Below are 86092 nucleotides of genomic sequence, written 5' to 3'. Positions count from 1 at the left end.
TATATGCAAATGGGGGGATATAGATGAATATGACATTTCGCTGGTTTGGGCGGGGAAATGATACGGTTCAACTGGAGCATGTAAAGCAAATCCCGGGCGTAAAAGGAATTGTCTGGGGACATCATCAGAAAGCAGTCGGCGAGGTTTGGGACAAGCATGAAATCGAGTCTGAGGTCAATTATATAAGGTCCTTTGGTTTTCATACAGACGTGGTAGAAAGCGTAAATATCCACGAATCTATCAAACTTGGAAATGCTGAACGCAGCCGATATATCGAAAACTACAAACAAACGATACGTAATTTAGGTGTATTTGGTGTGAAAGTGATTTGCTATAATTTCATGCCAATCTTCGACTGGACCCGTTCTGAGCTGTTTCGGGCGTTGCCGGATGGCTCTACATCCATGTTTTATGAAAAAGAAAAGGTCGAGAACCGCGACCCACAGGAGCTTATTGAAACCTTTTCAAATTACTCAGATTTGACTCTTCCTGGATGGGAGCCTGAGAAAATCGGCAGGATAAAAGAGTTATTTGCAGCCTATCGAGAATTGACAGAGGAGGATTTATGGAACAACCTTGCTTACTTTTTACATGAAATCCTGCCTGTCGCGGAAGAGGCTGGCATCAAAATGGCGATTCATCCTGATGATCCGCCATGGTCCATCTTCGGTTTGCCAAGAATTATAACCGGGAAAGAAAGTCTTGAAAGTCTTCAGAAAATATCAGATTCCCCATCTAACGGAATAACCTTTTGTACAGGTTCGCTGGGTTCTAATTCTGATAATAATATAGTGGAACTTGCTGCTGATTTTGCGGAACGGTCTCCATTTACGCATATCCGTAACATCAAAATTTTTGACAATGGGGATTTTGCCGAGACATCCCATTTATCTTCTGATGGTTCTCTTGATATTAAAGGGGTTGTAAAAGTATTATCCGACAGTCAATACGATGGTTATGCTCGGCCTGATCATGGAAGACACATTTGGGGAGAAAAATGCAGGCCAGGTTATGGGCTGTATGACCGGGCCCTAGGGATTATGCACCTGCTCGGATTATGGGATGCCTATCAAACGGTGAAACAGGAGGGAAAATAAATGCTGCCATTACATGAGAATTTAAAAGGAAAAACGGCCGTGATCACGGGTGGAAGTGGTGTGCTTTGCTCTGAAATGGCACGGGAATTGGCACGTCAGGGAGTAAATGTAGCGATTGTCAATCGGACGCTAAAAAAGGGAGAAGCAGTCGCAGCAGAAATAAATAGTGCAGGTGGACGTGCTATTGCCGTTGCTGCTGATATTCTTGACCGTTCTTCCTTGGAACGTGCCAAGGATTCAGTAATCAATGCTTTCGGGAAGGTTGACATTTTAATAAATGGAGCAGGCGGGAACCATCCTGATGCGATAACTGATGTAGAAACATTTACAGAAGGTTCTTGTGAAAAGTCGTTTTTTGAATTAGAGGAAACTGGATTTAATAAGGTGTTCTCCAGTAATTTCACTGGTACCTTTGCAGCCTGTCAGGTTTTTGGAAAGGAACTGCTGAAACAGGATTCACCAGTGATTATCAATATTTCATCGATGAGTTCCTACTCGCCAATGACTAAAGTACCGGCCTATAGTGCTGCTAAGTCCGCCATTAACAACTTCACAATGTGGATGGCAGTCCATTTTGCTGAGACAGGACTAAGGGTGAATGCCATAGCTCCAGGATTTTTCCTTACGACTCAGAATCAGAATCTACTATTAAATGAGGATGGCTCTCATACACCAAGGTCGAAAAAAATCATCACTCACACCCCGATGAAACGTTTCGGAGAACCGAAGGATTTGCTTGGAACTTTATTGTGGCTTGTAGATGAAGAATGTTCCGGTTTCGTCACAGGGATTACGGTTCCAGTTGACGGAGGATTTATGGCCTACTCAGGTGTTTAATAAATAAAATAAAATAAAAAAGGATGATATCAAATGAAAAAGGTTCGTTGGGGTATTTTAAGTACTGCAAAGATTGCCCAAAGAGAGTTAATCCCGGCATTTGGCCGAGCGCAAAATGCGGAAGTGGCGGCTATTGCCAGCGGAAGTGGAAAAGCGGAGGAAGTAGCGGCGAAGTTTAACATTCCAAAAAGCTACGGCAGCTACGAGGAACTTCTCCAAGACCCCGAGATAGATGCTGTCTATATTCCACTGCCTAATCATTTACATAAACAATGGACGATGGAAGCCGCAAAGCATGGCAAGCATGTTCTCTGCGAAAAGCCAGCGTCGATGACTCCTGATGAAACAAGGGAAATGGCGGAGTTTTGCCGGGAGAAAAACGTGAAATTTATGGAAGCCTTTATGTATCAGTTTCATCCGCAGCATGAACGGGTCCGGGAAATTATTGCTTCAGGTGAAATCGGTGAAGTGAAATACATGCGCGCCAGCTTTTCATTTTTACTTGCCCAGCGGGAAGGGAATATCAAAATGGATAAGCAAAAAGGCGGCGGAAGTATTTATGATGTAGGCTGTTACTGTGTCCATGCGATTCGCAATGTATTGCAAACAGAACCTGTCGAAGTCCATGTTCATGCCAACATTGACCCGGACCATGGGGTGGATACTTCAGCATTTGTCTACATGAAATTAGCAAACGGAATGACTGGTTATTTTGATTGCAGCTTTGATATGACATTTAGAGCTGAGTATGAAATTATCGGAACAGAAGGAAAAATTCAAGTCCCAAGAGCATTCCGCCCAGACCATCAAGGTGGGGAAGGCTTAGTCATTGTTCAGAAGGAATTCGTTAAAAGAGAAGAAAAAATTACCGGCGATATTTATAAATTAGAGGTCGAACATATTTCAAACGTCATTTTAGAGGATGGTGATCCATCCTACACCGCAGAAAATTCAATCAATAACACAAGGGCTATTCAGGCTTGTTATGAATCCGTTAGAACTGGAAAGATTGTACAGCTGGATTCTCATGAATGATGGCAAGAATAAATAAAAGACTTGTCATCCAGTGACATAAAAAAAGCCGAGAGAATGATCTCGGCTTTTTTATATAGAACGATAGCTCTAAGTTTAATTTTTATAATACCGGCTTAGTAAATAGGAGATCCATTTACAATGTGGATGATTCCGAATATTCTCTAGCAGCCCCTTCACAATTGCCTGACTGAAGGTCGGTTCTAAAAGCTGCTGCTTTAACAGAATCAGCGATTCTTTCTCAATTGGCTCTGCTATTTCTGCGATTTTTTGTTCAAGAGTGTCTAGGATTTGTTCCTTCGTTATTTCTTCATTCATGGGCTCCATCATGTGGTGAAGCTCCATAGAAACAAATGGGACGGTGGCGTTGTTAGCCAGCAAATTTGTTTTTTCCACAAGGGAGTCAGCCAGTAACTTCAAATCTACTGGAATGCTATAGAATACAAATAAATGAGAATACATATTCATAAAGCTTTTTATCGAATACATTAAGTCATATTTTAACTCTTGGACTCTGCCCCCGTATAAACGTTCAATCATCGATAGGATCGTGTCCTCTAATAATTTGTCATAAGATCTCATTTTTTGAATGAGCTCTTTATTCAGTGTTTGCGACTGCTCCTTCATGAGTACCTTGGCAAAGTCAGAATGCTTGTGAAAAGACTGATAAACTGAATAATAAAATTCATATAAAAGCTGCTCATCGTTAGTATCTCTGACTATTCGGTCAATGTCAGTAACAACCTGCATCATAAACTGATCGATTAAAGCAATAATCAATTCGTCCTTTGACTTAAAAGACAGGTAAAAAGCTCCTTTAGATATACCGCAATGCTCAGTAATTTGCTGTACCGAAGTGGCCTCAAACCCTTGCTCCGCAAAAAGCTCCAGCGCTTTTTCCATAATTAATTGTTTTTTGATCATCTATTGACCTCGCTCCTATGGTCTTTCATTGACAAATGACTGATTGGTCATTATTATAAGGAATTGAGTGCATTAAGTCAATTTAGGGCAGGTGTAATAGTGAAAGGGTTAGTCAATTTTGTCTTGAGAAATAAATTAGCAGTTTGGTTATTGACTATCATCATTACGGTATCTGGTATTTATTCGGGTATACGAATGAAAACCGAGATGATTCCCGATATTTCCATTCCGTACTTAATGGTAACGGACGTTTATCCTGGTGCCACCCCAGAACGGGTCATGAAGGACATCTCCATGCCAATTGAAAAAGCGGCGGAGGGCCTTGATCACGTTAAAGCCGTTTATTCCAATTCCTATTCAAATATGGCGAGCATCCAGGTGGAATACGAATATGGGATCGATATGGACGAGGCGAAGCGCGAATTAAAATCGGCATTGGATTCCTTGAAATTGCCGGAAGGGGCGCAAAAACCAACGACAACGGCAATCAGCATGAACATGATGCCTGTCGTAGCGCTAAGTGTCAGCAGTTCAAAAGAGGATATTGTTGAGCTTACATCAACCGTTGAGGAAAGCTTGGTTCCTAAAATCGAGAAACTTGATGGTGTAGCATCTGCAACCATTACCGGTCAGCATATTGACGAAGTGGACCTTACCTACAATAAGGCTAAAATGGCTGAGTTAGGTTTAACAGAAGATAAAGTAAAGCAAATGATTCAAGCAAGCAACATGGCCGTTTCCTTAGGACTTTATCAGTTTAAAGAAGGGGAGCAGGCTGTTGCGATTGATGGAAAGTTCATGACGGTGGATGAACTAAATAATATGCTAATTCCTGTTACACCATCAGCTGCTAATCCATCACCGGTTGTGAAACTTGGCGATATTGCTGAGGTTAAAACAATCGGTAAGGTGCAATCGATTTCCCGAACAAACGGCAAAGACGCGATTGCTATTCAAATTGTCAAAGCTCAGCAGGCTAATACTGTTGATGTTGTTAATAAGGTAAAGAAACTAATAAAAGATGAAAAGGCCAAATATGATGGGCTTACTATCGATGTAACCCTTGACCAAGGAAAACCAATTCAGGAATCTGTGAATACGATGGTAGAAAAGGCCGTATTTGGCGGGTTGATTGCAGTTCTAATCATCCTATTATTCTTGCGTGATTTTAAATCGACGATTATCTCTATCATTTCAATACCAGTTTCGATTCTCATGGCATTGTTGATTTTAAACTGGATGGATATCACCTTGAATATCATGACGCTCGGCGCGGTAACTGTCGCGATCGGCCGGGTGATCGATGACTCAATAGTTGTCGTGGAAAATATTTATCGACGCCTGCATCTAAAGGAAGAGAAGTTAACTGGGCGCGCCTTGGTCCGCGAAGCGACTATTGAAATGTTCAAACCGATTATGTCCTCGACATTGGTAACGGTCGCCGTTTTTGCACCGCTGATTTTCGTAGGCGGTATGGTGGGTGAATTGTTCACACCGTTTGCCTTAACGATGGCATTTTCACTTGGAGCCTCATTGCTTGTGGCTATTACCATCGTGCCTGCTCTTTCGCATTTCTTGTTTAGGAAAAAATTATACAGCGAGAAGACGGCCATCCGTCATAAAGATGCCGGGGAGCTTGCCGAATGGTATAAGTGGTTTTTGGAAAAAGCACTTAACCACAAAGTCATCGCTTCTATTTTGGCCGTACTGTTATTAGCCGGAAGCTTAGCATTAACGCCACTAATTGGTTTCAGCTTCATGGGCAGCGAAGAAGATAAGGTCATCTACTTATCCTACACACCAAAAGCCGGCGAACTTCACGAGCAGACATTAGAAAATGTTAAAGCGGTCGAAGAAAAAATGCTGAAACGTAAAGATATTGATATTGTTCAAATCTCCATTACCGAAGAAGGCGACCCGCAGCGGGCCATGATGGGCGGCGGATCAAAAGGGGGATTAATGTATCTGATTTTTGATCCGGATACGAAGAACTTCCCATCCGTTAAGGAGAAGATTGAAAAGTATGTAACAGGTCTTGGCCAATCGGGAACATGGAAAAGCCAGAACTTCTCATCCATGTCGGGATCGACCAATGAAGTTAGCTATACGTTCTACAGTGAAAATTTAAATAAACTGAATGATTCAGTAAAAAAAGTCGAATCAGTTCTGAAGAAACATAAAGATTTAAAAGATGTGACTTCAACTGCCGAGGATGCTTATATCGAGTATACCTTCCGAGTTGAACAAGCTCCATTGCTAAAGTATGGGCTAACAACTGGCCAGCTTGTGATGATGTTAAATCCGCAGAAAACGAAGGATTTATTAACAACTGTTGACAAAGACGGGAAAGCTTTAGACGTCATCGTTCAGCAGGCCCAAACGGCCCAGCCGGAATCAATCGATGAGATGCTTTCTAAACAGGTACCGACGGCAGCGGGGGCAAATGTGCCGCTCTCTGAGTTAGTGACTGTCAAGAAGGGGACCACGATGAATACATTGGCGCGCAGTAAAGGCGAATACTATGCGACCGTTTCAGCAACAATTAAAGGCAAAGACCTTTCGAAAGTAACCTCTAAGGTGGGAAAAGAAATAGATAAATTGGATCTCCCTAAGGGAGTGACCGTTGGCGTTGCCGGTGTCCAAGCAGATATGACGGAAACCTTTACCCAGCTAGGAGCGGCCATGGCAGCAGCGATTGCAATCGTCTACTTCATCCTTGTTGTTACTTTCCGTGAAGGTGTTGCACCGTTTGCCATCCTATTCTCACTGCCATTTGCAGTGATTGGTTCCTTTGTAGGTTTGTTAATTGCAGGGGAAACCATTTCCGTTTCGGTCATGATGGGGCTGTTGATGCTGATCGGTATCGTTGTTACGAACGCCATCGTTTTGGTGGACCGGATTATTCATATGGAACGCGATGGCTTGAGTATGAGGAAAGCTGTTTTGGAGGCCGGAGCGACACGTCTTCGCCCAATCCTCATGACCGCCATTGCTACCATTGGCGCGTTAATCCCACTGGCACTTGGTGAAGGTGGCGGAGGATTAATCTCGAAAGGTCTTGCAATTACCGTTATCGGCGGCTTGGCAAGCTCAACGCTATTAACCCTAATCGTTGTTCCAATTGTGTACGAAGTGCTGTCTAAGTTGTTTAAGAAAAATCGTAGAGAAATAGAAGAAAATTAAAAATCTGGGCCCTGCAGGATGGAGTGAGTATCTTGCGGGGTTTTTGTTTTTAGTTCATAATTCAATGGAAATAAGATTTAATACATATTTTAATTAACGATTATTGATTCAATTAGTTTCTCTAATCGTATCTGTAGGTATAAACGGAGTGGGTATACATTTGTCTTTTTGGGGTTAAATCATAAAAAGCTGATTCTCCTAAGTGAAGAATACAGCTTTTTAGTAATGACCTATTGAGTAATATAAAGCTTAATGGTTAAAAAAAACCGTTCGTTAGCTTAAAGAGTAGTTGGTGGTTGAGATACTGGAGGAGTTAATCCAGGAAGAGCAGGAACTACTGCCCAAGCAGCAACGGTAAGTTGCTGGACTTGTAATACTTTTAAAGTCAGGTCTAGGACAATTTTTTCTCGCAAAGTATTAAAAGGTCGTTGAGGTCCTGCCATATTTGGTAAAAAGCCAAGCTCAAAGAAGTTTGCAGCAACAAGCTCACCGTACGGCTGTTCATTATACTTGACGAGATTTTGGAAGAAATATTTGTCCAAGCGAGCATCTAAGTTGGTTGTATCGTTAAGGAAATTAGCCTCCGCACTTTCAGATATACCTACAATTGGTGCATTAATGAGACTAGGACCCACAAGGTCGGTAAAGCCGCTAAATGGCACATTAGCAATTCTGTCTTGCAGTGCTCCGTTACAAGCGTTAGTAGCATATTCAATATTTTTGCGAATATTGCCTGCTACAAATAATTTCGCTCTTGTAACGTTAAAAAAGTCAGTACCGTCAATACGTGCAAATGCAACTGGAATCAGTTTAACCTGAGTTAAAAATACATTCTTTTTCACTCTTTTGATTTCAGTTGCGGAAGAAGGAAGGGAAATATTTGACTCTACAACAACTGAAGTGTTGGTTCTGCCAATACAACAGGGACTTTAATTCTCGTAACAACTGCTCCAGCAGTTACTGCCGTACCTAGATTCGTTAACGGTACTTGTTCTGCTATCTTTCTTGGAAAGTTCGATTTGTTATTTGTAAGATACTGGTGCTTATTTTGAGATTAACTTGTCGTTCTGCATACGTAGCTGCCGCAGACTGCAAAGTAAAAAGACGAAAAGGTTACTGAAAGAGCGAGTTTCAATTACTTTTCTTTTTGAACAAACCTTGATTCAAATTTTTGGGATTTCTAATTATCCGCCATTACCCGGTACAAAACTTTAAAACATTAATATTATACATTAAAAGATAAAACAAAAACCGGTATACTAAGGTGATGTAAATGATACCATACCACAAGAATAAGAAGCATATTATTTCAGCCCCTATGGTTTATGATTGGGTTAGATCATCATCCAGAATTCAAATTAAAATCCCTCTCGCAAAAAAAACCGAAATTGTAAAAACAGACACTTATCATTATCATGCAATATCCGACGGTATAAAATTGATCTATACGGATGAAGACGAATTAAAAGAATATGGAGGTAAGGGGATTTTAAGCCCCTCTGAGTTCTCTTATGTTAATCTTTTTATAAACGGGATGTTACAACCACCCCCCCTTTACAACGTTCAAAAAGGTATTCTTATGTTGAAATCCCAGGATATTCCTAAAAAAGGTGTACTGATTATTCTGCAGTTTATCATTATTTTAAAATCATGAAAAAAATTTTAAGGCAATTTTCCTAAAAACTTATAAGTGATAACAATAAAAGTAGGGAAGGTCCCTGAATTTCTCAAGGACTCCCTACTTATAAATCTAAGTTGAGACGTTGGTTGTGGAAGTTGGAGTGTAGTTGACCACTTCTAACACAACAGGTGTGTTCTGTAATATTGGATCTCCTCCGGCTGGAACAGAAAAAGCAAGGGAGCCGACACCGGTTGCTCCAGGTGTATAGGTAGAGTTTCCTTGTTGTTGTAAAACCCCATTGATATACACATTAAAGTAACTGTTATTAGTAGCTAATGTAGGAAGAGTTGTAACAGCATTTCCGTCATCTTGAAAGAAAGAAGCAGCATCAATAGTTAATGTACTGCCAGCAGCAGTTTGAGATGTAGTAACATAGAAAAATTTCTCAGGGCTAGGAACAACGTTCGTAGTAGTTGAAGCAGTGACAAGAAGTTTCATTAGTTGTAGGGCCAAAGTAAATCCTCCTTTCCTTAATTTACTATCCTTCTCAATTCTAATGTATGAGTTGTCCATGAATTTGCTTGAAGAAAACACCTAGAATTTAAACATATAATCGGAGAATTCAAAGAGTCATCACATTTTTACGTTTGTTAAGCGATTCTAGATGAACCTTAGAAATGTTCTGGTAAAAATAAACAGCCCTATGTAGGGCTGAGATTTAGTTTTCATGATTTGGCCAAATTCGACCCAAATTTAATGGAACATAAACCTTATCCCCATGGATTTGCCTATGTATAATAGGATTTGTAAAATACTTATCCAAGTTTTCCATACTTATTTCTAAACCTCCTTTACGCCTTACCCTTACATTTGCCCCTGTTAATGATGTTAATCTCCCATTCATCAAAAAATCACTCACCTTTTTATCTTAATTAAATGAGAATTTTGTTGATGCTATTCAGTATTCATAAATTTAATTTTAAGATGCTCAAAAATCGTAAATATAAATACCGTATCTTTTAACTATTTTTTCCTGTTCTTATTCAGGATTGAATTTCTGTTTAATAATAAAAGAGGAATTATTGGAACTTATGATAGTACCCCTCATCTCTTAGACGCTGGATTGCAGTTTATGTAATGTTTCGATTTTTTTAGTAGTATTTCTACGTATTTTACTTCATGGTATAATCCCTCATTTATTAAATTTGTTTGGTAGTTCATCCGCCGTCAAAAGGAAAATAACATTTAAAAAAATCATTTACTAGATTAAAAAAAGAGATTTACTATTTAATCGTCTCCGTTTTGATTATTCGTTTTGTTCAGCCTCGTAGCTTTGGATAAAGTTGGATCGTTGTTCGACCTCTTAACGTTATTGTAACAAATGGAGTTCCTCTTTCTCACCCAATTTACTGCGGACGCTTTCTCGCAAAGCCTACTTGCCTTAGAGAGCGAAAGTTAAGGAGTATGAATCTCACAAACAACACAGTGACCAGGCTGGTAATGAAGAAATTGTTATCGTCATCAATAATCAGATTAAAGGTGTAGAACAGTCTTCGGCTACTCAGGTGGCAAGCGGTAGCCGAACCGATAGTGCGGAAGGTACCAATTCAGCTATTTGAAGTTCTAATACAAAACAACTACATGCAGTTGGGGGAGACGGTCATGCAATAAACAGGGTGAGAATAGCGACCAAGAGGAAGAATAACGATCTATAGATAAGATTAAAAAAGTTTAAGATACTATTAAAAGTAAACCTGAACGCCATAATGCGTTTCAGACTGTCGACAATTTCTAATAAATTTGGGTTTACCGACAGTCTTTTTTGTTTAATTATGTTAAAACGTTTGATTTCTAAAAATTCTTCTACGGCAAAGGTTTAATGTGTATAAGATTAAAGCCCACTATTTCACTATTACTTTCTCTCATCAAAAAAATTCAGTAAGTAAATAATTTACATAAATATCGAATGATTCCCATGAAGTATCGGAATATTTTTCTTGCCTCTAACGTATAATTATTCAAAAATATTGAATTTAGAGATTATAAAGGGGAGTTAAATTTGCTGAGAATCGGAATTATTGATGATAACATTCAATTGACAAGAATGCTTCATGAGCATTTGTCAACTTTAGAAGATTTGGAAATTGTTGGTGTTGCCCATAACGGATTAGATGGAATAAATTTAATAAAAAATACACAACCCGAACTTGTTATTTTAGATTTAATTATGCCCCATTCAGATGGGCTTTATTTAATGGAGCAACTCTATATCGAAAAGATTGGAATTAAGGTATTAGTATTAACTGCTTTCGGTAAAGAAGAAATTATTAAAAAAGCTAATGATTTAGGGGCTTCCTATTTTTTGTTGAAACCATTTGAATTTGAGCAACTAGTTAATACAATTAGAGCTATTTGTTTAAAAAAAGGTTATTTAACAAAAACAATGGATTCTAATGATAAGCAAAAAATTATAATTAATTCTAATATTGATGTACAAATTACTGATGTTTTTCGTTCTCTAGGAATTCCGGTAAATATAAAAGGTTATTTATTTTTGAGAGAAGCAATTCAATTGGTGCTCTGTAACGTTGATTTATTAAGCGATTTAAACAAAATAATTTATCCTACAATCGCTAACAAGTTTCATACGACTTCAAGCCGTGTTAAAAGAGCTATAAGACACTCAATAGATGTTGGTTGGAATAGAGGTAATATAGAGCAATTAGATTTTATATTAAATAATATAAATAGCCCCTTACTCGAAAAACCGACTAACATGGAATTTGTATCATTAATTGCTGAGCACTTACGAATAAAAATAGCAAATTGACATGTTTTAACTAACTTAAAGAATTAGCTGAAAGCCCTGTTGGGTCACCTCTAGAGAATTTACAACACTTGCTCAGCAAACTTAAGCAATTATCGACAATATTCAACTACATATTCAGCAAATTAAATAAGCCTTTTGGTATAGCGTTTTTGTTAACTCAACTTGTTTTAAGTTTGTTTTTGGAGGGGGGCCTTTATTTTAATTGTAGAAACAAAAAACGGAGAACAACAACTAATTCTCCGGCTTTTTGCAATCTAATATTATTTTTAAGGCTTCAATAAGGCCGGGAAGTTTTTCATAATTTGATTGATCGGTGTTCTTTAGGATATCATTAATCCTGTTTTGGATTCTAGTTTCTGCTTCCTCAATAGTAAACAGAACAAAAATCTCCATAGTTCACCTCTGAGTTTACTTTAATGTATGATCTAAACAGATAAAGATTATATATTTAAATCATTAATATAGAAAAGTGTATTCTATAAAAATAAACTATATGGAAATAATTATATCATTTGCGAGGTGTCCAAAGAGCAATAAGAAATAAGATACTAAATCTAAACAATATTATCAAATTTGTGGTAAATAACCCTTGATTCCCCATCCGTTATTGACTGTTTTTTTTATAAACGTAATACTCCAAGTTAAGGCATACTATAATGTTAGCAATCAATGTTTAAAGGAGACTTATCATAATTGAAGAAAGTAACTTTCTCAGAATCTAAGATATAATAATGTAGATTTTCTTAGGGGGGATCCTTCTGATATTGTATCTAGTCATTATCATCCGGGTATCACTGAACAAACGCTTGATTGTTTGAAAACCCTTGTCTGGCAGCAGTTGATTGACGTTAGGACCTACGCTTTTGAAGGGCGCTGAATTTGGGTTGGTTTCCGCTATCCTTTCTACCGCCTCAATTGGGGGCAGACGCTCATCTGCTTCAGGAGTTGAATAGAACTGCCAACTCTTCAGAACCGGTACCAAATTACGCAAATCCTAACCGATATTGGGGTAGGCTAGTGTTAATGGGATGCGTTCGAATGCGGAAAAAATTGCAGATGCCAAAGTTGTCACCCCCACGTGAAGCTCAAAATAGATCAATATGTTTAGCAACATTGGCATGAATTAAATGACCGTTTGCATTGACCTACTCCAACTCAAACAGATTGTCAATCATTAGACCTAATGACTGGGATAATTTACTTAGCCCCCCGCCTAGAGTATATCTGGAGATACCCGTTGAGGGGGCAGAGGTCAGATGGCGCTGCCAATCCTACGGACCCAAGTGCCTCTTTTATTTCTGAATCTCGATTTCCAGTCTGAACCGTGACAATCCCGTTTTTGTGGTCCACTTCCCCCTGCTTCATCTCACTTACGTCAATAACAATACCTGCGTTCACTACCGACAAACCTTCGTAACTATGGTGGCCAGAACGTATGCGAATCGGCACATCCCAATAACGTGCCCAGCGTACGGCCTGTATCACATCCTTTGTTTCTTGCGCAAAGACAATGAATAATGGAAACTTATTAAAGAAGGTGGTGAACCCTTGGTGTGCCGAGTCATATTGTGGGTTCCCAGGTCCAGGTACCACTAGACGTCCTATCAGTTCAGGTTCTTTATCAAATCCCATTTAAACATTCCCCCTTACACAATTACTTTCGTTCCTAATGATATGAAATAAAAATGAGAATAATTACATAACTATCAAAATAAAATGATGAAATGGGATTCAGAAATTTCTGAATTTGTATGATTTCGGCATTTTATAATGAGTTGGATTATTTCATTTTTATAGTTAGGGTTAGACGATTGTAGATGTTAAAAGCATAGTTGCCAATAACATGGTGATTCTTAGCCAACTTTGCTCTAATTACCGTAACAACCCCAACTCCTTGTGGCTACCAGGGCTCCTCACATTATTACTGAGTATGTACTCCTAAACTGATTTCCTCCAATTTACAAAGAATTTCATGTCTAATAATAAACCGAATTGATTTTTACCTTAAGTTACGAAATGCAAACTTTAAAGGGAAGTTGGAATGGGAGAGTTCCTTGTTCTAAAACGGCCGGCGGCTAAGGCACTGGAATGATAATGAACGATACGAAATGAATTTTAAATAATCGTGTCCGGTTCTATTAAATCACAGCAAAAATCCTATCACTAGTGAACAATTAGATTTGTTACATCTCCTTCGATAAAGAGGAGCAGAATTATTCTTCACCCATTTCCCTTCGCACCTGGCCAGCGATTATTGGTTGAAAGATAGGTGGAAATCTTTAAGGTTCTGTAATGACGGTAGCCATGATTGAACGTCTTACCCACTAGGTCAACTTGACAACATGAGTGGGGACTCATTTCGATTAAAGCAAATGAAGTAATGGATGGAAAAGAAAAAATAGTGTAATAGTGATGGTTAACTGAATAAGAATATATTAATGGGTGATTGGCATTGACCAATTACTAGGTCAGAAGAAAATATCTCTAAGACAGGTTATCGACAGTATTTCTTAAATGGAGTAAAGACTGCATATAGTACTAAGTTACGAGGTGTTACTATTGAAAATAATTGAAACTTCTTTACCAGGAATTAAAATAGTTGAACCTAAAGTATTTGGGGATCATCGCGGCTGGTTTATGGAAACGTACAGTGAAACTGTGTTTGAAAAAGCAGGAGTTGTAATAAAGTTTGTTCAAGATAATCAATCATTTTCTGCGACAAAGGGGACATTAAGAGGATTGCATTATCAATTAAATCCCAAAGTACAAACAAAACTTATTCGATGTACTAAAGGATCTATATTTGACGTTGCAGTAGATATACGTAAGGGAAGTCCTACATTTGGGCAGTGGTTTGGAATTGAGTTAAGTGCTGAGAACAAAAAACAATTATTAATTCCAAAGGGATTTGCTCACGGGTTTATGACTTTTACAGATGATGTCGAAGTTCAATATAAAGTAGACGAAACCTATGCTCCTGATTGTGAACGTGGGATTATTTGGAATGACCCTTCAATTAGAATCGAGTGGCCAATGGATATCATACCTATTTTGTCAGAAAAGGATCAGAAAGCACCTTTATTAAATGAAGCCGATAATAATTTTGTATATGGGGAATAAAAGATGAAAATTTTAGTAACAGGTTATACAGGTCAGCTTGGTTATGATGTTGTACATGAAGGTCAGAGTCGAGGGTTTGAGATGATTGGTGTAGGATCAAAGGATTTAAATATTACTGATGAGCGTGCTGTTAATGATTATCTAAAAATACTGAATCCTGACGCCATCATTCATTGTGCGGCTTATACTGCCGTTGATAAAGCTGAAGACGATAAAGAAAATTGTTGGAACGTAAACGTTAATGGAACAAAGTACTTAGCAAAAGTTGCAAAAGAAATAAATGCTAGGCTTATGTTTATTAGTACTGATTATGTCTTTGAAGGGAAGGGAGAACTTCCTTTTATTGAAACTGATAGACCAAATCCAGTTGGGTATTACGGACTAACGAAATACGAAGCGGAGCAGGTTGTACAATCGCTTTTATCAGAATGGTTTATTGTTCGTATATCATGGGTATTTGGTTTAAATGGAAATAACTTCGTTAAAACAATGCTGCGCTTGGCTGAAACCCGTGAAGAGTTAAATGTTGTTGGTGATCAAATTGGTTCTCCAACAAATACGAGGGACTTATCACGACTATTATTAGATATGATTCAGTCAAGTAAATACGGAATTTATCATGCTACAAACGAAGGCTTTTGCAGTTGGGCAAAGTTTGCAAAGGAAATTTTCCGAATAGCGGGGAAAACAACAAAAATAAACCCCATTACTACTGAAGAGTATCCTACTAGAGCAATACGTCCAAAAAACTCACGTCTGTCAAAACAAAAAATAATTGAAAATGGTTTTGAACCATTACCGCACTGGAAATTTTCATTAAAAACATATATAAATGCATTGCAATATGAGGTGAAATAATGGCACAGAAAAAAATCATTGTAACAGGTGGGGCAGGTTTTATCGGAGGAAACTTTGTTCAATTTATATTGAACAAATACCCTGATTATTATATTTATAATCTTGATTTATTAACTTATGCTGGTGACTTAACCAAACACCGTAATCTCGATAAGAATAATAATTACTCTTTCGTAAAGGCAGATATTGCCGACCGAAAGACGATTATCAAACTATTTGAAAAAGAGAAGTTTGACTATGTTGTCCACTTTGCAGCAGAAAGCCATGTTGACCGTTCTATAACGGACCCAGAAATATTTGTCCGAACGAACGTTTTGGGAACGCAGGTATTACTGGATGTCTCTAGAAAAATCGATGTTACAAAATTTGTCCATGTTTCTACTGATGAAGTATATGGAGAATTAGAATTTGACCCAACTACTTACTTTACGGAAGAAACTCCATTGCGTCCAAACAGTCCATATAGCGCTAGTAAAGCATCATCGGATTTATTGGTAAGGGCTTATCACGAAACATATGGACTTCCAATGAATATAACTCGTTGTTCTAATAATTATGGGCCATATCATTTTCCGGAGAAACTGATACCTCTAACGATTTCTCGTGTATTAAATAATGAAAAGGTACCGGTATATGGGGACGGGAAAAATGTCCGAGATTGGTTGCATGTATTCGATCATTGTGCAGCCATAGACTTAGTTTTACATGAAGGAGTAAACGGTGAAGTTTATAATGTAGGGGGTCATAACGAGCGGACCAATCTAGAGGTAGTAAAAACCATAATTAAAACTTTAGGCAAATCGGAGGATTTAGTCGAATTCGTAGCAGATCGTTTAGGACATGATAAGCGCTACGCTATTGACCCTGCTAAATTGGTGAATTTAGGTTGGAAACCTACTTACACTTTTGAAACTGGCATTGCTCAAACGATTCAATGGTATTTAGATAACAAATGGTGGTGGGAGGAGATTATTAGTGGGGAGTACCAGAATTATTTTAACAGGCGGTATAATATGAAATAATTTCCTTTTAATTTCACTTATATATGTGTAATGGGCAGGGAACTTGCTTATGGAATAGAAATAATTCCTATTTCCTCAATTTCCATAATCATTCGCATTTGCGTGGACAAATCCTAATGGGTTCCCATTCGGGGGCAAAGTTTTAGAGGCCTTCCCATAAGTATAATTTTAGGAGCAGCCCTTTTTATGTATGGTTTATTAAATTAGTCTGTAGATTTCCTCTCCAAGCTCTCGCTTGCTGCGGGAGTGCAGGGGAGCCTCGGAACGTTCGCTCCTGCGGGGTCTCCCCTGACCCAAACTGCCGCATGAGTCGAGCGCCTTCAAATCAATTAATTAGGAATAAAAAATTTTGATCAAAAAATAACAAAATATAATGAGTTACCACAAAAACAAAAATCCCTGATTGGTTTTCTTATGTACTGTATTAGACCAGGACTGGACAATGGTTTTGGAACTAATAAGATTAAAGAAATAGTGGAGAAAAATCCAGAGCCTAATATTATAGCAAAATCCCTTGGCATATTTTTGTTTAAATAAATGATTTTGAAGAATGTCTTTTTCTTTCAATAATGTTTTGCACTCCATATAATATAAAAGTTTTATAGAAGAAAAAAAGGAAAAATTGAAAGTTATTTAACCTGACCAGTTTAGCAACTTTTAGTATTTCCATCATCCTAATAAGGACAAAAGCGAATAAGGCATTAAAAGAAGCATTAATTGTTAGGAATTTAAAAAAATTACCATAAGTCCATTTTAGTATCCACATGGAAATAACTAAAAAAGGGCCAATATTAAAAGGGAATTCTCCAGATAGATAAGAATTAGGCTTATTAAAAAACACCCACCATTTACGTTTTTTTCCAATTTGAACATTGATTATTTCAAAAATAACAATAAGAAATGAAGCTGGAAAAAATCTTTTTATATTATTCCATCCTAAAAATAGTAATGATAACCATGAAAATAAAACCATTGCAATATTTATTAACCGTTGTATTTTGAGTGACATTTTATTTCCTCCTTGTTCATAGAATATCCTCTGTCTTTTTTGTTATTCAATTAAGGTAGGCTAAATCGCTTTAGAATCAAATTGCCGAATTCCTTTGTAATGCAGTCTTTGGTTTAATAAATTATCAGGGTTATTACTCATGGTCGTTGTAGTGGTAAGTCCTTTTGACATTCCAACTAAATTCAAATTTCTGCTTTACTTTGCAATTTGTTTTTTCAACGTCGAGCAAATTATTTTTGTAAATATCTTATATAACGAACTATAATTATTCTGGGGAGAGTGATAAGATGGCGAAAAATTTGAAGGAAGAGAGTAGAAAATTCATAAAAGATTCCTTGGGTATAAAAAAATCAACTTCAAAGATAAACTGTAAAAATTGTCACTTTCGTCCTGTTGATAACATTTGCAACAAACATTCTATTAAAACTGATAATAATGATGCGTGTGTTCATTTTAAAAGAGATATTAAATTTAAGTTTGTAAATGGCGGCGGAGTGTCACCCAGATAATGAAATGGGCTGTTTTTTTATTAGCGAATTAATTTCCATGTATAATAGTTACACAGGGCCTTTATGGAATATGTTGTAAAAAACAAATTTACTGAAAGATACTTTGACTAGGGGAGAATAGCTGAGATTTTCCCATCTGAAATTTACCTTATAACGTACAATGTTATTAAAATTATTTTATAGTCATGATTTTGGTAACATTAAAACTCTTTTCACAACATATGAAAATCAGGGAAGACCAATTAAAACAGTTTTTTCAATTTTTTCGTACTTGCTAAAACTATTTGTAATTCGTACTTTTTTGAATAGAATGAATAAACGAATCTTATTTCATGGTAGGGGGGAGAAGGAACTTTGTTAAACCAATTGATTGAAGAATATGATCGGATCAGTGACATATATACACAGCAGATTAATGAGCAATGGCTGCTGTATAGAGAAAAGGAACAGGATCTTCAATTGCTAAACAATGTAGGCTTAAACATTCAAAGTCAAAAGTCTCAAAGGGCAAAACTTATTCAGGGGCTTGATGCAATACAGAAAGATATTTCGAATTTGGAAATATCCAAAAAGAAAAAGTTGAATACTCTAAGTGAAATGATTGAAAACGAATATAAAAAAGTTTTTCAAATTAACATTGAAAAAATATTAATTTTCACTCAAAAATTAAAAGATACTAAGCGGGAATATTTATTGGGACTTGCAGAATATCATACACTAAATGATGAAATATCTAGAACTTTTAATGAACTTAACAAAAGGTTTCCCTTAACCATTCAAAAACCAGATCTTGATGCCGATTTTTCAGCTTACAAGGGAATGGACAAGAGTTTTAGAATTTTTGAGCCTGAGGTGTTAAAGGCTTATCATCACGGTATTGTTCATCAGTAGTCCATTTTCTATATAATTTTATCTTTTATTCAAAAACCTGCTTTAAACTAGATTCTTTGTTGAGCATGGGAAGGGGCTTGCTCGTTTTATTTTCGTTTTATACCCATTCCTAAAAATATACTGAGGGAAAATGTTTGGAATGCAGATAACAACAAAAGACCACCATTCGAAGATTTAAATGAATAGTAAACAAGTCGTATACAAGTATTTTTATTATCAATTCTTTTTTGAAAGATAATGAACGTATTTATAAAAGCCCACCAAGATAATAAATAGTATCGGGTAAATTATTATTGAATACCAATACTTCCATCCGTTATAGTAAAACGTTCCACTCCATAAAAAAAGTAATTCGTATATATATGCAAAAATTGACCAACCAAAAATATATATAGATTTACTGAAAATTTTCTTTTTAAAAGGAAAGTAATTTAAAAATACAATATTTACTGGTGGATAGACACCAAAGATATAAATTGACGACCTCCATTGAAACCCCTCTTGAAAATAACCATACAGATGATATTTAAAGTCGAGAATAACATTTGTCATCATTTCTAAATAAAGTGAAAACAAAGTTGTAGTTAATATTTCAATACCAGAAATACGTTTCGGAATAAAGATAGCAACTGATACAAACACAATTACTGAAAGTATGAGAAAAATCACTATTATTTTCCCCTGACGACTTTGAATTTTATATCTTTATTTATAATAACCTTATTTTTTGATTTATATTATAGTCCACCCTTTGCCTTGTTTAACTATCCTGCCAACATATAAAAGCACAGCTTGTCATTTGTGTATAAATATAAGTATCTATACAGCTTCGCTTTGAGTAATAATATACAAAATGATTAATAAACTTACTGCCAAAACATACATCATTTAAATGCCAAAAACAGTTTTCTTTTTATGTATAAGTGTTATTCTTGAAGAAGTTTTGCACATTGAAAATAATTTAAAGGCCATTTCATAAAAAGACTTTTTTCTCTAATGGTTTGGAAAGAGTTATTTCCTATGGTAACAAGTCTGGAGCATTTTAGGAATGGTGTTTTATTTCATGGAGGTCTGCTCCAGATCTTGTCTTAATAGTTATCACACCTCAGTACATCATCATTTTATTGTTGTACACTTGTTTCAAAATGGCTTTTTGAGATGTGCTTATATATTACATTATCCAAAATTTTATAATGTTATAACTTTATCTAAAAATAAACAATTATTTTAAAAATTTTCGTTTTGCACTTAAGAACATGACTTAGATAAATTCATAGTAATGTGTAGTATTGACCAATATAGAATAGTACTATCCTAGGGGCCGTAGTGATAATGCAATACCTAGGTTATTTACACAAGGGCACTATTATAATTAAGCAGGATGGTTAAAATTTGCCAAAAGAGTAACTAGTTTCACTTTAAAATGAGGTCGTGTGAAACGAAATACACTCCGCTTTATTGGAGTATTATCTGGAAATTACTTATGAGAAATAGTCTCCAAAACTTTATTGAATAAATGGAGTTGTTTGTTTAATTGATATACTGTTTTTCTTGTAAATAAAGAATTATTTTTTCGGTACATTCCTCAATAGTCATTTTATCCGTTTCAATAACCAGTTCCGGTTTTTTCGGTTCCTCATAGGGATCATCGATGCCTGTAAACCCTTTAATTTCTCCAGCCCTTGCTTTTTTATATAGCCCCTTTGGGTCTCTTTTTTCACATTCAGTTAGCTCACATTTCACATAAATCTCGATAAATTCATGTTCCTCAAACAAATTTCTTACGCTTTCTCTGTCAGAAATGAAGGGAGAAATAAAAGTAGTTAACAAGATGTGTCCGGCATCTACAAACAGTTTAGCGACTTCCCCGATTCTTCTGATGTTTTCTGTTCGATCCGATTTTGTAAAGCCTAAGTCTTTATTTAGTCCAAAACGAACGTTATCCCCATCCAGGTGATAAGTTTTAATATTTTCTTGAAACAACCTGGATTCCACTTCTGCAGCTAAAGTAGATTTTCCGGAGCCGGAAAGACCAGTAAACCATAATACAGCACTTTTATGGCCATATTTTTGCCCACGAAGATTTTTGGAAACTTTACCATGATGCCAGGTTATATTTTTGGAGCGCATTTAAATCAATCCTTTCAAAGCATTATGGAATCCATATAAAATATACGATAAAAATGGTGGCGGCCATGACGATTAAATTTAAGGGAATGCCTACCTTTAGATAATCTTTGAAACTGTAACCACCAGGACTGTATACAATCATGTTTGTTTGATAACCTATTGGCGTTGAAAAACTTGCGGAGGCAGCAATTGCAACAACTATGGCTAAAGCCAAAGGGTCAACTAATGTTTTAGTTGCAAGTTCCATCGCAATCGGAAACATCATAACAGCAGCTGCATTATTGGTAATGATTTCAGTTAGAACATTTGTCGCTAAATAAACAACAATTAAAACAAAAAGCGACCCATGTAATGGATGAATGATGGACAATAACACATCAGCAACCCACTCTGCAGTACCAGATTTTATTAAAGCTGAACCGATGCCAAACGATGAACCCACTAGCAACAAAACATTAAAATCAATATAGTCCTTCGCTTCCTTGGGAGTGATTACTTTGAGAAAGAACAGCAGAACAACTGCTACGGCAGCAGCCTTTAACATAGACAAAAAACCGGTTGAAACGAAGATAATAAGAGTGACTAAAATAATTAGGGAAATCCAAGATTTGAATCTAGTTAGTGAAGGTAAAATGTCATAATCGGTGTCAGCATTTACAACAAAAAAATCATGTGAATAATCTCTTTTCGGAAAATCATCACCTGTTATCATTAGAAGGATATCGCCAGGCTTTAAGATGATATCTCCAATTTTGCTCTCAATTCTTTCTTTTTTACGGTGAACGGCAATAACAGCTGCATTGTATCTTCCACGAAAATTTGTTTCCCTGATTTTTTTGTTGATCAGGGAAGAATGCTGGCTAACCAAAGCTTCTACTATTTTGGTTTTCTTATTTTTTATTTGCTCTAGAATGGATCCGGTTTCCGTGACCAGTTCTAACCCTTTTTGGTTTTGAAGTTCAACAATAGTAGAGAGCATACCCGCAAATATTAGGCGGTCACCAGCTTTAATCATTGTTGAACTAGTGACTGGTGTATGCATTTGTTGGTCACGAATAATTCCAATCAAATACAGACCATTCAGATTTCTTAAGTTGGCTTCTTTAATTGTTCGATTTATAAATAAATATTGGTCGGTAACCTTCATCTCTCCAAAGTATTTCCTGGTGTTTTCTATCATGTCTTGTTTCTTTATTTGATGATTTGGAAGCAACTTAAATCCAATCGTAGAAAGGTAGAGGATCCCTAATATTGTTATGGGTACCCCGACAATCCCAAGTTGGAAAAATGAGAACCCAGGTAGATGGTAATCAATTAATAGTCCATGTACGACCAAGTTCGTTGAAGTACCGATAATGGTAATCGTCCCGCCTAGAATAGTCGCATAAGATAGTGGAATTAAAAATTTTGAAGGAGCAATGTTATACTTTTCACACCATTTTTTTATTATGGGAGTAAATGTGACAACAATAGGGGTATTGTTTAAAAAAGCGGAAATAGCAGCAATTGGAATTAATATTTTTGGCAGTGTCTTTCTAATACTTTGATTTCTATTTAACAATTTATGAATAAATATATTGGTAAGATCACTTTTTTGAATACCTCCAGCGATGATAAAAAATAACGCAATTGTCAAAACACCTTCGTTCGAAAAGCCTTTAAATGCATCCTCAGTCGTTATATTTCCAGCTGCTAAGAATACAATCAGAGTAATAAATACGATTATTTCCGGCCTCTCCATTTCCAGAATCAAGCACCCAATCATTAGGCTTATACAAAAAAGGACAAAAGCAATTTCCCACGTCATACCCGTTTATCCCCTTTAGTGGAAGAGGGAACATCATGGTTCATTTTGGCTCAATCCTTCCATTAGCACTTTGACAACTTCCGGGCGGGAAAATTCTTTTGGAGGATACTCTCCATTTCGCAGCATTTCACGAACCTTCGTTCCACTCAAATAAAGATGTGAATCCTTCCCATGTGGACAAGTTTTTGAAGTGCCCATGCTTTCACAAACAGTACAGTAAAATGAATGTTCAAACTTTAAAATGTGAATACCAATCTCCTCTTTTGAGAAACGTTCAAATATCTTTTGGGCATCATAGGTCCCATAATAATCACCAACACCGGCATGATCCCTGCCTACTATAAAATGAGTACAGCCATAATTTTTTCTAACAAGAGCGTGTAACACAGCTTCTCTTGGACCCGCATACCTCATTGCAGCTGGATAAACAGAAAGCATTACCCGATCCTTCGGATAATATTGCTTTATAAGTGTTTCATAACTGTTCATTCGGATGTCTGCAGGAATATCATCTTTTTTTGTTTCACCGACTAATGGATGAATTAATAAACCATCCACCATCTCGAGAGCAATCTTCTGAATATATTCATGTGCCCTATGGATGGGATTACGTGTTTGAAATCCCACAGTTGTTTGCCATCCTCTTTCTTTAATTGCCTTTCTAATCTCCTCCGGGTCTTTATAATAGTAATCAAAAGGAGAGTGAGAAGGACGTCTAATCATAAAAATAGGCCCTGACAAATAAGTATCTCCTTTTTTAAAAAGCTTTTGGACCCCAGGGTGATTGACATTTGTAGTCCCATAAATATGCTTTGCTTCAAGTTGTTTATCAAAATTGAATTTTTCCTCCAAAACTAGAATTCCGTATAGAATTCCGTCTGGACCTATTAAACCAATCTCATTTCCTGTTTCCAATTGTGAAGCCTCTTCATTTGTTACATCAAGGGTTATAGGAATTGGCCAGACAGTTCCATCACCTAGCCTCATGTTTTTTAGAACACTTTGATAGTCCTTTTCATTCATAAACCCTGTTAGTGGGCTATAAGCGCCTGTTGCAATTAGCTCGAGATCCGATAGTGTCCATGCATTAATCTTAATGGCTGGTAAATGATCATATAATTTTTGAAAATGTTTTATCTGCTTTTGGTTAGCCATTCTGTGTATTAAAGTTCCGCCATGTGGAGGTATCATGTTTGTTTTTACACTCCTTTTCTGTTTAGGATAGATAATTAATTTTATGTAGGATAGCCAGGAATGGAAACGGCAAATAAAAAAACAAGCACCTGTCCAGTTAAAGCACGGTGTTAATAAGAAATTTTTTTGTAATACAAGATATTTGTACAAGCAGAAACAACCTGTCTTTATAAAATATATCTTAAGAAGGTGAGGTGTTCTTATGTGTTTTTGTCATGAAATAAATAAACGGTACACATCCCAAGACTTGTATAAAGGTGGTCCTATTCAGTCGCCTATTTGGAAAAACGTGAAACGGGTTTCCCCTCAGACGAACACTAAAGCAGTCAGACCGTTGACAACAAAGTACAGTAAAAAAGTAAAGTAATTGTACTAGCGATAGAATGGAATGGAGGTGTATTTTATGTGTTCATGTCATGAATATGGAAAACGATTTTCTACAAATGGGGTTTATTACGGTAGGGAAAGCAAGCCAGCCTTTAGACGATACGTAAAACCTGAGGTACAGCGAAATATGGTGAAAATGCCAACGACGCCCAATAAGAAGTACGGAAAAAGCTAATAACAAAGGAAAAAAGTGATTGCCTAATGGTTAATCGCTTTTTTTATGAGTTTAATAGATAAGCCTATAGCAACAAAGAAATTGCAGCATACCGTAAATTAGAGCAAAAAAATCAGCAAACTAGTTTTTTAAAAATTTTAAGATAGATAGGTGGTGAATCCATGAAAGTAATGACAATTTTAGGGACGCGGCCTGAAATCATTCGATTAAGCTTGATTATTAAAAAATTGGATCAACTTGCTAAAAAACATCTTCTTGTACACACAGGTCAAAATTTCACTTCCACTTTAAATGATGTATTTTTTCAAGAATTAAAGATCCGCAAACCAGATTATCTGTTTTCTAATCAGCAACACAGCTTGGGGCAGCAATTGGCCATTATGTATCAAGGGCTAGAGAAGATTTTCTTAAAGGAAAAGCCCGATAAAGTTCTAGTGCTTGGGGATACCAACAGCGGTTTAAGTGCCATTTTGGCTGAACGGATGGGCATTCCGGTCTTTCATATGGAAGCTGGAAACAGATGCTTTGATTTAGAGGTACCAGAAGAAAAAAATCGCCGCGTGATTGATGCAATTGCCAGCTTTAATCTGCCCTATACTCCCAGAAGCAAAGAGAATTTAATGAAGGAAGGGATTCCGCATAACCGTATTTATGTTTCAGGAAATCCAATTTTTGAAGTCTTGGAACAATACAAAGCTGACATCGAGAGGAGCAATATCCTTAATGATTTAAAACTGGCAAAGGAGAACTATTTTTTGGTTACTGCCCATCGAGCAGAAAACGTGGATTATGAAAGTCGTCTTCTTGAAATCATGAAAGGGATTAACATGGTGGCAGAGACTTACCAAAAAAGAGTCATTTGCAGTATCCATCCCCGTACAAAATCCCGTTTGGAGAATAGTTCCTCCCTATTGATTCACCCGTTGGTTGAGTTCCATGAGCCCTTTGGATTCTTTGATTTCGTCAAGCTTGAGAAAAATGCCTTATGTGTATTGACCGACAGCGGGACTGTACAGGAGGAATGCTGTTTGTTTCATGTACCGACTGTAACGATTAGGAAAACAACAGAGCGGCCGGAAACGATTGAATGCGGCAGCAATATCCTATCAGGAATTGACGCAAATCAGATTGTCAATAGCGTGAATGTCATGGTTAATCAGCAAAAGCAATGGCCTTATCCGGAAGGATACGACGATAAAAATGTCTCAGACAAAGTAATAAAGATATTGTTAGGAGGACTGCAAGTTGTTTGAAAATAAAACGATTTTGATTACAGGGGGGACAGGCTCTTGGGGATATGAGCTTGTCAGGCAGTTATTGTTGCACAATCCAAAAGAAATACGTATATTTTCCAGAAATGAGTCCAATCAATTCACGATGAAACAAGAGTTTGATAACAACCCTAAGCTTCGTTTTATCATTGGCGATATAAAGGAAAAGGAGGCATTAACAGAGGCCTGCAAAGGGGTCCAGTATGTTTACCATTTAGCCGCATTGAAGCACGTTCCTGTCTGTGAAGATCAGCCAATTGAAGCATTAAAAACAAATGTAATTGGAACACAGAATGTAATTGATGCAGCTACTCAATGCCAGGTGAAAAAAGTAGTGTATATATCCACTGATAAAGCTTCGAACCCCTCCAATTTTTATGGGTTGTCCAAAGCGATGGGGGAGAGATTGATTATCCATGCCAATACGCTTAATACAAATACAAAGTTTGTTTGTATCCGAGGAGGAAATGTTTTAGGGACAAATGGCAGTGTCATTCATGTGTTCAAAAAGCACATCCAAGAGAAGGGGAAAATCGGAATTACCGATTTGGAAATGACACGATTTTTCTTAACGATTGAAGAAGCTATCAAACTGGTTTTTAAAGCAACATTTGAAAGCATCGGTGGAGAGACTTTTGTTATGAAAATGCCAACCTGTAAAATTATCGATCTGGCCCATGTTTTAATAGAAGCTTCGAATAAAGAAAATATTCAAATTGAAATTCTGGGTATTCGTCCAGGAGAAAAAATCCATGAATTACTTCTCTCAGAATATGAAAGTACAACGACAATCGTCTATGATGATGAATATTTTGTGATTTTACCTCCAATTTACATTAAAGGGCTGAAAGAAAACTATTCGAATTATAAGCCGGTGAATATAAAGAGTTACCATTCCAACACAGATTTAATGAGTCGGGATGAGATAAAAGAAATATTAACGAGAGGGGGGTTTATTTAAATGAAACTATTAATCCTTGGTGGAAAAGGGATGGCGGGACACATGATGGTTGAATATTTTAAACAAAAAAAACAGTTTGATTTATTTTACACATCCAGAGATCCAAACGAAAAGGGAGGTATATTTCTTGATGTAACCAATTCATTTCAGTTGGAAGAAATAGTGGAATCAATCAAGCCAGACGTAACCATCAACTGTATCGGAATATTGAATGAAAATGCCACCAATAACACGAAACTTGCATTTCAAGTAAACAGTGTCTTGCCTCACCAAATCGTTAAACTAATGGAACGTCACCAAGGGAAACTTATTCAAATCAGTACAGATTGTGTTTTTTCAGGTTTAAAAGGTGATTATACAGAAGAAAACCTCCCAGATGGAACCTCAATATATGCTCAATCTAAACAATTAGGGGAAATTACAAGTAATAAGCATTTGACCATTCGCACGTCCATAATTGGGCCTGAATTAAAAAAGGACGGAATTGGTTTGTTTCTTTGGTTTATGAACCAAACAGGAAAAATAAAAGGGTATGAAAAAGTCTTCTGGAATGGAGTTACTACACTTGAATTGGCGAAGGCAGTTGAAAAAATGATTCAACATCAAGTTACTGGTTTGTACCATCTGGGGTCGGAAACAAAAATATCCAAATATTCGTTATTAAAATTAATCCAAGAGATATTTGAAAAAAAAGATGTTGAAATTATTTCAGATTCCGAAATCTGCCTTGATCGAACCATTAAAAATACGAGAACCGATTTTCAATATCGAATTCCTTATTATGAAGATATGCTAAAGGAATTAAGGGATTGGATGAGAAAAACAACAGCATAAAAAAAACTTAGCCCGCTACTTAATTGGGCTAAGTTTTTTTTGCTCGTAACTTTTCCTATACTGAAATGGAAACATCCTTCAGAATCTCTTTCCAGTAGTGATCATTTCCATTCCACTTTTCCTGATTAGGCAGTTCAAGGGAGCAGACCTTTTCCAAAGGCCAATTACACTCTGTCATGGTGGTCACATCAGTATGATTTATAAGGAGAAGCTTGAAATCATTTTTAACCATTTGCGACAAAATGGATTCAAGTTCTTGGACTTCTTTAAAGCTACCTTCGGTTCTGATAAACAAGATCCGATTGCTAGTTTCCATTTTCTCCAAAAATCGCTGCACACGTCTGTCATATTTTTCTTTAACCTCTGGATAAGCAGTTAAATTGGTTGGAGTGTTTTTGTCCGTTTTAAAATCATGATTAAACACGATTTGATAGGCATAATCAATGACAAAGAAATCTTTTTCCAAAGCTTGTCCAATTACTTCTAAATTGGGCAGTTCCATAAAGCCGGAAAATCGACTTTGCAATAGGCGGTTAACATGCGGCAAGGAATTTGAGCCAACCCAGTCAAGCACTCCCGCAAAGGGCCTTAAATTAAATTTCCTAAGTTGAAGGGATGCCAAGCAAAGATTACCCAAACTATAAATGGCATCGTAATTCCCTTTAACAGCATTAGCCCTTAAGGCTGGTCATCAACTTAGGTTATCCCTTAATATTTTCATTATTTAGGGAAGCATCATAAGTCTCTTGCAACCCTTGAAAAGTATTAATTTGTGGCTTCCATTGCAACAAACGGAGGGCTTTCTTATTATCCAAGCAGCTGTGTTTAATATCTCCTTTTCTTGGGCTAGTTTGGATAGCTTTAATATCGGCACCGTGAATTTCAGTCAGTATTTTCAACAATTGGTTTACAGAGGTAGGGTGGGAAGTACTGATTTGAATGATTTCCTGATCGCCTCTTTCTACTGCTGCTAAATTGGCTCGTACTACATCTTTGACGTAAATAAAATCCCGTGTTTGTTCCCCGTCACCATGAATACTTAAGGGCAAACCTTTTTTGATTCTATCTAAAAAGATTGCAACCACTCCGCCTTCTCCTTTTGGGGTTTGTCTTGGTCCATATACGTTGCCATACCTCAGAATTGTATAAGAGAGACCATAAAGCTGGTAGAACATCTGAATATATAATTCAGCTGAAAATTTGGATAAACCGTAATAAGAAATAGGATTGGCAATGTCCTTTTCAGAAATGAGGGTTTTCTGCAGATTTCCGTACACCCCGGAAGTGGAAGCAAAGATGAATTTTCTAACACCTGCTTCCCGGCATGCCTCTAACATATTGATGGTTCCATTAATATTTACATTGGCATCATACATTGGATCAAGAATTGAACGGCCAACATCTGCCTGTGCAGCCAAATGAAAAACGACGTCGGGTTTTTCATCAAGAATAATTTGGCGGGCATTTTTCCCGCATAAGTCTTCCGTATATAGGGCTGCTTTAGGATGGATATTGTCCATATCTCCGGAAATCATATTGTCCAATACTCGGACCTCATTACCTTTGGAAATGAGGTCATCAACAAGATGGGAACCGATAAATCCAGCTCCTCCAGTCACTAATGCCTTCACAAAATTCACCTCTTATGGGGGATTATTAAATACAAAATATCGAAAAAGAAAGTTATACTTTGTCATTCTTCTTCTTTACCGTTATTGCGTCTTGGTAGACATTCAAGATATTATTAAACGCTTTATCCGGGGACCAATAGTCCAAAGCCCATTTTTTGGTTTGTACACCCAGGTTTTTCCTGTATCCTTCGTGGGATAATAAATAATTTACATGCATGCATATTGCACTGGGGTCGCCTGCTGGAGTAATGATTCCCGTCCTGCCATGTTCAACCATCTCTGGTATTCCTCCTGCATCACTAACAATGACAGCGATACCTGCAATTTGGGCTTCAATAACGGATAACGGTTGGTTATCTAGTAGGCTAGGAAATATAAAGAGATCCGAAATAGATAACAAATAAGGAATATCGTCACGCTTGCCAAAAAAAATAATATCTTCTTCCAATCCTGCATCCTTTGTTTGTTTTTTTAAAATAGATTCAGAGGGACCTTCCCCAACAATCCAGCCAACCCAGTCATTTCGGATCTTTTTTAACTGGATAAGAGCGGAAATGAGATGGTGAACACCTTTAAGTTCATTAATGCGCCCTGTATAAATGATTACTTTTTTGTTTGACGGGCGTTGAATCCGAGATTTCTCTGTCATTCGTTTAAGAAATGCTTCTATGTCATATCCGTAATGGTACACTTTAATCTGTTCAGCCGGGACATGAAACTCTGTTGTTAGTGTAGTCTTTAACCACTCGTTTGCCACAATGGTATATTCTGGAGCCGTAGCTCCATCATATTCAAGCTGGTCGAAATATTTGCAGGCTAGATGGGAGGTAGGGGTTTTAAGGATGTTTGTTACGTAATGCTTTAATTCATGAGCTACGGAGCCATGAAGGTTTGCAACTAGTGGAGTTTCTGTTGGTCTTATCCGGTTTATCCATGCGCTCGATAAGACATCTTGTGTATGAATCAAGTCATATTTCTTCAATCCCAAATGATTGACACCCAGTTCATACATATTTCGTTGAAATTCATAATGTTTTACAACAGGGTCTGCATAATAAGGATTATGCAATTGTTCTTTCAATTTGGCATTAATCAAAGGGAGCAATTCCTCCTTTCCTACTAGTCTATGTTCATTTACGATTTGAATGGAGGTATGATTTGGTCCGGACCCCAATAAGTCGACCTCATGCCCAAGCAACTCCAGCCTTTGCTTTAGCTGCATCATATAATTCCATACCCCTCCAACATGAGGAACAATAAAATACGTTGCCAGTAATATTTTCATAAACAATCTTCCTTCCGAGAGATATCGTTGTGATACTATACTCTCTCGTATATTTGTATTCAGTGTAAAACATCAACGTGATACACCTTTCTTTCAAATCCAATCCCAAATTGCTTCGGAAAGCTTTTAGGTAAGAAACTTAATAGAACTGCCTACAACAATAGGAAGAAACAAGCATATTGTAATATAGAAAAACTGAGATGAATGAAATGTAGGTGAAAGGGAGGGCCGATCATGATTCTCTCAATGAACTGTAAAGGGGTGGAAAATCAATGAGTTTGCAGGGCAATTTGCTTATCACTGGCGCAAGCGGTTTTACTGGACTTCATGCATGCAGCCATTTTCAAAATGCCGGATTTAAAATTACAGCTATAACAAGGAAAGACACCTACCCCCTTAAAAATATAGAGTTTGAATCCTGTGATCTTACCAATAAAGATCAGGTGAAAAATCTCATAAAAAAGATCCAGCCTCAGTATCTCCTCCATTTGGCGGGACAGAATCACGTTGGACTATCATGGATTGACCCAATCTCTTCATTAGAAATGAATTCCATGTCCACTGCTTATTTGCTTGACGCTATTCGATCTGAAAGCCCAGCTTGCCAAATCGTTGTCGTTGGGTCTGCTCTCCAATTTGATCCTTTATCAGTATCCACACTATCTCATCCGTATAGTCTAAGCAAGACACTTCAAGCTTTAATCGCACAGTCTTGGGCAATTCTATATAATATGAAAATTGTCATTGCAAAGCCTTCTAATTTAATCGGTCCAGGTCTTTCAAATGGAGTTTGCTCCATTTTAGCCCAAAAAATTGTGGAGATGGAAGAGAACAAGGCTGAGAAGGTTCTTCACGTAACTAACCTTCAATCAGAACGTGATTTTCTCGATGTCAGGGATGCGGTAGCTGCCTATGAAATCTTATTGAAAAAGGGAAAACCGGGAGAAACATATGATATTACTTCAGGAAAAAGCCATTCGTTAAAAGAAATAATCGACCGGTATAGGTCAATGACACTCGTTAATTTTGAGGTAAAAGAGGAATTAAATAATCATACAGAAAAGAATGTGGTTACAAAACCTTTTAAAATTCAAAAATTAGGATGGAAACCTCTCTTACCGTTGGATACGTCATTAAGCGATATCCTTGACTTTTATCGAAAGAATAAAAAAGATACAGTCTAAACGACGGAATAATCTTATGGAATCAAATACTTGTACATTAATAAATATTTTGGGAGGCTGTGGAATGAACCCAAAGGTTTCAATCATCATACCATATTATAATTGCTCCTATGTGGATCAGGCCATTGAAAGTGCACTAAAACAAACCTATGAGAATATCGAAATCATTCTTGTTGATGATGGTTCGACTATTTATACTGAGAAAATTGCCCCTTACTTGAGTAAAATTCGCTATATAAAAAAAGAGAATGGCGGAACGGCTACTGCCCTAAACCGAGGCATTGAGGAAGCATCAGGTGAATATATTGCTTGGTTAAGCTCGGATGATTATTTTCTTCCAGAAAAAATTTCGAAACAAATCTCATTTATGCTTGCCCATAAAGCAGATGCCAGTTTTACCAACTTTGACTGCATTGATCAATATAATAAAACAGTAGGTTACTGGACTTGCCCGCGATTTTTAAATGAAAAGCAGATTTATCAATCCTTTTTGAAATGTAATGTCATAAATGGCTGTACAGTAATCATGAAGAAAAGTCTATTTAATAAGGTTGGATATTTTGATGCCCAATTCCGTTATACTCATGATTATGAAATGTGGTTTCGATTATTAGTAAACGGCCATAAAATCTATTATTTAGATGAAGTGCTCACGAAGTTCAGGACACACGAACAGGCTGGCACAAGAAAATATCATCCACAAATGAGAGAGGAAATGACGGGCATTGAAAGGCAATACCGTCCCCGTCTTACTGAATTTATTAAGCATTTAAAATAAAACCTATTTGAATGGAGGATTTTTGTGAATAAGCATGAACTATCTATTTTTTTGCATATCCCAAAAACCGGAGGAACCACATTGAATACAATCTTTAAGCAGCAATACAATGCGGATGAATTTTTTGATCATGGTTTTTTTAAAAATACAGTCATTGATTTTTATCAATTAACAAAGGAGGAATTACGCAAAATGAAAGCTGTTTCAGGTCATTATTTTTATGGCGTGCATGAGCATTTTACTAAACCTTATACCTACTTTACATTGTTGAGGGACCCTGTCGACCGCGTAATTTCTTTATATTATTTTTTACGAAATTACCCAGGGTATGAAAGACTGAAAAATATGACATTGGAGGAATATGTCATTAAGGAGGATGAAGCTCACAATGAACAAACGGTTTTGTTATGCGGACTGCCCGTAAATCCTGATGTTCAAAAAGCAAAAGAAACTCTAAAAACCTTTACTGTAGTCGGAGCAGCTGAATTATTCAACGAATCACTCTTCTTGTTAAAAAAGGAATACGGCTGGAGTAATATTCATTATAAAAAACGAAATGTTACAAAGAATCGTCCTTCAAAAGAAGAACTCTCATCTACGGTTATTAACTTGATAGAAAAATATAACGAGATGGATCTTGAAGTATATGAATTTGCCAAACAACTTCTTCAGCAAAAACTTCAAACCTTAACGGAAGAAGAACAAAAACAATTACAAACCTTCAAACAAGAGCAAAGAAGGCTGTCCTAGCATGGTGACAGCCCTTTAGAATGTCTTCACTCCTAATTCAAGTATTTAAAAGAGGCTGGGACAAAACCCCCTCTAGAACCGAAAAAGCCTGTGAAATTTTACGAGCAGTAAAATTTCACAGGCTTTAATTTTTTTCATAACAAAAAGGACATCTTCTGATAAAATTTAAGTACCCCTACAAAAATACAAATCAGAAAGAAGTGTCCTTATGTTTAAAGATTATAACATGAATCAACTAATTTTACCTTTAGATTTAGAAGTAAAGTTACAAGAAAATGATATAGCGTTCTCCATTCACCATTTGGTTGAGAGTATTCCTGCTGGAGCATTCGACTCCTTCCTACGCCATACCGGTTGTCCTGCCCATCATCCACGCATGATGCTTAAAATTATTTTATGTGGTTACACACAATCTGCTTTCTCGGGTAGAAAAATTGAGGGGCTTGTGAAAGATAGTATCCGTATGATGTGGCTAGCCCAAGGCTATGAGCCAAGTTACCGTACAATCAATCGTTACCGTATACATCCTGATATGAAAGAGTTGATTCGTCAATGTTTTGTTCAGTTGCGCTGTCAACTCGTGCAAGAAAAGCTAATTGAGCAGGAAGCGATTTTTATTGATGGTACAAAAATTGAAGTAAACGCTAATAAATTTACCTTTGTATGGAAGAAATCCGTTGAAAAATATAATAAGAATTTGGTAGAAAAATCGAATCAGCTTTACAATGAGCTACTTGAAAATCAAATTATCCCTGAAATAACACGAGAAAACGAAGAACAACTTTCAATTGAAGAGCTAACACAAATCACTGAAAAGCTAGAAGAGGTCATCGAAGAATATACCGAAAAAATTGAGAATTCTAATGATGTCAATGAACGTAAAAAGTTACGTAGCGAACGAAAAACACCTAAACAAATCGTGAAACAGATCTCTGATTTGATTGAACGAAAGCAGAGATATCAAAAAGACTTCGAGATCTTTGGCAAACGGAATAGTTATTCGAAAACAGACCCCGATGCGACATTCATGCGAATGAAGGATGACTATATGCAAAACGGCCAATTAAAGCCTGGTTATAATCTTCAAGTAGCGTCTGAAGGACAATACACACTTGCCTACGGTATTTTTTCTAATCCAACGGATACAAAAACACTAACACCATTTCTTGATCAAATTGAAGAGCAGTATTTTTCATTGCCTGAACATATCGTCGCAGATGCCGGCTATGGCAGCGAACAAAATTACGATGACATTTTAACAAAGCGCAAACGTACACCTCTGATTACATACGGGCACTACTTAAATGAACAAAAGAAAAAGTCTAAAAAGGATCCTTTTAAAACGAGCAATTGGTTGTATGATGGGGAAAACGATGCCTATACCTGTCCGAACGGAAAACAAGTGAGGTTTCAATATCATTCGAATCGAACAGATAATTCAGGTTTCCAGCGAACGTTTAAAGTTTATGAATGTGAAGACTGTTCGGATTGTCCACTTCGAGTAAGCTGTACGAAGGCGCAAGAGGGAAAGAACCGTAAGCTGATGGTAAATGAGAAGTGGGAACAACAAAAAGAATATATTAGAGTGAAGCTTTCAGAGGAAAAAACTGGTGCTATTTATCGTCAACGTAAAATTGACGTGGAACCAATTTTTGGATTTCTGAAGGCTAATTTAGGTTTCACTCGATTTTCGGTACGAGGAAAGTCGAAAGTTGAAAACGACATCGGCCTCGCATTAATGGCCGTAAATTTAAGAAAATATGCGGCAAGATCGTAAGATCGTGTCCACTTAGAAAAGAGATAAAATAAAAAACGTGAAATCGCCGCTGCGATTTCACGTTTTTTATTTATAGAAACTAGTTATGTCCCAGCCTCTTTATTCCTTATTTATCCATGGTAATACCAAGGGAGGCAAGCATGTTTATAAAATTCCGGCAATAAAATTCCGGATTAAAATTTGTCCTTACATGTTCAAGGGCGGTTGTGCGGATATGCTCTCTTAATGTATGGTTGGTCATTAATTCATTTGCCTCTTTAACTGCCTCGGCAATATTTCCTAAGGAGTAATACTTGCCTGTTTGATTGTGAATGATGGAGCTTCTGACGCCATCAGAATCTGTTGTAAGCACAGGGCATTTGCAACTCATGGCTTCAAGTAAGGCATATGGTGCACCCTCGACTTTTGAGGTGGAGCAAAGAAAACCGCCCGAGTCGCCAATGATGGAAAAAAACTCTGGCATTTCAGTATTAGGGATGTTCTCATGAAGTGTAAGGTGTTTTTCAAGATTTAATTGTTGAATTAACTTCTCAAATTCACGTCTTTCTTCTGGAGTACATAACGTAGGGTCTTCAAACATATATAATTGGATATTTGAGCTGAGACGATTGGTCAGCTCCTTTCCAATTTGAAGAAACTCCCGCCAATTTTTATTATCCTGAATCCGGCCAATCCAAGCAACGATTGGTTTGCTATTTTTAGGCAATGAACGATATGAAAATTTGTCGGTATCAAAACAATTATTGAAACTGAAGGTTGGAGTGGAGGGATAAATTTCGGCTAATAATTCCATAATGTGCGGCGTTCTTGGATTTAGGAATCCGGCAGCATGGGCATTGACATGGGGGATGGCCTTTATAAGTGCTGACCTTGCTATTTCCTTTGGTCCATAGCCTTGTATTTCAATGATCATTTTTCCTGCGTAGCCTAAGGCTCTAAATCTTGACAAAGCTTCGAAATCTGAAACGATAATAATCGCTTCGTAGTTCCCAGTCCTTAATATTTCTTTTATTTCATTGTCATTATTTGTAACAAATGTTTGGGTATTATGATCATTTATCAAAGTTCGTTTTCTCTCATAATAAAGACAATGTGCGTTGATGTTGTATTTTTTTAGTGCTGCGCATCGATAACGATTTAACGTTTCCACACCCCCGCTCGGAACGTAAAAAACAAAAAGGATATCCATTTTTACCTCCTGAACTTTCTTTTATTGGTACACACACCAGACCTATTATCTCATCACATCATATGTTGAAAGGTCTATTTTGGTGCGAATCGGTATCTAATATGAAATGCTTGGCATTCATTAAAGTATCGGATCTCACTTTGGAAAATTCCATATATTAGGGTAATACTAACAACGTTTTCAACAGAGGTACTAATCTAAAATTTAAGGATTTTGGTATATTGTTACTGACGTTCTATTTTGGTTCTTACGAGGATTTGGTGAGGGACTTTTTAAATGATAGACTGGTATAATAAAAAGAAAAGGAGTGAGAAAAATGCTCTCAATTCCTTGGTCCTCACCAGATTCCAATTTGGAACTGCTACAAGTTTCTCCTACTATTGATTCTTTGATCTTAACATTAAAAAGCACTCGTCTATCAAATCCTTGCCCATCTTGCTCAAGGCAAAGTTCACGGATTCATAGCCAATATACTCGAAAAGTACAGGATCTTCCCATTAGTGATAAACCTGTTGAATTGTTACTACTAACAAGAAGGTGGTTTTGTGATAATCCCGATTGTAAAGTTAAAATTTTTACAGAACGATTTGATTGGCTTTCATCAAATGGACAACGTACCTCAAGGACAGAAGAAGTTCTTCGTAAAATAGCCTTTTCTACAAGCTGTCTTTCCGCTGAAAAAGTAGCTAGGTCTGCTCATATCCCTATAAGTCACGACACGCTATTAAATTTGGTCCACCATACTAATATTAACTCGGAAGTGTCTCCCTTTTGTAGGTCTTGATGACTTCGCATTTTGTAAAGGTCATACTTATGGCACACTGGTTTGTGATCTTCAATCCAGAGCTCCTTTAGCACTGTTGCCAGACCGTCTGCCAGAAACCGTTACAGCTTGGCTTAAAAAGTATCCATTTATTGAAGTTGTTAGCCGCGATGGGTTTACAGGGTTCCGTCAGGGTATTACAAATGCAAGCACCTCAATTTTTCAGATTTATGACCGTTGGCATTTTATTAGAAACGCGAAGAAGCAGCTTGATTCCTTTCTTTCAACTATCGTTCCTTCCACTATCACCTGGAGTGAGGGCCAATTACCTGGTAAGGAAATTCCTTTAACTCGTGAAGAGCAAATTATTAAAAACCGACGGAATAAGAAGTGGGAGCTCATCCAAGAAATTCAACAGGCCTACAATAAATGCATGAATCTTTCCAGGCTCTCAAGGGAATATAAGATTGATAGAAGGACCATTCGGGAATATTTAAAAGTAAACGGACCACTAACATTTCATCGGCATTATAAGAAACCAGCCGATCAATATTATGATAAAGTTATCTCTCTTGAACAGGATGGAAACACAGTAAGTGAAATATATTCTAAGCTGCTAGAACAAGGGTATACCGGCATTTATTCGGCTATACGAAGGATAGTTGAACAATTCCGTAAGGAACGTAAGTATAATCTTTCCAAAGAAAATAAATTCCACATTTCCAGAAAAAAACTAGGAACCTGGATGTGGAAACCAGAAGAAGAGCTAAGTAAAGAAGATAGAAATTTTCTAGATAAATGTATTGGGCTGTATCCCTCGTTAAAAGTCCCTTACGACATAATCCAAACATTTCGTAAATCTATACAAATGAGGGATGAAGCAACCTTTTTACAATGGCTTAAAGAACAAATGTCTAATAAGAAAAATCCATTTTATAATTTCTCTCTTAGGCTTCGTAGTGATATTCAGGCGGTTAGAAATGCATTGTTATCGCCATACAGCAATGGTTTGCTTGAAGGTCAAATCAATCGACTTAAGATGATAAAACGAATGACTTATGGTAGAGCAAAACTTGACACCTTGGAAAAACGGGTACTCTATAGGTTGTAATTATTATACTAAAAAATGAATAACGAAATATATAATGCCACTCGTAATTCTTCATCAAAGCTTCGTAAGAACCATATTGGGATGGTAATAACAGTATATTCCTATATTTGGTAGATTGACCAACTAGTTTCTTTATGTATTTTTAGAAATCCACATTGTTACTTTTGTGGTTTCTGCAATGTTTAAACAGACGGCTTTGAAGAGTATCGAGTGGTTATATACGATGGTAAGACTGTTCATTTTTGGTATGATGATCAACAAAACGGGAAAAAGGGTTGACGAAACTTTTTCTGTATACAGATTTCTGTTTAATTTAACACAACATATTCAATAGTTTTACATGTATAGGGGGTTCTAAAATAATAAGAACCCCCCATTTGTTACCCTTGCTAGTCCTAATAGATATTGTAGAGATTTAGGATCTATATAGTTCTCTTAAACCCTAGACGGCTGACAAATTGTCCATCTGCATCCCTTCCGATTGCGGTAGGAATGACAGACTTTCTTAGGGTACCTAACGGTACATCATTTTGTCTAATGGCTACTTGAATTTCAAAACTATCCAGGTTGGAAACATCCAAGGTAACAGTTGTGCTTCCTTTACTTGGAACCCTTATTTTAAAACGTTGTATTAATTGTTTTTCTCCGTTTACTTTGAAAAGCTTAATCCTCACAATTGCTCCGTGGGTCCTGCTATTATTTAAAACTTTTACGTCTACTGTAGAGTATGTTTTAATTGGATAAATTGGATCGGCTGTGTTATCAATAGCTCCAGTAGTATATTTGATTTTCGACATTGGCTCATTCTCCTTTACCCTTTTTTTATTCCCTAATATATTTATGAAGTTTTTTTTTTTTGGAGTGGACAAATATATCAAGGTTTTTACCTATTTTTTAGTTTGATAAATTCTTTAGCATTTCTACAAAATTTTGGCTGTATTGTTCATGGGTAAAGGATGTAGCGAGTAATTGGTGGGCTTGTTGTATAATGTTATTTCTGAATAAAGAATTCTCAATAAGCTCTTTTGCTTCATTTACCGCCTGATGGATATTCCCTTGATCATAGAGCTTCCCGGTAACATTATGAATGATGAAGCTTTCCACTCCTCCGGATTTGGTTGATAAAACCGGACAATTACATGACATCGCTTCAATGACTGCATAACCGAAGCCTTCAAGCTTAGATGTGGAGCATAATAAACCATTTGAACTTGCCATTTGTGAATAATAAAAAGGCATATCTTGACGTGAAGTATTTTCATATACAAGGATTGCATTTTGAAGGTTTAAACTTTTAACAAAGCGGTTAAAGTAGGTCAACACTCCTTTGGAAGACAAAGCAGGGTCGTGGAATAACCATAGTTGAAGATTGGGGATCAATTCCTTTAAAGCAGCTCCTATAAGTAAGAACTCTTTCCAATTTTTATTGTGATCTAGCCTTCCAACCCATCCTATTATTGGGTCTTTATGTTTAGAGACTTCTTGATAGTGGAATAAATTAGTGTCTATACTATTGTGAAAGCTGAACAATTTTTTACTCGGGAAATGTGTTTGCAGTAATTTATCAAGAAATATTGTTTTAGGGTATAAAATGGCGTCTGCATACTTGAGTATAAAGGTTTTACTTTTTTCTATCCATTGAGTGGTTGATTGAATGTCCCCGATGCCTTGAAAGTCATAAATTATTTTACCAGTGTATCCTATTTTTCTTAGTGTTTCTAAAAATTCAAATTTGGTACAAACGATTATTGCGTGAAATTGATGTTCTTTTAGAAGATTATAGATGTCACTTTCATTGCTTGTAATATGGATTAGGTTGTTACAGTCTGCTTTTTTATGGTTTCTAAAGTATAGAAAATGGCATTCCAGCCCTTTTTTGGTTAGTGCATTATTTCTCTCCATATTGAGCGTCAGCATTCCACCTGCAGGCACAGAGAAAACAAATAAAACCTTCATTTTTACCTCCTATAAATTTCACGATTATCGATTAAACTTCTATCATTTGAAAAATAGATTATTAAATCTTACAGTTAGTTTTATTTAAATTGTATTTGTTCTGAAAAATACCATAATGTTTCCTAGAGGATTTAGATAATCAACGGGATTATTTCTTCTATTTCAATGATTGTCTTTATAATTTTATGTTTTCATTAAAGATTTGCTTGTATATTTTAACGTGGGATATTTGTCCATTTTATCGGTAAATATGTTCCAAAAATGCTATTACTACATAAAGTATAAAGAAATGTAAAAATTCCCTAATTGAAAAAAAAATTCTAGAGGTGGTAATTTAAATGAAAGGACTTATACTAGCAGGGGGTACTGGAACACGCCTGAAACCATTTACCAATTATCTCAACAAGCATCTTTTACCCGTAGGACCGTACCCCATGATCTATTGGCCGATTCTAAAATTAAAAGAAGCCGGCATCAAAGATATTTTCATTGTTACCAATAAACAACACCTCAGTTCTTTTATCGAGTTATTGGGAACTGGCCAGGAATTAAATGTTAATATTCAGTACGGAATACAAAATACCGAAGGAGGCGGGATTGCGGACGCCCTTATGGTTGGAAGAGACTTTATTCAGCAAGAGAAATTTGTCATGATTTTGGGTGATAATATTTTTGAAGATTCTTTATCTTCCCATGTAGCTTTATTTGAAAAACAGGAGAAAGGCGCCAGAGTCCTTCTGAAAGAGGTTCCGGATCCACGGCGCTATGGAGTGCCGCAGTTGGACGAGAAACATAAACGGATCCAGTCTATCATTGAAAAACCTGATAATCCACCTTCCTCCTATTGTGTTACAGGTATATACATGTATAATCCATGCGTTTTTGATCTTGTCGAAGATATTCAGCCCTCACACCGTAATGAACTGGAAATAACGGATGTCAATAATCTATACATTGAGAAGAATCAGCTTCAATATGATATTTTAGAAGGCTGGTGGATTGATGCCGGAACCCATGAGGCGCTTCTTCAAGCCAATTTACATGTTTACAAGAGAAAATTAAAGGAGCATTCCACATAAATCAACACCTCCTTGTAACAAAAAAGGGGTTTGGGGAGAAATAACCCCTTCAGTAGGGAACACAATATCGTTAGAAAAGAGCAGGGAGAGAAATAGGTATGGATAATAATCTTGCGGAGAACTTTCACGGGCCTGTTGTCATCGGCGGCGTAGGGGGAAGCGGTACAAGGGTTGTAGCAGAACTGATGAAAGAATTAGGCTACTACATGGGACCATTAAATAAATCAAATGATAATGTTCGATTCGCCAAGGTATTTGGAAACCCTGAATGGTTTCATGATAAGGAGCAGCATGATAAACAGGCTATTTTTAACCAGCTTAATAGCTTTCAGGCAGAAATGTTGAAAACGCTCGCTCTAAATCCATCTCAATACATTGGCTGGGGATGGAAGAACCCTATTACCCATCTATACCTGGAATATTTGGCAAAACATTTTGAGAAGATGAAATATATCCTTGTTATTCGAAATGGCTTGGAAATGGCTTATAGCCGCAATCAGAATCAGCTTCTAAAGTGGGGAAGAAGTTTATTTAGTGTAAAAGCAGCAAATAAAGCAGATCCACTTGCCAGTCTACGGTATTGGTTTGCAGCAAACGAAAGAACGATTAGATTGGGAAAAGAACTATTTGGACGGAACTTTATCATCATTAATTTTAATGAGTTATGTTTACAGCCTGAAAAGGAAATAAACGGACTTGTATGTTTTTTGGGAATGGATCCCAAAAAGGTGAACATCAGCAGGCTTGTAAAAATAATTGCCCCCCCTAAATCATTGGAAAGATATAAAAATTATGATTTAAGTATTTTTGAAGAAGAAGATTTGGATTTAGTAAGAAAGTTAGGGTTTGAAATCTAAACCATCAACGCAAATAATCTAGATGAAATTTATCGTGAGAATTTTATTCATATAGCGAAAAAATGGACAAACACACTTGCCGTATAGTTGAAACAACATAATATACAGGGTAATAATTTAAGTAATGGAGAGATAAAAACCCAAAACCTCCAGCCTCTATTTAGGCTGGAGGTTTTGGGTTTTTATTATTTACATAAGTGTAAATGACTGCTTAACTAAATTACTTCAAGTAAACGGATATAACATCCATTTTGATGTCGACATCAGAAGTGTTTGTTATTGTTATGTTTGGATTTGCCACATTTGCATTGAAGGGGAATTTATAAAAAGCATATCTGCCTGTTGTCATAAGTGGAAATGCCCCAGCTATCAAATTAGGAGCCTGAAATTTTCTAATTGGAATACCACTAATTTTTACATTAATTGTACCTGTACTTGCCTTAGAGGTGGTGCTTATGGCAGCTTCAAATTCGTATACTTGGCCAACCTGTAAAGGCAGCAATGGCTGAGAGATGCTGGCACCAGGAGAAAGAAGTACATAGTTATCCCCCAATAACTGATTTCCACCGCTAACAGTTGAGGCAGTTCCAGTTCTAGACCAGAATGGAGTTACGTTTCCTCCGCTAGATTGTTCAAATCCACCATTTCGTATGCGATTGGTATTTGCTAGTTGAACAGTTACAACATCAATTTTGATTAAGTTATCAGAAGCGTTGGTAATTGTTATGAGTGGATTGGCAACGGCAGCGGTGAAGAGGAACTTATAAAAAACATATCTTCCAGTCGTGTTAGGTATCTGTGCTCCTGCTATCGTATTTGGTACCTGAAATTGTCGAAGCGGGCTGCCACTAATTGCTGTATCAATGGTGCCAGAAGCTGCAGCTGCAGTAGTACTTATGGCAGCTTCAAATTCATAAACCTGACCAACCTGTAAAGGCAGTAATGGTTGTGAGATACTATCTCCGGGAGAAAGAAGTGAGTAGTTATCTCCCAGTAACTCACGTCCGGTGTTATTAGTTAATGAAGTTCCAGTACCTGACCAGAATGGAGCCATAGTTGGGGGGGGGGGGATTGTTCAAATCCAGCATTACGAATACGATTATTGTTTGCTAAAAACACACTTATAACATCAATTTTCAGTGAAGCGTCCGAAGAATTTGTAATGGTTAAGGTTGGATTGGCAACAGCAGCGGTAAAGCTAAATTTATAGAATGCATATCTTCCCGTCGTGTTAGGTTCTAGCAAACCCCCAGCTATTAAATTAGGGGCCAGAAACTTCCGAATTGGGTTACCGGTAATTTCAATATTAATTGTACCAGTATTTGCGAACACAATCGTACTTAAGGCGGCTTCAAATTCATAAACCCGGCCAAGTTTTAATGGAAGTAACGGTTGTGATATACTGTCTCCTGGTGCAAGAAGTGCGTAGTTTTTCCCCAGCAGCTGTCGTCCGCCGTTATCAGATGAAGCAGTTCCAGTACCTGACCAAAACGGACCCACGCTTGGCGGTGCAGATTGTTCAAATCCGCCATTTTGAACACGATTTACATTCGGCATTTATCATTCTCCTTTCTTTATGAATAAAGTTATACAGTCATTCTTTTCTGCTGCAATCTATTGTGGCCATTTATGGGAACCTGTCCATACTAATATATGTCCGCAAACAATGAGGGGGTAGCTAAATAAACCATTTTGGGAAAAAATAAACCCTTCCTTAGAAAGAAAGGTGTTTATTAGGTCGATACTTAACGTAGCTTACAGCTAAGGACTCATTTCTCAGTCTTTGGCTGTAAGCAAAAGAAGTGGATTAGTTTTTTGTTTCTCACTACAACTAAAGCCAATATTAATTCTTCCCTTTTAATGTGTTCAGCTCTCGCAATGAGTCAGGATCCAATGAACGAATTTTCTTTTGCAATTGTTGTTTAAAATGATTATAGAGTTGGACATCCAATGCATTTTTTTCCAATATCATCTTTAAAATATTCTCTGGTATATCATCTTTTGTTTTACGTTTTTTGGAAACATTTAGTTTTTGATAATGAATATTTGTCCAGCCTAACTTCTTTTTCATGAGAAAGAGACTTTCGTCAAATAAATCTGTTATCCCAACAACAGCAAAATGTCGATTCAGATTTTCGATGGCCTTGTTAAGATTGGCAGTTTTGTCACCACTGAGAAAACGTGTTTGGGGATTATTTATATGTGCTGTGGATCCAATCCGGTTGTTCAAGATTTTTTCGTAGTTTACAAATTCTTCTAGACTCATATGTTTTACTATAGCATGCAAGCGTTGATTGGGGCCCGTTCGTAAATGGTGGTAAAGGGAGAGGGTACGCTCCACTGGGTCACGCAGCATGGTGATGTAAGTGAATGGCTTCGGAAGGGAACGATGAAGACCAAAAGGGAAATGGCCGACAATGCCATTGATGGAGCGGATCTTCAAAGGATTTTTTAAATCCGATTTCCATTTTTCTTGATTATTATAACAAAGTAGTAATTCATTGGATTGATATTGTTTCATGAAAATACTCCGTAAGGTTGTTCCTGCCGTTTTTGGAATATGCAAAAAAATAACCGGCTTATTACGCATCTTTTTATTTCTGACATGAGGAAACTGGTTCTTCATAAATTTTCACCACCTGTAGATTGAAAGTAAAATTTTAAAATTAATATATATGTTATCAGCCAAGTTGTTAAACCATAAAAGTTAAAAAAGTAGCTTGCAGGCAAGAACTGATTTCTCAGAGATTGCCTGCAAGCTAAAGAGTTTTTATTTAGGCACTTTCCAGGACCCCTTATTTTTTATAAATAGAGATGGCATCGATATCTAGGTCTTGATCGGTATTATTAGTAATGGTTAATGTGGAAGTTGCCACCTTAGCGGTAAATTCGAAGCTGAAAAAGACATAACCATTAGAAGCTACTCCCAATTTAGTTAGCGAAGCAGTAATACTACGGGTTGCGTTTCCGGATATGTCAATGTCCAAGGAGCCTGTAATTGGAGCAACAAGACCATCAAAAAATATGGCAGCTTTAAACTCATAGACTTTACCAACTTCTAATGGCCGCAGGTCCTGTGCAATAAATTCTCCTGCATTGATATCACCATTATTTAATCCATACAAAGAATCACCCGCACCTGCTTCAACAGTACCTGTACCTGTCCAAAATGGAGCCAGTGTCGCTGAGCGTTCAAATCCGCCATCTCTTACTCGATTCGTATTAGGCATCTTCATCCCCCCTTTCAAAAATTGATATGACAATACTACTCTTGATTTATGCAATTTATCTTAAGCTTCAAGAGAAACTTGTCACTATAACTTATGCTGTAATGGACAAGGTGTACTGGGTATCGATATTATCTTATAAAAATTCCACGAATTTATTATGAAACTATCACTATTAATATCAGAATTCCCTCTTCCTGATTTATTTGATAGATGAAAAAATCAGCCATGCCAGTTGCACCGCTTTCCGAAAAATAGGTATGTTAGTCCAATCACTGCCATTTCCATCTGTATAAGTTAGGTTAACGGAAACTTTGAGGGGGATGACATGCTGGCTGGATAGCGGTCGATACTAAATAAAGCTTGCAGCAATGAACTGATTTCTCAGTCTATGGCTGCAAGCAAAGTACTTGGTAAATGAAAAGCAACGGGACTCGTCCAAATTTCAAAAACGATTAAGCTTTAATAATAGATACAACATCGATTCTTAAAGGTACAGCAGTACTGTTTGTAATTGTTAATGTTGAATTTGCATCCGTCGCTGTAAAGGCAAATTCGTAGTAAGCATAATCAATAGGTCCTACAATGCGCACTGCCTGAAATTGGCGAAGCGGTTGACCTGTAATCGCAACGTCAACCGTTGCGGCAATAGCACCTGTTGAAAAAGCTGCTTGAAACTTATAAATCTTCCCAACTTCTAATGGAAGCAAAGGCTGTGAAATACTGCCTCCGGCCGGCAGGAATGCATTATTGTTTCCCAACAATTGAGTATCGCTTGCTTCAGTGATAACGCCTGGACTGCCAGACCAAAACGGAGCGACACTTGGAACGGTGGATTGTTCAAATCCGCTATTACGGACTCGGTTCACATTTGGCATGTTTTTTTATCCTCCCTTCAAAGGCGAATTACAAAGATAGTTTCGACAGTTTTTCTCTTAGGAGATCAACCTTTCAATCTTTCAAGAGAATACTGACAATATAATGTATGTTGTAATGGACAAGGTGAATTGGGCAGCAATCCTATCTTTTAAAAATTCCACGGATTCATTAATATTATGAATTCACTCTTTTTGCTTTATTTAGTAGATTCGAAAATTACTAGAATCATTTTGTCTGCCAATTCCAGTTGTATAACTTTCCAAAAACAATGTATGTTAGTCCAATCATTGTCATTTCCAGCTGAATAAGTTAGGTTAACGGAAACTTTAAGGGGGATACATGATGGCTAGAAGAAAGAAAAGGAACTTGCCTGATTTTCTCATTATCGGCACTCAAAAAGGCGGAACGACTTCCTTGTATAATTTCCTGGTTCAGCATCCATTAATACTGCCAGCAAAAAAGAAAGAAATTCATTTTTTTGATTTGAAGTATCATAAGGGAATTCAATGGTACAAAAACCAATTCCCTTCAAAAATATTAAATGGAAGGAGAGTGATCATCGGGGAGGCAACTCCAAAATATATCTATGACCCTCAGGTTCCTATCAGGGTATACCATCATATGCCGAATGTAAAAATCATTGTTCTATTAAGGAATCCAGTAGATCGTGCTTTTTCAAACTATCATATGGATCTGGATAATAAAATGCCCACACTGCTTCGTGAGAATTCCCCCCATCAGTATATGTCATTTGAAGAAGCTCTTAAGGAAAATATCGGAAAAATTTATTTATCAAAGGGGAAGTATGCAAATCAGCTGGAGCGATGGCTGAAATTGTTCCCAAGGGAACAGATACTGATTATCAAAAGTGAAACATTCTTTGCCAATCCAGCCAAAACTTTAAGTAGAGTCTACAAATTTTTGGGCATCCCCAATGTTAGACTCCGAAATTATCAACCTTACAGAAGCGGGGATTACAAAAAAATGAATCCGGAGATCCGGAAGAAACTGCTGGCATTTTTTAAGCCTCATAACGATCGGCTTAACCAGCTCCTGAATACTAACTTTAATTGGGAAACCTAGGATATTTTTAGACGGAGGCGAAACATGAAACCAATCGTATCGATTATTTTAACGAGCTATAATAAACCAAACTCTGTTGGCAAGGCAATTGAAAGTGTGATCTCCCAAACCTATACTCATTGGGAACTCTTTATTATGGATGACAACTCAAATGAGGAAACGGTTCAGACGATTTCCAGGTATCTCAATGATTCAAGGATTCGCTATTATAATAGTAAAGTTGAAGAAAGTGAAAGATATAAAACGACCAGGTATGCAACCTTAATTAATGAAGCCATTCCCAAATCCCAAGGAAAATATATTTCTTATCTAACAGATGACAACATTTATATACCGAATCGTCTTAAGATCATGGTTCAATTTTTAGAGCAAAGAAAAAATATTGATATTGTATATTCGGAGCAGCTTGTCAAAATATTCGGCAATGATGGAAAGAAAAAGAATGAAATGGTTCGCAGAACGCAAGGAATTCAGCCTAAAGCGGCAGGAAGAGTGGACCATTGCTCGGTGATGCACACGAGAAAAATAGCAGAATTGGTTTTAAAAAAGCATGGAAGCTACTGGAATGATGATCCGCAATATTGGATCAATGGGGACGCCGCCTTTTGGAACCGCCTAAATGAAATTCAACCTTTTTACCCCATTGCGCAAGTATTGGATGTCGCCTGGAAATTTCCAGAATCGTTTCAAAGATTATATGCAAACGTACCCAAAAAGCTGCCCAATGGAATCCTTGTAAGAGGGCTTTCAAATGAGATTTATTTAATTGACCAACAAAAACGCAGACAGATTTCAGAAGAAATGATAAAAAGACTAAACTATCAGGAAAACCGGGTTGTGAAAATTCCAGATCCGTTCTTATTTAAATATCCGGAAGGAGATTCAGTGGATGACATTGTTTTTGTTGATCCCGAAAAATTCCCGAACCAAAGGCTGATTAAATCGCAGGACCATCCAAATATTTACTTTCTTCAGCATAATCAAAAGTACCGGATTCCAAATGCAGCTGTTTTTAAGCAGTTCAATTTTAAACAAAATGAAATTGTGATTGTGAATGAAGAGACTCTATCAAAAATTCCTGAATCCTCTCAAAGGATTGATTCTTTGAATAATCCCAATTCCATTTTGCCTGATGGCACCTTATGGAAAAGCGGCTCTCAGTTCTACCTTAGTTTCAATAATCGCCTTCATCCCATTCCAAAAGAGGTCATCCTTCGATTAAAACTGTCTGTAAATGAGGCTGTTAGCGTCTCCCCAAGCATATTGTCCCGTTATGCCAAAGGAGAACCGTATAGCTGGGCTAAAAAATCGCTATATGAGAAATAAACCTAAAACTACTATTCTAGGAGTGAAAAGATGAGATTATTGTTTATTTCCTCTGGTACCAAAACCTTATCTTATTTAGATCCTAACATTATTTCAGCTTTTAAAGAGGTGGAAAAAAGTTCCAAAACACCTTTTAGATTTGCCTGTTACCATTCAGACCGTGAAAATATCCAAACGCTATATTTTAAAATCCAAAAATTCAGACCCAATATTATCCTATCATTAAATCGATATCTTCCGGCGGATACTCTTCTCCAATTAAAAAGATTTAATATTCCCATTGGATTATGGCTGGTAGATGACCCATATTTAATAACACATCACCTCCAAATCGCCCAGCTGTATAATTTTATCATCACGGAAGATTCCGGCTCAGTTCCTGTCTATAGCAGGAATAGAATCAAAGCGCTCCATATTCCTCTTGCAGTCAACCCGGCCTATTATTCTCCGATGGAGGTTCCTAGTAAATATCAGTATGATATTTGTTTTGTGGGCAGCGCCTTGCCGATCCGCTTAAAGATTTTTGATGAGATGGCCACGTTTTTGAAGAAGAAAAATTTCATTCTTATTGGCCGCTGGTGGGAAAAGTTAAGAAACTATGAAATGTTAAAACCCCATATTCTGAATCGGACCATCCCGCCTAATGAAGTAGCAAAATATTATAATGGAGCTAAAATTGTTTTAAATATTCATCGAACTCCAAATGACGTCAATCGGAATCCTAATAAAATTCCAGCCCATACTCCCAACAATCGTACTTTTGATATTGCAGCCTGCAAAGCCTTTCAATTGGCGACATGTCGGAAGGATTTGGAAAGGTATTTCACGCTTGACGAGGAAATGATTTGTTACCAGGGTATTCAAGATTTAAAAGATAAAATCGAATATTATCTAAGCCATGATGAAGAGCGGAAGGCTATTGCTGAAAATGCCTATCAGCGTACCTTGAAGGACCATACGTATGTCAGCCGTCTGGAAGAATTGATAGATATGCTAAAGAAAGAGATTGTTATGGTGAATAAATAGTCCACATTTCCCAACAATGACATCCTTGTTGGGAAATCGAGGAAAACAAATAAATGATAAAAATTTCAGTTTCTCGCCAAATTTAAAAAAAATGTTGAATCTGCTTAAAACTTTTTTAATGTTAAATCGAGAAATTGCTGAACTTTATCAAGATTAGCATGCGGAGGGCTGCCAATCCTTTGATTCACTTTGTTTACAAAGGGCTTGGGATCTCCTAATAGGTCCTGATAGGACACATCAATGATCTTTTCCGCAGGGATCCCGTAGGTATGCCTGTAATGATATAAGTTTTTTAAATAAGGATTCAGGATTTGCGTTGCCAGACCAATTCCATTGTGATCCCGATTTGCTAATGAACGTACAGAAGCATCAAAGGGCCGATGAACAAAAACATAGGTGATGTCTGCTGCTTCTTCTAAATATGGCTTCCAAACTTCGAACGTTAACAATGCACGCGGGTCTTTCAGTCCCCAAATGGGTTGACGGTTGTTTCTAATAAATGTCAGAAGCTTTATTGCCGGGAAATTCGCTGCTGCCATTTTTTCACGGCTGGGCGGTTTGTTCCATGCACTGCCGACACTGTGGAGAATCTCTTGGTTTAATTGGACAAATTCAATATTCTCATAATGCCCTTTTTGATTGTACTGGGTGGCAGGCAAAAGTTTATCACCCATATGAATTCCTAATAAATGCAAAACACCTGCCGTTGCACTCGATCCCGAACGGTGAAGGCATAAAACAAGAAATAGCTTGCTTTTATCTTCCAAATGTAACAACTCCTTCTATCGTAAACAATTAATTTATTCTATTCGGCGAATCCTATGTCCTGTTCCTGTATGTTCGTGAATTCCTTTCCATTGTATGTAAATCATGGTGGGATATGATTGCTGCTGGTAAATTTACGATATTAATTCCTTTTGTCACACGTTTTAGATTGAAGCATAAACTAAAAAAAGGAAATAGGCGATTGACCTAGGGGGCGGAAATCATGACGAGTGCAAGTCAGCTTGAAAGACTTACCCATGTACAGTTAATCCAGAAGATTATCCATCTTGAGTCGGAGCTTGCTCATTGCAATATGAAAAAGGAACAAAACGAAGACCAGTATAAAAAACAAATGCGATTATTAATACGACAAAACGAAAGTATGAAGAGTCAACTTCAGGAAATGTTAGAAGAAAAGGAGTCATACGAAACGGAAAGGGATGAACTCATCAGAGATTATAATGAGCTGATGCAACAAAAAGGTGCTTTTGAGAATCTAGGTGCGGATTGGCAAAGGGATAATGATTTTCAAGAAATTATTACGCAGAATGAAGCCTATGCAAGTGAAAATGCTGTGCTACAACAGCTTGTAGATGAGTTAAAAATGGAAATAGCCGTTTATAAAGTAAAAGAAGAAAGTCTCTTTATGGAATGGCTAAATTTACAATCGCAACCGAACGAGGGAAATCATTCTTATGAAGAAAAAATTTCCAACTTGGAACAAGAAAATGCTTCATTACAAGAGAAAATTCACCAATTAACAGAACAAAAATTAACAGATGATAAACGGTTTGATAACATTAATGCAAACTTGAACGAGGTGTTCAAAGAGACAAAGCAGTTAGTCAGTATGACTTCGTCTTTAAAACAGCAGTTGGAAGCAAAAATAATGGAGCTTAGCCAATTAAAGAAGGAAAAACAGATTCTAATAGTACAAGTAAGTCAGTTGAAGGATCTTTATGAGAATTCGGAGATAAAAAATGCTGAGCTTGAAAGCACTGTAGAATCGTTGAAAGCAGATTTCCTTACCGCCAAACATTTTTTGGCTCGTTTGGAACAATTTGAATCGGAAAACCGCCAATTAAAAGAGGAATTGAGAACCATCATGGAAGAAATGGAGCAGTTAACCAAGCAGTATGATTCAGACAAACAAGCCTGCTTGGCTGATCTTTATGAACTTCAGAAAGAAATGGAGAAATACAAACAAAAGGCTGACCAATTTGATCAAGAAAAAGAAGTATGGACCAAAGAAATTGAAGGGTTAAATAGTAAATTGGCACAAACCAAGGAACACCTCGGTAGAATCGAAGAATTGGGAAAAGGAAACACCATGACGGATCAACAGGCAAATTTACAAAATATCACAATGCAGCAAATGGAGTGGTTTCACCGGATTAAGTCACAGGAATATAACACCATGGAATCGGCCACTCAAAAAAAGAAGCCTGCCCCACCAGCGGATTTTTACACTTTAAAAAGGAAGGCAGATCAATCCATCAATGCTTCTTCCATATACACGGTGCAAAAAAAAACTAGTAATAATGGATAAGAGCGGAATAAGTGTCATTTATCATAAATGGGGTACACCCTCATTGAAGTATAAACATATACTTTTAAGGAATCTATAAATGCAGGGAGGAAGTTATTTTGAAAAGACAACAAGGCCTGCAAATCATTACAGGATCTTTATCTACGGAACAACCTCCGCAATCAGGTCTTTATCTCGGAAATAAGATAAACAAAAGCGGTAATAGTTTTTCGGCACACGGTGGAGCCGTCTATACGAAGCGGCAAAAAAATGGCTGCGGCTGTGGCGGAAAAGTGGTAAAACAAAAGGAATGGAAAAAATGAAAGAAGGCTGCTAATGGTTCCGCAGCCTTCTTTTTCATATCGGATTTTTTATAAAAATTAGGTGGTTCCACCTATAAGAGAAATCATTTCTTCAATTCGTTTTTCAAACGTATGATCTTTCAAGACCCGTTCTCTTGCCCTGTTAGCCATTTCATTTCTAGCTTCCTCTTCATTCATATACTTATGGATTGCATCAAGCAGTTGGCTGCCGCCCTTAAAAGAAACAATTTCTTCCCCATCAATAAAGTGGGCATTTAGATCCTCTTTAAACTCAATTAATTGAAATGCCGCACAGGCTGCTAAATCAAATGTCCGATTGTTGATGCTTTTGCCGACAATCCCAAACTGGTTCATGTTTTGCTGAAGATTAAAGGGGCGATGAGTATTAAGAACGATTTTCGCGCCATTATAATATTCCGAGACTATTTTCGGATCAACCCAGCCCTCATGAATCGTTAGATTAGGGTTTTTTTGTACCTTATACAGGGCATGTTTCCATTTGCCAACCACTTTAATCTTGTAAGAGGTTTTTTGCAAAAGAAGCTGAACGTCTCTTACTCTTTGAGGGTAAGGAAATCCGACAATACATATATCACTCTTATACTTTTGATGAACCTGTTTTGGAAAAAATACTTCCGGAGAGGTAGCAAGCGACAATTGATAGGCATGTTCGTGGCCTTTGTTTTTATAAAAATCAACAGCAGCTGAATCGATTGAAAACACATAATCATAAACCCTGGAAAGGGCAGCTGTCCGATCCATATAATAGGGATCCTCTGTAAACCATACGGCAGTTTTAATATGCTGTTGTTTGAACCATTGCACCAAATTTATCGGCAATTTAAAGCCTACAAGGGTTAAAACGACATCAGGTTTAAATAATTGAACAATCTGCTTTAACTCTGTTGCCCCCTTATACATTTGGGAAAACTTTATTTCATGATTCTTATTTAATTCCTTTAAGATGCATTCTTCAAACCAGTCATAAACACCTCGGTAAGCCGACGAGATAAACAGGATTTTCATAATGGAATCACCTAAAAGTTCATGGTTATTTTATTCAAAGCTGCCGTTCCATTTTTTATTTCATCAAAATAGCAAAAACCTTCAATATTGATATATTTTTCCTTTTGTGACAAGGAAAAGCGAAGTTCATTGGCGAAGGCGACGCTCTCGCCACTCCTTAACTGGCTGATTCCTGTTGGCTTGAGCCAATGCTCTCCGCTTTCTGAACTTTTTTCTTTCCAATCGTTATCAATATATTCCCAAGCGCCGCTGTTCGACCCGTCAATCATAAGGGCTGTATGTGTAAACGAACCAATTTTGCCTCCTAGCCCTATGCCATGCGGAGGATTTATTCGTATACAGATGACCGGGTTGTTCAATGTGGTTATTCCTGTATTTTTAATGATATAGTTGCCCATTATAAGCACTTCTTGTTCTTCCTCTTCTCTGTCTGGCAGCAATACCGTATAGCTGAACCAGGACTGGCTTTCCACTCGGTCTGATTCTTTTTTCTTCCAAAACAAATTTCAATCCTCCTCTCCAATTCCCAAATTCTTCTTTACATTGTATGTGATTGGCAGATTTAAATGATTGGGAAGCCTATCCAAATTCGAATAATTGACTTTTGAAAAAAACAACAGAGAGGAGTTTTCTTCTCCTCTCTGTCCTAAGATGATTCTTCTTATGATACTCGTTATAAAGTCGGACTTGGTGTAACCGGTGGAAAAATGGTCGGACATTGCGGTGGAAATGCAAGCGGCGGGCACACGAACGGCAGTTCAGGGCGCGGCGCACAGAATTCTGCAGTGATTTCCAACTTTACTAAGGCTTCCATTTGGATGTTTTGGCACATATTGATTGAAATATCCAGCTGCTGGAATTGAGATGTTCCAGGTGATGGGCCTTGGCGGCAAATTAAGCTTGCGTCACATTCGAAATCGGTAATTTCGCATTGCAGGAATGTTCCTGGAGGAGCGCAAAGGAAGAACTTCTCAGCCACTGCAAATGGAATTGGCAATGTTGTACATTGCAGCCCTTGAGGGTTCGTGACGCGTACGACGACAAATCCTTTCTTTAATACTTTTACTTTTTGCAGCGTAACGGTCTCACCGTTTGGAAGGGTGAAAGTTCCGCTTGCCCGGCCTTCAGGCTGAGCAATTTCTTGGCAAAGAATGGAACCAGGTGCTAGCGGGTCTACCGGATTACCAGCTTCATCTGTTACGAAACAATCCACTGTAAAGGTAGGACCAAGGATTGCACAAGGGTCATCGGATCCTGGAGTAGGGGTTACACCTCCCGGGCAATCAAAGAATAGAGTAGCACCCAGATCACTTGCGTTGAAGGAGATCAGTGGTACATCAGATTGGCGGGTAACCCAATCGTATACTTTGTTTACTTTAATACAAAGCGTTTCTTGCCCGCCTTTTACTGACCGAACATCCATGAAAAAACCATCCTCTCATTTATTTAATAATATTGGCTGATGCCTACTGCTATACTATGCGATTATCCTAATGGTGTGATAGGCAAATGTGTAATTTTGATTTAGCCGGGAATTGCAACCCGAACAGTCGGCCCATTGATAATATATTCCCGACCTAAGAGAAGGTTCGAAAATAATCAGATATAGGCTCAATGAATTATGAGGGATTACACGGGGAGTGGCGGATTACTCATGAGGCCTCAAAATTTTTAGAAAATCAGGAACAAATACACTACAAAAGCGTATCTTAACTACAGAAGTTTCCTTATTGGAAAAGTCTTTTTTTAAAAAACTTTAGAGAAGGAGATGCTCATGCAAGAAATAGTGGAGTTAAACGACGACATTGAAATTGAAAAGACCGTTGAACCCAAAAATGAGCTTGAGAATCAGATTGAAATTATGAGAACTGATTTAATCAATGCTCAAAGAGCCTTATCACGGCTAGAACAATTCGAAACGGAAAAGCTTCGATTGAAGGAGGATCTGGAAGTAAAAATAGAAGAATTTAATATGTTAACTGAACATTACCAGCATGAAAAGGAAAATTACCTGCATGTTCTGGAGCATATTCAAGACCAGGTAAACATCTACAAGGAACATTCTCAAAAGTTTGACACAGAAAAAGGATCATGGTCCAAACAAATTGATGAATTAAAATCAGAATTAATGCAGACGAAAGCAACGCTTGTTAAGAAGGAAGAGCTTGAACAAAAAAATGCACAGCTACAGGCTGAATTGCAGACAAAAGAAATGGAAATGTACCGATTGAAAAAAGACAACGAACGCGCTCTTGCCCAGCAACTCGAACAATTTAAAGTAGAGATGAAAATGCATCAGGACAAGATTGCCCAATATGAGAAAGATCGAGAAATTTGGGAAAAACAAATGAAACAAATGAAGACTCAATTTGCCGGTTTGGAAGCAAATTTGGAAGAAAAGGAAAATTTTATCAAGCAATTCATCAAACAGCCGTTATCTTCGTCCACTCCTTATGTGCAATCTTCCAACGAGCAGTTTTTGCAAACACAAATACAGCCGCAAACACAATCTCAGCCGCAAACACAATCACTACCGCAGCTCCAATCTAAATCTGAAGAGGCTCCCGCCGCACAAAACAGACCATCAATACAGTCTAGTCCACAATCTTCAGATTGGTTATTACGTATGATGAACATGCAGGCCGGAGCAAATCAACAAAGTCCCAAAAACCCAAAAAGCAGTTCTTCATCGATTGACTTTTTCACATTGCGCAGCAAAACAACCCAGGCAGCAGTTTCCGGTCCCAGTTATGGAGGCCAATGGGGCTGGGAATCGTAATGATGAAAAGAGTACAGAATATTTTAAAATAAAAAAATCAGTCTTTCATGAGATGATTCACTATTGCAGCCGCAGTCTTCCTATTGAGGCCTGCGGGTTATTATCCGGGCAAAAGGGAGACGGGGAGACAATATGGAAAATCGTAAATGAATCCCAAAGTCCCAATCGATTTTATATGTCAAAAGAATCGATTCGGGAAGCTGTAGAGAAAATGGAAGAACAAAATGAACAGCTTACCGCGATTTTTCATTCACACCCGACGACACAGGCGGTTCCGTCCACACATGACATTCAAAATAATCCTTATCATGAATTGGCCTATTTGATTGTTTCCTTTTTTAAAGGAAAAGTGGAAGTGGGTTGTTTTAAAACAGATGGTAAAACAGCAATCCCTTTAAATTTGATTATTGAAGATGAATAAAAAAACGGCGTCATTTAGAACGCCGTTTTTCTATTTATATGGAAATATCAAGTTCATTTTGATAGCAACAAAACTTAAATTTTTCACCGCTTCCACACCGGCATGGTTTGTATAATTGTTCTCGCATTTTGGCCTTTACGGCTTTTTTTAATTGGGAAATTTCCAAGTACGGTCTCATACGGATCATGGCATAGATGCCGTAATCCTGACAGATTTTCGTTATCTGTGCTGCTTGAAGCTCAGTGACAACAGAACAAACAAGCGGCTTGTTTTCTGAAAGTTTGGTTTGTTCCATAAACACACATTCTCCTCTCCAAAAAATAATACTACATCATACGTTTAATATTCTTATCTGGAACCACAAAAGAGGAGGTTGAAATCACAAGCACAATTACAATACCCAAACATACAATGTATCGTATTCCATTGAACGAAAGAGGTGAAATTACTTGTTTCACGTGGGATGGATTGACTTCGTTATTCTTATTCTCGCAGCCTTCCGTTTAACCCATCTGATTGTGTATGACCGGATCACTGCTTTTATCCGAAATCCTTTCATATTAGTCACCGTCGTTGAAAATGATGAGGGACAGTTAATGGAAAATTACGAAATAAAGGGGACAGGAATACGTCATTTTATAGGAACCCTATTAAGCTGCTATTGGTGTGTCGGAATCTGGATCGCAGCCGCGGTTGTATTGATCTATTTATATTTTCCAATCTCTTTTCCAGTTTTTCTTATTTTGGCCGTTTCCGGAGCAGCGGCAGTCATTGAATCCAAAGTTTAATCAACCGAGTATGAAGGTTAATGATACTTATTATTTATACCATATTTCGATGTAATCTGGCCTTTCAAAAAAAGAGGAAAGAGGAGAAGACCTCTTTCCAAATCCTCTGATAATGAGGGGAATTCATGGATTATTATAATATATGTTTTACATGTCTTTATATGTAGTGAACTTGTCTAGAGAAGGCAAATCTTTTGTATAACGATTTGATCTAGAAATGGAAAAGAAAGATGAACAATTAATTAACGGGTGATTTTTTTATGGATATTAATGCAGTAATAAAAAACGGAAATTTCGATCTTCATTTGCATACAACTGCCTCAGATGGAACTTATTCGCCGTTTGAAGTAGTAAAGGCGGCATTTGAAAAAAAGCTGACAACCATATCCATAACGGATCATGATACACTCGCAGGTTTAAAAGAAGCAACGGCGGCGGGACTTCACTTTGGAATCGAGATAATTCCGGGAGTAGAGCTTACAACGAAATATAAAGAAAAGACCATCGACATTCTGGGGTATGGTATCCAATTAGGTAATGAACTAAAAAATGTTCTGGAAAAAATTGTTCTAATTAGGAAATCTCGGGCAATTCAAATTATTGAAAAGTTTACAAGTTTGGGTATGTCTATCACGATTGAAGATGTTAAAAAACATGCTAAAGGGGACGTTATTGCACGTCCCCATATTGCTAGAGCTATTGTGGAGAAGGGATATATAAAAAGCGTGCAAACAGTTTTTGATCATTATTTGGCACACGGAAAACCGTGTAATATTGAAAAATATAATCTTTCCCTAAAAGAAGGGATTAATCTATTGCATCGTGCGGGAGGGATAGCCGTACTTGCACATCCAAAGTTAATTCAAGACGATCAATTGGTGCATGAAATACTTCAATTTCCTTTTGATGGGATTGAGGTATGGCATCGTAAACATCTATCCGAAGATGTTAGGAGATATAAACAAATTGCTAATGAAAAAGGTTTAATCATGACAGGTGGATCTGATTTTCATAAAGATGATGACAATCTAGGTCAATTTGGTTTTAAGAGGATTGATTAGGCATGTAGATGCACATTAATTAAAGAAATATCACGTCTGCTAGTAGGAAAAAGTATCCTCGAAAAATAAATTTGGTCAAATATTAATATAGTTAAAAGCCACGCAAAAAAACGTGGCTTTTAACTATATCAGACTCTTTTCTTCCAAAATGGTAGTATATTAGAAGAAATTTCTTTGTTATTGTTTCTTCTCAGCTCTTCAATATATTCGCCAATCTCGTCATAATAGTATTCTGGTACAAGTAATACCTTTCCAGCCCCTTCTATATAACGGACTTCCCAGAAAGATTTATCTTCTTTTACATTTAACATTTATTTCTCCTCCTGACGAATAGTAATTAAATTATCATTAAACAGTCTATATACAAATATTATGTTTTATTACATTTGATATTGCCTTTTCGGATAATTTATTTTAAAGATTTCTAACATAAGAATCATGTCCTCTTTTTTTGGGTCCTTTTTAAAGATTGTAAATAGAAATATTGGTCCATATCATGCCTTACCAGTAAGCATATCCAGTCCTTTGGGTAAATCTACGGATGTACGAATTAACTCGTTCAAACGGGTTTGGCTGGGAATGTGAGTGATTCAATGATAGCTCTCGGGGAAGTTTTTAATTAACCATAACCCAAGCAGAGAGTTTAACAAGGTTTCTCTCCCAGGAGCAACCTGGCAATTTTCCAACACAGTGGTTCTTGGGCAAGTATTATCTAATTAAAAATATAAGGGAACCTGTAAAAGTTTTGAATAGATTCCCTCATTTATATAAATTTTGCTATACATCTCAAAAGGGATGGGGCTCACTTCAAGTAGGCCCTCTAATTTATGGATATCCAGCTTTTCGCCAGGCAGATATTTTCGAGCGTCGGCAAGATTGGAAAGACGACATTGTAGAAGGTGTTTGTCCATTATTGTTTGCAGAACTCATTGTCGTTTGCTTTCTTATCCTTTTTCCATCGTTGGTATTAGTTCCATTGGAATGGTTAACATAATAAAAAAGCCGAAAGCATTCTCGACTTTTTAATAAGGAAAATCTTTATTGAACAGCTGTTGCAGAGAACTCCGCAGCAGCTTTTAAATCTTTATCAGAAATGCTGACATCTGCCTTTTTGAACTCGTCTTTTAACACTTTAACAATCTGATCCTGTGTGACTTTTGATTGCTTTACCTGTTCGGTAAGGGTTTTTTTCATTTCCTCGTATGATTTTTTCTCCTTTTTATCAGTTACCTGGATGATATGGTATCCGTAGGAGGATTTGATTGGGTCACTGATTTGATTCTTTTCTAAAGCATAGGCTGCCTTTTCAAAGTCGGGGTCCATGACGCCGGTGCCAAACCAGCCAAGGTCGCCGCCTTTGGAGGCAGTGGCAGTATCCTCTGATTCCTTCGCTAAATCTTCAAACTTAGCTCCAGACTTGAGTTTCGCTGCAATTTCATTTGCTTTTGCTTCATCGCTCACTAAAATATGCCGGGCATGAATTTCCGGTTTGTAATCATCGTATGCCTGCTTCAGTTCTTTATCCGTTACCTTAAGGGTTTTAAACACTGCCTTTTGTTCCAGCAGATTTAGCTTTACAGAGTTTCGGTAGTCGTTTTCGTCTTTAAAGCCATATTGCTGAAGGGTGGAGAGAAATGAATCACCAATCTGCTCCTTTGTTTTATTCACTTGGGCGTCCACTTCAGACTTAGAAACGGAATAGTTTTTTGCCAGCACTTTTTCCACTGCAAGCTGCTGAAGGGTTTGTGTTCCATATTTGTCTTTCATCGCTTGATATAATTCATCCTGAGAGATGTTTCCTGCGTCGGATTTCATGATGGCACTGCTGCTGCAGCCTGCCAAAGCCAAAGCGCCAACCATAAATCCTGAAAGAATCCATTTTTTCAATTATTTCACTCCTAAATTTTTAGCTAGTAAGAAGTATAAACTTTCTGTCGAAAGCTTTATACTTTCTTAACGCATAAATTCAACTACGCCTCTGTCTTCGTCCTAACGGACTCGCCAATTGGCGAGTTTTCATTTATAAAATCTATGGTACAGAATGAATATGAATAAAAAATGAACAAGCTAAGAACAATTGTAGAAAAAATGGAAAGCGGCCGGAAGAAACGATAAAATATATTTTATTTCCGCTAATTAAGAAAGGATGTCACATGTGTCAATTTTGTCTTCACTTCTTTATACGCTAGTAGTCGGAGCCATTTTCGTGTATGTATTCATTTTTTTATATGATGTGTTTTATGGAGAAAAACAAGAGAAGCAGGAAAAGAAAATACGGAAATATTATAAAAACGAATCCATCCAAAAGATTGATCTGGTTGAACATCAGCCGCGTAAATATACGATTTATCAACTTAAAACAGATAAGGAAACAAGAAGGGTTAAATTAAAGCCTGGGTATAAAGTGGTGAAATTGGTACCGAAGGAAAAGAAAATTAATAAAAAAAGCAACTAACCGTCATGGCAGTTGCTTTTGAACTAACATTAAGATTTATAGATGAGGATGTTACCCTCGGGCGTAATGATTCATATCGGTTAATTCAATAATATAGTTGTAGTTATCAATGGAATGAAGAAGAGTTTCTTTTTCCTCCTTTGATAGTTGAAGATTCTCCAATCTTTTCTCTAAATTATGTTTTGAAGCTTCTAATTTTTCCTTTACTTCTAGGTAGTTCATAACTAAGAACTCCTTTCTATTAGAAAAAGTTATTGAAACTTATGAGATGTTTGAAATCGCTTTCCTTTATATTTTTATTATAATATGATTATCCACCTTACTATTGTTAGATATGTTATGAATTTATGACATTTGGGAAGATGCAAAAAAGGACTGACTCAGTGGAGCCAGCCCTTTTTTTATACGTATTATTAAGAAGCAATAGAAGTTTTTGTTTTAGCCGCAGGTGCGCTGCTTGCTTTAAATTCTCCTTCAGTTTTTGAAATTACAACCGTTGCTACACCGTTACCAATTAAGTTGGTAATCGCACGCGCTTCAGACATGAATCGGTCTACACCTAGGATAAGCGCCATTCCTTCAACAGGAATCATTGGGAAGGCAGCTAATGTGGCGGCTAATGTGATGAATCCGGATCCAGTAACGCCGGCTGCACCTTTTGAAGTAAGCATTAACACGCCAAGCAGGGTCACTAGCTGCCAAATGGTTAATTCGACTCCATAGGCTTGGGCAATGAAGACTGCAGCCATGGATAGGTAGATGGAAGTTCCATCAAGATTGAAAGAATAACCTGTCGGAACAACAAGACCGACTACTGATTTTGAACAGCCGTACTTTTCTAGTCTCTCCATCATCTTTGGAAGAGCAGATTCTGAAGATGATGTTCCTAAAACAAGCAGGATTTCTTCTTTAATATATTTTAAGAAGCTAAAGATATTGAAGTTATAGAATTTAGCAATAGTGCCTAGAACGAATACGATGAACAGGAACATTGTAATATAGACGGAACCCATTAATTTACCTAATGAGATAAGAGATTCGATACCGAAATTACCGATTGTGAAAGCCATCGCTCCGAATGCTGCAATTGGAGATACTTTCATGATCATATTAACAATAGCAAAGAAAATTTCAGAAACTTTTTCAAAGAATGAAATGACTGGTGCTGCTTTTTCCCCCAAAGAAGCAGCGGCAACTCCGAATAACACCGCAAAGAATAGAACCGGCAGCAAAGTTCCCCCAGAAAGTGCTGCAAGCGCATTATCAGGGACGATTCCTAAGATAAAGTCCATAACGCCGTGGCTTGTTTCAGCAGCAGCTTTAGTGTACTGTGAAACGTCTGCCCCTTCAGCGGCTTTGGTGTTAAAGCCGTGACCAGGCTTGATAATAGAAACTACAAGAATACCAATTGCCAATGCGAAGGTAGTGACAATTTCAAAATAAAGCAGTGCCTTACCGCCAATACGGCCAACCTTCTTTAAATCTCCCATATTTCCAATCCCGATGACGATGGTAAAGAAGATGATTGGTGCGATGACCATTTTTATTAGTTTAATAAAGATATCTGCTAGAACCTTTAGCTTTGCCCCAAACTCTGGAAACAGAAACCCGACTGCAATACCTAGAATAATACCGATAATAACTTGAACCGTTAAATTGCGAAAATTAATTTTCATTCCTTTTACCCCCTTCGTTTGATAACGTTTTCATTTCTCCTTGTTTTCATATTAATTGATAATTTGAAATTTTAATATTTTAGGTGATAATGGTCTTTTTGGTCTTTTTGGTCTTAGAATTGGGCAAAGAATATTTAGTGTTAATAATAAGAAAAGGGACTGCCTGCCAAGGCAATCCCAATTTCGACTATTTTTCAGCTATCATATTTTCCCCTTTTTTCTCTGAAAACGAACCAAACGATTAAGGTAAGTATAATGGTAAGTACTTCTAGTGAAAGAATATAGTACGGGTAAGGGCCTAAGAAGTCTAATAAACTTGCATGTTTGGGTTTATGATTTAGGTACATATAATTTCCATCTACAAGATAATTAATAAGCAAGACAGTCGGCGCCAAAACATTTATGAATACTAACAGCTTTACACAGGACCAAATCGTTGGCCTGAACCCCTTTGCCCATGTGAAATAAAGCGGTACCCAAACGACCACCATATGGGTAATAAAGAAATGAAAAAAGCGGAAATGTGGGAAGTCGTAGTTTAATGATGGGGTGAAAATAGCTTGCGTGGCACCTAGCAGGCCTGTGAACAACAATATTTCATAAAGAAGTTTCTTTCTGGAAAATAAGAAAATAATCGTTAAAAGCAAACTAATATTGCATAATTCAAGCGGGAGAGAATGACTTGCTTTCCAGTTTCCATTTACATACATCCATAAATGGTTAATCAATTCTAGTATAATCAATGAGATGGCTAAGCCTATTTCTGCGTGTCTCCATTTTTCGTCCTTTAACCGGCCTCGCATATAGTAAAGTCCCGCTGTAAAACCCAAGAAGATACCCATAATGATAAAATGACTTAATGAAAACATTTCAAAATCGAACTTAGCATAATTATCCCCAAACCACTCCATAGTTTCACCATCCTTTCATTACATAATGGGTGGACCGAACAATTTATGTTGAGCCTTTGTAGTAACATATGCTAGTACTGTACTGCGTGTTCGACATTCCACTGTCCTGAAAACATCAAGAAAAAAAGCCTTGAATAATCAAGGCTCTAAAGGTCATATTAGAATTCTTCAATAAGAGACACTTTAGTGTGTCTCCAGTTGGTCCATCCTTTTCTTTACAAATTCTTTCATTTCCTTGTCTTTTGTAGTTTGCAGAAACTTCTGGTAAACAGGTCTTAAGGCTTGATACCACTCCATTTTTTCCTGCTCCGTTAATCGATAAATTTGGATGGAGGATTCACGCTCTATTAGATTGAGCTGCTCTTTGTTTACCCGTTGTGATTCGGAAATCATCCACGAGGTGGTTTCGGCCATTGCCTCTTGAATATCCCGCTGGACCTCTTTAGGCAGCTTGTCCCAAAACTCTTTGTTCATTAGAACCGCATAACCTAAGAATCCATGATTACTGACAGTCATATACTTTTGCATCCCATAAATGCGTCTGGAATAAATATTTGAAATGGTATTTTCTTGACCGTCAAATTGGTCTTCCTGAAGCGATGTATATAATTGGTTAAAAGGAACCTCGACAGGCTGAGCGCCTAGTGCCTCGAATTGTTTAGCTATAATAGGACTTGGCATAATTCGAAATCTTTGACCTTTAAAATCATCTGGGTACAAAAGGGGGTTAAGATTGCTCGACATTTGCTTAAAGCCATTGCTCCATAAGGCCAGCCCTTTGATTCCTTTGTTCTCATTTAATGATAAAAACCTATGACCAAGCTCGCTTGAAAGTGTCTCTTCAATATCTTGATCATTCTCAAACAAAAACGGCAAGTCAAACAGTCCCCATTCTGGTGCTAGGTTTGTCAGTTTGGATACGGAGGGGGCAATCATTTGGACATCGTTATCAATAAGAGCGTCGAGCTCATCTTCGTCAGTATGCAAACTTCCATTTGGATACACTTCTACTTTGACTAAGCCATCTGTTTTTTCCTCCACCAGCCGGGCGAACTTTTGTGCGGCCAGCCCCTTAGGAGTATTTTCAGCAACAACGTGGCTAAAACGGATGACGATTTGTTTGGACAAACCGTCCTGTTCATCATCATAGGGGATTTCCTTCCCGCTTAACAAACTGGCGGGCAAGAAGAAGAAACCAATTATTAAGGTGATGACAAGCACGCTTGATGCAATTAAATACTTCATCAGAAATTCCCCCTTGTTTTCCTTATTATTTTAACATGTTAAAATTATTTTAGTAGATTTCATCTGAAAGGAATACTCCTATGAATCGTCTCTCAATACAGACCAAGATTACGGCGCTGATCTTTTTCATTGTTTCATTCTCTCTGTTACTTGCCGGAATTATCGTTATTAGTAATTTCATCAATACTGAAGAGGCTGAATTACAAAAAAGGGCTTTACTTTCGGCACAAACCATTGCAGAGGATGGAGGAATCAAATCCAATATTACGGGAAGCATGGAGGACAAGAGGAAGATTCGCAAACGAGTGGAAACATTGCGAATCATCCATCATGCGGACTATATTGTTGTGATGGATATGAATCATATGCGTCTATCTCACCCCCTTCCAAGCTTGATAGGAAAAAGGTCGAATGGGAGCGATGAGGGACCGGCATTTGCCGAACTTACCTACACGACAAAAGCAAAAGGTGAAGTAGGCACCATGATTCGAGCCTTTGTGCCGATTATGAATGAGGAGCATCAGCAAGTCGGGGTCGTCCTGGCAGGTTATAAACTTCCTACTTTTTTTGAAATGATTTGGGATTTACGGATGGAAATTCTATTTGCCGGCTTCATCTCATTATTGTTTGGCGGCTGGGGGTCCTGGCTGTTTGCTTCTAAAATGAAAAAGCAAATGTTTAATTTGGAACCGCACGAGATTGCTCAATTAGTCCAGGAGCGGACGGAAACCTTTAATGCCATGCATGAAGGGATTATCGCCATTGACAAGGAAGAAAAGATTACGATTTTTAACGATAAAGCAAAAACAATGATGGGGATTTCAGGAGATGTGATTGGCAGGTCTATTGCCGAGGTAGTACCGGACACAAGATTGCCGGAAATTCTCGAGCTCAAGAAGCCGATTTATAACAAAGAGCTGACCGTTCGTAATTTAAATATACACAGTAATCGCATTCCGATTAAAGTAAATAATGAAATCATTGGAGCACTTGCCATATTCCAAGACCGCACTGAAGTGAAAAAACTGGCCGAAGAGTTAACCGGCTTTAAAGCTTTTGTCAGTGCCTTAAGGGTGCAAAATCACGAACATATGAACAAGCTTCATACAATTGCTGGACTGTTGCAGCTTGGGAACCCGAAAAAAGCGCTTGAATATGTATTTCAAACAGCAGAAGAGCAAGAAGAACTGACACAATTTTTGTCGAAGAATATTAAGAGTGAAAGTCTTTCCGGCCTGTTGATTAGTAAGGTTAGCAGAGCCAAGGAATTGGGCATTCATTTACATATTGACCGCAACAGCCGGCTGCATTCGTTTCCAGAACCGTTGGATGAACATGATTTTGTGATTATTATCGGAAACCTTATTGAAAATGCGTTTGATTCCTATAGGAACAAGGATGTAGATGAGAAAAATATTTATGTTAGTATCGAACATGATGAGGAGATTTTATCGATTCTCGTTGAAGACAGCGGGAGCGGCATTCCTGAAAACGTTCTGCCGCATATTTTTACAAAGGGCTTTTCAACCAAGGACAGCTTGGATCATGGAATTGGGCTTTATTTAATAAAAGAAATCGTTGATCGGGCGGGCGGCACGATTCAGGTAGAATCTGACCTTGGAAAAGGGACGACCTTTATTGTAACGATTTAACAAGGGGGATTGTTGTATGGCTGAAGGACTAATTCGGGTTCTGTTAATAGAGGATGATCCGATGGTTCAAGAAATAAATAGGCAGTTTGTGGAGAGGGTAGAAGGGTATAAGGTCATTGGTGTTGCCTCAAATGGAAAAGAGGGGATTGAGCTTATCAAAAAAGAAAAGCCGGACCTCGTTTTTATCGATATTTATATGCCCAACCAGGATGGAATTACGACAATCAAACAAATTCGCTCAGAGGAACTCGGAACGGATGTCATTGCGGTAACGGCAGCAAGTGATATTGAAACGGTCCGTGATGTCCTGCAGCATGGAGCCGTTGATTATATCATGAAGCCTTTTAAATTTGAGCGGATCCAGCAAGCTTTGATAAATTACCGGAATTATTATAGCAGTCTTTTGAAAAAAGATGCGATTTCCCAGCAGGAACTGGATCATTTGTTATTTCAGCGAGGCAAGCAGGACAAAGGTGAGCTGCCAAAAGGACTGAATATGTTGACACTAGAAAAGGTAATCGAATATTTAAAAGGGCAGGACCAGGCCATCTCTGCAGAAGCAGTCGCAGAAGGCATCGGCCTCGCCCGTGTCACCGCGAGACGATACTTAGAATATCTCGAACAAAGCGGAAAAGTGGAAATCGTCATCGAATATGGCGGAATTGGCCGGCCTGTTAACCAATATAAAATTTTGTGATGCATGGGGACGGTTCTTTTGCCTCACTTCCGTGAGGCAAAAGAACCGTCCCTAGGTTTCAATAAATATAATGTAATTAGGAGGGGTAGAGATGAAACCAAAAGTGATAGTTTATAAAAAAGTAGATTCTAATGTTTTGGAATTTTTACAGCAAACATGTGAAGTTGTTTATTTTGAGGAACTAGATTCAAATACATATCCTGCATTTTTTCAGGAATTGAAAAATGCAGATGGGATATTGGGTTCACGGTTGAAAGTGGACGCCGGATTATTGGACAAGGCTCCTCAGTTAAAAATAGTCAGCAATATGTCAGTAGGATACGATAATCTGGATATAGTGGCATTGGCAGCACGTGGAGTCATGGCAACGAATACCCCTGATGTATTGAATGATACGGTAGCAGATACGATTATGGGATTAATTTTGGCTGCGGCAAGAAGGATACCGGAATTGGACCAATGGATGAAAACCGGGCAGTGGCAATCCGAACTGAAAGAACAGTGGTATGGGGTAGATGTCCATCATAAGGTATTAGGAATTATTGGCATGGGCGGAGTTGGCACTACCGTGGCCAAAAGGGCGCACTGTGGCTTTGATATGGAGATTCTTTACCACAATCGATCAAGAAATATGGCTGCAGAAGAGAAGTATGGCGCCACCTATTGTTCAATGGAAGAATTGTTGAAGAAATCCGATTTTGTCTGTCTCCTGACGCCGCTCACGCCGGAAACCGAAAAGCTAATCGGAAGAAGAGAGTTCGAGCTCATGAAAAAGTCGGCGATTTTTATCAATGCGTCAAGAGGGAAAACCGTTGACGAAGAAGCATTGATTCAGGCCTTGCAAGCTGGCGAAATTGCTGGTGCCGGCTTGGATGTGTTTGTCCAGGAACCAATTAACATGGACAATCCGCTACTTTCAATGAAGAACGTAGTAACCTTACCGCATATCGGCTCAGCCACCTATGAAACCCGCCTTCAAATGGCAATGACAGCGGCGACTAACCTCGTTGCCGGCCTAACAGGCGACACTCCGGCAAATTTAATCAAGTGAAGCATGGGGACGGTTCTTTTGCATCATTTAGTGATGCAAAAGAACCGTCCCAGTGTAACATTTGAGAACCTACCATAAGGTAAGATTTGCCGTTTAAATTATCACCTGCTTGGAGGCCGGTGATATTTTTTGTGAAAGAAAGGCTTTTACCTTTAGAAATTAATTTATAATAAACTTAGAGATAATGGCCTTATATCAAGAGCAACCTGTATTTCTAGTTGAATTGGGAAAATTTAATAAATCCGAGACAACCAAAGAAGAAGGAGACCTATGACCATGAAAGTCGAAAAAGTTCGTTGGGGTATTATTGGCTGCGGCGATGTTACCGAGGTAAAGAGCGGGCCAGCTTTTCAAAAAGTTAAGAATTCAGAGTTAGTTGCTGTTATGAGGAGAACCGGTGAACTAGCGAAAGACTATGCGGAAAGACACCATGTCCCGAAATGGTACGATAATGCCGATTCACTTATAAACGACCCGGATGTTGATGCTGTCTACATTGCTACACCGCCAGGGGCACACAAAGAATATACCCTTAAAGCTGCACAGGCGGGAAAACCTGTCTATGTAGAAAAGCCAATGGCGCTCAATTTTGCCGAATGCCAGGAAATGATTGCTGCCTGCAAAGCCGCCGGCGTTCCTTTATTTGTTGCCTACTACCGCAGGGAAATGCCTCGATTTTTAAAAATTAAAGAGTTGTTGGAGAAAAACGCAATCGGAGATGTCCGTTTTGTTTCAACAACACAGTATCAAAAAGCTTCAGATGACGTAAAGGATCCCGAAAAACTCTCATGGAGAGTTCAACCTGAAATTTCAGGCGGCGGGCTGTATTACGACCTCGCCAGCCACACCCTTGATTTGCTCGATTTTCTACTGGGGCCGATTAAGAACGTTAACGGATTTGCCTCCAACCAGGCGGGTTATTACCGGGCGGAAGATATTGTGACTGGTACATACATGTTCGAATCCGGAATCCATGGCACAGGAACTTGGTGCTTTTCCGCTTTTGAAAATGTCGATGTCAACGAAATCATTGGCAGTAAAGGGAAAATTACCTTTTCCACTTTTGGGTCGGAACCTATTGTTTTGACAACTGCTGAAGGCGCGGAGCAATGGAGTTTTGAACCGCTGCAGCATGTTCATCAGCCTCTTGTGGAAACGATAGTAGAGGAATTGACAGGAGATGGCGGCAAGTGCCCGAGTACTGGAGAGTCTGGTGCGCGGACAAATTGGGTCATGGGGGAAATGACCAATACGATGCTTTAAAAAAATGGGGCAGGCTTCAATTATCTAGTTGTGATAACATTGTGAATGTTTTAACAAACTGATTGAACCTATACATGAATCTGTTATGATAATAATGTGAATAGATTCACAAAAGCGTTTTGTATGGGGGGCTGAAAGCCATGTTTTCAAAAAAGAAAACCATCGTATTAGATTTATATGATCAGTATCGGACTCAGGAAGAGTTAAGCGAGATTGTCGTTCACGACCTGAAAGAAAGAGGAACTCAGTGTCAAAAGGTGGATTACAATACCGTCCTCGTAAATGACAAAACCTACTCCGTTTCAGATAGAGTATTTCCAATCTGTGGCTTTATTGTCCATCAAGCGGTATTAAAACAAATTCAATAATTCAAATAGATAAGCGGGAGAGCGGCCATTCTCTCGCTTTTCCCTTTTCATAACGCTTCCGAGGACATGGAGAAGTGTTTAACTTAACAGACTTAAGTAGAAGAACACCCAAGGGAACTTCCTAAGGGTGTTCTTCTATAAACTATCTTACAAATTCGCTATGGTGATAGCCATTTTGGGTTGCGTACACCTCATACCATTCATATTTCGGGGCTTTTAGCCACTCGTACTTCGGGAGGTAAACGAGGTATCGGATGTTGCCATCGCTATCAAGCAACGTTTTGAAGATTTTAAATCTCCCAAATCCAAAAGTTTGGTCCATATAACCCTCCAAACCACCTCTTACAAAATGGTTCTTATCCTCCTGCTCCTGCTTATTCAACTCAATCAACCCATCCACAAAAATACTCAGCAAAACCAAAGTAACCGCAATCAACACAAAAACCAGAATATTCAACAAAAAAATAACCTCCTAAATCAAGATAAGTGATGCATGGGGACGGTTCTTTTGCCTCATTCAGAATTGAAGCATGAGAACCGTACCCGTGCTTCAAAATCCGCAAAGATGCATCATCTCCTTTGTTTTTGTTAAAATCAATTCGATTGTACTTTTGGAGAGTATAAGAAGGTGTGATTAAGATAACTTTGTTTTGAGATAAATAAGAACATTTTTTGAAAATTTAGGAGGGTAAATAAAATGTCAAATAAGACAATCCTTAATATACAAAAGTTGGGCTTTCCATGGGTGACGGAGGATCCTTTTTTGATGACTGTGCATCATAAGGATGCTTATCCACCGGGAAATGATGAACAGGGGCCAAGCACTTCATTGGCTGGCAGAAATCTTGGGCAGGATTTTACGATTAGAGACGGCTTTCGGATGTATCATGGCGAAACGGTACCGGGATTTCCGGCACATCCACACAAGGGATTTGAAACGGTGACGATTGTTCTGGAAGGTTTGGTCGACCACTTTGATTCGACTGGTGCTAAGGGGCGTTATGGAAATGGAGATGTGCAGTGGCTGACAACCGGGAAAGGCTGCCTGCATACTGAAATGTTTCCGCTTGTCCATAAGGATAAGGGCAACCCGCTTGAGCTTTTTCAAATTTGGCTGAATCTTGCCGCTAAGGATAAAACGGCTAATCCTGATTATAAAATGCTGTGGGCTGAAGATATCCCTGAAATAGAATCCACGGATGCAAATGGGAAGAAAACGACAGTCCGGCTGATTGCGGGAAAACTTCAGGGGAAAAACAGTTTAGATCCGGCTGCTGCTTCATGGGCAAAAGACCCTAATAATCATGTCGGAATCTACCTTATTCGGCTGGAACCAGGAGCAGCGTTTACACTGCCAACGGTATCCAAAACATTGAATCGGAACATTTATTTTTACGAAGGAGAAGAAATCCATCTGGAGGGGACAACTGTCCAAGCTTATCATCGTGTCAAGCTTACAGGGGATCAGGAAATCGAAATCACCAATGGCAAAAAAGAGGCATATATTCTCGTTCTTGAAGGTGAACCGATTGGCGAACCAGTCGTGCAGCATGGCCCGTTCGTGATGAATTCAGAACAGGAAATCATACAAGCCTTCAACGACTATCGCAGAACACAATTCGGCGGCTGGCCATGGGGCAGGATGGACCCTGTCAATGAACCAGAGGATAGGAGATTTGCACGTCACGGGGATGGAAGAATAGAGAAAAGATAGCGCAAGGGGATATGTAATAAGACAAAGTTTTAGTACCAATATTACTAGAAGGATATAATAGTCTTATATTAAATCAAAGGAGTCTTGCTTTATGGTCTTAAGGGTTCCCTACTACGACATTGCACCTGAAGGTTTGTTTGAAAATTATGATGGAGATGGAGAAGTATACGAAAACAACAGCAATCGATCGAAAACTTCGTGAGTTGATAAAAATTCGTGCTTCCCAAATTAACGGATGTGCATTTTGTTTGAATATGCAAGAAGATGCTCGGAAAATGGGAGAAACCGAACAACGAATATACTGCGTTAGCGCTTGGGAAGACTGTGAATTCTATACCGAGCAAGAAAAGGTGGCTTTAGAGCTTACAGAGCACATAACGTTAATTCCAACCAAACGTGTTCCAGAGGAGCTTTATCAACGAGTCCGAAAACATTTTGACGAGAAACAATATGTTGACCTTGTTCTAATCATCAATCAAATCAACAGTTGGAATAGAATTTCTATTTCAATGGGGAATATGGCAACTGAAAAGTAATGACTCAAGAACGTACATCTATGGTGTTCGTTCTTTTTTCCTCTATACAGAAAGCGCCCAGAGGTAGTCTGTTATTGTTTAAAAAAGGGTTAAGAAAAAGAAGAGCAGCCCACAAAGCTGCTCCCCATTGTTATCCATATTATTGTTTGCTACCCAATTGCCTTTCCTTCTTTTCAAACAACACAATCAACCCCGGCAACAGCACACCCCTTACCAAGAAGGTATCCAGCAGGATCCCAATGGCGACGATGAAGCCGAAAACAAATAGGAGTTGAATGGGCTGTGTCATCAGAACGGCAAAGGTAGCCGCGAGAATTATTCCTGCCGAGGAGATGACTCCGCCTGTGCTAGCGACTGCAATTTCGACTGCCTCCCGTACTGAGTGCTTAGCCCGTTCTTCCTGATAACGGGAAATCAACATGATATTGTAATCTATTCCAAGTGCAATCAAGAACACAAATGAATATAACGGAACACGGTTGCTGATGGTATCGATATCAAAGAACAAATTGCTTAGGAACATCCCCAGCCCCAGTGCAGCAAGGAATGAAATCAAGATGGTCCCAATCATATAAACCGACATCTTGATTGACCTGGTCAAACTAATCAGCATCACGAAAATCAAAAGCGTCTCAAGCATGGAGCGAGGTCGCCTTTCTCAAATTTCTCCTCCAGAATTTCATAGCCCATTCGGGATGGCATATCTTTCGGAAATGATTTCATCGTATCAAACTCAAATTTCATGTTCACCATATTGCTTGCTGATAACAGTAGGAACAAGCCAATCACCGCCACCGAAAGACCCGGTTTTCTAGCAACAAAGCGTCCGATCCGGCTCCATAACGAATTATTTTTGATAGCATCCTGGCCCACCTTAGGAATAACCGGCCAAAAGGATTTTCTGCCAAAAAGGGCAAACAGGGCTGGGACCAAAGTCACCGATGCAATCATGATAATCAGCATAGTGGTGGCAAATGTTGGAGCAAAGTTCCGGTAATCACCAAATCTTGCAAAAAATAATACCAACATGGCCGCAAGAACGGTCCCGCCGGAATAGAACACAGGTGTTCCGACTTCCCGCATCGCCTGCCTCATCGCATCAAATTTATTCTCATGTTTTTTCAATTCTTCTATAAACCGCGAGAACACAAATAAAGAATAATCAATCACGGCCGCAAACAGTAGAATCGTCATGATGGACAACGTTTGGCTGCTCATTACCAGTCCTGCCTTGCCCATGAGGCCAAGTGTCTGCATCACCACTTCATACACAAAGGCAGCAGCCAACAGCGGAATTAACGCCAACAGCGGTGAGCGGTAAATCACAATCAATAGCACTAGGATCAGGCCGACTGTTGATAATAAAAGAACAATATCTGCTCTTGAAAATAGATCCAGGGTATCGGTGGCAATACCTGCTGGGCCGGTTACGTACAAGGTTAAATCGGAGTTTTTCTTGACGATTTCCTGAATCGCATCCTCCACCTTTTTAATTTCCTTTGTCTCAATTGATGAATCAATGCTTAAAGGAACAATTGCCGTGGTTTTATCGTCTGAAAAGAAGCCTGCGGCAGCCTGTGGCGGCAGTTTTGATAACGGCACAATCTGGTCCACGCCCTGGATCTTTTCCTTTTCAATTTTATCAACGAGGCTGGCGAGCTGAGGGAAAGTGATTTCACCTTCCTTCGATTGAAAAACGAGTATCGCAGGGATTCCTTCATTGTCTTTAAAGTATTTATCCACTTTCTTTTGGGCGATGACCGACTGGGCATCTTCCGGAATCGATTTGAGGCTGGATACTTCATAGTCCTTGGCGCCTGGGGCCAGGACTGCCAACAGCATTGCGGCCGCAAACCAGAGTCCAAGCGTAATCCACATTTCTTTTTTGGTCGAGACACGGTCTGTGAGAGATTGCAAGAATGATTTCATTGCATAAACACCTTTCTGAGTTAGTTTTTATAAAACTATTGGATCTAAAAACTGACACAAAGTGACACTTGTGTCACTTTTGGTAAAAAGTAATTGACACTATTGTCACTAACATTATCTTTTAAAGTGACAGATGTGTCAATTACTTGTTTATGAACATTCCGTGACTGATAATCTCTTTAATCGATTGAACCCAAACATCTTGTTGGATGCCGAAATGATTCGGAATGGCGATGGTTTGAAAAATAATTCCTAGCACCAGTGCATCAGGAATATGGGTCTTCAGCTTGTTCTCGGCTTTCCCGAGTGTCACAAAGTTTTGCATATAACTGTACATTTCCAAGTGCATTTTTTCTAGCTCTTGCGTATTGTTCAGTACCTTTTCATTGAGGGAGGAAGGGATTTGCCGGCCTATCTCAATGAGTTGATGGATTTCACTATTTCTAAAAATAAGTTCAAAAAGGAATTCAAATTGCCTGTCAAAGTCATCTAATTCGGCTATTTCCTTTAATTCTGCAAGGAAATGCTTCATCTCAAATAACATATAATCGGTAATCAGTTCTTCCTTATTTTCGAAGTATTTGTAAATTGCGCCGCGGGAAATCTCCATTCGTTCTGCTAATAGACTGAAAGTAAAACCCTCATATCCATGTTCGAGCAGAAGCTGCTTGGTGTACTGAAATAATTCCTCCGTCGAAAACTTGCGCTCCCGTGCCATGATGCCACCTCCATCCATAAATGTAACATGGGGACGGTTCTTTTGCATCATTATTGATGCAAAAGAACCGTCCCTATGCATCAAATTTTTCCGTTTCGAATGACCTGTTTCATCATATCCTTATTCGGATAGTTTACTTCATCATAAAGCTGGATGATTTTTTCTAAATCATAGCTGACTCGCTGGATGGATGTGTTGATATTTCCTTGATTGATTTCTACCAGTCCGTAGGAAGCCTTTGTTAGACCATCGAATGGGAGGCCGACACTGCCAATATTCATAACGACTTTTCCATCGATGTATCGAACATAAGGACGATGAATATGGGCATAAACATAAACATCTGCAACGGATGGCTTCATTAAGCTAGTCTTGATCGTTTCGTCATCGGCATAGGGAAGGACGATTTTGAATAAACTGTTTGGTGTTGCATGGTAAGCTCCTATTTTGATTTCATCCACGTTCACTGTCAAATGAATTGGCAGATTTTCAAGGTATTGGAGATCGGCCGAATCCAGTTTCCCAACAGTCCATTGTCGTTCAGTATTCATCAACTCCAACGCATGATCCGGAACCTCTCCTGCACGAACACCGCGAACCACCCACTCATCAGCATTTCCTTTAATGACATCGGTATCTAACGACTGAATCAATTCAAGCGAGCGCTTTGGTTCCGGTCCTCGGTAGCAAATGTCACCAAGAACATAAATTTTGTCCACGTTTTTTTGCTTAATATCAGCAAGAACCGCATCAAGTGCAACTGCGTTCCCATGAATATCAGAAATAAAGGCTATTTTCATGATTCACTCAACTCCCCGCATCTTTGCTTTTTAAAAAATAATACCATTAAATGGTTGAACGGACCAAATAGGGAATGATTAATGGCAGTTATAGAATTGAAGTTCAATATAAAGGCAGCAAATCAATCGAGTATATCGATTTTAATATCCATCCACCACATTATGAAGCAGGTATCCCTTCCTTGGACGAAAAGGGCTTTTACCAATGGGAATGTAAGGATGACTGTGGGTTTTATGATAAAGATGAGAAACTCCTCTTTTTTATTGTTTGGAAGGAAGGCAACCATTCTGAGGAAAAAATGAGGTTTATTGATTTAAAAAAGATACCGACTAATTGGTGGAAGTAGAGGTACAACTAAAGGAAAATTGTTAAAATAGTGTCGTGGAGGTGGAGAAAAAATGATTGCAACCCAATATAAGATTACACTCCCGAGCGATTATGATATGAATATAATCAGAGACAGAGTGAAAAATAATGGCCATAAAACGGACGGGTTTGAAGATTTAAAGTTTAAACTCTATTTGATCACTGAAAAAGGAATCCATAATAATTTGCAAAACAGTTATAGCCCGTTATATCTTTGGAAAGGGAATAACGGATTGAACAAGTTTTTATTTAATGGGTTTTATGACAATATCCTAAACTCCTTTGGCTGGCAGCAAGTGAATGTCGGAATTCCCCTGATTGATACCACTACATCTAAAATAACTGAGAATAAGTACTTATTCCAAATCACAACAGAAATACCTCCGCAAGACAGTCTAAACCACCTGAGAGATAATATTGCAGAAAGCAATCCTATCATAGAAGAGACGGAATATCTCGTTCCTTATAGTCCGGAGAGATGGAAGTACGATGGTTTTTATTTCTTAAATGATTTAAGCCATGTAAAAGATATGAGTGGAGTCGTTTATTCGATTTTGCATATATCACAAGGGTAATACCTATGCCTATTCTGTATCATAAATGGTCAAAAATATGCCCAGTCTTTTTTCAGGACTGGGCTTTTTTCTTTTTTTTTCTTTTTTTTCTCTTTTGTGAGGCTTCTATAAAATTCCTTTGGGGATTACTAATACATAGCATGAGCTTTAATTGGCTATACCGTATTTTTCACAATGATGCAAGAACCGTCCCCATGCACCACCCTTTTGCATCAGTTTTAAGGAATGATGCATGGGAACCGTCCGAGACTACTGAAAAATACATCCTAATAAGCAGCTGTTAGTGCGAGTTACAAAACCTATATTGAGGGAAAAGAATTACATGTAAAATTTGATAAAAAAATGCATTATTGATGACAATCTTTTCAAAAAAGCTTTGTACACGCTCTAACAAATTTAATAATTGTGGGGATGGAAACAAAAATCCTCTTGAAAAGGCGTGGGGGTTGCGCTAAAGAGCGGTGGCCGGATGAATTTGAATAATCGTAAAGCGTGAGACGGTATGGGTCTCTATTCCTTGAAAGAGCGACAAATTCTAATGATAAATGTTAATCATTCAGGATTTACTAAAATTATACTATAACAAGTGTTGAAAACGCTTCAAAAAGGAAGAGGAAGCAGTTGGAATCGATACATAGACTAAGCCCGTTATTAAAGATGTTGGCGGAAAATGGTAGTTAATCAAAAATTCCAGCATGGATGGACGATACCAGCCGGGGATTTCTGTCTATACTGGAAGATTATAGCCTCTTTGGACATATGCTGGCGAACGGAGGAGAGGTCGATAGTGTTCGCATTTTAGGGAGGGAGACGCTCGAACTCTCTATCACCAGATCTTTTGCAGCATAATAATTGGGATGCTCTGAAGTAGGTTAGCATTGGATTTCTTGACGGGTTTTTTCTAGATTTTGTATAGCTGTATCTATCATTCTTTTATATAGGCTCAAAATCGATTGTCCATAATTGATGCCTGGCACTGCCCATTTTCCATTTAAACTAACCCAAATTGGGGCAGATCCTCTTTTTACATGATTAAGGCGATGATCGACTAATGGATATTTTTTTGGCAGCTGTTCGGTAGAGGCATAAGCATAAGCAAATAAATGTTGGATATGGGCTAGTACACCATTTTCTGGTGTAACAAAGCTTGCTCCTAAGCCGCCGCAAAAGTTGTTTTGCCCCGGCCGTACGACTCCAGTAAATCGAAGGTAGTCTGTTTCATGCATCGCTTGGGCAAAGGCGATGTCTCCTCTGATTCCATAATGTCATCCAAAGATGGTATAATACATTCCTAAATCGAGTACATTAGGATTGTATTTTTTACAAATAGATTTATATGCTCTGGAGAGAGGAAGGTTTGTCCTTATATAAAATAGCCCGAAGGCTCCTCGCTAGAACCACCGTTTTAGGTAATAATAAAAGCATCACTAATTCCTGCCTGTTTGACTACTTCCAAACGTCTATCCGCATTTTCCCGGCTTGAAAAAGCTCCTGCTTGAACTCGGTACCAAGTACTGCCAGAGATCAATACGGTATCAACAAACGATTCAATGCCTATAGAGCGAAGATAAGCAACGCGATCTTCCGCATTTTCCTTTGATTGGAATGATCCTGCTATTACCTTATAGATCGTTCCGGAAGTATCCTCTTGTTTTCGCTGAAGATTAAACGCTTTTGCGACCCCATTGGCATGACCTAGTGCCACGTTTTCACGCCATGAGGACTGTTTCATCAGTGCAGCATCTTGTGCATTGTCAATAAAACCATTTTCTGATAAAAGTGCCGGCATCGCGGATTCACGTAGAACATGGAAATTGGCTTTTTTCTGGCCGCGGTCTTGCAGCTGATTCAATTTCATGACCTCGGCATGGATAATGTCCTGGTATTTGGCGGTGATGGAAGAGTCGGATTGACTCGTATGAATATAGTCTTCGTATCCTCTTGCCGAGCCATTATAGGCATTGCAGTGAATGGACAAATAATAATCAGCGCCCCAGGCATTCGCCTCATTCGTCCGCTGGCTTAGCGTTTTGCTCGTATCGCCTGTACGGCTCATCAAAATTTGAATATTTTCATAGTTCGTTGTTAAGATGGAATGTATTTTCAGCGCAATTCCTAATGTAATATCCTTTTCTTTTAGTCCGTTGCCTACGGCTCCTGAATCAGAGCCGCCATGACCTGGATCTAAATAAAGTTTCATCAAAAATCCTCCATTCTTTTAGTAATATAATTTTATATACTGTATATTATGAATGTAATGGAAATTTGAGTGGGGAAAAGTACCATTTGTCTATTAATTTTAGGATTTTACCACAAGCCTGCTGTTACCATATAAAAATATGATTAAGAAATTATGACAAATGAATAAGACTTGTCCCTTTTTAAATATCGGTTTCATATAAATATATTAAAATACTATTTTCAAAGGAGAATCAAAATGGCACAAAATCAAGTTAAATTATTTCCTTTTACTGTTCAGAAGGTTATGGATAAAACAAAAGAAATACCTATGGGGGTCCGTTTAATACAAGCACCTGCCATTTGGGATCAAAGCGACAAGGGCAAAGGGATTGTTGTGGCTGTTATTGATACGGGTATTGACACAGATCATTCGGATTTAAAGGATCGAATTATTGGCGGAAGGAATTTTACAACTGATTTTAAGGGTAACCCTAATGTCTACGAAGATAATAATGGTCATGGCACACATGTTTCGGGGACGATTGCGGCAAGTTTCAATAATTCCGGTGTGGTGGGAGTTGCTCCGCTGGCACAAATTTTAAGTTTAAAAGCGTTATCGGGAAATGGTTCTGGTGATTATGAATGGATTATCAATGCAATCAACTATGCCGTGGATTGGCGTGGTCCTAAAAATGAACGAGTTCGCGTGATTTCCATGTCACTCGGCGGCCCGGAAGATGTACCTGAATTGCACAAAGCGATTCAAAATGCGGTCAATAATGATGTCTCTGTTGTGGTGGCGGCAGGAAATGAAGGGGATGGTCGAGAAGACACCTTTGAGTATGCTTATCCTGGAGCCTATAACGAAGTCATTTCGGCAGGAGCAGTAAGCATGGATTTACAGCTTGCCCCATTTACAAATACCAATACAGAAATCGATGTTGTCGCCCCGGGTGTCGAGGTTCTATCAACGTACCCTGACAATAAATATGCAAAATTATCAGGAACTTCGATGGCGGCTCCACATGTAGCCGGGGCGTTAGCTTTAATCATTGTTTTAAGTGAAAAAGAGTTTGATAGACCGCTTAGTGAAGTAGAGATCTATGCACAGCTTGTCAGACGGGCATTGCCACTGGGCTTCCGAAAAAGCTCAGAAGGAAATGGATTGGTTTTATTAAATTTAGTAGAAAAGATGAAGGATAAAATCAAGCTAAATAAATGAAAGAGGAGGGGGAACCGTGATCCGATAAATTGTAAAATTTCTGTAGTTATAAAAGGTTAACCATTAGTTCAGGTTCTTTAGCCGGTCTTCCGTAATACTTACAAAAAGAATCCTTGAGATGTTTGTTAATAAAACTAAAATCAACGGCATTATTAATCTTTCTAAGCATATAATTATTTGGAATTTTATCGTATAATAATGAATAGATGCTTAATTGCATATTTTTGTCTTTAAGCACCGAAAATCCCCCTCTTGGTAATGGTTTCTCGACAATTCCATTATACCAAATTGGGGGATTTTTCTATTTATTTAAATTATTATTCTAAAAAAATACATTCCAATTATTTGGTAGTGCTTTTCAGTGGTTCGAACCGTCCCTATGTTATATTTTGTGGTGTATTTCGAAATAGAGCGCTTGGATGAATTTTTTCATGTTGATTCGGAGTGGGCTCGGTGTGGCGGTTTTTTTGTCTTTTAATTCTTTCATTTTTTGCCGGACGGTTGTAAAATCGAAAAACTTTGATGAGTAATTTTCAAACTTTGGGTGGGAAAAGTCTGTCAGCCCTAGTGAAGCGAGGCCATTCAACGATTGATAAATAGCCCTCCGGACACGCTGTTCGGAGGCTTTTATTTCTCTTTGAAGATCTGCCTCGCTGGCTGCTTTACCAAGTTTCTTCAAAGCTATGATTCTAAAAGTCTCCTTAAGGGAAGGAAATCCATTAGTAAATGTTTGCATCTGTTCGTAGTCATGGAGAAACTGCATAATCTCCAACAGGTCTTTACCCCCGCTTTCACCGGCAATGCCCAGTTCCGAAAGAAGAAACCGCCCGGCGTCCGAGAAAGTTTTCCCTTTTTCCCGATGTAAATTTCCCTCTGGTTTTTGAAAGCTAATATTCATCGCATTTTGTATAGACCTTTGGATATCCTGGATGGATTTCTCTAATCGGGCATGCTCGATAACCTTCTTTACAACCGAAACGACCTCGATTTTATTAATCGGCTTTGTTATGTAATGGTCAATCCCCTTTAAGTATGCTTGTCCAATCAGGTCCTTAGATTCCACTTGTGAAATCATGATGACCTTTCCTTTAAAAACCGGCTTGATTTTCTGTACCGTTTCGATGCCGTCTTGAACCGGCATTAACAGGTCAATTAGTAAAATATCAACCTTCTTCATATCTAAAAGTTCTCCGCTAACCTCGGAACCGTCGGCAGCCTCGCCGACGACTTTGCCAAGGTCATCATCTTCAATAATATGGCTAAGCATCGTACGAATCGATATATCATCATCAATGATAAAAAATCGCATGAAATCACTCTTTTCTCGTTATTTTTGCCATTGGCAGGTGAACAGTGAAAGCTGCCCCTCTGCCATCTTCCGAATCATTAAGCAGAACATTGCCATTATGCATTTCTGCCACTTCCTTCACGTAGGTCAACCCAATACCCGTGGAGGATTTGCCAGTGCTGTCGAATTTTAAAGTGAATCCGGGTTTAAATATGACATCTTTATATTGGCTGGGAATTCCGGGTCCGGTATCCTTAACTCGGATTGTCAGCCAATCTTGATTTTGTTCAGCCAATAGCTCAATTTTCCCCGTTTCATTGATCGCCTCGACGGAATTGGAAACAAGGTTGTTGACAATGGAGGTAAATGTATATGCATGATAATCGGGGTGTGTTCCGCTAATTGAAAAGACGAACTCAATTTTTTTCCCCAACAGCTCAGCATACTTTTTATTTGTCCTTACAATAATTGAAAAAAGGGAGTCAATGTCAATATAATCAAGCAAACTTTCCTCGGTAATCAGTTTGGAAAGCCCGGATAAAATTCGTTGATTATCCTTTTTGATTTCATGAACTTCACCAGCAATCCGCAAGGCTTGCTGAGGAATCCCTGTCAAAGAGAAGTCTCTTTGTCCCTCGTTGATTTCGTGCAAATCCTTGTAAAGATTGTAGGATTGTTTGGTGACCTTCTCGGCAAACTGAAGGGTTTTTTTCAAAAGGATGGTCTCTTCATAAAGATTCGAAACGACCATGATCATATGTTCATTTCGCTTTTGGATTTCCGTTTCCTTCAGCTTGGATTCATGGTATTTAAGAGTACTAAATAAACCAACTACAAAAAAACTTCGAAATACAGCGAAAATCAAAATTTTATGGACGGCATCAATAGTTGTTAATTCTTCAAATAAAAGCCTTTCGAAAAACAACTCTGACATTCCAGCCGCAAATTCTGTTACTATTCCCAATAGGCCTATCACCCAAGGCAACTGGTTAAACTGGTGGATTTTCAATAAGAAAAAGACCAAAGCATAGGTGAAATAATAGACAAAGGATGGCAGGTTAGCATGAATGGATACCAGCCAATCAAACGGTTCGAGAAAAATAGCATCAAGAAGGATTCGAAAAACTAGCACGGAAACCCCTGCAAGCGCTCCGCACAAAATAGCGGGTACTTTTCTTAGCCCCAATAAAAAGAGAAAAAGGGCAGGGGGTCCAAAGCTCACCCGATAGACCTCATTAAATGGATAAAATTTTACCTCCCCAGCAAGCGGAACCAAAATGGCCATTGCGGCTAGTAAGGTAAGTTCATTTTTTGAAAAAATTTTAATGTTCAATTTCCGCCACAACCTCATATTCTAACAATCCATCATTTAATGCAAAAAAAAATTGTAGGTTTTTGTAGATTTCTTGTTATATTGTGTAGTTACTATTTTACATTAAGACTAGCCTCACTGAAAACGCTCTCAGTAAATCACCGCCTCAAATTATAGTTTTATTTTAGCTAGAAATCCATTGGAAAAAAACTCTTCTAAGACCAAATCGAAAAAAAAATTAAAAAGAGGTGCTTAAATGAAAAAAATAGGTTTAGCTTGGCAAATCTTAATCGGACTAATCCTTGGTATTGTGATTGGTGCCGTTTTCTATGGTAATCCCGATGTTGCAAAGTACTTACAGCCAATCGGGGATATCTTCCTAAGACTGATCAAAATGATTGTCATTCCAATTGTTATCTCCAGTTTAATTGTAGGGGTTTCCAGTGTAGGTGATACAAAAAAGCTTGGAAAAATCGGCGGCAAAACCATTATTTATTTTGAAATTATCACAACAATCGCGATTGTAGTTGGGCTGCTATCTGCGAATATTTTTCAACCGGGCTCTGGGGTTGATATGAGTTCATTACAAAAAACGGATATTGGCAGTTACGTAGATACTGCTGAAACTGTTGAAAGCCATGGGATGGCTGAAACTTTTGTGAACGTAGTCCCGCCAAATTTTATTAAGGCAATTGTTGATGGAAACATGCTAGCCATCATTTTCTTCTCAATTTTATTTGGACTAGGCGTTACTGCCATCGGAGAAAAAGGAAAACCGGTAATTGCCTTTTTCCAAGGGACCGCGGAAACCATGTTCTGGGTAACGAATCAAGTGATGAAATTTGCTCCTTTCGGTGTATTTGCATTAATAGGCGTGACGGTATCTAAGTTCGGTATTGAATCATTACTGCCATTGGGCAAATTAGTCATTATTGGCTATGCGACGATGCTGTTCTTTGTATTGGTGATCCTAGGGGCAGTTGCCAAATTAGCCGGCGTGAATATTTTTAATATCATCCGTCTGCTAAAAGATGAGTTAATTTTGGCCTATTCCACGTCAAGTTCTGAAACGGTAATGCCAAGATTAATGGAGAAAATGGAGAAGTTCGGTTGTCCAAAAGCGATTACCTCCTTTGTTATTCCTACGGGTTATTCCTTTAACCTTGATGGCTCAACACTGTACCAAGCATTAGCAGCACTGTTTATTGCCCAAATGTATGGCATCGATTTATCCATTGCTGACCAAATTTCTTTGATGCTTGTCTTAATGGTAACATCAAAAGGAATTGCCGGTGTTCCTGGAGTTTCGTTCGTTGTTCTCTTGGCCACGCTCGGAACAGTAGGAATTCCGCTGGAAGGTCTTGCGTTCATTGCTGGTATCGACCGTATTCTCGATATGGCCAGAACCGTTGTCAATGTCATTGGAAACTCATTGGCTGTAGTGGTAATGTCCAAATGGGAAGGCCAGTTTGATAAAGAAAAAGCTAATTCGTACTTACAAACCTTGAATGATACAAAGCAGCAGGCAGCTTAATGGAATAGCTGATTTAGTAGAGGAACCCAGTAAAGTTTGGGTTCCTTTATTGGTGTAATCACGAGGTGTGTGAAATTTTTAATAATTGATAGATTGGCCTTATGTTCAATAGAATGGGCTATTAAATAATTCTATTTTCGAAAATGATGCATAAGAACCGTCCCCATGCATCATTAGCAACCCGAAAAAATATATTGCGAGGACTTTCTAATAGATTTAAAATGAGAGTGGAAAATGATAGGGAAGAAGGTTTCAGCATGTGGATTGCTGCAGCATTGGTAACAACCTTAAGCTTCGGTACAAATAACACGATTTTTAAATGGAGTACAAGCCGTGGTTTGTCCAAAGTGCATATCCAGTTTTTCTTTTATTTTGTGGCGTTTATCTTAACACTTGCTTATGGAATTTATATTGGGGATTTACGGTTTAACCTTTATGCCATCATTTTGGGCGGCCTGATTGGCATCTTAAATGCGAATGGCAATATTCAGATGTCCAAAGCATTTGAAAAGGGGCCTGCCAGCTTAACTTCACCGCTAATTGGGGCAAATGCAATTATGCCGATTCTTGGAGCCGCGATTATTTTTCATGAACGAATCAGTCTTTACCATTGGCTCGGAATTGTGGTAATCCTAGGTTCTGCGCTGATGATTCAATATTCGCCGAGTGCAAATCACGGCACGAATTACGGTCCATGGATTTACAGGGTCGTACTGGCTATTCTCTCTTTCGGAATGCTTGGGATTTTAATGAAAACAACATCTTATCTGCATATCAGTTCGCTTAGTACATTAATTTGTATGTATGGCGGAGGCAGCATTTATCTGGGGCTGACAAGCCTGCGGGAAAAGGAAACCTGGAGGAGATCCGAAGCCAATGTCGGCTCAATTGCCGGACTGGTCAGTGTTATCGGTTACAGCTGTTATTTCTATGCACTGCAGACTGGGATTGCCAGCATTATTTTCCCAATCGTCAGCTTGAATTGCCTTGTGGTCATCCTGGCGGGCTGTTGGTTCTTTAAGGAAAAATTGAAACGATACCAGCTTGTCGGCATATTTTCTGCGATTCTTGGAATTATTTTTACAAAAATATGATACGTGGGGACGGTTCTTGTGCTTCAATTTTTGAAGCACAAGAACCGTCCCTTTGCTTTATCAAAAATGAGTAACGCTTTTTTGGTTTAAAGTGATAAAATTTTTATCGAAAATCTATTGTTCTATAACAATAATATATGGTAAAATCTGAATATTATTTATTTTTCAGAAAAATTAAAGCGGTTATTACTGCGTACATAGTCCGCTGAGGGGGAGAAAAGGTGAAAAAGAGTTTAGCCATTGTTTTGATGGGAGTATTGTTGCTGCTTTCTGCTTGCGGTGGGGGAAGCAAGGAAACTAGTGGGGAAAAGAAAGAAAAAGAAGTAAAAATAGGGATTACGCAAATCGTGGAGCATCCGTCCCTTGATGCCGCCCGCGAAGGGTTTATCGCGGCTTTGAAGGATGCTGGTTATGAAGAAGGAAAGAACCTGAAGCTTGATTACCAAAATGCACAGGGCGACATGAATACCAATTTATCAATTGCCCAAAAATTAGTTTCGGACAAGAATGATCTAATTTTAGCAATTGCTACTCCGAGTGCACAGGCCGTACTGAAAAACACGAAGGAGATCCCAGTTTTATTTACAGCTATCACGGATCCGGTCGGTGCGCAATTGGTAAAAAGCATAGATCAGCCAGGCGGAAATTCCACTGGAACATCCGATACGCACCCAGATGCCATCAAGAATACAATTGCAGCGATCAAGAAGTTTGTTCCAAATGCCAAGAAGGTCGGCATCATCTATAATAATGGTGAGCCTAACTCGGTTGTAAACGTGAAGAATGCCAAGAAAGCAATTGAAGCAGAGGGACTAGAGGCAGTTGAGACAACGATAACAGCTGGTTCTGAAGTGAAGCAGGCTGCTGAATCATTAGTTGGCCGTGTGGATGTCCTTTACATTCCTAAGGACAATACGGTTGTTGCTGCTCTTGAATCCGTCATTACTGTTGCAAATGCGAAGGATATCCCAACATTTGTTGGTGAAGGGGATTCTGTAAAACGCGGAGCATTCGCCTCTTATGGACTTAACTACCATGACCTTGGCTATTCAACTGGTAAAATGGCAGTCGAAATCCTAAAAGGAAAGAAACCGAGCGAAATTCCAGTTGGCTTCCCTGAAAAACTAGAGCTCGTCATCAACAAAAAAGCCGCTGCTGAAGAAGGCATCACCCTAACAGAAGATTTAATTAAGGGCGCGAAGATAGTAGGAGAATAAGTG

At 38.1% G+C, this 86092-nt stretch carries 81 protein-coding genes and 6 pseudogenes; 47 read left to right on the top strand and 40 right to left on the bottom strand.

The features are described from left to right. Positions 1-23: 23 nt before the first annotated feature. Genes uxuA through ACNQGS_RS17445 form a run of 3 tightly spaced genes read left to right on the top strand, consistent with a single transcriptional unit; the run spans position 24 to position 2969 of the window. Positions 24-1097 carry a mannonate dehydratase gene (gene uxuA, locus ACNQGS_RS17455; RefSeq protein WP_491488424.1) on the top strand — a complete coding sequence of 358 codons (1074 nt, stop codon included), beginning with the start codon at positions 24-26 and terminating at the stop codon, positions 1095-1097. Beyond that, positions 1098-1934, top strand: coding sequence for an SDR family oxidoreductase (locus ACNQGS_RS17450; protein WP_491488423.1), 837 nt, complete (start codon positions 1098-1100; stop codon positions 1932-1934). A gap of 33 nt (positions 1935-1967) precedes the next feature. Beyond that, on the top strand, positions 1968-2969 hold the full coding sequence (locus ACNQGS_RS17445) for a Gfo/Idh/MocA family protein (protein WP_491488422.1): 1002 nt from the start codon (positions 1968-1970) through the stop codon (positions 2967-2969). Positions 2970-3062: 93 nt separating this feature from the next. On the opposite strand, the gene ACNQGS_RS17440 is transcribed toward ACNQGS_RS17445, so the two are convergent. Beyond that, positions 3063-3890 (bottom strand): TetR/AcrR family transcriptional regulator, encoded by an 828-nt coding sequence (locus ACNQGS_RS17440; RefSeq protein WP_491488421.1) that lies wholly within the window; start codon positions 3888-3890, stop codon positions 3063-3065. 99 nt (positions 3891-3989) lie between these two features. Between ACNQGS_RS17440 and ACNQGS_RS17435 the strand changes: the two genes are divergently transcribed. Then, positions 3990-7073: an efflux RND transporter permease subunit gene (locus tag ACNQGS_RS17435; RefSeq protein ID WP_491488420.1), complete on the top strand. Its 3084-nt coding sequence runs from the start codon at positions 3990-3992 to the stop codon at positions 7071-7073. 278 nt (positions 7074-7351) lie between these two features. On the opposite strand, the pseudogene ACNQGS_RS17430 reads toward ACNQGS_RS17435, so the two are convergent. Beyond that, positions 7352-8073, bottom strand: a pseudogene (locus ACNQGS_RS17430) (CsxC family protein). Positions 8074-8346: 273 nt separating this feature from the next. Between ACNQGS_RS17430 and ACNQGS_RS17425 the strand changes: the two are divergent. Next, positions 8347-8727 (top strand): DUF4183 domain-containing protein, encoded by a 381-nt coding sequence (locus ACNQGS_RS17425; protein ID WP_491488419.1) that lies wholly within the window; start codon positions 8347-8349, stop codon positions 8725-8727. 96 nt (positions 8728-8823) lie between these two features. Here ACNQGS_RS17425 and ACNQGS_RS17420 read toward each other — a convergent pair whose 3' ends face one another. Next, on the bottom strand, positions 8824-9207 hold the full coding sequence (locus ACNQGS_RS17420) for a DUF4183 domain-containing protein (RefSeq protein ID WP_491488418.1): 384 nt from the start codon (positions 9205-9207) through the stop codon (positions 8824-8826). 947 nt (positions 9208-10154) lie between these two features. Here ACNQGS_RS17420 and ACNQGS_RS17415 point away from each other — a divergent pair. Together ACNQGS_RS17415 and spo0A are read left to right on the top strand one after the other, a co-directional pair. Beyond that, positions 10155-10399: pseudogene (locus ACNQGS_RS17415) on the top strand (hypothetical protein); the annotation flags it as partial. A 354-nt stretch (positions 10400-10753) separates the two neighbouring features. Next, positions 10754-11524 carry a sporulation transcription factor Spo0A gene (gene spo0A, locus ACNQGS_RS17410; RefSeq protein ID WP_491488417.1) on the top strand — a complete coding sequence of 257 codons (771 nt, stop codon included), beginning with the start codon at positions 10754-10756 and terminating at the stop codon, positions 11522-11524. Positions 11525-12721: 1197 nt separating this feature from the next. Here spo0A and ACNQGS_RS17405 read toward each other — a convergent pair. Continuing rightward, entirely contained in the window at positions 12722-13156 is a 435-nt protein-coding gene (locus tag ACNQGS_RS17405) for an FAD-binding oxidoreductase (RefSeq protein WP_491488416.1), read from the bottom strand. Between the two features lie 927 nt (positions 13157-14083). On the opposite strand from ACNQGS_RS17405, the gene rfbC reads away from it, so the two are divergent. The 3 genes from rfbC to rfbB are packed head-to-tail and all read left to right on the top strand — an operon-like array spanning position 14084 to position 16524. After that, positions 14084-14644 carry a dTDP-4-dehydrorhamnose 3,5-epimerase gene (gene rfbC / locus ACNQGS_RS17400; protein ID WP_491488415.1) on the top strand — a complete coding sequence of 187 codons (561 nt, stop codon included), beginning with the start codon at positions 14084-14086 and terminating at the stop codon, positions 14642-14644. 3 nt (positions 14645-14647) lie between these two features. After that, positions 14648-15502 (top strand): dTDP-4-dehydrorhamnose reductase, encoded by an 855-nt coding sequence (gene rfbD / locus ACNQGS_RS17395; RefSeq protein ID WP_491488414.1) that lies wholly within the window; start codon positions 14648-14650, stop codon positions 15500-15502. Continuing rightward, a complete protein-coding gene (gene rfbB / locus ACNQGS_RS17390) occupies positions 15502-16524 on the top strand; it encodes a dTDP-glucose 4,6-dehydratase (RefSeq protein ID WP_491488413.1) in 1023 nt (340 codons plus the stop codon). Before rfbD ends, rfbB begins: the two co-directional genes overlap by 1 nt. Before the next feature lie 529 nt (positions 16525-17053). Here rfbB and ACNQGS_RS17385 read toward each other — a convergent pair. Then, complete coding sequence (locus tag ACNQGS_RS17385) at positions 17054-17533, bottom strand: hypothetical protein (RefSeq protein ID WP_491488412.1); 480 nt, start codon at positions 17531-17533, stop codon at positions 17054-17056. A 287-nt stretch (positions 17534-17820) separates the two neighbouring features. On the opposite strand from ACNQGS_RS17385, the gene ACNQGS_RS17380 reads away from it, so the two are divergent. Together ACNQGS_RS17380 and ACNQGS_RS17375 are read left to right on the top strand one after the other, a co-directional pair. Next, entirely contained in the window at positions 17821-18042 is a 222-nt protein-coding gene (locus ACNQGS_RS17380) for a hypothetical protein (protein WP_491488411.1), read from the top strand. A gap of 354 nt (positions 18043-18396) precedes the next feature. After that, entirely contained in the window at positions 18397-18933 is a 537-nt protein-coding gene (locus tag ACNQGS_RS17375) for a hypothetical protein (RefSeq protein WP_491488410.1), read from the top strand. Positions 18934-19149: 216 nt separating this feature from the next. Here the strand turns inward: ACNQGS_RS17375 and ACNQGS_RS17370 are convergent, their stop codons facing one another. The 4 genes from ACNQGS_RS17370 to sat form a co-directional block, all read right to left on the bottom strand. Further along, entirely contained in the window at positions 19150-19575 is a 426-nt protein-coding gene (locus ACNQGS_RS17370) for a CBO0543 family protein (protein WP_491488427.1), read from the bottom strand. An 888-nt stretch (positions 19576-20463) separates the two neighbouring features. Next, positions 20464-21063, bottom strand: coding sequence for an adenylyl-sulfate kinase (gene cysC / locus ACNQGS_RS17365; protein ID WP_491488409.1), 600 nt, complete (start codon positions 21061-21063; stop codon positions 20464-20466). 22 nt (positions 21064-21085) lie between these two features. Next, positions 21086-22870, bottom strand: coding sequence for an SLC13 family permease (locus tag ACNQGS_RS17360; protein ID WP_491488408.1), 1785 nt, complete (start codon positions 22868-22870; stop codon positions 21086-21088). A gap of 33 nt (positions 22871-22903) precedes the next feature. Next, on the bottom strand, positions 22904-24061 hold the full coding sequence (gene sat / locus ACNQGS_RS17355) for a sulfate adenylyltransferase (protein WP_491488407.1): 1158 nt from the start codon (positions 24059-24061) through the stop codon (positions 22904-22906). A gap of 406 nt (positions 24062-24467) precedes the next feature. Between sat and ACNQGS_RS17350 the strand changes: the two genes are divergently transcribed. The 4 genes from ACNQGS_RS17350 (at position 24468) to ACNQGS_RS17335 (ending at position 27692) form a co-directional block, all read left to right on the top strand. Then, a complete protein-coding gene (locus ACNQGS_RS17350) occupies positions 24468-24626 on the top strand; it encodes a hypothetical protein (protein ID WP_491488406.1) in 159 nt (52 codons plus the stop codon). A gap of 161 nt (positions 24627-24787) precedes the next feature. After that, positions 24788-25879, top strand: a complete 1092-nt coding sequence (gene wecB, locus ACNQGS_RS17345; RefSeq protein ID WP_491488405.1) for a non-hydrolyzing UDP-N-acetylglucosamine 2-epimerase — start codon at positions 24788-24790, stop codon at positions 25877-25879. Then, positions 25872-26858, top strand: coding sequence for a polysaccharide biosynthesis protein (locus ACNQGS_RS17340; protein ID WP_491488404.1), 987 nt, complete (start codon positions 25872-25874; stop codon positions 26856-26858). Before wecB ends, ACNQGS_RS17340 begins: the two co-directional genes overlap by 8 nt. Next, positions 26859-27692: a dTDP-4-dehydrorhamnose reductase family protein gene (locus ACNQGS_RS17335; protein WP_491488403.1), complete on the top strand. Its 834-nt coding sequence runs from the start codon at positions 26859-26861 to the stop codon at positions 27690-27692. Between the two features lie 55 nt (positions 27693-27747). Here the strand turns inward: ACNQGS_RS17335 and ACNQGS_RS17330 are convergent, their stop codons facing one another. From ACNQGS_RS17330 to ACNQGS_RS17320, 3 genes are all read right to left on the bottom strand, one after another. After that, positions 27748-28314, bottom strand: a complete 567-nt coding sequence (locus tag ACNQGS_RS17330; RefSeq protein WP_491488402.1) for a DUF1796 family putative cysteine peptidase — start codon at positions 28312-28314, stop codon at positions 27748-27750. Positions 28315-28393: 79 nt separating this feature from the next. Beyond that, positions 28394-29323: an NAD-dependent epimerase/dehydratase family protein gene (locus ACNQGS_RS17325; protein ID WP_491488401.1), complete on the bottom strand. Its 930-nt coding sequence runs from the start codon at positions 29321-29323 to the stop codon at positions 28394-28396. Positions 29324-29375: 52 nt separating this feature from the next. After that, positions 29376-30608 (bottom strand): glycosyltransferase family 4 protein, encoded by a 1233-nt coding sequence (locus tag ACNQGS_RS17320; protein ID WP_491488400.1) that lies wholly within the window; start codon positions 30606-30608, stop codon positions 29376-29378. A gap of 272 nt (positions 30609-30880) precedes the next feature. Between ACNQGS_RS17320 and ACNQGS_RS17315 the strand changes: the two genes are divergently transcribed. The 4 genes and pseudogenes from ACNQGS_RS17315 to ACNQGS_RS17300 form a co-directional block, all read left to right on the top strand. Beyond that, positions 30881-31792, top strand: coding sequence for an NAD-dependent epimerase/dehydratase family protein (locus ACNQGS_RS17315; RefSeq protein ID WP_491488399.1), 912 nt, complete (start codon positions 30881-30883; stop codon positions 31790-31792). Between the two features lie 64 nt (positions 31793-31856). Then, a complete protein-coding gene (locus ACNQGS_RS17310) occupies positions 31857-32570 on the top strand; it encodes a glycosyltransferase (protein WP_491488398.1) in 714 nt (237 codons plus the stop codon). 24 nt (positions 32571-32594) lie between these two features. Next, on the top strand, positions 32595-33320 hold the full coding sequence (locus ACNQGS_RS17305) for a sulfotransferase family 2 domain-containing protein (RefSeq protein WP_491488396.1): 726 nt from the start codon (positions 32595-32597) through the stop codon (positions 33318-33320). Positions 33321-33528: 208 nt separating this feature from the next. Next, a pseudogene (locus tag ACNQGS_RS17300) lies at positions 33529-35088 on the top strand (IS1182 family transposase); the annotation flags it as partial. 115 nt (positions 35089-35203) lie between these two features. Here the strand turns inward: ACNQGS_RS17300 and ACNQGS_RS17295 are convergent. Then, positions 35204-36286 carry a glycosyltransferase family 4 protein gene (locus tag ACNQGS_RS17295; protein WP_491488395.1) on the bottom strand — a complete coding sequence of 361 codons (1083 nt, stop codon included), beginning with the start codon at positions 36284-36286 and terminating at the stop codon, positions 35204-35206. A gap of 316 nt (positions 36287-36602) precedes the next feature. Here ACNQGS_RS17295 and ACNQGS_RS17290 point away from each other — a divergent pair, with 316 nt between their 5' ends. Both ACNQGS_RS17290 and ACNQGS_RS17285 read left to right on the top strand, forming a co-directional pair. Continuing rightward, entirely contained in the window at positions 36603-37070 is a 468-nt protein-coding gene (locus ACNQGS_RS17290; RefSeq protein ID WP_491488394.1) for a transposase family protein, read from the top strand. Beyond that, positions 37015-38160: an ISL3 family transposase gene (locus ACNQGS_RS17285; RefSeq protein WP_491488426.1), complete on the top strand. Its 1146-nt coding sequence runs from the start codon at positions 37015-37017 to the stop codon at positions 38158-38160. The genes ACNQGS_RS17290 and ACNQGS_RS17285 overlap by 56 nt, the downstream gene beginning before the upstream one ends. A gap of 422 nt (positions 38161-38582) precedes the next feature. Here the strand turns inward: ACNQGS_RS17285 and ACNQGS_RS17280 are convergent, their stop codons facing one another. Continuing rightward, positions 38583-38957 (bottom strand): RNA-binding protein, encoded by a 375-nt coding sequence (locus ACNQGS_RS17280; protein ID WP_491488393.1) that lies wholly within the window; start codon positions 38955-38957, stop codon positions 38583-38585. 97 nt (positions 38958-39054) lie between these two features. Beyond that, positions 39055-40116: a glycosyltransferase family 4 protein gene (locus ACNQGS_RS17275; protein ID WP_491488392.1), complete on the bottom strand. Its 1062-nt coding sequence runs from the start codon at positions 40114-40116 to the stop codon at positions 39055-39057. Positions 40117-40454: 338 nt separating this feature from the next. On the opposite strand from ACNQGS_RS17275, the gene ACNQGS_RS17270 reads away from it, so the two are divergent. Continuing rightward, positions 40455-41195, top strand: a complete 741-nt coding sequence (locus tag ACNQGS_RS17270; protein ID WP_491488391.1) for a sugar phosphate nucleotidyltransferase — start codon at positions 40455-40457, stop codon at positions 41193-41195. Positions 41196-41293: 98 nt separating this feature from the next. After that, a complete protein-coding gene (locus tag ACNQGS_RS17265; RefSeq protein ID WP_491488390.1) occupies positions 41294-42052 on the top strand; it encodes a sulfotransferase in 759 nt (252 codons plus the stop codon). 220 nt (positions 42053-42272) lie between these two features. Here the strand turns inward: ACNQGS_RS17265 and ACNQGS_RS17260 are convergent, their stop codons facing one another. The 5 genes from ACNQGS_RS17260 to ACNQGS_RS17240 form a co-directional block, all read right to left on the bottom strand. Beyond that, entirely contained in the window at positions 42273-43106 is an 834-nt protein-coding gene (locus tag ACNQGS_RS17260) for a hypothetical protein (protein ID WP_491488389.1), read from the bottom strand. Next, on the bottom strand, positions 43070-43609 hold the full coding sequence (locus ACNQGS_RS17255; protein ID WP_491488387.1) for a hypothetical protein: 540 nt from the start codon (positions 43607-43609) through the stop codon (positions 43070-43072). Before ACNQGS_RS17255 ends, ACNQGS_RS17260 begins: the two co-directional genes overlap by 37 nt. A 286-nt stretch (positions 43610-43895) precedes the next feature. Beyond that, positions 43896-44678 (bottom strand): sulfotransferase family 2 domain-containing protein, encoded by a 783-nt coding sequence (locus ACNQGS_RS17250; protein ID WP_491488385.1) that lies wholly within the window; start codon positions 44676-44678, stop codon positions 43896-43898. A 169-nt stretch (positions 44679-44847) separates the two neighbouring features. Then, complete coding sequence (locus ACNQGS_RS17245; RefSeq protein WP_491488384.1) at positions 44848-45282, bottom strand: hypothetical protein; 435 nt, start codon at positions 45280-45282, stop codon at positions 44848-44850. Positions 45283-45734: 452 nt separating this feature from the next. Then, positions 45735-46157: a hypothetical protein gene (locus ACNQGS_RS17240; protein WP_491488383.1), complete on the bottom strand. Its 423-nt coding sequence runs from the start codon at positions 46155-46157 to the stop codon at positions 45735-45737. 343 nt (positions 46158-46500) lie between these two features. Between ACNQGS_RS17240 and ACNQGS_RS17235 the strand changes: the two genes are divergently transcribed. Genes ACNQGS_RS17235 through ACNQGS_RS17225 form a run of 3 tightly spaced genes read left to right on the top strand, consistent with a single transcriptional unit; the run spans position 46501 to position 49593 of the window. Continuing rightward, positions 46501-47241, top strand: a complete 741-nt coding sequence (locus ACNQGS_RS17235) for a sulfotransferase domain-containing protein (RefSeq protein WP_491488381.1) — start codon at positions 46501-46503, stop codon at positions 47239-47241. Between the two features lie 24 nt (positions 47242-47265). Then, complete coding sequence (locus tag ACNQGS_RS17230) at positions 47266-48567, top strand: glycosyltransferase family A protein (protein ID WP_491488380.1); 1302 nt, start codon at positions 47266-47268, stop codon at positions 48565-48567. A gap of 30 nt (positions 48568-48597) precedes the next feature. Beyond that, positions 48598-49593: a CgeB family protein gene (locus tag ACNQGS_RS17225; RefSeq protein ID WP_491488378.1), complete on the top strand. Its 996-nt coding sequence runs from the start codon at positions 48598-48600 to the stop codon at positions 49591-49593. Between the two features lie 104 nt (positions 49594-49697). Here the strand turns inward: ACNQGS_RS17225 and ACNQGS_RS17220 are convergent, their stop codons facing one another. Continuing rightward, a complete protein-coding gene (locus ACNQGS_RS17220; protein WP_491488377.1) occupies positions 49698-50360 on the bottom strand; it encodes a sulfotransferase family protein in 663 nt (220 codons plus the stop codon). A 221-nt stretch (positions 50361-50581) separates the two neighbouring features. Between ACNQGS_RS17220 and ACNQGS_RS17215 the strand changes: the two genes are divergently transcribed. Continuing rightward, positions 50582-51907: a hypothetical protein gene (locus ACNQGS_RS17215; RefSeq protein ID WP_491488376.1), complete on the top strand. Its 1326-nt coding sequence runs from the start codon at positions 50582-50584 to the stop codon at positions 51905-51907. A 98-nt stretch (positions 51908-52005) separates the two neighbouring features. Further along, positions 52006-52209: a hypothetical protein gene (locus ACNQGS_RS17210; RefSeq protein ID WP_491488375.1), complete on the top strand. Its 204-nt coding sequence runs from the start codon at positions 52006-52008 to the stop codon at positions 52207-52209. Positions 52210-52266: 57 nt separating this feature from the next. Here ACNQGS_RS17210 and ACNQGS_RS17205 read toward each other — a convergent pair whose 3' ends face one another. The 3 genes from ACNQGS_RS17205 to ACNQGS_RS17195 all read right to left on the bottom strand — a co-directional run bounded on the left by ACNQGS_RS17205 (position 52267) and on the right by ACNQGS_RS17195 (position 54658). Then, positions 52267-53235 carry a CgeB family protein gene (locus ACNQGS_RS17205; RefSeq protein ID WP_491488374.1) on the bottom strand — a complete coding sequence of 323 codons (969 nt, stop codon included), beginning with the start codon at positions 53233-53235 and terminating at the stop codon, positions 52267-52269. A gap of 11 nt (positions 53236-53246) precedes the next feature. Further along, positions 53247-53738 (bottom strand): hypothetical protein, encoded by a 492-nt coding sequence (locus tag ACNQGS_RS17200; RefSeq protein ID WP_491488373.1) that lies wholly within the window; start codon positions 53736-53738, stop codon positions 53247-53249. A 170-nt stretch (positions 53739-53908) separates the two neighbouring features. After that, a complete protein-coding gene (locus ACNQGS_RS17195; protein ID WP_491488372.1) occupies positions 53909-54658 on the bottom strand; it encodes a BMQ_0737 family morphogenetic spore coat protein in 750 nt (249 codons plus the stop codon). 351 nt (positions 54659-55009) lie between these two features. On the opposite strand from ACNQGS_RS17195, the gene ACNQGS_RS17190 reads away from it, so the two are divergent. Then, the gene (locus ACNQGS_RS17190) at positions 55010-56014 is read left to right on the top strand and encodes a hypothetical protein (RefSeq protein WP_491488371.1); all 1005 of its coding nucleotides are present in this window, start codon (positions 55010-55012) and stop codon (positions 56012-56014) included. Beyond that, a complete protein-coding gene (locus tag ACNQGS_RS17185) occupies positions 55986-56435 on the top strand; it encodes a M67 family metallopeptidase (RefSeq protein WP_491488370.1) in 450 nt (149 codons plus the stop codon). The genes ACNQGS_RS17190 and ACNQGS_RS17185 overlap by 29 nt, the downstream gene beginning before the upstream one ends. Positions 56436-56469: 34 nt before the next feature. Here the strand turns inward: ACNQGS_RS17185 and ACNQGS_RS17180 are convergent, their stop codons facing one another. Further along, positions 56470-56730: a hypothetical protein gene (locus tag ACNQGS_RS17180; RefSeq protein ID WP_491488369.1), complete on the bottom strand. Its 261-nt coding sequence runs from the start codon at positions 56728-56730 to the stop codon at positions 56470-56472. A gap of 163 nt (positions 56731-56893) precedes the next feature. On the opposite strand from ACNQGS_RS17180, the gene ACNQGS_RS17175 reads away from it, so the two are divergent. Both ACNQGS_RS17175 and ACNQGS_RS17170 read left to right on the top strand, forming a co-directional pair. Continuing rightward, the gene (locus ACNQGS_RS17175) at positions 56894-57223 is read left to right on the top strand and encodes a DUF1360 domain-containing protein (RefSeq protein WP_491488425.1); all 330 of its coding nucleotides are present in this window, start codon (positions 56894-56896) and stop codon (positions 57221-57223) included. 260 nt (positions 57224-57483) lie between these two features. Further along, positions 57484-58284: a PHP domain-containing protein gene (locus ACNQGS_RS17170; protein WP_491488368.1), complete on the top strand. Its 801-nt coding sequence runs from the start codon at positions 57484-57486 to the stop codon at positions 58282-58284. 128 nt (positions 58285-58412) lie between these two features. Here ACNQGS_RS17170 and ACNQGS_RS17165 read toward each other — a convergent pair whose 3' ends face one another. After that, positions 58413-58595, bottom strand: coding sequence for a hypothetical protein (locus ACNQGS_RS17165; protein ID WP_491488367.1), 183 nt, complete (start codon positions 58593-58595; stop codon positions 58413-58415). Positions 58596-59322: 727 nt separating this feature from the next. Further along, entirely contained in the window at positions 59323-60171 is an 849-nt protein-coding gene (locus ACNQGS_RS17160) for a peptidylprolyl isomerase (RefSeq protein ID WP_491488366.1), read from the bottom strand. A gap of 277 nt (positions 60172-60448) precedes the next feature. Between ACNQGS_RS17160 and ACNQGS_RS17155 the strand changes: the two genes are divergently transcribed. Then, positions 60449-60739: a hypothetical protein gene (locus tag ACNQGS_RS17155; protein ID WP_491488365.1), complete on the top strand. Its 291-nt coding sequence runs from the start codon at positions 60449-60451 to the stop codon at positions 60737-60739. A gap of 51 nt (positions 60740-60790) precedes the next feature. Here ACNQGS_RS17155 and ACNQGS_RS17150 read toward each other — a convergent pair whose 3' ends face one another. From ACNQGS_RS17150 to ACNQGS_RS17135, 4 genes are all read right to left on the bottom strand, one after another. Continuing rightward, complete coding sequence (locus ACNQGS_RS17150) at positions 60791-60961, bottom strand: DUF3896 family protein (protein ID WP_423801206.1); 171 nt, start codon at positions 60959-60961, stop codon at positions 60791-60793. Positions 60962-61152: 191 nt separating this feature from the next. Continuing rightward, on the bottom strand, positions 61153-62415 hold the full coding sequence (locus ACNQGS_RS17145; RefSeq protein WP_491488364.1) for a dicarboxylate/amino acid:cation symporter: 1263 nt from the start codon (positions 62413-62415) through the stop codon (positions 61153-61155). A gap of 194 nt (positions 62416-62609) precedes the next feature. After that, positions 62610-63326 carry a YwaF family protein gene (locus ACNQGS_RS17140; RefSeq protein ID WP_491488363.1) on the bottom strand — a complete coding sequence of 239 codons (717 nt, stop codon included), beginning with the start codon at positions 63324-63326 and terminating at the stop codon, positions 62610-62612. A 183-nt stretch (positions 63327-63509) separates the two neighbouring features. After that, complete coding sequence (locus ACNQGS_RS17135) at positions 63510-64571, bottom strand: DctP family TRAP transporter solute-binding subunit (protein ID WP_491488362.1); 1062 nt, start codon at positions 64569-64571, stop codon at positions 63510-63512. 80 nt (positions 64572-64651) lie between these two features. On the opposite strand from ACNQGS_RS17135, the gene ACNQGS_RS17130 reads away from it, so the two are divergent. From ACNQGS_RS17130 to ACNQGS_RS17110, 5 genes are all read left to right on the top strand, one after another. After that, the gene (locus ACNQGS_RS17130) at positions 64652-66223 is read left to right on the top strand and encodes an ATP-binding protein (protein ID WP_491488361.1); all 1572 of its coding nucleotides are present in this window, start codon (positions 64652-64654) and stop codon (positions 66221-66223) included. A gap of 16 nt (positions 66224-66239) precedes the next feature. Next, positions 66240-66920 (top strand): response regulator, encoded by a 681-nt coding sequence (locus tag ACNQGS_RS17125; RefSeq protein ID WP_491488360.1) that lies wholly within the window; start codon positions 66240-66242, stop codon positions 66918-66920. A gap of 91 nt (positions 66921-67011) precedes the next feature. Continuing rightward, positions 67012-67971 carry a 2-hydroxyacid dehydrogenase gene (locus ACNQGS_RS17120; protein ID WP_491488359.1) on the top strand — a complete coding sequence of 320 codons (960 nt, stop codon included), beginning with the start codon at positions 67012-67014 and terminating at the stop codon, positions 67969-67971. 276 nt (positions 67972-68247) lie between these two features. Further along, positions 68248-69234, top strand: a complete 987-nt coding sequence (locus ACNQGS_RS17115) for a Gfo/Idh/MocA family protein (protein ID WP_491488357.1) — start codon at positions 68248-68250, stop codon at positions 69232-69234. 140 nt (positions 69235-69374) lie between these two features. Then, entirely contained in the window at positions 69375-69602 is a 228-nt protein-coding gene (locus tag ACNQGS_RS17110; protein WP_491488356.1) for a hypothetical protein, read from the top strand. A gap of 142 nt (positions 69603-69744) precedes the next feature. Here the strand turns inward: ACNQGS_RS17110 and ACNQGS_RS17105 are convergent, their stop codons facing one another. Further along, the gene (locus ACNQGS_RS17105) at positions 69745-70062 is read right to left on the bottom strand and encodes a hypothetical protein (RefSeq protein WP_491488355.1); all 318 of its coding nucleotides are present in this window, start codon (positions 70060-70062) and stop codon (positions 69745-69747) included. 237 nt (positions 70063-70299) lie between these two features. Here ACNQGS_RS17105 and ACNQGS_RS17100 point away from each other — a divergent pair, with 237 nt between their 5' ends. Together ACNQGS_RS17100 and ACNQGS_RS17095 are read left to right on the top strand one after the other, a co-directional pair. Further along, a complete protein-coding gene (locus tag ACNQGS_RS17100; protein WP_491488354.1) occupies positions 70300-71316 on the top strand; it encodes a pirin family protein in 1017 nt (338 codons plus the stop codon). A gap of 91 nt (positions 71317-71407) precedes the next feature. Next, positions 71408-71852, top strand: a pseudogene (locus tag ACNQGS_RS17095) (carboxymuconolactone decarboxylase family protein). A gap of 139 nt (positions 71853-71991) precedes the next feature. Here the strand turns inward: ACNQGS_RS17095 and ACNQGS_RS17090 are convergent. The 3 genes and pseudogenes from ACNQGS_RS17090 to ACNQGS_RS17080 all read right to left on the bottom strand — a co-directional run bounded on the left by ACNQGS_RS17090 (position 71992) and on the right by ACNQGS_RS17080 (position 75299). Further along, positions 71992-73781 (bottom strand): annotated as a pseudogene (locus ACNQGS_RS17090) (MMPL family transporter). Positions 73782-73923: 142 nt separating this feature from the next. Then, positions 73924-74550 (bottom strand): TetR/AcrR family transcriptional regulator, encoded by a 627-nt coding sequence (locus ACNQGS_RS17085; protein WP_491488353.1) that lies wholly within the window; start codon positions 74548-74550, stop codon positions 73924-73926. Positions 74551-74579: 29 nt separating this feature from the next. Further along, a complete protein-coding gene (locus tag ACNQGS_RS17080) occupies positions 74580-75299 on the bottom strand; it encodes a metallophosphoesterase family protein (RefSeq protein WP_491488352.1) in 720 nt (239 codons plus the stop codon). Between the two features lie 74 nt (positions 75300-75373). Here ACNQGS_RS17080 and ACNQGS_RS17075 point away from each other — a divergent pair, with 74 nt between their 5' ends. Continuing rightward, on the top strand, positions 75374-75646 hold the full coding sequence (locus tag ACNQGS_RS17075; RefSeq protein ID WP_491488351.1) for a hypothetical protein: 273 nt from the start codon (positions 75374-75376) through the stop codon (positions 75644-75646). A 52-nt stretch (positions 75647-75698) separates the two neighbouring features. Continuing rightward, positions 75699-76241 (top strand): DUF4865 family protein, encoded by a 543-nt coding sequence (locus ACNQGS_RS17070; protein WP_491488350.1) that lies wholly within the window; start codon positions 75699-75701, stop codon positions 76239-76241. A gap of 872 nt (positions 76242-77113) precedes the next feature. Here ACNQGS_RS17070 and ACNQGS_RS17065 read toward each other — a convergent pair. Both ACNQGS_RS17065 and ACNQGS_RS17060 read right to left on the bottom strand, forming a co-directional pair. Beyond that, the gene (locus ACNQGS_RS17065) at positions 77114-77467 is read right to left on the bottom strand and encodes a hypothetical protein (RefSeq protein WP_491488349.1); all 354 of its coding nucleotides are present in this window, start codon (positions 77465-77467) and stop codon (positions 77114-77116) included. A 179-nt stretch (positions 77468-77646) separates the two neighbouring features. Further along, the gene (locus ACNQGS_RS17060; RefSeq protein WP_491488348.1) at positions 77647-78441 is read right to left on the bottom strand and encodes an N-acetylmuramoyl-L-alanine amidase; all 795 of its coding nucleotides are present in this window, start codon (positions 78439-78441) and stop codon (positions 77647-77649) included. Positions 78442-78678: 237 nt separating this feature from the next. On the opposite strand from ACNQGS_RS17060, the gene ACNQGS_RS17055 reads away from it, so the two are divergent. Further along, on the top strand, positions 78679-79644 hold the full coding sequence (locus ACNQGS_RS17055) for a S8 family peptidase (protein WP_491488347.1): 966 nt from the start codon (positions 78679-78681) through the stop codon (positions 79642-79644). A gap of 49 nt (positions 79645-79693) precedes the next feature. Here the strand turns inward: ACNQGS_RS17055 and ACNQGS_RS17050 are convergent. The 3 genes and pseudogenes from ACNQGS_RS17050 to ACNQGS_RS17040 form a co-directional block, all read right to left on the bottom strand. Beyond that, positions 79694-79882, bottom strand: a pseudogene (locus ACNQGS_RS17050) (transposase); the annotation flags it as partial. 144 nt (positions 79883-80026) lie between these two features. Continuing rightward, complete coding sequence (locus ACNQGS_RS17045) at positions 80027-80953, bottom strand: response regulator (protein ID WP_491488346.1); 927 nt, start codon at positions 80951-80953, stop codon at positions 80027-80029. A 4-nt stretch (positions 80954-80957) separates the two neighbouring features. Further along, the gene (locus ACNQGS_RS17040) at positions 80958-82265 is read right to left on the bottom strand and encodes a sensor histidine kinase (protein ID WP_491488345.1); all 1308 of its coding nucleotides are present in this window, start codon (positions 82263-82265) and stop codon (positions 80958-80960) included. A gap of 235 nt (positions 82266-82500) precedes the next feature. Between ACNQGS_RS17040 and ACNQGS_RS17035 the strand changes: the two genes are divergently transcribed. From ACNQGS_RS17035 to ACNQGS_RS17025, 3 genes are all read left to right on the top strand, one after another. Beyond that, positions 82501-83778 (top strand): cation:dicarboxylate symporter family transporter, encoded by a 1278-nt coding sequence (locus ACNQGS_RS17035; RefSeq protein ID WP_491488344.1) that lies wholly within the window; start codon positions 82501-82503, stop codon positions 83776-83778. Positions 83779-83999: 221 nt separating this feature from the next. Continuing rightward, entirely contained in the window at positions 84000-84872 is an 873-nt protein-coding gene (locus tag ACNQGS_RS17030) for a DMT family transporter (RefSeq protein WP_491488343.1), read from the top strand. A 221-nt stretch (positions 84873-85093) separates the two neighbouring features. After that, complete coding sequence (locus tag ACNQGS_RS17025; protein ID WP_491488342.1) at positions 85094-86089, top strand: ABC transporter substrate-binding protein; 996 nt, start codon at positions 85094-85096, stop codon at positions 86087-86089. Positions 86090-86092: the final 3 nt, after the last annotated feature.

This window comes from Neobacillus sp. PVCKKU3 (assembly GCF_058323225.1).
Note: the sequence above shows the minus strand (reverse complement) of the source record. Positions and strands in the feature narration are given on the sequence as shown.

Coding starts and splice junctions, on each gene's coding strand:
- ACNQGS_RS17280 (WP_491488393.1), bottom strand. CDS start 38,957: ATGTCGAAAATCAAATATACTACTGGAGCTATTGATAACACAGCCGAT.
- ACNQGS_RS17245 (WP_491488384.1), bottom strand. CDS start 45,282: ATGCCTAATACGAATCGAGTAAGAGATGGCGGATTTGAACGCTCAGCG.
- ACNQGS_RS17270 (WP_491488391.1), top strand. CDS start 40,455: ATGAAAGGACTTATACTAGCAGGGGGTACTGGAACACGCCTGAAACCA.
- ACNQGS_RS17055 (WP_491488347.1), top strand. CDS start 78,679: ATGGCACAAAATCAAGTTAAATTATTTCCTTTTACTGTTCAGAAGGTT.
- ACNQGS_RS17070 (WP_491488350.1), top strand. CDS start 75,699: ATGATTGCAACCCAATATAAGATTACACTCCCGAGCGATTATGATATG.
- ACNQGS_RS17425 (WP_491488419.1), top strand. CDS start 8,347: ATGATACCATACCACAAGAATAAGAAGCATATTATTTCAGCCCCTATG.
- ACNQGS_RS17295 (WP_491488395.1), bottom strand. CDS start 36,286: ATGGATATCCTTTTTGTTTTTTACGTTCCGAGCGGGGGTGTGGAAACG.
- ACNQGS_RS17320 (WP_491488400.1), bottom strand. CDS start 30,608: ATGAAAATATTACTGGCAACGTATTTTATTGTTCCTCATGTTGGAGGG.
- wecB (WP_491488405.1), top strand. CDS start 24,788: ATGAAAGTAATGACAATTTTAGGGACGCGGCCTGAAATCATTCGATTA.
- ACNQGS_RS17065 (WP_491488349.1), bottom strand. CDS start 77,467: ATGCATGAAACAGACTACCTTCGATTTACTGGAGTCGTACGGCCGGGG.
- ACNQGS_RS17450 (WP_491488423.1), top strand. CDS start 1,098: ATGCTGCCATTACATGAGAATTTAAAAGGAAAAACGGCCGTGATCACG.
- ACNQGS_RS17195 (WP_491488372.1), bottom strand. CDS start 54,658: ATGGATGTTCGGTCAGTAAAAGGCGGGCAAGAAACGCTTTGTATTAAA.
- ACNQGS_RS17335 (WP_491488403.1), top strand. CDS start 26,859: ATGAAACTATTAATCCTTGGTGGAAAAGGGATGGCGGGACACATGATG.
- ACNQGS_RS17060 (WP_491488348.1), bottom strand. CDS start 78,441: ATGAAACTTTATTTAGATCCAGGTCATGGCGGCTCTGATTCAGGAGCC.
- ACNQGS_RS17080 (WP_491488352.1), bottom strand. CDS start 75,299: ATGAAAATAGCCTTTATTTCTGATATTCATGGGAACGCAGTTGCACTT.
- ACNQGS_RS17110 (WP_491488356.1), top strand. CDS start 69,375: ATGTTTTCAAAAAAGAAAACCATCGTATTAGATTTATATGATCAGTAT.
- ACNQGS_RS17150 (WP_423801206.1), bottom strand. CDS start 60,961: ATGAACTACCTAGAAGTAAAGGAAAAATTAGAAGCTTCAAAACATAAT.
- ACNQGS_RS17250 (WP_491488385.1), bottom strand. CDS start 44,678: ATGAAGAACCAGTTTCCTCATGTCAGAAATAAAAAGATGCGTAATAAG.
- ACNQGS_RS17260 (WP_491488389.1), bottom strand. CDS start 43,106: ATGGCTCCATTCTGGTCAGGTACTGGAACTTCATTAACTAATAACACC.
- ACNQGS_RS17360 (WP_491488408.1), bottom strand. CDS start 22,870: ATGACGTGGGAAATTGCTTTTGTCCTTTTTTGTATAAGCCTAATGATT.
- ACNQGS_RS17045 (WP_491488346.1), bottom strand. CDS start 80,953: ATGCGATTTTTTATCATTGATGATGATATATCGATTCGTACGATGCTT.
- ACNQGS_RS17265 (WP_491488390.1), top strand. CDS start 41,294: ATGGATAATAATCTTGCGGAGAACTTTCACGGGCCTGTTGTCATCGGC.
- ACNQGS_RS17130 (WP_491488361.1), top strand. CDS start 64,652: ATGAATCGTCTCTCAATACAGACCAAGATTACGGCGCTGATCTTTTTC.
- ACNQGS_RS17030 (WP_491488343.1), top strand. CDS start 84,000: ATGAGAGTGGAAAATGATAGGGAAGAAGGTTTCAGCATGTGGATTGCT.
- ACNQGS_RS17315 (WP_491488399.1), top strand. CDS start 30,881: ATGAGTTTGCAGGGCAATTTGCTTATCACTGGCGCAAGCGGTTTTACT.
- ACNQGS_RS17230 (WP_491488380.1), top strand. CDS start 47,266: ATGAAACCAATCGTATCGATTATTTTAACGAGCTATAATAAACCAAAC.
- ACNQGS_RS17275 (WP_491488392.1), bottom strand. CDS start 40,116: ATGAAGGTTTTATTTGTTTTCTCTGTGCCTGCAGGTGGAATGCTGACG.
- ACNQGS_RS17350 (WP_491488406.1), top strand. CDS start 24,468: ATGTGTTCATGTCATGAATATGGAAAACGATTTTCTACAAATGGGGTT.
- ACNQGS_RS17440 (WP_491488421.1), bottom strand. CDS start 3,890: ATGATCAAAAAACAATTAATTATGGAAAAAGCGCTGGAGCTTTTTGCG.
- ACNQGS_RS17075 (WP_491488351.1), top strand. CDS start 75,374: ATGATTAATGGCAGTTATAGAATTGAAGTTCAATATAAAGGCAGCAAA.
- ACNQGS_RS17120 (WP_491488359.1), top strand. CDS start 67,012: ATGAAACCAAAAGTGATAGTTTATAAAAAAGTAGATTCTAATGTTTTG.
- ACNQGS_RS17290 (WP_491488394.1), top strand. CDS start 36,603: ATGCTCTCAATTCCTTGGTCCTCACCAGATTCCAATTTGGAACTGCTA.
- ACNQGS_RS17085 (WP_491488353.1), bottom strand. CDS start 74,550: ATGATGCAAAAGAACCGTCCCCATGTTACATTTATGGATGGAGGTGGC.
- ACNQGS_RS17135 (WP_491488362.1), bottom strand. CDS start 64,571: ATGAAGTATTTAATTGCATCAAGCGTGCTTGTCATCACCTTAATAATT.
- ACNQGS_RS17405 (WP_491488416.1), bottom strand. CDS start 13,156: ATGGGATTTGATAAAGAACCTGAACTGATAGGACGTCTAGTGGTACCT.
- ACNQGS_RS17145 (WP_491488364.1), bottom strand. CDS start 62,415: ATGAAAATTAATTTTCGCAATTTAACGGTTCAAGTTATTATCGGTATT.
- ACNQGS_RS17310 (WP_491488398.1), top strand. CDS start 31,857: ATGAACCCAAAGGTTTCAATCATCATACCATATTATAATTGCTCCTAT.
- rfbD (WP_491488414.1), top strand. CDS start 14,648: ATGAAAATTTTAGTAACAGGTTATACAGGTCAGCTTGGTTATGATGTT.
- ACNQGS_RS17115 (WP_491488357.1), top strand. CDS start 68,248: ATGAAAGTCGAAAAAGTTCGTTGGGGTATTATTGGCTGCGGCGATGTT.
- ACNQGS_RS17225 (WP_491488378.1), top strand. CDS start 48,598: ATGAGATTATTGTTTATTTCCTCTGGTACCAAAACCTTATCTTATTTA.
- ACNQGS_RS17165 (WP_491488367.1), bottom strand. CDS start 58,595: ATGTTAAATGTAAAAGAAGATAAATCTTTCTGGGAAGTCCGTTATATA.
- ACNQGS_RS17215 (WP_491488376.1), top strand. CDS start 50,582: ATGACGAGTGCAAGTCAGCTTGAAAGACTTACCCATGTACAGTTAATC.
- ACNQGS_RS17180 (WP_491488369.1), bottom strand. CDS start 56,730: ATGGAACAAACCAAACTTTCAGAAAACAAGCCGCTTGTTTGTTCTGTT.
- ACNQGS_RS17100 (WP_491488354.1), top strand. CDS start 70,300: ATGTCAAATAAGACAATCCTTAATATACAAAAGTTGGGCTTTCCATGG.
- ACNQGS_RS17170 (WP_491488368.1), top strand. CDS start 57,484: ATGGATATTAATGCAGTAATAAAAAACGGAAATTTCGATCTTCATTTG.
- ACNQGS_RS17140 (WP_491488363.1), bottom strand. CDS start 63,326: ATGGAGTGGTTTGGGGATAATTATGCTAAGTTCGATTTTGAAATGTTT.
- ACNQGS_RS17235 (WP_491488381.1), top strand. CDS start 46,501: ATGGCTAGAAGAAAGAAAAGGAACTTGCCTGATTTTCTCATTATCGGC.
- ACNQGS_RS17240 (WP_491488383.1), bottom strand. CDS start 46,157: ATGCCAAATGTGAACCGAGTCCGTAATAGCGGATTTGAACAATCCACC.
- ACNQGS_RS17255 (WP_491488387.1), bottom strand. CDS start 43,609: ATGCCGAATGTAAATCGTGTTCAAAATGGCGGATTTGAACAATCTGCA.
- ACNQGS_RS17125 (WP_491488360.1), top strand. CDS start 66,240: ATGGCTGAAGGACTAATTCGGGTTCTGTTAATAGAGGATGATCCGATG.
- ACNQGS_RS17190 (WP_491488371.1), top strand. CDS start 55,010: ATGCAAGAAATAGTGGAGTTAAACGACGACATTGAAATTGAAAAGACC.
- sat (WP_491488407.1), bottom strand. CDS start 24,061: ATGATACCTCCACATGGCGGAACTTTAATACACAGAATGGCTAACCAA.
- ACNQGS_RS17035 (WP_491488344.1), top strand. CDS start 82,501: ATGAAAAAAATAGGTTTAGCTTGGCAAATCTTAATCGGACTAATCCTT.
- ACNQGS_RS17205 (WP_491488374.1), bottom strand. CDS start 53,235: ATGAAAATCCTGTTTATCTCGTCGGCTTACCGAGGTGTTTATGACTGG.
- ACNQGS_RS17445 (WP_491488422.1), top strand. CDS start 1,968: ATGAAAAAGGTTCGTTGGGGTATTTTAAGTACTGCAAAGATTGCCCAA.
- ACNQGS_RS17385 (WP_491488412.1), bottom strand. CDS start 17,533: ATGTCACTCAAAATACAACGGTTAATAAATATTGCAATGGTTTTATTT.
- rfbB (WP_491488413.1), top strand. CDS start 15,502: ATGGCACAGAAAAAAATCATTGTAACAGGTGGGGCAGGTTTTATCGGA.
- ACNQGS_RS17185 (WP_491488370.1), top strand. CDS start 55,986: ATGGAGGCCAATGGGGCTGGGAATCGTAATGATGAAAAGAGTACAGAA.
- uxuA (WP_491488424.1), top strand. CDS start 24: ATGAATATGACATTTCGCTGGTTTGGGCGGGGAAATGATACGGTTCAA.
- ACNQGS_RS17380 (WP_491488411.1), top strand. CDS start 17,821: ATGGCGAAAAATTTGAAGGAAGAGAGTAGAAAATTCATAAAAGATTCC.
- cysC (WP_491488409.1), bottom strand. CDS start 21,063: ATGCGCTCCAAAAATATAACCTGGCATCATGGTAAAGTTTCCAAAAAT.